We start from the raw sequence: 115343 nt of genomic DNA on the forward strand, positions 1-115343 counted from the left end.
CCTGCACAACTGGACCTGTTCGGCCGCGCCCGTCCATGACCCGCGGGACGGGCGGCTGCTCGGTGTGATCGATGTCAGCGGGCCCGACTCGTCGTTCCACCCGTCCTTGCTGGCGCTGGTCGATTCGGTGGCCCGGCTGGCCGCCGCGGAGCTGCGCAACCGGCATCTGGCCTCGGTCGACCGGCTCCGCTCGGTGGCGTCGCCGATCCTGAGCCGGGTGGGCGGCCGGGCCCTCGCGGTGGACGTCTACGGCTGGCCGGCGGCGGTGACCGGGATGCCCCCGGTCGGCCGGTTGCCGTTGTCCAAGTCCTTCGCGGCGGGCCGGATGTGGCTGCCGTCGCTGGGAATGTGCGCAGTGGAGCAGTTGCCCGGCGGCTGGCTGATCCGGGTGGACGACGACAGCGCTGCTGACGGGGCACGGGCCGGACAGGTGGTGCTCGACCTGAGTGGCCGGCGGCGCTGGTCGGTGACCGTGTCGGGGCCGGCAGGTGACTGGACGCAGGAGCTGACACCGCGCCACGCGGAGCTGCTGTACGTGTTGAGCCTGCATCCCGAGGGCCGCACGGCCGCCGAGCTGGCCGGCGACCTGTTCGACGATCCGACGCGGACGGTGACGGTGCGCGCCGAGATGTCTCGGGTCCGCCGCCGGCTGGCCGAGGTGCTCGCACACCGTCCGTACCGTTTCACCGAGGGGGTGGAGGTCCGGGTGATCCGCCCCGAGCACCCGGCGGATCTGCTCCCGCACTCGACGGCCCCCGCAGTACGCAGGCAGGGCCCGCCCACAGGCTGACGCCGGCCGCCGTGACGTCCCGGGGCCCCGCATGATTGCCTGGCCTCCATGAGCACCGTCACCGTGACCACCTGGTTCCTGGAACAGACCTCGCCCGACGATCTGCGGCCGGCCGCCGCGCCGGACGGCGACATCCGGATCGTCCGGGCCGAGGTCGCGTCGCCCGAGTTCAGCCGGTTCCTCTACGCCTCGGTCGGCGGCGACATCCGCTGGACCGACCGGCTCGGGTGGTCGTACGCGCAGTGGCAGGAACTGCTGGACCTGCCGGGCACGGAGACCTGGGTGGCCTACGACCGGGGCACCCCGGCCGGCTTCGTGGAGCTCGCGCCGCACGAGGACGGCGCCGTGGAGATCATGTACTTCGGTCTGCTCCCGGCCTTCCGGGGGCGCCGGATCGGCGGCCACCTGCTGACCTGCGGTGTCCAGCGGGCGTGGGACCTGGCCGACCGCACGCCGGGGCGGCCCGCGACGAAGCGGGTCTGGGTGCACACCTGCAGCAAGGACGGGCGCTACGCGATGGACAACTATCTGCGCCGCGGCTTCCGGCTCTTCAGGACCGAGACGGAAGAAGAAGCGGAGGTCGAGACTCCGGGCCCCTGGCCGGGGGCAGGAGTGTAGCCCCGGGCGTGGCTCCTGCCTGCTTTGCGCGTGACCCAGACCACATCGTCTCGCGATTCGGGACCATCTCGTCCATATAGTGGATAGTGGTGGACTGGCACGAGACCGCCGTGACACGCTTCCGTCATGTCTGGAACTGGAATTGCCTTGATTAGTCGACGCCACGTCGACCTCGGCCGCATGTCCAGCGCCATCTGTCCGGCGCGCTGATCCACACCAGCCACGTCGTTCCACCGCCGTCCCCGTCGTTGCGGACGAGCGAAGTATCCCACTGGGTCCACGCACCCCACAGCCGCCGCGTCCTGCCGTGAACGGGCAGGTCACAGGGGTACCTTCCGCCTGATCCGTTGCCCCCTTGAGCCGCCACAGAAGGACGAACCACCATGGCCGCCAGTCCGGAAACACCTGCTTCAGCCACGCCCCGCCGCAAGGTGAGCCGTCACCGTGGTGAAGGCCAGTGGGCCCTGGGGCACTTCACCCCGCTGAACGGCAACGAGCAGACCAAGAAGGACGACGACGGTCTCAATGTGCGGACACGCATTGAGACGATCTACTCCAAGCGCGGCTTCGACTCGATCGACGGAGCGGACCTGCGCGGCCGGATGCGCTGGTGGGGTCTGTACACCCAGCGCAAGCCCGGGATCGACGGAGGCCGTACCGGGTTCCTGGAGCCCGAGGAGCTGGACGACGAGTACTTCATGCTCCGGGTCCGGGTCACCGGCGGCCGGCTCACCACCGAGCAGCTGCGCGTCATAGGCGAGGTCTCCGAGACGTACGCGCGCGGCACCGCGGACATCACCGACCGGCAGAACATCCAGCTGCACTGGATCCGGATCGAGGACGTGCCGGCGATCTGGCAGAAGCTGGAGGCAGTGGGGCTCTCCACCACGGAGGCCTGCGGCGACACCCCGCGAGGCATGCTGGGCTCTCCGGTGGCGGGGGTGGCCGAGGACGAGATCATCGACGGCAGCCACGCGCTGGACGAGATCGCCCGCCGCTACATCGGCGACCCGCAGTTCTCGAATCTGCCGCGGAAGTTCAAGACCGCGGTCTCCGGGTCGCCCCGGCTGGACGTGGCGCACGAGATCAACGACGTCTCCTTCGTGGGTGTCGTCCACCCCGACCACGGCCCCGGCTTCGACCTGTGGGTCGGCGGCGGCCTGTCCACCAACCCGAAGTTCGGCGTGCGGCTCGGCGCCTGGGTCCCGGAGGCCGATGTCCCCGACGTGTGGGCCGGTGTCTGCTCCATCTTCCGCGACTACGGCTACCGCCGGCTCCGTAACCGCGCGCGGCTGAAGTTCCTGGTCGCCGACTGGGGGCCGGAGAAGTTCCGTCAGGTGCTCGAGGACGAGTACCTGCACCGCAAGCTGCTCGACGGCCCGGCTCCCGAGCAGCCCACCCAGCAGTGGCGCGACCACATCGGCGTGCACCGGCAGAAGGACGGCCGGTTCTACGTCGGGTTCGCCCCGCGGGTCGGCCGACTCGACGGCTCGCAGCTCGCCAAGGTCGCGGAGGTCGCCGAGGAGCACGGCTCCGGCCGGGTGTCCACCACGGTCGAGCAGAAGTTGATCATCCTGGACGTCCCGGAGGACCGGGTCACCTCACTGGTCGACCGCCTCGAGGCGATGGACCTGCGGGTCACCCCGTCGCCCTTCCGGCGCGGCACCATGGCGTGCACCGGGATCGAGTTCTGCAAGCTGGCGATCGTCGAGACCAAGGAGCGCGGCAGCGACCTCATCGACGAACTGGAGCGCCGCCTGCCGGAGTTCGAAGAGCCGATCACCATCAACATCAACGGCTGCCCCAACGCCTGCGCCCGTATCCAGACCGCCGACATCGGTCTCAAGGGCCAGCTGGTCACCGACGCCGACGGCAACCAGGTGGGCGGCTACCAGATCCACCTCGGTGGTTCCCTGGGCCTCGACGCGTCCTTCGGCCGCAAGGTCCGCGGCCTGAAGGTCACATCGGCAGAGCTGCCGGACTACATCGAGCGGGTACTGAGGCGTTTCCAGGCCGAGCGTGAGGACGGCGAGCGGTTCGCCGCCTGGGCGGCGCGCGCCTCCGCCGAGGCGCTCTCGTGAGCGAGCGTGCCGCGCCGTTCTTCTGCCCGTACTGCGGCGACGAAGATCTGCGCCCCCACGAAAGCGGACCCGGCGCCTGGGAATGCGCGGCATGCAATCGCGCATTCCAGTTGAAGTTCCTCGGGCTGCTGGCCCGTGGACTCCAGCGCAACTCCGCGGAAGACGTTGAAGGGGACGGGATATGACGAACACTCTGGAGACCGACGATCCGAAGACGCTCGCCGAGCGGGCCGGCCGCGAGCTGGAGGACGCGTCCCCGCTGGAGATCATCAAGTGGGCCGCGGACACCTTCGGCAAGCGCTTCTGCGTGACGTCCTCCATGGAGGACGCGGTCGTGGCGCACCTCGCGTCCCGCGTCGTCCCCGGTGTGGACGTCGTCTTCCTCGACACCGGCTACCACTTTCCCGAGACGATCGGCACCAGGGACGCCGTGGCGGCCGTGATGGACGTCAACGTCATCACCCTGCTGCCCTGGCAGACCGTCGAGGAGCAGGACGCCGAATACGGGCCGAAGCTGCACGACCGCGACCCCGACCTCTGCTGCGCGCTGCGCAAGGTCAAGCCGCTCGAGGACGGGCTCAAGAACTACGGCGCGTGGGCCACCGGCCTGCGCCGCGACGAGTCCCCGACCCGGGCGAACACCCCGGTGGTCGGCTGGGACGAGAAGCGGCAGAAGGTCAAGATCTCGCCCATCGCCCGCTGGACGCAGGACGACGTCGACGCGTACGTCGCCGAGCACGGGGTCCTCACCAACCCGCTGCTGATGGACGGCTACCCGTCGATCGGTTGCGCCCCCTGCACCCGCCGGGTGGAGGAGGGCGAGGACGCACGCGCCGGCCGCTGGGCGGGACGGAACAAGACCGAGTGCGGACTGCACGGCTGATGACACGGCTGATGACCAGGGCTCAGAAGGACGAGGAGAACGAGATGACGACGGACCAGGGAGCCACCATCTGGCTCACCGGTCTGCCGAGCGCGGGCAAGACCACCATCGCCTACGAACTCGCGGACCGGCTGCGCGGCCAGGGCCACCGGGTGGAGGTGCTCGACGGCGACGAGATCCGCGAATTCCTCTCGGCCGGTCTCGGTTTCACCCGCGAGGACCGGCACACCAACGTCCAGCGGATCGGCTTCGTCGCCGAACTGCTGGCGTCCAACGGCGTCAAGGCGCTGGTCCCGGTGATCGCCCCTTACGCGGACAGCCGCGAGGCGGTCCGCAAGCGCCACCAGCAGGCGGGCACCGCCTACCTGGAGGTCCATGTCGCCACTCCGGTCGAAGTGTGCTCGGAGCGTGACGTGAAGGGTCTGTACGCCAAGCAGGCGGCGGGTGAGATCTCCGGGCTCACCGGGGTCGACGACCCGTACGAGGCGCCGGAGAACCCGGACCTGCGGATCGAGTCGCACCAGCAGACCGTGCAGGAGTCCGCCGCCGCGCTCCATGCGCTGCTCACCGAGAGGGGCCTCGCCCGATGACGACCGTTCCCGCCACCACTGCCACTGGCACCGCAGGCGCAGAAGGCACCGACAGCCCGTACGCGCTCAGCCATCTGGACGCGCTGGAGTCCGAGGCGGTGCACATCTTCCGCGAGGTCGCGGGGGAGTTCGAGCGGCCGGTGATCCTCTTCTCCGGCGGCAAGGACTCCATCCTGATGCTGCACCTCGCGCTGAAGGCGTTCGCGCCCGCCGCGGTGCCCTTCTCGCTGCTGCATGTCGACACCGGCCACAACTTCCCCGAGGTGCTCGCCATCCGCGACCGCCTCGTCGAGCGGCACGGACTGCGGCTGCACGTCGCCTCGGTGCAGGAGTACATCGACGCCGGGAAGCTCCGCGAGCGGCCCGACGGGCTCCGCAACCCGCTGCAGACCCTGCCGCTCACCGAGAAGATCCAGTCCGAGCGCTTCGACGCGGTCTTCGGCGGCGGACGCCGCGACGAGGAGAAGGCCCGCGCCAAGGAGCGGGTGTTCTCGCTCCGCGACGAGTTCTCCCAGTGGGACCCCCGCCGGCAGCGCCCCGAGCTGTGGCAGCTCTACAACGGCCGTCACGCGCCCGGCGAGCACGTGCGGGTCTTCCCGATCTCCAACTGGACCGAGCTGGACGTCTGGCAGTACATCGAGCGTGAGCAGATCGAGCTTCCCGAGATCTACTTCGCCCATGAGCGTGAGGTCTTCAAGCGTTCCGGGATGTGGCTGACCGCAGGCGAGTGGGGCGGCCCGAAGGAGACCGAGAGCGTCGAGACCCGCCAGGTCCGCTACCGCACCGTCGGCGACATGTCCTGCACCGGCGCCGTCGACTCCCGGGCCACCACCCTGGACGCCGTGATCACCGAAATCACCGCCTCCCGACTCACCGAGCGGGGTGCGACACGCGCCGACGACAAGATGTCCGAGGCCGCCATGGAAGACCGTAAGCGCGAGGGGTACTTCTAAATGACCACACGTACCGTCCAGTCGGCCGAGGAATCGTCGGCCACCACGCTGCTGCGATTCGCCACCGCGGGCTCCGTCGACGACGGCAAGTCCACCCTCGTCGGGCGGCTGCTGCACGACTCGAAGTCGATCCTCAGCGACCAGCTGGAGGCCGTCGAGCTGGCCTCGGCGGGCCGCGGTCAGGAGACCCCCGACCTGGCTCTGCTCACCGACGGGCTGCGTGCCGAGCGCGAGCAGGGCATCACCATCGATGTCGCCTACCGCTACTTCGCCACCCCCCGCCGCCGGTTCATCCTCGCCGACACCCCCGGTCATGTGCAGTACACCCGCAACATGGTGACCGGTGCCTCCACCGCCGAGCTCGCCGTGGTACTGGTCGACGCCCGCAACGGGGTCGTCGAGCAGACCCGCCGCCACGCCGCGGTCGCCGCGCTGCTGCGGGTCCCGCACGTCGTACTCGCTGTCAACAAGATGGACCTCGTCGACTACGCGGAGCCCGTCTTCGCCGCCATCGCCGAGGAGTTCACCGCGTACGCCGCCTCGCTGGGCGTCCCGGAGATCACCGCCATCCCGATCTCGGCGCTGGCCGGGGACAACGTCGTGACGCCGTCCGGCCGGATGGACTGGTACGGCGGTCCGACCGTCCTGGAGCACCTGGAGACGGTGCCCTCCAGTCACGACCTCAGCCACTGCCATGCGCGGTTCCCCGTCCAGTACGTCATCCGCCCGCAGACCGCCGAGCATCCCGACTACCGCGGTTACGCGGGCCAGATCGCCTCGGGCGCGCTGCGTGTCGGCGAGGCCGTGACGGTGCTGCCCTCCGGCCGTACGTCCACGATCGCCGCGATCGACGTGCTCGGGAAGAGCGCGGACATCGCCTGGGCCCCGCAGTCGGTGACCGTGCGGCTCACCGACGACCTGGACATCTCGCGCGGCGATCTGATCGCACCGAGCGGCGACGCACCGGTGCCGACGCAGGACGTCCTGGCGACCGTCTGCCATGTGGCCGACTCGGCGCTCGCGGTGGGTCAGCGGGTGCTGCTCAAGCACACCACCCGTACGGTCAAGGCGATCGTCAAGGACATCCCGTCGCGGCTGACCCTCGACGACCTCTCCCAGCACCCGGATCCCGGGCAGCTGGTCGCCAACGACATCGGCCGGGTCGTCATCCGCACCGCGGAGCCGCTCGCGCTCGACGCCTACGCCGACTCCCGCCGTACCGGTTCCTTCCTGCTGATCGACCCGGCCGACGGCACCACGCTGGCAGCCGGCATGGCGGGCGACGCCTTCGCCGTCACGGCGGAGGCCGTGGCCGAAGCGGTGCCGGCGCAGGACGAAGCGGGATGGGACTTCTAGTCGTGTCCCTCGACATTTTCGACATCTACGGCACCTTCGCGAAGGAGGGCGGCCGGATCGGCAGCGGGGTCCTGGGCAGTGGGCAGGGCGGGGTGGCGCGATGTGCGCTCTGACGTACGCGCACTGCCCGCGCGCCCGGAAGCCCCGCTCGCCGTACCCGTACCGACGAAGACCTGCCGACTGCCCGGCCGCGCCCTGACGGACGCCCCGACCCGGGCCAACGAGAGGAAGACCTCCCGTGCCTGCCACCCTCCCGCCACGCCCTGGCCGGCTGCGCCGCAGCCTCGCCGTCGCCGCCGCCCTCCCGCTGCTGGCCGTGGCGCTCACCGCCTGCGGTTACGGATCCCAGGCCGCCAAGAACGAGACGGGAAAGGCCCAGGTCGCCGCCGGGGCGAAGAAGCTCTCCGCCGACACGGTGCGGATCGGCTACTTCCCGAATCTCACGCACGCCACCGCGCTGGTCGGCGACCAAGAGGGTCTGCTGCAGAAGGAACTGGGCGGAACACAGCTCAAGGCATCGACCTTCAGCGCGGGCCCTTCCGAGATCGAGGCGCTCAACTCGGGCTCGATCGACATCGGCTGGATCGGCCCCTCCCCGGCCATCAACGCCTACACGCAGTCCCAGGGCAAGAGCCTGCGGATCATCGGCGGTTCCGCGTCCGGCGGGGTGAAGCTGGTCGTCAACCCGAAGAAGATCAAGACCCTGGCCGACGTCAGGGGCAAGAAGATCGCCACCCCGCAGCTCGGCAACACGCAGGACGTCGCGTTCCTCAACTGGATCGCCGACCGCGGCTGGAAGGTCGACGCGAACAGCGGCAAGGGTGACGTCTCCGTGGTCCGTACGGACAACAAGGTGACCCCGGACGCCTACTCCTCGGGTTCCATCGACGGGGCCTGGGTGCCGGAGCCGACCGCTTCCAGGCTGGTCCAGCGGGGCGCGAAGGTGCTGCTCGACGAGAGCAGCCTGTGGCCGGACAAGAAGTTCGTGATCACGAACATCGTGGTGTCGCAGAAGTTCCTCAAGGAGCACCCCGACGTCGTCGAGGCGGTGCTGCGCGGCTCGGTGAAGACCAACGCCTGGATCAAGGCCCATCCGGAGGAGGCGAAGGCGGCGGCCAACGCGGCGCTGAAGAAGCTCTCCGGCAAGGGGCTGCCCGCCGATGTCCTGGACCCGGCGTGGAAGTCCATCGAGACGACCGACGATCCGCTGGCGGCGACCCTCAACACCGAGGCGGCGCACGCGGTCAAGGCCGGTCTGCTCGACAAGCCGGACCTCAAGGGCATCTACGACCTGAAGCCGCTGAACAAGGTGCTCAAGGCCGCCGGACAGCCCGCCGTCTCCGACGCCGGCCTCGGCGTCAAGTAACCCGTATCCCCGTTCTGTTCCCAGGAGGTGACGACCATGGCAACCGCACTCGCCAAGGCCGACGACCGCGCCGCGGTGACGCACGCGGCCCGTATCGAGCACGTGTCGAAGTCCTTCGGCGGACCCGCAGGGCAGCAGCTCGTCCTGGACGACATCACCCTCGATGTCGCGCCCGGCGAGTTCGTCACGCTGCTGGGGGCGTCGGGATGCGGCAAGTCCACCCTGCTCAATCTGGTCGCCGGGCTGGACCGGCCGACCACGGGGTCCATCGAGACCCCGGGGGGCCGGCCCGCGCTGATGTTCCAGGAGCACGCGCTGTTCCCGTGGCTGACCGCCGGCAAGAACATCGAGCTGGCGTTGCGGCTGCGGGGCACGCCGAAATCCGACCGGCGCGGCGAGGCCGAGCGGCTGCTCGGTCTGGTACGCCTCGACGGGGCGTACGGGAAGCGGGTGCACGAGCTGTCCGGCGGCATGCGGCAGCGGGTCGCGCTGGCCCGCGCGCTGGCGCAGGACAGCCAACTGCTGCTGATGGACGAGCCGTTCGCGGCGCTGGACGCCATCACCCGGGATGTGCTGCACGACGAACTGACCCGCATCTGGAGCGAGACCAGCGTGTCCGTCCTCTTTGTCACCCACAACGTCCGGGAGGCGGTGCGGCTGGCCGAGCGGGTGGTCCTGCTGTCCTCGCGACCGGGCCGGGTGGCCCACGAGTGGACGGTCGACATTCCACATCCGCGCCGGATCGAGGACACCGCGGTGGCCGAGCTCTCGGTGGAGATCACTGAACAACTGCGTGGGGAGATCCGCCGCCATGGCCAACACTGACGTCAAGGCCGACGAACTGGCCGGCCTCGAAGCGGGCCTGGACGCCCTGGACACGGTACGGATCGACCGGGTGCCGGTGCGCGAGGTGCTGGTGCGCAAGGTGCTGCCGCCGGCGATCGCGGTGGTGCTGGTCCTGGTGGTGTGGCAGCTCCTCATCTGGGCGCATGTCACCGACGACTACAAGCTGCCGGCGCCGTCCCAGGTGTGGGGCGAAGTGACCGACGCCTGGCTGCAGGGCACCCTGCTCGGTTACATCTGGACCAGCGTCTCGCGCGGCCTGCTCGGCTTCCTGCTGGCCCTGGTCATCGGGACGCCGCTGGGCCTGCTGGTGGCGCGGGTGAAGTTCGTACGGGCCGCCATCGGCCCGATCCTCTCGGGTCTGCAGTCGCTGCCGTCCGTCGCGTGGGTGCCGCCGGCGGTGATCTGGCTGGGGCTCAACGACACCATGATGTACGCGGTGATCCTGCTGGGCGCGGTCCCCTCGATCGCCAACGGCCTGGTCTCCGGTGTCGATCAGGTGCCGCCGCTCTACCTGCGGGCCGGCCGGACGATGGGTGCCACCGGCCTCCGTGGCACCTGGCATGTGGTGCTTCCCGCCTCACTGCCGGGCTACCTGGCGGGACTGAAGCAGGGGTGGGCGTTCTCCTGGCGGTCGCTCATGGCGGCCGAGATCATCGCCTCGTCGCCCGATCTGGGCGTGGGCCTCGGCCAGTTGCTCGAACAGGGCCGGGAGACCAGCAGCATGTCGATGGTCTTCCTCGCCATCTTCCTCATCCTGATCGTCGGCATCGCCATCGACCTGCTCATCTTCAGTCCGCTCGAACGGCGAGTGCTGCGCACCCGCGGCCTGCTGGTCAGGAGCTGAGGCCCGCCATGTACGACCCCCGTCCGGTGCTGCTGGTCATCGCCCACGGCAGCCGCGATCCCCGGCACGCGGCGACCGTGCACGCGCTCACCCGGCGCGTGCGGTCGCTGCGGCCCGGGGTGCGGGTGGAGACCGGCTTCCTGGAGTTCAACGCCCCCGCGGTCCCGCAGGTACTGGACCGGCTGGCCGCGGAGGGCGTCCGGGACGTGGTGGCGCTGCCGCTGCTGCTGAACCGCGCCTTCCACGCGAAGTCGGACATCCCCGCCGTACTGCGCCAGGCTCCGCCCCGGCTGCGGATCCGCCAGGCGGACGTACTCGGCCCGTCCCCGCTGCTGCTGGCGGCGCTGGAGCGGCGGCTGTACGAGGCGGGGCTCACCCCCGCCCACAAACGCTCGACCGGGCTGGTACTGGCCTCGGCGGGCTCCACGGACCCGGAGGCGATCGCAGTGATCGCTGAAATTGCGCGGGAGCTGCGGCACACCGGTTGGTGCGCCGTGCGGCCTGCGTTCGCCTCCGCTGCTCTGCCCCGTACCGAGGACGTGGTACGGGAGCTGCGGTCGACCGGCGTCGACCGTGTCGCGGTGGCCCCGTACGTCATCGCGCCGGGCCGCCTCCCCGACCGCATCGAAGCGGGCGCCCGGGCGGCGGGCGCCGACGTACTGGCCCGGGTGCTCGGCCCCTCGGCGGACCTGGCGCGGGTGCTGCTCACCCGCTACGACGAGTCGCGCGCGGCGCTCCCCCTCGCGATGACCGCCTGAGGCACCGGTCCGCCCACCCGCGCGGCCAGTTCGCCGAACGGCAACGAGCTCGCGGGCCGCCGATCACGGGCGAACTCGTCGGCCACCCGCTGCAACACCGCGTTGACCGGTGTGGGTACACCGTGTGCCCGGCCGATGAGCACGATCTCGCCGTTGAGGTAGTCGGTCTCGATCGTGCCGGTGCCCCTGCTGAGGCTCTGCCAGGAGGAGCCGCCACCACGCGGATGCCCTTCCAGCGGCTGCGGATCGACCTTGTGTCCCCGGGCTTCCCGCTGCTCCTCGTCGCTCACGGCCTCGATGCCGGCTGCCGCGAAGGCGGCCCGGCCCTCGGCCACGGCCCGCTCCAGAAGCTCCGCCCGGGCGTCGCCTCCGGACGTCCCGCACACCGCCCGCAGCGCGTTGCCCAGGTTGGCGAGGAGTTTGGCGTACTTCCAGCGCATCACGTCCGGGACGACCGGCGCCTCGAAGGGTGCCTTCTCCAGTGCCCCGGCAATGCTCCGGGCGGTCTCGTCCAGGCCCGACGGGTAACGGCCGATGTGCAGCAGTCCGGTGAGCGGAGCGCAGTCGGCCACGACCACCCCCGGTTCCAGGAAGTGCGCGGGCAGCCAGACGCACATGCCGTACACCCGGCTGAAGCGCCGCAGCGCCAGCCGTTCGCTCTCGACGCCGTTCTGCGCGCAGACCAGCGGCAGTACCTCACCCGCGGTGGCACCACCGGTACCGGCCACCTCGCGCGGGGCCCAGGCGTCCAGGGCAGCGATGCTGTCCTGGGTCTTCACCGTGAGGACCAGGACGTCGTCGGCGCGCAGCTCGACCGCTTCCGGCCCTTCGGCCACCGGCAGCCGGTGGGTGCGGGTGCCCTGCGGGGTCACCAGCCGCAGGCCATGGTCGCGCAGCGCCTCGTAGTGGGCGCCACGGGCCACCAGGAGCACTTCGCTGCCGCTCTCCGCCAGCCTGCCGCCGATGGCACCGCCGACGGCTCCCGCTCCGATGATGATGTGGCGCACCGCGACTCCCTAGCTGTACCCGCAGGTCAGGGCAGCCGATCGGGAAGAGATCGGCACGTGTCCAGCATAGGCCGGTCCGATCAGCGCGGACCGGCACTCGGAGGGGTGGTGGCGAACCCTCGCTCGGCCGAATGGGGCCTATTCGCTGAACATGCATCCCGCTTCCTTCGCTTTTGGCCGTGCTTGTGACATGCAGTCAGATAGCAGTGATTTGTACGACAATCATCTCGGCTTGAAGGAGCCCCGCGTGATCACCACCTCCTCCACCCACTCCCCCGTCATCCGCACGGGCATGGCTGCGCTCGCCGCTCTGGCACTCACGGGGATCTCTCTGGTGGGAGCGACGTCCGCTGCTGCCGCTCCCGGCGACAGCGGTGAGCTACGCATCCACAAGCCCGGAACCCCCGCGACCGACACCCGGGACGAGACCACGGTCTGCAGATTCAACCTCGCCGCAGCGAACTTCGCGCCGGAGCTGGCGACGATCCCCTGGACCATTCATCCCGCCCCACCGAACCCGAACCTGCCCTCCCTGGTGAGCAGCCTTCCGGTGCTGAACGGCACCGGGACCACGACGAACCTTGCTCTTCCCAACGGCCAGTACCAGCTCACCTGGACCGCCCCCGGCGCCGTCCCGAAGAGCTTCAAGGTCGACTGCCCGGAAGCCGGCACCCACGACCCGGGACACGACGACAGGCCCCAGTGGCAGGCCGGCGGCGACCACGAGTGGCAAGCCGGCGACAACGGCAGGCCGTCCGGCGCGGTGCACGCCGGCGGCGGCGGGGTTCCCGACATCCAGAACACCGCTGACAGCGGCTCGCCTGTCGGACCGCTGCTTGTCACAGGTGCGCTCGGAGCAGCCGGACTGATCTTCGTCCGCCGGGCTCGCCGCCGCGCCCATGGTGCGGCGTAACCCGCCCCACCGCCGCCGACGGGGACCGAGTCGGGCCTGCCGCCTCTCCATCACGGTAACGGTGACTCTGACACTGGTGACCGGCATCGTCCGGGGGTGCGATGATGCGCCCGCCGGTCGGCCGGTCGCCAGTGCCGGGAGCGCACCGCACCCCGGGCCGTCCGCGGCTTCGAAACCTGCCCCGCTGCCGCCGACGGCCCCGACGAAGCTGGCCATTCCGGCCCTGGTGATCGAAGCTCCGGTCATCGGTCTGGAACTCAACCCGCAGGGACAGCTCAACACCCCGCCGATGAGCAAGCCCCACGAGGTCGGCTGGTACCGGGACGGCCCCAGCCCCGGCGCCGAGGGGACAGCGGTGATCGTCGGGCACCGGGACACCCGGACGGGTCCCGCCATCTTCCTGAATCTCAACGCCCTGCACCCGGGCGACCTGATCAACATCACGCGCGCGGATGACCGGACGGCGGTCTTCAGCGTCGACTCGGTGAAGACGTACAAGAAGAAGGACTTCCCCGACGCGAAGGTCTACGGCGACAACGGCCGACCGGAGCTGCGGCTGCTGACCTGCGGCGGTCACTTCGATCCGAAGACCGGTTACGGCGCCAATGTGGTTGTGTTCGCCCATCTCAAGGAGCTCAAGAAGACCTGATGCCCCGCCGCGGAGCCGGCGGCCATGGCCCCTCAGTCGGATACCCGTCGACTGAGGGGCTTCCGGCATGAAGGTAGGCTCGGCTGCACCGCTCCGCACACCATCCCCGTCGATCGGCGGGACTCACTGACGTTGCTGCACCGCTCACCAGCTCTGCTGCCGACGCCCGGCAACGACATGAAGGAGCTGAACGACCTGTGAGCACCGTGGTGATCCGGGCGGACGACGTCGATGTCGTCAGGGACGGCAATCTGCTGCTCGACTCGGTCTCGATGACCGTACGCAGCGGGGAGCACTGGGCACTGCTCGGAGCGAACGGTGCGGGCAAGTCCACCCTGCTCGGGCTGCTCGGCGCGGTGACCCATCCGACGCGCGGGACCGTACAGATCCTCGGGCGCACGCTGGGCCGGGTCGACCTGCGGGAACTCCGCTCCCACCTGGGGCACATCAACCCCCGCCACCCGCTGCATTCGCCGCTTCGGGTGCGCGAGGTCGTACTCACCGGGCTGACCAACTCCATCGAACCGGTCCCGCGCTGGTCGCCCACGGCGGAGCAGGTCGCGCGGGCCGAGCAGTTGCTGACCATGCTGGGTATGGGCGGTGACAAGGCCGGGTCCCGCTGGCCGACCCTGTCCCAGGGCGAGCGCGGCCGGGCGCTGATCGCCCGGGCGCTGATGCCCAGCCCGCGTCTCCTGCTGCTGGACGAACCGGCCACCGGGCTGGATCTCGCGGCGCGCGAGCAGCTGCTGAGCAGTCTGGACACGCTGCGCGGTGAGCATCCGGAGCTGGCGACGGTGCTGGTCACCCACCACCTGGAGGAGCTGCCCGCTTCGACGACGCATGCGATGCTGCTGCGCGGCGGTCAGTGTCTGGGGTCCGGACCGGCCGACGAGGTACTCACCACCGACCAGGTCAGCAAATGCTTCGACCACCCGGTGCTGATCACCCGCACGGAGGGCCGCTGGGCGGCCCGTGCGGAGCGGGTCAGCCCGCGCTGACGCCGGTCATCTCCACCAGCTTGACGACCGTGTTCCAGTTGCGGGAGGTGCCGGTGATACCTCTGTTCACAGCGGGCCTGTTCAGCACCTCCGCCAGCTTGGAGCGCCCCAGACCGTCGGGTGCGTACAGGTAGAGAGCCCGGTCGCCGAGACGGAACTCCTCGGGCAGATAGGCCTCCGGATCGATCGCGGCGTACCTCTCGGGGTCGACGGGGCCGGAGAAGTACGTGACATGCAGCTGCTTCCCCGCCAACTCGGCGGCCGGAAACGGACATGCCTCGGCCACCGCCCGCAGATAGCGTCCGTCACGCACCAGACAGGGCACGCTGAATCCGAAGTGGTTCTCGATGGCCCTCTCCAGGCCGGCCGCCAGCTCGTCCTGGTCGGTCGACTCGCTGCTGAAGACGGCGTTGCCGCTGTTGAGGTGCGTACGGACATCCCGGTGGCCCAGCTCGGTGAGCAGTGCCCTGAGTTCCGCCATGGGCACCCGCTTGTGCCCGCTCACATTGATGCCGCGCAGCAGTGCCGCGTAGGTGATCTCCATGTGAGGAAACATAGTCGGCCGCACCACCGGGCCCTTTACGTGTAAGGGACCAACATGCGGCTCCCTGGGGAACACCCACTCCGCAAGGAGGACGGAACGGTCCGCCGGTTCACCGAACAGCACGACGAGAGCCGCTTATCACGGCCATACCTTCGAGGTGGAGATGACGGCACGGTGCCGCCATCGTGCCGGAGGGGGCAGGCCCGTCATGGGGAATGGGGACAGAGGCGATACACGCGGTACGCGGGTGCGGGGGATCGCCGCCCGGGCGGGCGGGTGGAGCGCCCGGCACCGGTGGGCGGCCGTAGGGATCTGGGTGCTCTTCGTCGTCCTCTCGATGGGCCTCGGCTCGGCCGCGGGCCGGGTGGACGTCACCGAGAGCAACCAGTTGTCCGGCGAAGTGGGACAAGCCGCACAGATCATCGATGACGCGGGCCTGAAGGAACCGGCCGGCGAGACGGTACTCATCCAGGCGTCCGGTGGGACGGTGAAGGCCACCGACCCGGAGTTCCGGCAGACGGTCGACGCCGTGATGAAGGCCGTACAGGACACCGGCAGGACCCAGTCGGTGAGTTCGCCGTACGACACCAAGTCCATTTCCAAGGACGGGCGTTCGGTGCTGGTGCAGTTCAAGATGCGGGGGGATTCGGACACCGCGCCGGACCGGGTCGAGCCGGTCATCAAGGCGGTCAAGCAGGTCCAGGACGAGCACCGGCAGCTGCGGATCGACGAGATCGGCAGCGCGAGCATGGGCAAGACCTTCAACGACGCCTTCGGCAGCGACTTCCAGAAGGCGGAGTACTCCGCCGTACCGGTCGCGTTCGGCATTCTGCTGATCGCCTTCGGTGCGCTGGTCGCCGCACTGCTCCCGGTGGCCCTCGCGATCACCGCGATCATCGCCACGATGGGTCTGATGGCGGTCGTCAGCCATGTCCAGCCGATGAGCGACACGGCCAACTCGGTGATGCTGCTGGTGGGTCTGGCGGTCGGTGTCGACTACTGCCTCTTCTACCTGCGGCGGGAGCGCGAGGAGCGGGCCGCGGGGCGCGACGCCGGGACCGCGATGCGGATCGCGGCGGCGACGTCGGGACGCGCGATCGTCGTCTCGGGGGTGACGGTCTGTGTCGCCATGGCCGGGATGCTGCTCACGGGGATCGCCGAGTTCCAGGCGATGGGCCTCGCCTCGCTGATGGTCGTCGCCGTGGCGATGGTGGGCTCGGTGACCGTACTGCCGGCGCTGCTCTCGCTGCTCGGCGACCGGGTCGAGAAGGGCAGGGTGCCGTTCCTGAACCGCCTCAAGCGCGGCCGGACCAACCCGTCGGGCGAGAGCCGCGTCTGGCGTGCCGTGCTCCGCGGTGTGCTGCGGCGGCCGAAGGCGTCCATCATCGTGGCAGCGGGCGCACTCGCCGCCATCGCGCTGCCCGCCCTGGGGATGCACACCCAGAACCTCACGCTGGACCAGGAGTTCGGCAACAAGCTCTCCATCGTCCGCACTTACGAGAGGCTCAACGCCGCCTTCCCCGGTGGCGCCGACCCCGCACAGGTGGTCGTCAAGGCCGATGACATCAATGCGGCACCGGTGCGCCGGGCGATCGCCGACTTCCGTCGGCAGGCGGTCGGTTCGGGTGCCTCGCAGGGCCCGGTGGACGTCGTCCTGCACCGGAACCAGAACGTCGCGGTGATCGACGTGCCGCTGGTGGGTGGTTCGGACCAGAAGAAGGCGGAGAAGAGCCTGCAACTGCTGCGGGACACGGTGCGCCCGGACACCCTGGGCAAGGTCGACGGCGTCCGGGCTCCGGTCACCGGCAACGTGGCCGCTTCGAAGGACTTCAATGACCAGATCGTCGGCGCGGTGGTCCCGGTCTTCATCTTCGTGGTCGCCTTCGCCTTCATCCTGATGCTGCTCTGCTTCAGGTCGCTGACCATCGCCGTGACCTCGATCCTGCTCAACCTGCTGTCGGTGGGCGCCGCGTACGGCATTCTGACCGCCGTCTTCCAGCACGGCTGGGGCGCCTCGCTGGTCGGCGCCGAGGGTGTCGGCGCGATCATCTCCTGGCTGCCGCTGTTCCTGTTCGTGATCCTCTTCGGGCTGTCGATGGACTACCACGTGTTCGTGGTGTCCAGGATCCGCGAGGCACGGATGCAGGGCAGGAACACCAAGGACGCCATCCAGCACGGTGTCGTCACCACGGCCGGCGTGGTGACCAGCGCGGCCATCATCATGGTGGCGGTGTTCGCGATCTTCGGAACGCTGTCGATGCAGTCGATGAAGCAGATGGGCGTCGGCCTGGCCGCGGCCGTGCTGATCGACGCCACGATCATCCGGGGGGTGCTGCTTCCGGCCGTCATGGCACTGCTCGACGACCGCAACTGGTACCTGCCGACGTGGCTGCGGTGGCTGCCGGACCTGACCCACGACGAGTCGGCATACGCCGAGCCGTCGCCGGCAGCCGCAGTTCCCCCGGCCGTCGCCCCGGTCGTCCCGGACGATGACGACGACCCGCGACGGGTCCGCGTCTGACGCATACCGTCACTTCGGCCGGAACCGGGCGGGATTCCTGAACCGGGCGGGCAGTTCGACCTTCATGGGCCGGGCTGCCCGCCGGTGTTCGTGGGTCCCGCCTGTGTTGGTGGGCCGGCCGGTGTTGGTCTGCCGGTGTTGGTGGCTCCGCCGGTGTCCCGGTCCGTGCGGTCCGGTGGGATGCGAGACTTGCCCGGTTCCATCGACGGCGGGAGAACACCACATGGACGAGGCAAGGGCCAGGGACGTACTGGCTGCGGCAGGGCTGGCGCGGGGCGCCGAGTTGCTGACGCTCGGTGAGAACGCGGTGTTCGCCGCCGGGGACCTCGTCATCAAGGTCGGCCGGGACGCCGAGCTGCTGGAGCGGGCCGAGCGCGAACTGGCCGTCGCGGGCTGGCTGGCCGGGGCCGGGATCCCCGCGGTCCGGGCGGCCGAGCCGACGCCGCGACTGGTCGACGGCTACCCGGTCACCCTCTGGCACCGGCTGCCCGATGCCGTACGCCCCGCGGAGCCTGTCGACCTCGCGGCCCTGCTGCGCACCGTCCACACGCTCCCATCCCCCGGCTTCCCGCTTCCCCGGCGCGAACTGCTCGGCGGCGTCGAGCGCTGGCTGCGGCTGGCAGGGGACGCCATCGACCGGACCGATGCGGACTTTCTGCGTGCGCGCCGGGACGGTTTCGCCGCCGCGGCCGCAGCTCTGACGCCGGCTCTGCCGCCGGGCCCGATCCACGGCGATGCGCTCCCCCGTAACGTCCATGTCACCTCCGACGGCCCCGTGCTGGTGGATCTGGAGACGTTCTCTTCGGACTTCCGTGAACACGACCTGGTCGTCATGGCCCTCGCCCGCGACCGCTACGGTCTGCCCGCACAGGCGTACGACGACTTCACCCGCGCTTACGGCTGGGACGTCCGCGAGTGGGAAGGCTGCGCGGTCCTGCGCGGTGCGCGCGAGACGGCGAGCTGCGCCTGGGTGGCGCAGCACGCGCCGAGCAATCCCGCGGCGCCGGCCGAATTCCGCCGCCGGGTGGCCTCCCTGCGCGACAGCGATCCCACGGTGCGGTGGTATCCGTTCTGAGACGCCCCGTCCGCACTGCCCGTGCCGTCTGAGTCGCCGGGTCGTTTCTGCCGCTCATGCCCCCGGTCGAACGGCTGACGCCACCGCGCGCAGCGGCCAGGCCGTCTCCACCGCCGCGTCCGCGTTGCCCTTGCTGCGCAGGAACTCCTGGAAACCGGTCGCCCATTCGGCGTACCACTCGATCTGGTGGCGGTGCAGCTCGGCAGGGGCCAGTGCGGCGACATGGGCGTGCCGTTCGGCTATCGCGATCGCCACCAGCACCGCCGCCAACGCGTCGGCCGCTGCCTGATGCGCGCTGTCCAGCACCACGCCGTACTCCGCGCAGGCCGCTTCGAGGGTCCGCTTGCCCTTGCGGTACCGGTCGACCCCCCGGTCTATGGTCAGCGGATCGATGACCGGACCGATCGGGCCGCCCAGCCGGTCGCTCAGCGAAGGCAGTCCGTGCCGGTGCAGCTCGGCAGTCAGCAGGGTCAGGTCGAACGCCGCGTTGTACGCGACGACGGGGATCCCCTGTGCCCAGTACCCCGTGAGCGTTCGGGCGATCTCGTCGGCCACTTCGGGCACCGGTCTGCCTTCGGCCACCGCCCGCTCGCTGCTGATGCCGTGGATCGCCGAGGCCTGTGCGGGGATGAGGATCCCCGGATCGGCCAGCCATTCCCGCTGTTCTGACGGATTGCCGTCCTTCCTGCTGACGACCGCTGCGGTCACGATCCGCGCTTCCAGCGGATCCGTGCCCGTCGTCTCCAGGTCGAAGCCGACCAGCGGTCCCCGATGCCAGCTCATGGCGGCCCTCCTTCGTGGTGCGTCCCCCAAGTGAGGACCACCTTCGCACGCGCCACTGACAACGCGGAGCCGGGCTCAGGAGACGGGGCGGGAGTCCGTCCACACGGACTCGAATTCGTCCCGGTAGGTCTCGAAGAGTCCGTGCTCGGAATCCTGGCCGTGCCGGACCACCGCCCGGCTGCCACCGCGCAGCACCAGCACCGGTGCCTCCATCCCGCGAGCCTTGCGGAGATACGACTGGACCACCGCGAGGCCGTCGGCACCGTCGCCGTCGACCAGGCAGGCCATGAACCGCGGGGTCTCGTCGAAGACGTGGATCTCGAAGGCGCCCGGGTCCCGCAGCCGGGACCGCACCCGTCGCATGTGCAGGATGTTCATCTCCACTGTGCGGCTCAGTTCGCCCTTCTTGAGCCCCAGTTCCCGCTCCCGCCGTTTGACGGCGCTGCTCGCCGGGTTGAGGAACAGCAGCCGTACCCGGCAGCCCGACTCGGCGAGCCTGACCAGCCGGCGGCCGGAGAAGTTCTGCACGAGCAGGTTCAGGCCTATCCCGATGGCGTCGAGCCGGCGCGCGCCGCCGAACAGGTCCTCGGCGGGGATCTGTCGCTGCAGCCGCACCCGGTCGGGGTGGACGCTGATGACGTCCGCGTAGCGGTCGCCCACCAGGTCCTCCACCGCGTCCACCGGGAGCCGGTCCGCGGAGGGGGCACCGGACCCGGCGCCCAGGATGTTCAGCAGCCGCGAGGAGGCACGCTCGGCCTGCGCCAGGACGGCCTCGGACAGGGCGCGGTTGCGGGAGACGACGTTCCGGGTGACCTCCAGCTCGTCCAGGGCGAGCTCCACGTCGCGCCGGTCGTCGTAATACGGCTCGAAGCACGGCCAGTGCTGCACCATCAGCTCGCGCAGCTGCGGCAGCGTCAGGAAGCTGAGGACGTTGTCGTCCGCCGGGTCCAGCAGATAGCCCTTGCGGCGGGAGACCTCGCGCACGGCCACCGCACGCTGCACCCACTCCTGGCCGGCCGGTCCCGCGGCCGCGACCACCCAGTCGTCGCCGTGCACCGGTTCATAGATCGGACGCAGCACAGCGGCCACCACCGCGCGGAGCCGCTGCTCCACGAGGTTGAGCCAGATATACGCCCGCCCGGCCCGCTGGGCGCGCGTGCGCACCTCGTTCCAGGCGTCCGCACCCCAGTCCAGCTCGGCCCCTATCTCCATCGGCCGGGCGAGAGAGACCGCTCCGGGTGGGACGTCTGTGGAGCCCCCGTCGTGACCTGGGTCACCTGGGGTCAGCTCCAGCCCTCCCGAGCCCACCCGCGTACCGCCTTTCGGTCCCCCTGCAACGATCAAGGAAGGGTACTCCGAGCGTGGGAGGCGGTGCAGCCCGATGCACAGGCTGATTTCTCAACTCATGCCGTCTTGCGGCCCGTTCCGGAGACGGAGCTTCCTCGCGGGTGAGGCGATTCATAGTGGTTCGTGGCGGGGACGCGCTGAGAGGCATCACGGGCGGCCGAATGTGGAAGAGTCCTCTCCATGCAGGTCTGGCCGGGACAGACGTACCCCCTCGGCGCCACGTACGACGGCGCCGGGACCAATTTCGCGGTCTTTTCGGAGGCCGCCGACCGAATCGAGTTGTGCCTGCTGCACGACGACGGTTCAGAGACGGCGGTGGAACTCCGGGAGACCGACGCCTTCGTACGCCATGCCTACCTGCCCGGGATCATGCCCGGTCAGCGGTACGGATTCCGGGTGCACGGGCCGTACGAGCCGGAGAGCGGGCAACGTTGCAATTCGGCGAAGCTGCTTCTGGACCCGTACGCCAAGGCGGTGAGCGGGCAGATCAAGTGGGACGAATCGGTGTACGGCTACCACTTCGGCAGGCCGAACTCGCGCAACGACCTGGACTCGGCTCCGCACACGATGACCTCGGTGGTCGTCAACCCGTATTTCGACTGGGGCGACGACCGGCTGCCGCACACGCCGTACCACGAGACGGTGCTCTACGAGGCGCACGTCAAAGGCCTGACGATGCTTCATCCGAGCCTGCCGGACGAGATGCGCGGCACCTATGCCGCGCTCGCCCATCCGGCCGTCATCGAACATCTGACCGAGCTCGGTATCACCGCGCTGGAACTGATGCCGGTACACCAGTTCGTCAACGACCACCGGCTGGCCGACGCGGGACTGTCCAACTACTGGGGCTACAACACCATCGGCTTCTTCGCCCCCCACAACGCCTACGCCTCATGGGGTGACCGCGGCGAGCAGGTGCTCGAATTCAAGCAGGCGGTGCGGGCGCTGCACGAGGCCGGGATCGAGGTCATTCTCGATGTGGTCTACAACCACACCGCGGAGGGCAACCACCTCGGCCCGACGCTCTCCTTCCGGGGCCTCGACAACGCCTCGTACTACCGGCTGACCGACGATCCCCGCTACTACATGGACACCACCGGCACCGGGAACAGCCTGCTGATGCGGTCCCCGCACGTACTGCAGATGATCATGGATTCGCTGCGTTACTGGGTCACCGAGATGCACGTGGACGGTTTCCGCTTCGATCTCGCGGCCACCCTGGCCCGGCAGTTCCACGAGGTGGACCGGCTCTCGTCCTTCTTCGACCTGGTCCAGCAGGACCCGGTGGTCTCCCAGGTGAAGCTGATCGCCGAGCCGTGGGACGTGGGCGAGGGCGGCTACCAGGTGGGGAACTTCCCGCCGCTGTGGACGGAGTGGAACGGCAAGTACCGCGACACCGTCCGGGACCTGTGGCGCGGCGAACCGCGCACCCTCGCGGAGTTCGCCGGCCGGCTGACGGGCTCCTCGGACCTCTACCAGGACGACGGACGGCGGCCGCTCGCCTCCATCAACTTCACCACCTGTCACGACGGCTTCACCCTGCACGACCTGGTCGCGTACAACGACAAGCACAACGAGGCGAACGGCGAGAACAACCGGGACGGTGAGAGCCACAACCGGTCGTGGAACTGCGGCACCGAGGGTGACACCGACGACGCCGGGGTGCTGGAACTGCGGAACCGGCAGATGCGCAACTTCATGGCCACCCTGCTGCTCTCGCAGGGGGTGCCGATGCTGAGCCACGGCGACGAGTTCGCCCGTACCCAGCACGGCAACAACAACGCCTACTGCCAGGACAGCGAGCTGGCGTGGGTCGCCTGGCCCGAACCCGGGCCACGACGGTCGGAAGCGGACGGTGCGGGCACCCTGCTCGACTTCACCCGTGCGATGGTCGCGCTGCGCCGGGAGCATCCGGTCTTCCGACGCCGGCGCTTCTTCCACGGCCGCCCGGTGGAGGGCACCCACGACGAGCTCTCCGACATCGCGTGGTTCACGCCCGAGGGCGGCGAGATGGGGCAGCGCGACTGGCAGGCCGCGCATGCCAAGGCGCTGACGGTGTTCCTGAACGGAAACGCCATCTCGGAGCCGGGCACCCGCGGCGAGCGGATCGCCGACGACTCGTTCCTGCTGATGTTCAACGCCGGCGCCGACGAGATCGAGTTCCTGGTGCCGGTGAACCACGGCCGGCAGTGGGAGGTGGTCGTCGACACGGCTCGCCCGGACGGTGTGCCGCCGGGCCAGGGGCCGAAGGTGGACGCCGGCGACCGGATTGCTCTCATCGGGCGGAGTCTGACCGTGCTGAAACGGCCCGCCTGACGGCGAGTCGGCGTGCGGTGACAGGAGGCCGCCGAAACGGGGTACGTAGGTTCTCATGACGCCCACTGCGACGTACCGGCTCCAGATCCAGCCGGAGTTCCCGTTCTCCGCCGCCGAGAAAGCAGTCCCGTACCTGGCCGCCCTCGGCGTGTCGCACCTGCATCTGTCGCCGGTACTGGACGCGGTGCCGGGCTCCACACACGGCTACGACGTCGTCGACCCTGCGCGGGTACGGGACGAGCTGGGCGGCGAGAGAGGGCTGCGGGGGCTGGCCAGGACAGCCCGCACGCACGGCCTGGGCCTGGTCCTGGACATCGTGCCGAACCACATGGCGGCCGCCCCGCGCTTCAACCGGCCGCTGTGGGAGGTGCTGCGTGAGGGACCTGGCTCGCCGTACGCGCGCTGGTTCGACATCGACTGGGAGGCCGGGGGCGGCAGGGTGCTGCTGCCGGTACTCGGCCACCGGATCGGCGACGAGCTGGAACGGCTGACCGTCGACGGTGACGTACTGCGCTATTACCAGCACGCCTTCCCGCTGCGCGAGGGCACCGCGCAACTGCCGTTGCAGGAGTTGCTGGATGCCCAGTGGTACCGGCTCGGCTGGTGGCGGCTGGCCCGGACCGAACTCAACTACCGGCGCTTCTTCACCATCTCCGACCTGATCGGGGTGCGGGTCGAGGACCCGGAGGTCTTCGCCGCGACCCATGCGAAGGTCATCGAACTGATGGACGACGGCGTGGTGGACGGGCTGCGCGTCGACCACCCGGACGGACTCGCCGACCCGGGCGCCTATCTGCGCCGGCTGGGCGAGGCGACAGGCGGCCGGTGGACGGTGGTCGAGAAGATCCTCACCGGCGACGAGCCGCTGCCCGCCGACTGGGCGGTGGCCGGGACAACCGGCTACGACGCGCTGCACCGGATCGACGGACTTTTCACGGACCCGGCCGGCCTCGACGAACTCGTCCGGCACTACCGGGCCTTCGCCGAGCCGCCGGCGGACCGTGGCGGTTACTGGGCGTCGACGGTGCGCCGGGCCGCGTACAAAGTGATCACCCACGAGCTGGTCGCCGAGACGACTTTCCTGGTCCGTACGGCCGAACAGATCTGTGCGGCGGACCCGGCCTTGCGCGATCATGCGCCCTGGGCGCTGCGGGTCGCGCTGCGCGAGCTGCTGGTGCGGGTGCCGGTCTACCGGCCCTACGCGACCGCCGGCGGCCCGACACCCGACGCCGCGGAGGCCACCCTGGACGCGGAGACGGTCCGGCAGGCGGCAGCGTCCTTCACCGTCGACGAAGAGGCATCCGTGGTGGCCGTCGTGCGGGACCTCGCACTCGGCAAGCTGGGCAGCGGCCCGGCGCACGCCGCCTTCTGCGCACGCTTCGCTCAGACCGCCTCCGCGCTGCGCGCCAAATCCGTCGAGGACACCGCCTTCTACCGCTACACCCCGCTGATCTCCGCCGGGGAGGTCGGCGGGGACCCCGGCGCGCCCGCGGTGAGCCCCGAGGAGTTCCACGCGTTCTGCGCCCGGCTCGCCCGCGACTGGCCGGCCACCGGGACCGTACTGACCACCCACGACACCAAACGGAGCGCCGACGTCCGGGCACGCACCGCGGTACTGACCGAGTGCCCCGGACAGTGGGCCGACCTGCTCACGCGGCTGACCACCCCCGCCCCCGATCCGCAGGTGGCCTGGGTGGCCTGGCAGACGGCCTTCGGCTTCGGGGCGCCGGACGGGGAGCGGCTCGGCCCCGCTCTGCTGAAATCCGTACGGGAGGCGGGCCTGCTCACCAGCTGGACCGAGCAGGACCCGGCGTACGAGCAGGCGGTGGCCGATTTCGTGGCAGCGGGACCTGCCGGGCCGCCGCACGCCGCGATCGCCGCGTTCTCGGAGGGTCTCGATCCGTACGTTCGCGCCAACGTGCTCGGCGCGACACTGGTACAGCTGACGATGCCCGGCGTGCCGGACCTCTACCAGGGCACCGAAGGCCTTTATCTGGCCCTCATGGACCCCGACAACCGGAGCCCGATGCCACCGCCGGCCGACCCGGTGGGCCGCCCGGGCCGGGAGGGCCTCGCGGCCGAGAAACTGGCCGTGACGACCACGGCGCTCCTGCTGCGGCGCGAATACCCGGAGCTCTTCGGCGAGTCGGGAACCTATGCGCCGCTGGCCGCCGAAGGGCCGGCCTCCGACCACTGCCTGGCGTTCTGCCGCTCCGGTGAGGTCGTCACCGCGGTCACCCGGCTGTCGCTGCGACTCGCGGACGCCGGCGGCTGGCGCGAGACCACGCTGACCCTGCCGACCGGCCGGTGGAGCGATCTGCTCGCCCCCGAAAGGGAGTTCACCGGTGCGGTCCCGCTCGGGGAGCTCCTCGACCGCCGCCCGGTGGCGCTGCTCAAGCGGCTCGCACCGGCGGAGCTCTGAAGGAGTCCTGGCGGCCGATGAGCGGGGGCCTCACCCCGACGACAGCCGGAAGCCCATCCGTCCGAAGCTCACCGCGTCCCCGTCGCGCACCACCACTGCTCCGGCCACCCGGCGTCCGTTGACCGTGGTGCCGTTGGTCGAGCCGAGGTCGCGCAGCACCCACACGCCGGCTTGCACACCGAGTTCGGCGTGGACCCGGGAGACCGTCTCGTGGTTCAGCCGCAGGCCGTTGACCGGGTCGCGGCCGATGCGGAGCGGATACGGCCCGGGAGCGGGCAACAGCAGTTTCGGCAGCCGCTCGGAGGTCCAGGCCCTGTGCAGCCGTTCCGAGAACGCGGACATCTGGCCCACCGCGCCGAGGAGCCGCTGCGACCAGCCGCGCTTGTCCTCCAGGTCGGCGGTGAGCACCACGAGTTCCGCGGACCGACGGGCAGCCAGCGCGAGTTCCATGCGGCGCATGAACGTGTCGGGCGACAGTTTGCCCTCTGCGGCGCCCTCCCTGAGTACGCCGAGGACACGGTCGCGCTCGGCGTCGGACAGCCGGGCGGGAGCCGTGTGGGGCTCGTACGCGGGAGACTCGTAGGAGGACGTCACACAGGTGATTGTCGGGCCGGGCGGGCAGAGGTGTCCAGACGGGCCCCGCTGCGCGATATGCGCGTGACCGACCCGGGCGGCGATTGTTACGGTCTGCGGACATCACGCCCCCTCAGAAGCCGATGTGACCTTTGCACCGACCGGCCAGGAGCTGGGGATCCGGCCGCTGACCGGACCCGACGAGCTCGCGCTACCGCGGATCCGCGCGTCGACGGATCTGGCCAACGTGCCGATGACGGCCGCCCTCGGGCGGGCCGGATACGTCAACCTCGAGCGTGCGCTCAACCTGGTGTGGGACGGCTGACACCCTGCTGGGCCCGGATCACGTCCCGGTACCAGCGGTAGGAGTCCTTGGGCGTGCGCCGCATCGTCGCGTGGTCGACGTGTACCAGGCCGAAGCGTTGTCCGTACCCTTCGATCCACTCGAGGTTGTCGGTGAGTGACCAGGCGAAGTAGGAACGGACGTCGATCCCGTCGGCCATCGTCGCGTGCAGGGCCCGCAGGTGACCGTCCATGAAGGCGATCCGGCGGGTGTCCTCGATGCCGTCGTAGCTGCAGCCGTTCTCGGTGATGCGGAGCGGCGGCAGGCGGTCGCCGAAGCGGTCCCTGAGTCCGACGAGCATGTCGCGCAGTCCCTCCGGGACCACCGGCCAGCCGAAGTCGGTCATCTCGTAACCTTCGATCTGCCGTATGCCGAAGGGCAGTTCGCTGGGCATGTCGAAGCCGGCGAACGAGTCGAGGGCCTGGGGTGCGGGCGCGCCGACCAGGGTGGGGTTGTAGTAGTTCACCCCATACCAGTCGAGGGGGCTGGAGATGACCTCGAGGTCCTCCGCGACGGGGCCCGGCATCAGGGCCGCGAAGTTCTCGTCGGGGTAGGCGCCGGTGAGCAGCGGGTCGGCGAAGAGCCAGTTGTAGAGCGTGTCGTACAGCTCCGCTCCGAACCGGTCCTCCTCGCTGGCGCCCGCCGTCCGGACGGGGCTGTGCGATACGGCGATGCCGATCTCCGCGGCCCCGGCGGCGCGCAGCGCACGGACGGCGAGGCCGTGGGCGAGCAGCTGGTGGTGGGCGGCCGGCAGTGCGTCGAAGAGCAGCTTCCTGCCGGGTGCGTGCTCGCCCAGCGCATAGCCCAGCAGGGTCACCTCCGCGGGTTCGTTGATGGTGATCCACATCGGCACGCGGTCGGCCAGCCGCTCGGCGACCGTGCTCGCATAGTCGGCGAAACGGTGGGCGGTGTCACGGTTCAGCCAGCCGCCCGCCCGTTCCAGCGGCAACGGCGTGTCCCAGTGGTACAGGGTCGGGGCCGGGGCGATGCCGTGCGCACAGAGTTCGTCGACCAGCCGGTCGTAGAAGTCGAGGCCGGCCGGGTTGACCGGGCCGCTGCCGTCGGGGACCACGCGCGGCCAGCTCACGGAGAACCGGAAGGCCCCGGCTCCCAGACCGGCGAGCAGCGCGACGTCCTCGCGGTACCGGTCGTAGAACCCGGTGCCGAGCGAGCCGTCGCTGCCGTCCTTGATCCGCCCCGGCTGCGCCGCGAAATCGTCCCAGCCGGAGGGCCCTTTCCCGTCGCGCGCGGCCGCGCCTTCGGTCTGGAAGGCGGATGCGGACACCCCCCACAGGAAGCCGGGCGGGAAGGCGGGCAGCGGTCCGGGCAGCGGCGGCAAGGTCATGGTTCGTGACCCTAATGGCCCGAGTTCACTCGCTCCAGGCCCCGATCTTGCCAAGATGGGACGGATCGACTGTTGCAAGGACCGATGACCGAGGACGAGGGACCGTGGACGAGGGCCAGGGACCGTCGACAAGGGGGAACCGCGTGCTGTTCGAGGTATGGGCGCCGGAGAAGGATCTCGTCACGCTCCAGCTGGCGGACAGGACGCTGGCCATGGAGCGCGACCCGTCCCGGAACGGCTGGTGGATGCTCAGCGCGGAGGCCACCGAGGGGGACCACTACGGCTACTCGCTCGACGGCGGCCCGGTGCTCCCCGATCCCCGCTCCCGCCGCCAGCCGGCCGGGCCCGACGGGCTCAGCGCGGTGCTGTCCGCGGACGCCTACGAGTGGCGGACGGACTGGCCGGGGCGGGGCCTGCCCGGCGCGGTGCTGTACGAGCTGCACATCGGTACGTACACCCACGAGGGCACCTTCGACGCGGCCGCCCGGCGGCTGGAGCATCTCGTCTCGCTCGGCGTGACCCATGTCGAGCTGATGCCGGTCTGCCCGTTCCCCGGCCGGCACGGCTGGGGGTACGAAGGGGTTTCGCTGTGGGCCGTGCACGAGCCGTACGGCGGGCCGGAGGGGCTCAAGCGTTTCGTCGACGCGGCCCATGCGCTCGGCATCGGGGTGGTGCTCGACGTGGTGCACAACCACCTCGGTCCTTCCGGCAACTATCTGCCCGCATTCGGCCCGTACTTCACCGACACCCATCACACGCCGTGGGGCTCGGCGGTCAATCTCGACGCGCCGGGTTCGGACGAGGTCCGTGCGTATCTGCTGGGCAGCGCGCTGGCCTGGCTGCGGGACTACCGGCTCGACGGGCTGCGGCTCGATGCCGTCCACGCTTTGGCCGACAACCGGGCGCTGACCTTTCTCGAGGAGCTGTCGGAAGCCACCGACACGCTCGCCACCGAGCTGGGCAGGCCGCTCTTCCTGATCGCCGAGTCGGATCTCTGCGATCCGCGCACCACCACGCCGCGCGCGGCGGGCGGCCTCGGGCTGCACGCCCAGTGGAACGACGACTTCCACCACGCCCTGCACACCGCACTGACCGGCGAATCACAGGGCTACTACGCCGACTTCGCCCGCGCGCCGCTGGCCGCGGTGGCCAAGACGCTGACCCGGGTCTTCTTCCACGACGGCACGTACTCGACCTTCCGGGGCCGCACGCACGGCCGGCCCGTGCACCGTACATCGACGCCCGCGCACCGTTTCCTCGGCTATGCGCAGACCCACGACCAGGTGGGCAACCGGGCGCTCGGCGACCGCCTTTCGGCCACCCTCTCCCCCGGACTGCTGGCCTGCGCGGCGACCCTGGTCCTGACCGGCCCGTGCACACCGATGCTGTTCATGGGCGAGGAATGGGGAGCCCGCACCCCCTGGCAGTTCTTCACCGACCACACCGACCCGGAACTCGCCGCGGCCGTGAGCAACGGCAGGCGGCGGGAGTTCGGGCAGCACGGGTGGTCGGAGCAGGATGTCCCCGATCCGCAGTCCCCGGCAACCAGGGAGCGGTCCTGTCTGGACTGGTCGGAGCCGGAACACGGCCCGCATGCCCGGCTGCTCGGGTGGTACCGGGAGCTGATCGCGCTGCGCCGCACCCAACCGGACCTCGTCGACCAGGATCTCGCCGCCGTGAAGGTGGCCTTCGACGAGGAGGCCCGCTGGCTGGCGTTCCGGCGAGGTGATCTGCGGATCGCGGTCAACCTCGGCCGGGACGTCGCGGACATCCCCTTGAACGGCCGGGACACGCGGGTGCTGGCCGCATGGGAACAGATCCGCCCCCCGGGCGACGACGGCGTGTTGTCGCTGCCGCCCCGGTCCTGCGTCGTGCTGGCCGATTCCTGACGGGGCGTGGCCCGGTGCGGGCCCGTGCTACTCGACGATCGCCAGCTCACGGGAGGTGTTGTTCAGCCGCCGGCCACCGTCCTCGGTGACCGTGACGATGTCCTCGATACGGACGCCGAAGCGGCCGGGCAGATAGATCCCCGGTTCGACGGAGAAGCACATCCCGGGCATCAGCAGCTGCTCCTCCCCCTCGATCATGTAGGGGGGCTCGTGGGTGGTGACCCCGATGCCATGGCCGGTGCGGTGGATGAACCGCTCGCCGTATCCGGCCGCGTCGATGACGGCCCGCGCGGCCCGGTCGATCTCCTGACAGGCGATGCCGGGCCGCACCGCCGCGCATCCGGCCTGCTGAGCCTCCCGTACGACCTCGTGCACCCGCCGCTCCTCGGCGGTCGGCTCGCCGACGTGCACGGTACGGGAGGTGTCGGAGCCGTAACCGTGCTTGAGGCCGCCGAAGTCGAGCACCACCATGTCACCGTCGACGATGACCCGGTCGCCCGCCTCGTGGTGCGGATTGGCGCCGTTGGGCCCGGAGCCGACCACCGTGAAGTCCACCTGGGAGTGGCCGAACTCCCTGAGCAGGGCGGCGAGGTCGGCGGCGATGTCGGACTCCCTGCGGCCGGCGAAGCGGAGCCCGAGGATCTTGTCGTACACCGCGTCGGCCGCGGCTCCCGCCGCCTCGATGCGGGTCAGTTCGGCCGCGTCCTTGACCGCGCGCAGCATCGGCAGCGCCTCGGTCAGCGCGGCGTACGAGGTGTCCGGCCGCGCCTTCTGCAGCCCCAGCAGGTGCATCGCCCAGGCGTTGTCGCTGACCGCGAACCGGCCGCCGCTGCCCAGCAGGGGCGCGGTGACGGCGTAGGGATCCCGGCCGTCGGTCCAGTCCAGCAGGGTGAGGGCGGGCGCACCTGCGGCGTCCTCGGCGTCCGGGGCCTCCAGCGTGGGCACCACGAGCACCGGTTCCCGGCCGGCGGCGATGACCAGCAGGGTCAGTCGCTCGGTGGAGATGGGCCGGTACCCGGTGAGGTGGACCAGATCGGGGCCGGGCGCGACGAGCACCCCGGCGAGACCGGCGTCCGCGGCGCTTCGCGCGGCGCGGTCCATCCGGGCTCGGTAGTCCTCGGCGGTGAACGGTGCGGGTTCGAAAGACATGGCCCCATCCTGCCGGGCGCGGGCCGCGTGTGCGACCCGCACGTGGCCTTCGCGTGCGGACCCGCGTGCGAACTCCGGTGCGGCCTCGGGTGCGCGGCCTACAGGTCCGACACGATCAGGTCGGCCAGGTCCCGGCCGGCCTCGATGAGCCGGGCGTTGGCCTCGTCGGACCGGTGCACCCAGCGTTCGGCGACCTCCCGGCTCCTGCCGTGCCGCACATGCCGCTCGACGAGTCTGCGCACGCGCTCCCGGTCGTCCGGCGCGAGGAACCACGTCTCGTCGAGCAACACCCGGGCGCGCGGCCAGTGCAGCAGATAGTTGCCCTCGGTGATGACCAGCGGTACGTCCGCCGGGACCGGGACGGAACCCGCGAGCGGCTCCTCGAGTGTCCGGTCGAACGCCGGCGCGTAGACGGTGTCACTGCCGGGCGCACGCAACCGGGCGAGCAGGGCCACGTAACCACCCATGTCGAAGGTGTCGGGGGCACCCTTGCGTTCGGTGCTTCCCAGACGGCGCAGTTCGCTCCGGGCCAGGTGGAAGCCGTCCATCGGGACGACCACCGCGCGCCCTTCGAGCCGGGCGGCGAGTTGGCGCGCGAGGGTGGATTTGCCCGCCCCGGGTGGTCCGGCGATGCCGAGGATCCGCCGGTGCCCGGACGCGGCGAGGCGTCCGGCCCGGTCCAGGAGGTGCTGCGACGTCATGCCCCGCATTGTTCCTTGCTCCCCCGTGCCTCCGCTTCGGCGTGCCAGGTGCGACGTATAACCTCTCTGCCATGTCCCGTATCGCCCTGATCAGCCTGGTCGTCCGTGACTACGAGGACTTCGCCGGCGACCAGGCCAGGATGATCGCCGCCGGTGTCCGCTTCCTGGAGGAGCCGCGCCACGAGCCATACGGGACGGTCGCCGTCTTCGAGGACCTGTACGGCAACCGTTGGGACCTGTTGCAACCGGCGTGAGAGCCATGCGTGAGAGTCATGTCGGACATGGCTGTTACGTTTCCTCTATGACGGTTTCCGGACATGCCATCGGCCTGCTGAGGGCGCAACCCGTGCTGACCGAACTGGCTGCCCGCTCCTTCGGTTTCGACCTGGGCCGGGCCGGGCGCGGCGAAGCCGTGCGGCTGGCGTCCGGCGCCTTGCCGGACCCACTGGCCGGGGACGGGGCGGGCGGTGCGTACTTCGTGTGCGGCGGAGGCCCGGTGCTGTACGCCTCGGCCGCCGGCGCGGCGGGGCTGATCGGCGCCGATGCGGACGAGACGCTGGAGCTGTTGATCGGCCTGCCGGCCTGGCGCGATCTGCTGCCGCTCGCCCCCGCCGCGGGCGAGCGGCAACTGCTGGCCGCCGTGGCCGAGTCGGAGAAGAAGCTGCGCGCGAGTACCCCGGATCTCGACGCCCGGCGGGCCGAGCTGCGTGGCGCCCTGGGGTTCGCCGAGCGTTCCCCCGTCGAGTTGGCCGCCCGGCTGCACACGGCGCTGCTGCGGACCGAGCCCGAGCATGTGCTGCTCGAGGCCGCCACCGGTCGTGCCCATGCGCTGCTCGACCCGCATCCGCGGACGCCGCTGCGGGAGACCGTGCTGGCGCCCGGCCGGGCGGATCTGGCCCGGCTTCGAGACGATGCCGCGGCGCTGTCCGCGGTCGCCGAGGACGGAGCACGGCGGGCCGCGGTGCTACGGGCCGCGCAGTTCGACAGGCGGGCCACCGATCTTCCGCTGCTGCGGCGGCTGCTGGCGTACGAGGCCGCTGACCCGGGGGCGGGCGAGGAACTGCGGCTGGCCGCCGTACTGGTCGGGCTGCACGGGTGCGCCTCCGATGTGCCGCTGCTCCGCGAGATCGGAGCGTCGAAGTCCGCCGCCCGGCGGGGGCCGCCCGCGATACCCGGAGGGCCGGCGCCGCTCGCCGCCTGGGCGCGCGCGGCGGACGAGGCGCTCTTCGGTGATGACCCGGCTCGGCAGCCCGAGCTGACCTGGATCCGGCTGGCCCGGCGGCAGGGCCGTACCGAACACGCCCGGGTGGCGCTGTTGCGGATTCTGGACGGCGCCGGGCCGTCGGCCGATGTGCTGCGGATGCTGAGCGCCGAACTCGAAGCGCTCGGCGACCACTTCCAGGCTGCGCGGGCCCAGTCCGGTTACGCCGCGCAGCAGGACAAGCCCCGCGAGCGGGCGCTGGCCGCACGCAAACTCACCGAGCTTCAGCGGCTGACGGGCGATCTGCCGGCCGCCTGGCGGACCCTGCAGCAGGTGCCCGGCATGCTGGACGCGGACGAGTCCGGCCGGCAGTGGCGTCGTCTGGGCATCGGCCGGCTGATCACCGCCGAGCACTTCGAGCTCGCGCTCGCGGCGGCCAGGGCGAAGCTGACCCTGATCGCCCGTGAGTCGCTGTCGGCCGGCGCCGAACTGCAGTCCGGGATGGGCAAATCGGCACATCGGAGCCTGGGGATGCTGTCCCAGGAGGCCAAGTGGGCCGTGGCCCGGCTCATCAAGTAACGCGCCGGCCGCTGCCCCGCCCTATCCGACGGCAGCCGCTGCGAGCAGCGTGATCAGGCGGCCCGCCGTCTCCGCCATGGCCTGTCGGCCGGCCTTGAGGTATTTCCGCGAATCGACGGCCTCGGGCTGGGCCGTCAGTACCTCCCGGATCGCCGCGGTCATGGCGAGGTTCAGCGCCGTGCCGATGTTGACCTTGGAAATGCCGCCGGTGACCGCTGCTGTCAGTTCGGCGTCCGGGACCCCGGAGGAACCGTGCAGCACCAATGGCACCTCGACTGTTTTCCTTAGCCGGCCGATGAGTTGGTGGTCGAGGATGGCGGTACGCGAGGTCATCGCGTGGGAACTGCCGACCGCCACGGCCAGGGCGTCCACCCCGGACGCGGCCACGAAGGCGCACGCCTCCTCGGGGTGGGTCCGCGCTCCGGGAGCGTGCGCCTCCAGTGGCGCGGCCCCGTCCTTGCCCCCGACCTCACCCAGCTCGGCCTCGATCCAGAGCCCCTGGGCGTGCGCCCAGTCGGCGGCGGAGCGGGTCGCGGCGAGGTTCTCCGCGTACGGCAGGTGAGCGGCGTCGTACATGACCGAGCTGAACCCGGCGTCGGCTGCCTGGCGCAGCAGCAGGTCGCTCTTCACATGGTCAAGGTGCAGTGCGACAGGCGCCGAGGCCAGCCGCGCCGCTTCGGCCGCTGCGCGGGCCAGCGGCATCACCTGTCCCTGGCGGTACCGCACCGCGTTCTCACTGATCTGCAGGATGACCGGGGCCCCGGCGGCCTCGGCCCCGGCGATCACCGCTTCGGCGTGCTCCAGGGTGATGATGTTGAAAGCGGCCACCGCGCCGTTGCGCGCTGCGGCCTCGGCGACCAGCGGGCCGCTGCGCACCAGGGGCACCGCTCAGCCCTCGTCGAGGATGACGGAACGGGTGAGGTGGCGCGGGGCGTCCGGGTCGAGACCCCGGGCGTCCGCGATCGCGACGGCGAGGCGCTGCACCCGTACGAGCTCGGCGAGCGGGTCGAGTCCGCCGGCCACCCAGCTGCCTCCGGTGGCCCTGACCTGCTTGTCGAGGCCCACGGGGGCGTCGCCGAACATCCAGGTGGCGGTGCCCTCGGTGGTGATGCTGATCGGACCGTGGCGGTATTCCATGGCCGGGTACGCCTCGGTCCAGGACAGCGAGGCCTCCCGCATCTTCAGCGCGGCCTCCTGGGCGAGACCGACGCTCCAGCCACGTCCGAGGAAGGTGAACTGCGAGCAGTCCACCAGCCCTTCGGGCAGCGGATCGGCGAGCGCGATGCGCGCGTCCGCCACGACGGCCGCGCTGTGCAGGCCGAAGTGCGCGCGCAGCAGAGTGAGCGCGGTGGTGGCGAACCGGGTCTGGACGACGGACCGTTCGTCGGCGAAGTCGAGGACCACGAGATCGTCGGCGGCTTCCATCACCGGGGTCTCGGGGTCGCCGGTGATGGCGGTCGTCCGAGCCTTCCCCCGCACCTGGGAGAGAAGTTCGAGCACTTCGGTCGTGGTGCCCGACCGGGTCAGTGCGATCACGCGGTCGTAGGCGCGGCCGAAGGGGAACTCGGATGCGGCGAAGGCATCGGTCTCGCCCTGTCCCGCGCCTTCCCGAAGGGCGGCCACGGCCTGCGCCATGAACCACGAGGTCCCGCATCCGACGATCGCTACGCGCTCCCCCGGGGCCGGCAGTGCGGCCGCAAGGCTACCGGCCTGGCCGGCCGCGCGCTCCCAGCAGTCGGGCTGACTGGACAGCTCGTTCTGGACATGGCTCATGCTGGATTCCACCCCTCTGATACCTACTACGATTACATGCTCATTAATGCAAGATACTGCCATGTTTCAAGCAGAATCAAGCACACTGGTGGTCCTGGGCTAAGGTCACTGCGATCCGCCGACGAGGGCCGAAGAGGAGAGCGCGAAAGATGTCACAGTCCCGCGACGCCCGCTGGAAGGAACTTCTGGAACTGCTCGTCGAGCAGGGCCGTCTCGACGTCGAGGAAGCGGCCGTCGCACTGAACGTCTCCGCCGCCACCATCCGGCGCGATTTCGACCAGCTCGCGCAGCAGCAGATGCTCGTACGCACCCGGGGCGGCGCGGTCGTCCACGGCGTCAGCTATGAACTCCCGCTCCGCTACAAAACGGCCCGCCGGGCCTCCGAGAAGCAGCGCATCGCCCAGGCGGTCGCCGAACTGATCACCACCGGGGAGGCGGTCGGCCTCACCGGCGGCACCACGACGACAGAGGTCGCCCGCGCCCTCGCCCTACGCCCCGACCTGGCATCCGGCACCCCGGCGCTCACCATCGTGACCAACGCGCTCAACATCGCCAACGAGCTTGCCATCAGGCCGCAGTTCAAGATCGTGATCACCGGCGGGGTGGCCCGCCCGCAGTCGTACGAACTCACCGGTCCGCTCGCCGACGGTGTCCTCGGCCAGATCACCATGGACACCGCCGTCCTCGGCGTGAACGCCTTCGATGTGGTCCACGGCGCCGCAGCGCACCACGAGGACGAGGCCGGAATCAACCGGCTGCTGTGCGAGCGCGCCGAGCGGGTGGTCGTCGCGGCGGACTCCACCAAGCTCGGCACCCGTGCCTTCGCCCGGATCTGCACCACCGATCAGGTGGACGTCCTGGTCACCGACACCGGAATCCCCGAGGACATGGCCGGCCTCTTCACCGACGCGGGCGTCGAGGTCATCACCGTGTGAGTGTCCGGTTGCGCTGCTGGCCCGACGCGAAGTAGGCGATCAGCTCCGGATCGAGCGGCGGTACGTCGTAGGGCGTGCCGCCCTCGCGCAGCGAACGGGTCGCCAGCACGCCGGCGGCGACACTCATCCGGGCGGCGACGGGTGAGGTGTCGGTCGTGCCGCCCTCTGCGGCGAACCGGCAGAACTCCGCGATGATCCGACCGTCCGCGCCGCCGTGCGAGCCCGCCGAATCCGGCACCCGGTACACCGCATCGGCGTCCGCACGGTATCCGGTCGGCCCGGTGTTCCAGACCTTGACCTCGTCGCCCGGCCGGTCACCGAAGTTCTCGAGACGCCCCTCGGTACCGATGACCGTGTAGTTGCGGAAGTAGTCCGGGCTGAAGTGGCACTGCTGGTAGGCCGCGATCACCCCGTTGTCCAGGCGCATGTTCATCACGGACACGTCCTCGACGTCCACGACGTGGTGGAGGTCCTTGCGCGCCGTCGGCGGCCAGTCGAACTCCCGCAGCCAGCCGTCGGGGCGCGGAGTCCCCGGCTCCCTGCGGGGCAGGTCGCCGTACAGCATGAGGTCGCCCATCGCATTGACGCGCGAGGTGTAGCCGCCGGCCAGCCAGTGCACCACGTCGATGTCGTGCGCGGCCTTCTGCAGCAGCAGCCCGGTGGTGCGGCGGCGGTCGGCGTGCCAGTCCTTGAAGTAGTAGTCACCGCCGTACGACACGAAGTGCCGTACCCATACGGTCTTCGGCTCACCGATGTCGCCCCGTGCGATCAGGTCGCGCATCAGCCGTACGACGCCCATGTGCCGCATGTTGTGGCCGACGTAGAGGCGCGTGCCGGTCTCGTGGGCGGTGCGCAGGATCGCGTCGCACTGCTCGACGGTGATCCCCAGCGGCTTCTCGACGTACACCGGCTTGCCTGCCCGCAGCGCGTCGCAGGCGACGTCCTCATGGGTGTCGTCGGGGGTGGCCACGATGACCGCGTCGATCGTGGCGTCGTCGAGCAGTCGCCGGTGGTCCTGCACCGCGACCGCTCCGGCGAACCGCTCCGCCACCGTGGCGCGGACCACGGGATCGGTGTCGGCGACGCCGGTCACCACGGATCCGGAACCCGGCCGGTGCGCGGCGTCCGCGAGACTGGCGCGCAGGCCGAGACCCACTACGCCGATGCGGAGGTCTTGCATGTTGCTCCTTTGACGGAAGTCGAATGGGCGCCCACTGGACTCACTTGCCGCTCTTCGCAAGGGATTCCTCGAATTCACTGCGGATTTTGTCACCACCACCGGACCGCCACTTGCGGACCATCCCGTCGAATTCGGACAGTGACTTGCGGCCTGCCACGATGTCCTTGATCCCGTCGTTCATCTCCATGGTCAGGGAGGCGCCCTGGGCGGCGTTGGTGTCGGAGTAGTGGCCGACGGTCGGGTTGACCACGGCCATGGCGATGAGTTTCTTCTGCCAGTCGTGGATCCGGCGGGTCAGGTCCGCCTGGCCCGGGAGGTAGAGGTACTCGGGGGCGTTGGCCAGGAACGACACCGGCATCGCGGTCGTCACGGCCTCCGCGTTCCCCTTGTCCGTGAGCTCCACGTCGCCCTTCGCCGTGCGGCGGAAGTGCGTGCCCTCGATGCCGTTGTCGAGGAACAGCCGCTCCTCGGTACCGAAGGGGGCTGCCAGATAGTCCAGCACCCGCAACAGCGTCTCCAGCCGCTTCTTGTCGGCCTTCTTGTTGATCGCGGTGTATCCGACCGAGCCGAGCCCGAAGAAGAAGTGTGGCGTCGCCCCCTTCTTGGCGGCGAACGGGGTGATGATGCCGAAGGGGAAGTGGTACGTCTTCACGTCCACCAGGAACGACGGGAAGGACTGCACATAGGCGCCGAGGGTGCCTTGAGCCATCTTCTCACGCGTCGTGGTGAGGTTCGGGTCCGGCCAGAACAGCCCGGCCTTGCTCACCTTGACGCCGAATTCGAGTGCCTCCCGGTATTCGACGGTCTCGAACTCATGCACCAGCTTTCCCTTGCGCTCCGCCCAGCCGGACGGCGCGCCGAACCACTGGGCGTACATGCCCACATGGTTCACATAGGCCGGCTCCAGCACATACTTCTTGCGGCGGACGTCGAGCAGTTCCCTGCCCTTGGCCAGGAAATCCTCGGCGCTGGTGAAGGTGGCTCCACCGACCGGCTTCCAGAAGTCCTCATTGATGACATAGACCTGGCCCATCCGGCCGTAGGCCACCGGAACGCCGAAGATCTTGCCGTTGATGACGGCGGTCTTCCAGGCGAATTCCGGAAGGTTGGCAAGGTTCGGATACTTCTTCACCGCGTCACCTGCCAGGTGCGGGGTGAGGTCGTGGAACTTCGCCTCCAGCAGATCGGGAATCCGCCGAAGCCCCTGGTTCGGCGGGATCCACACCATGTCGGGGATATCGCCGCTGGCTATCGCCGCGTTGAACTTGGACGAGTAGCTGTCGTCGGCCGTCTCCACGACGATGTTCATCTTGAATTCGGAGCCCAGCCGCTTGTTGAGCTCCTTCCAGTAGGCGTTCCTCCCCATCGCGGGGGCCGGCGTGGTGAAGGTCTCGGTCAGTGCGGTGACCGCGGTCCCGTCACCTGGCGGCGCGGCCACCGACTTGACCAGGTTCTTCGGGTAGCGGAGGTAGGCGGCATCCAGGCCGTCGGCGCTGCCCGCGAGATCCGGCGCGGCGACCTTCGCAGGAACGAACGAAGGGAGCTCGACCTTGCTGAATGCCTCTGCGCCCTTGCCCGTTGCGGCGGTTCCGGTGGAACAGCCGCTGAGGGACGCCATTCCGGTGGCGGCGAGCCCGACGGCGCCCGCAGCGCCGATGAACGTACGCCTGTTGACGTGCTGGGAAGACATGGTTCTCCCGGGAAAGCAGGATCGGTGGACGGAATCAGCCCTTGACGGCGCCGGTGAGGACACCCTTGGCGAAGTGCTTCTGCAGGAACGGATAGACGCACAGGATCGGCACCAGCGCGATGATCAGCACTGCCATCTGCAGTGAGATCGATGGCGGAAGTACGTTCACGCCGAGCGCGTGGGCGTTGATGGTTTCGCCCTGTACGACATACGAGCGCAGAATGACCTGGAGCGGGTACTTGCCCGAATCGTTCAGGAACAGCAGGGCGTTGAAGAAACTGTTCCAGTAGCTGACCGCGTAGAAGAGGCCGGCCACGGCGATCACGGCCTTGGAGAGCGGCAGCACAAGGCGCCGGAGAATGGTCAGTTCGCCCGCACCGTCGAGCCGGGCCGCCTCGTACAGCTCGTCGGGTATCCCCTGGAAGAACGCCCGGACCACGATCACGTTGAAGACATTGAGCAGGACCGGAAGAATGAGTGACGCGTAACTGTCCAGCAGGCCGAGCTGCTGAACCACCAGATAGGTCGGGATGATGCCCGGCGCGAAGAGGAAGGTGCCGAGCACCAGCATCAGCAGCGACTTGCCGAACATCATGCCGGGCCGGGACAGGCCATAGGCGAGGGTGACCGTGCAGAGCAGGCTGAGCGCGGTGCCGATGACGGTGATGGCGATACTGACCAGCACCGCTCTGGTGACCACCCCGCCCTGCAGCAGCACGTTGTACGCCTGGACCGTCGGGTGGTGCGGGATGAGCACGTAACCCCCGCGGGCCTCCAGTTCCTTCTGGCCGGCCAGGCTGGTGCCGAGCGCCAGCAGAAAGGGGTAGGTCACCATGACGACGATCAGTACCAGGGCCGCCGCCTTCGCCCCCTGACCGAACCAGCCGGGGCGTTCCATCCAGGGCGGCCGCTGTCCGGATCGCATACGGGCCAGCAGGTTCTCGCGACGTGGAGCGATCGACGTGGTCATCGGTAGACCCCCTGCTCACCGAAGCGGTGGGCCAGTTTGTTCGCCGCGATGATCAGGCCGAGGCCGATCACGCCCTTCATCAGGCCGGCGGCCGTGCTCATGCCCCAGTCGCCGTCGATGACGCCGTGGTAGTAGACGTAGGTGTCAAGGACTTCGGCCGCATCGGCGCCGACCGCGTCGCGCTGCAGCAGCATCTGCTCGAAGCCGACGGAAAGGATGTCCCCCAGGCGCAGGATGAGCATCATGATGATCACCGGCCGGATGCCCGGCAGCGTGACATGCCACATCCGCCGCCAGGTTCCCGCACCGTCCATCGCTGCCGACTCGTACTGGGCCATGTCGATGGAAGCCATCGCCGCGAGGAAGATGATGGCCCCGTAGCCGCAGTCCTTCCAGATCATCTCCGAGGTCACGAGCACCTTGAAGGTGTCCGGATTGCTCATGAGGTTGCCGACCGCGAGCCCGTGGTTCTGCAGCAGGCTGGTGACCGTTCCCGTGCCGCCGAAGACCTGCTGGAACATCGCGACGACCACCACCCACGAAAGGAAGTGGGGCAGGTAGACGACGGTCTGGACGAAACGCCGGATCGTATCGCCCACCAGGGAGTTCAGCAGGAGAGCGAGGGCAATGGGCGCCGGGAAGTAGAGAACCAGCTGGAGCACGGTGATCTCCAGCGTGTTGCGCACCGCGACCCAGAAGTCCGGCTGCGCCAGCAGCTCCGTGAAGTTCCGGAGACCGACGAACGGACTGCCCTTGAAGCCGAGAAACGGCTGGTAGTCCTGGAACGCAATGACGTTTCCGGCCAGCGGCAGGTAGAAGAACACCGCGAAGTAGAGGATGCCGGGGACACACAGCAGCAGAAGCATGCGGTCACGCCGGAACCGCTGCCGCAGCGGCTTCCGCTCCGGCGTGCGTCCCGTCCGGGCGGTGATCCGGGCGGACGTCGGTTCGTCAGGGGGCTCCGACTGCGGCGCGACCGGACGAGGGGAGGTGGGCACGGCGGCCGACACGGTCACCTCCGTGTAGAGGGGGATCAGGGAACGCAGACCTGTTGACCCCACGGAGCGGATCCGGGGCTCGAGGCCTGCGAGATGCCTTGATCCTGCACTGCGACCCACACGCATGACAATAGTTGCTCGAAAAATCCTTCCTCAGTGCAGTTGCGAGCACGTTTCGCGCACTCTTTGAGCATGGTTGGCGAAAGGCCCGGTTTCAGAGGCCTGGCGTCAGAGGTCCGCCGTCAGAGGCCGACCGCGACAGCCGTACGGAGCAGACCGTCGCCGACCGCCCATCTGCCCTCGAACCCGGTGAGCCGCCGCCCGTTCACCAGCGGTCCCGGCACCAGGAGCCGGGCGGCGAACGTGCCGGCTTCCGGGTCCACGGTGATGGCCGCCTCTTCGAAGTCGAGCCAGCGCCGGGTCATCGGGTACCAGGGTTCCAGCTCCCCCCTGCCCGGCATCGGCTCATGAGGCTCCGCGTCCATCCCGATCGAAACGACCTGGTCCGCCCGCGCCACCGCCGCTGCCCGGAAACCGTCCCAGTGCGATGCGGCGCAGGCACGCACCGAAGTGGGTCCGCCCTCCGTTTGGCGACCGCCCTGGTCACCAGCAGTTCCTCTTCGGGGAACAGCGGCGGAAGCACCCCGGGATCACCGACGGAATCGACCGTCACGACCGGACTCGGCAGCACCTTCCTCCCTCTCCCTCGGACGTAGCGCGTCGACGACGAGGTCGAGCAGTCGCCCTGTCTGCTCCGGAGTGTTGCCGGTCGCCGTGGAGAAGATGCCGAGCAACATCATGGTGACGTCGTCCGGTTCGACATCCGCACGGAGCGAGCCCGCCCGCGCCCCCTCCGCGAGAATCGTGCCGATCACGGCGGTGATGCGCTCCCGGGTGGTCAGTGTCGCGATCTTCCCCGAGGCCCAGCCGGCGTGCAGCGTGTCGAGCATCCCGCGCTTCGTCGCGACGAACGCCGCATAACGGTCCAGCCACGCGCGGAGCGCGACCTCGGGCGGGAACTCGGCGAGCACGACGGGGGCACTCGCGGTGACGTCATCGAGCTCCGCGGCGTAGACAGCCTCGACCAGCGCCTCACGAGTCGGGAAGTGGCGGTAGAGCGTGCCGATCCCGAAGCCGGCCTCCCGGGCGATGCTCTCGAGCGCGACGGCGCCGTCGGCGGCCGCGAATGCGGCACTGGCCACGGCGATCAGCTTCTCCCGGTTACGCCGCGCGTCGGCGCGGACCGGGCGCGCCGCTCCGCCGGACGGGTCGGCAGGAGCGCCAGTGGGTGTCGGTTCGGGCGAAGTCAAAACGGAGGACCCTCCGGTAGTGCTACAGTCGAATGAGCGGAGGCTCCTCCGCTTTCCCTCATCATCGCACGAGGACGGCATTTTCATATGACATCAAGCAGCAACCCGTCCCCCGAGGTCACGGCCACCGGTGTCACCCGTCCGGGAGGCGCCGGCCTGCTCGCCGGCCGCCCCGTTTCCCGTGTCGGATACGGCGCGATGCAGCTCGAGCGGCTGCACGACGACCGCGACACCGCCCTCGCGATACTGCGCCGCGCGGTCGAGCTCGGCGTCGACCACATCGACACCGCGTACTTCTACGGCGCCGGTCTCGTCAACGGGCTGATCCGTGAGGCGATCCGACCGGAGGACGGCGTCCTCGTCGTCAGCAAGGTCGGCGCCACCCCCGACTCCAGCGGAGGCCGTCTTCCGCTGCGTCTCGCCCAGCGGCCCGAGGAACTTCGCGCCGGCGTCGAGGACAATCTCGCCAGCCTCGGTGTGGACCAGATCCCGGTCGTGAACCTCCGCCGCGCCGACACCGGGCCCGGCCTCGGGGCCGAGGGCGACCAGGTGGTCGACATCGACGACCAGCTCGCGGTGATGACCGCGATGCGCGACGAGGGCAAGATCGGCGCGATCGGGCTGAGCAGCGTGACCCCTGACAGGCTGCGTCATGCGCTTCCGGCGGGCATCGTCTGCGTGCAGAACGCCTACAGCCTCGTCACCCGCGCCGACGAGGACATGCTCAAGCTCTGCGTCGCCGAGGGGATCGCCTGGGTGCCGTACTTCCCGCTCGGCGGCACGTTCCCCGGCATCCCGAAGGTGACCGACGAACCGGCGGTCCACGCCGCGGCGCAAACCCTCGGCAGCACCCCGTCGCAGATCGGCCTCGCCTGGCTGCTCCACCACACCCCGAACACGCTCCTCATCCCCGGCACCGCAGACGCCGGCCACCTCGAGGCCAACGTCGCGACGGGCGCGATCACCTTCGACGACGCGACACTCGCCGCGCTCGACGCCGTCCCCTCACGCTCGGCGGACCTGCCGATCGGCTGATGCGATCCGGACCGGCTTCGTTGAGCTACTCGCGGACCTGAGCGTTCACTGCGGCATGCGCGTTCACTGCGGGATACGTGTCACCGCTGCCCGCGCCCAGGCCCGCGAGCAGGCGCAGCCCGTCCTCGGCGGGGCTGCCCGTGTCCGCGGACAGCACCAGCAGTTCCATGCCCGATTCGTCCGGCAGCGCGAAGTTCTCCTGGTGCAGTTCCAGCAGTCCTACCAACGGGTGTCGGTACGCCTTGCGTCCATGCGTCCGGGCACGCACGTCCGCACGCGCCCAGAGGCGGCGGAAGCGCTCGCTGCCCATCGCCAGCTCGCCGATGAGCGAGGCCAGACGGGGATCCTCGGGGTATTTGCCGGCCGCCAGGCGCAGGTGCCCGACCGCGTCGAGGGTGCAATTCTCCCAGTCCGCATAAAGGCCGCGCTCGGCCTCCTCGAGGAAGATGTGCCGGGCGGTGTTCAGGCCCGGCATCGGCCGACCGTAGAGGAGTCCGGCGAGGCGGTTCCCGGCGAGCACGTCCAGGCGGTGGTCCATGATCAGCGCGGGTGCGTCGGCGACCAGGCCGAGAACGCGCAGCAGCTCCGGCCGGACCCTCCCCCGGCCTCCGGCCGGGGGGACCCCCATCCCCGGCGCCTTCGCGCGGCGGCCACGCTGCCGGGCGAGTCTGCACAGGTGCCCGCGTTCGGTTTCGTCGAGGCCGAGGACGCGGGCGAGCGCGTCGAGGACCTGCTCGGACGGCTGGGTCGCGCGGCCCTGCTCCAGGCGTACGTAGTAGTCGACGCTGACGCCCGAGAGGTGCGCGACCTCTTCGCGGCGCAGTCCTTCGACCCTACGGCGCCTGTCGGTGGGGATGCCGACGGCCGTCGGGTCGACGCGGGAACGCCGGGTCCGCAGGAAGCCCGCAAGATCGTCCATGCCCCCAGTATGGCGCCGGTGGTGCCGGGTGAAGGTGGTCCTGCCAATACCAGGAAGTCCCGTCCGACGGAAGCGGCGCCCCTGAACACCGGGCGTCGCCGCGCCCAGAATCGAAGGCACCCGGCCTAGAGGAGTTCCTATGAAGACGCTGATCGTCCACGCCCACCCGGAGCCCAAGTCGCTCAACAGCTCGCTGAAGGACCTCGCGGTCTCCACATTGGAGACCGCCGGGCACGAGGTGCGGGTGAGCGATCTGTACGCGATGAACTGGAAGGCGGTCTTGGACGCCGCGGACTACGGTCCCGACGCGTCAAGCCCGCTGAAGGTCGCCCGGGACTCGGGCCGGGCCTTCGACGCCGGGACACTCACCCCGGACGTCCTCGCCGAGCAGGAGAAGCTGCTGTGGGCCGACACGATCATTTTCCAATTCCCACTGTGGTGGTACACCATGCCCGCGATCCTCAAGGGCTGGGTGGACCGGGTCTTCACCTACCACTTCGCTTACGGCGTCGGTGAGCACAGCGACACCAGGTACGGCGAGCGCTTCGGCGAAGGCACCCTCGCGGGCAGGAGGGCTCTGCTGTCGGTGACCGTCGGCGGCCAGGAGGCGCATTACGCCGCTCGCGGGATCAACGGCCCCATCGACGACCTGCTGTTCCCGATCCACCACGGCATCCTCTACTACCCGGGCATCGAGGCGCTGCCCCCGTTCGTGCTGTACGGCACCGACCGGATGACCGGCGAGGAGTACCCGGACGTCGCCAAGGCCTGGGAACAGCGCCTGCTCACCCTGGAGTCGACGGAGCCGATCGCGTTCCGGCGGCAGAACTTCGGCGACTACGAGATCCCCTCGCTGCATCTCAAGGAGGGGCTGGAGCCTGCGGGCCGCACAGGCTTCGGGCTGCACGTGCGCGGCTGACCGCCGACGGAACCCGCAGGGTCCGTGGAGACCCGGCCGGGCCGTCGGTCGCTCATTGACCCGGGTGACCAACGGGGTGTGCCGCCAGGTCCATTTCGGCGCGAACGGTTTTTCCGATCGGTACGCGGTCGAGTACCGCCCAGCGATCGGCGAGGGCGTCGACCAGAATCAGGCCACGTCCGGAGTCGCTCAGCGGTACGGGCGGGAGGGGCTCGGTGGGGCGGCGGTCGCGCCGGGTGTCGGAGACCTCGATGCGGAGCAGGGCGGCCGGGGCATGAGTGAACGTCAGCTCAAAGTCACGGCCAGGAACGCGGGCCATGGGCCACGGCGTTCGAGGCGAGCTCCGCGACGAGCACGGCGGCGGTGTCGGAGGTGTCGGTGCCGTGCGGGATGCCCCAGGCTGCCCGACGGACTGTGCCGTGGGTGCCGTCCTGCACCGCCCGGCACGGCGGCGACGGCTGACGAGGGCGGCGATGCGGTGGCCGTGCGTGACGTACGCGAACGGGTCGCGGCACTGCGCGCGTTGGCCCGGACTCCGTAAGTGGCGGACGGTACGGGCGGGGACGGCGGCGGTACGGGTGGGCCGCCGTGCGGTGGTAGGTGCCCGACATGCGGTTGACCGTGCGACCCGGCACGTAAACGGCCTGCTGGCCGTGCGCCGCGAGAAGCGCCAGCAGCAGCGCGGAGGTCGTACCGGAGATGTCCACCGCCCAGTGGACCTGGTCCGCCAGGTCGAGGATCTCGCCGAGCGCGGTCAGGATCGCCGACTCACCGTTGTCGATCTTCTTGGACCAGAGCGTCGCGCCGGTCTCGTCGAACACAGCCGCCCAGTGGTGACCTTTACCGGCATCGACACCGGCCCAGACCTGGGCCTTCCTCTTGCTCACTTACCCCTCCTCTTTCCGCACGGCATGCCGTCGGCCCGAGGAACACCCCGCTGTCGTCTCCGTAATCAGCGACCGCACATAGCGCGCACATCTCAATCAGCAGCCAGGGCGCCCCGGAGAGCTGGGCGGCCACTCCTCGCAAGCCACTGAAGGCAGAGAGCTATAAGCCACACCCGGCCTCCCGGGCCGCCTAACAAAAACTGGCCTGGTTCAAGAGCAGCTACAGCGGCGGCGACGGAGACAGCTGCGTCGAGGTGGCAGCCCGCCTGGACACCGTCCACGTACGGGACTCGAAGGTCAGGACGGGACCCCAACTCAACATCCCTTCCATCGCGTGGACCAGCTTCGTCTCGTACGCTGCCCTGGGGTGATACCGCCGCTGCGGCGGAACCTCTGGGCAGGTCGCGGCCCGAAGTCGTGCGTCGGTTGCCTCAGCCCGCCTTGGTGTCCTCCTTGACCCGGGTGACCAGCTGGGTCGGGTTGACGTAGCGCAGCGCGATCACCAGCAGCACCAGCATCGACGCCGTGTACATCACGGCCATCGCGTCGATCGACTGCTGGGTGCGGATCCCCGCGGAGAACGCCGCGTAGTACAGCGCGACGACCAGCGTCTGACTGTCGGGTCCTGCGGTGAGGAAGGTCAGCTCGAACATGCCGACCGTCCTGACCAGGACGAGCACCGACGCGGCCAGGATGCCGGGCACCAGCAGCGGCGTGAGGATCCGCAGCAGCACCGAGAACGTCCCCGCCCCGCACATCCGGGCCGCCGCCTCGATCCGCGGGTCGATCTGCTCGATGAACGGCGTCATCGTGAGCACCACGAACGGCACCGAGGGCACCAGGTTGGCCAGCACCACACCGGTCAGCGTGCCCGCCAGCTGGAACTTGTAGAGCACGGTGGCGAGCGGAATGCCGTACGTGATCGGCGGGACCAGGATCGGCAGCAGGAAAAGCAGCATCACGAGCCGCTTGCCGGGGAAACTGCGCCGGGCGAGCGCGTACGCCGCGGGCACACCCACGATCACCGAAATGGCGACCACGAGAACAGCGGTCAGCGCGGTGCTCCAGAAGACCTGTCCGAGGGAGAACTCCCCCCAGGCCGAGCCGTACCACTTCGTGGTCCAGCCGTCGGGCAGCCAGCTGGTGAACCAGCGGGTGCCGAAGGAGTCGACGAGCGGGACGCCGATGACACCCGCGAGGTTGATGAAGAAGAAGCCGAAGACGAGCGCCGTCACCCAGGTGACGGGCCGTCCGAAACGGCGTCCCGCGCGCACCGGTGTCTCCGGAGTGGGTGCGGGCGCGGTCAGTGGGTCCTGCGTGCCGTGCGAGTCCAGTACGTCGGCCATCTCAGCCCTTGCCTCCCGTCGAACCGCGGTACAGCATCGAGCGCCAGGCCAGCACCAGGAGTACGACCGCCATCATCACCGCGGCCATCACCATGGCGATCGCCGATCCGAGCGAGTAGTCGAACTTCTGGAAGGCCGCCTGGTAGGCCTCGATCGAGATCACGTGCGTGCTTCCCCGCGGGTCACCGACGAGCTGCGCCGACGGGAAGACGGCGAAGGCCAGCACGAAGGAGAGGCAGAAGGTGATCGCGAGGCCGGGTGCGAGCAGCGGCACCATCACATGGCGGATGCGCTGCCGCCTGTTCGCCCCGAGGGTGGCTGCCGCCTGTTCGAGGCTGGGGTCGATGCCGGTGAGGTAGGAGAGGGTGAGCAGATACGCGAAGGGGAAGCCGGTGATGATCAGCGAGGCGAACGCCCCCCAGTAGTTGTGCACCAGGGCCAGCGGCTGGTCGATGAGCCCGATGTCCATCAGGGCCTTGTTGAGCCAGCCGTTGGGGCCGAGGTAGCCGAGCAGGCCCTCCGCGGTGAGCACCGTGCCGAGGGTGATCGGCATGACGAGCAGTGTGGTGACGAGCCGCCGGCCGCGGAAGGCGCCACGGGTACGGAAGGCCACCGGCACCGCGGCGAGGCAGTTGACCAGGGCGACGGGCACAGCCAGTCGCAGGGTGATCCAGATCGTCTCGCGCAGATAGGGGTCCGAGAAGAACTCCCGGTAGTTGGCGAGCGCGCCGCCACCCTTCTGCGGCTGGAACGACAGCTGGAGCCCGTACAGGAACGGATAGCAGAAGAGGACGACGAGCAGAAGCGCGCCGGGGACGAGCAGGATCAGGGTGCGGTCGACGCCCCGCTCGGCGAGCCGGTGGCGCAGCGCCGGTCTGGCCAGGGCCGGCGCCGTCGCCCGGGCCGTCATGAGGTCACCGACTTACGCGGCGCCGGATCCGGGGAAGCGGCGGCGCCCTGGTTGTCGGGTGCGGCCTGTGTGTGCTGCCCGTCATTCCGGTCCTGCCCGTCGAAGACGAGTACCCGCTCGGCCGCGGCCGCGAGCCATACCCGGTCGCCCGGGGCGAGCCTTCCTCCGGTACGGAAGTGCACCGGCTGGCCGTCCAACAGCCGGGCCTGCACGGCGAGTTCACGTCCGTGATACTCCACGACCTCGATGTCCGCGCTGACGGCGCCCGGGGTGTCCTCATCCGCGACGTCCAGGTCCTCGGGGCGGATCGCGGCGACACCGCGGCCACCCGCCACGAGGACATCCCGGCCGAGGCCGGTGAGCGGGGTGTCCGCGAGGCGGAGCGCGAGGCGGTCGCCGTCCTGCGCGGTGACCGTGACGTCCAGCATGTTGCGGTAGCCCATGAAGCTCGCCACATACCGGTTGGCGGGCTGCGCGTAGACCTCCTCGGGCGTGCCGACCTGCTGCATGACCCCGTCGCGCATGACGACGAGCCGGTCAGCGAGCGAGAGTGCCTCCTCCTGGTCGTGCGTGACGTACACCGTGGTGAGGTCGAGGCTCTGGTGCAGTCGTCTGATCTCGGTGCGCATCTCCAGGCGGAGAGCCGCGTCGAGGTTGGAGAGCGGCTCGTCCATGAGGACCAGCCTGGGCTCCAGGACGATGGCGCGGGCGATCGCCACGCGCTGCTGCTGGCCGCCGGAGAGCTGGCCGGGCCGCTTGTGGGCGTGCTCGGTCAGCTGCACCATCTCCAGCGCGCGGTCCGCCCGGCGGGTGATCTCAGCCTTCGCGACCTTGGCCATCTTCAACCCGAAGGCCACATTGCCGTGCACGGTGAGGTGCGGAAAGAGCGCGTAGTTCTGGAAGACCATGCCGAAGCCACGCCGCTCCGGGGGGAGTCGGTCGATGCGCTCACCGTCGAGCGTGATGGCGCCGCCGGTGAGCGGGAGCAGCCCCGCCAGACAGTTCAGAGCGGTGGACTTGCCGCAGCCCGACGGGCCGAGAAGGGCGACGAACTCGCCCCCCGCTATCTCCAACTCCAGCTCGCGCAGGGCCGCGTGCCGGCCGAAGCTGCGGGATACCTTGTCCAGCTTGAGCGTGGCGAAACGGGACATCATTCCCCTACCGGCCCGCGACTTCGCGGTTCCATATGTCGAATGCCTTGACCTGCTGGGCCGCGGGCAGCGATGGCTTCTTCGGGAACTGGTCGATCCACTGGTCGAACTCCGGAACGCCGTACTCCTTGATCACCTGCTGCGACTTCTGCGGGGCCATGGAGAGCGGCACGTTCTTGACCGCGGGGCCGGGGTAGAAGTAGCCGTCGTCGTAGGCCTTGGCCTGCTGCTCGGGTGTGAGCATCCACTTGATGAGCTGGAGCGTCGCGGACATCTTGTCTGCGCTGACACCCCGGGGAACGACCGCGTACTGGGCGTCGGTCACCCAGGTCATGTTGTCGAAGTGGCCGGCCTTCATCTTCTTCGGCACGGTGCCGAGCGCCCGCGGGTTGATGTACCAGCCGGTCGTCGACATCACCATGTCGTCCTGGCCGGAGCCCAGGTTCTTCATCAGTTCGGCGGTGCCCGACGGGTAGACGCCGACGTACTTGTCGAGCTCCTTGAGGTACTTCCATGTCTTGTCCCAGCCGTGCACCGGATCGCCCGGGTCCTTGTCGCCCAGCAGGTACGGCAGCCCCATCAGGAACGTGCGTCCCGGACCGGAGTTGGCCGGGTCGGCGTACTGGAATTTCTTCGGGTGCGCCTTGGCCCAGGCAAGCAGGTCGGCGGGGGTCTTCGGTGCGGCGCTCACCTTGTCGGGATTGAACTCGACCAGCGGGCCCGACGGGTAGTAGACGACCGCGGTGCCGTGCCCCTGGGCGAGCTTCTGCATCGCGGCGGCGGGCTCCAGATAGTCCGGATTGCCGATCCGTGACTGATACGCCGTCATGGAGCTCCACAGCTTCTGCGAGAGACCCGCGGAGAGCCCGTCCGTGCCGGTGAGCACCAGGTCGATCTGGACCCGGCCTGCCTGCTGCTGCGCCTTGATCTTGCCGGCGAGGTCGGGGGCCGGGGCCTTGGAGTAGGTGACCTTGCTGATGATGTCCGGGTGTTGCTTGACGAACGCGTCGATCATGCCCTGGGTGAGCTGAAGGTTGCCCGCGACATCGAGGATGTTGAGCGTGACCGGCTTGGACGGCTTCGCCGGAACCTGCTGCGGGGACTCGTCCTTGGAGTTCGAACCGCCGGAATTGGGTGCGCCGCATGCTGCGGCTGCGACCACGAGCAGCAGTCCCGCGAGCGCGAGCCTTGCTGAACTTTGGCGCAGTGGACGGGACATGGAGACTCGCACCCCTCTGGTGAGATAGCGCTTTCTCGGCCTGGTGTCGCGAACAAGCTCCACCCCGCCGGGAGTCATGTCAAGACGCTGCACCGGTTGAACTACGAACGCGCAGTTCAACCGGCATGATCTCCGGCTCGATGTGTTCCTCTCCGGACATGATCCGGCCCAGGGTCGCCCCGGCGAGCTTGCCGAGACGGTCCCGCGGAACCGCTACCGTGGTGAGCGCCGGGGCGGAGAACCGGGCCATGTCGATCTCGTCGAAGCCCGTGAGCGACATGTCCTGGGGGACCTTCACGCCCAGTTCGAAGAAGCGCGCGAGCACACCGATCGCCACGAAGTCGTTGTACGCGATCACCGCCGTGGCGCCGCTCTGCAGCGCCGTCGGAGCCTTCTCGTACCCCTCGTCCGTGGTGGACCCGCAGGGCACCGAGCACACCTCGACACCGAACGCCTCCGCGCCCGCCAGGGCCCGCCGCCGCTCATGATGGGCCCAGGAGTTCTCCGGCCCCTCCAGGTAGACCACCTTGCGGTGGCCGAGCCGCGCGAGATGCCCGCAGACGGCCATGATCCCGCCGAAGTTGTCGACGTTGATCGAGTTCAGCGCGAGGCCCGTGACGTCCCGGTTGGTGACCAGCATGGGGATCCCCCGCCCCACCAGTGCGGCGAGGTCGGCGCGTGGCATCCGCGGTGAGCAGAGCAGCAGTCCGTCCGCGTAACGGATCAGGTCCTCGGCGAGTTCGCGCTCCACGTCCGCGTCCTCGTCGGAGTCCATCACAAGCACCCGGCTGCCGGCGGAACGGAGAAGCAGGGAGACCGACTTGATGACGTCGTGGAAGTACGGATTGGCCAGGTCGGGAACCAGCACACCGATCGTTCCCGACCGGCCGCGTGCCAGGTCCTGCGCCGCGGCGCTCGGCCGGTAGCCGAGCCCGCCGATGGCCAGTCTGACCCGCTCGGCGAGGGCGGGGGCGACGGTGTCGACCCCGTTCAGCACCCGCGAGACGGTCGCGACCGACGTCCCCGCTTCGCGGGCGACATCTCCGATCGTGACCCTTCTGGCGCGATTCGAGGCAACCATCAGGAGGCACTCCTTGTCCGCCCCGGGGCACGCACGGCCGGGATACCGCTTTCTCGACTCCGAAAAGTAGCAGAGCCGCACGGCGGGTGACCCCGCCGTGCGAGCGGTCGCAGACGCTGAGGCAGGACGAACGGGCAGCCCGAAGGGGTGTGGGGGAGAAAGTTCCCCCACACCCCTTCACCGGCACCTGCGCGCCGGTGCTATGGCACCTCTCAGTGCAGGGTGAACCTCTGAGCTGCGGAGCCGTTGCAGTCCCAGATCCTCAGCCGGGTTCCGTTGGCCGTCGCACCGTTGGGCGAGTCCAGGCAGCGGCCGGACTGCGGATTGAACAGCGAACCGTCGGCCCGCTGGTTCCAGACCTGCCCGCCGACGCCGTTGCAGTCCCACAGTTCGACCTGAGTGCCGTTGGCGGTGCCGTTCCCGATGATGTCCAGGCAGCGGCCGATGGTGCTGAGGGATCCGTTGGCGTGATGCGTCCAGTACTGGTCCTCGGCATAGGACTGGCAGTTCCAGAGCTGGACGGCAGCTCTGTTCACGCCGGTGTCGTCCGCTGCGACGTCGACACACTGGCCGCCGGGGCCGGTGATGGTCCCCTGCGGACCGTTGGGCACGTCGGTCTCACCCGAGTAGCCGACCGAGACGATGTTCGCCTGGACGGCGTTCTCGGCGGCATCGGTCGGGTAACCGGTGACCATCACGCCCTCGAAGAAGGTGCCCATGTTCCAGTTGCTGTTGTCCCCGCCGGTGCCGAGGATGATGCCGCCCTCCTGGTGCATCGGCCGGTAGCCGCCCCGCGTCGGCAGGGCGCCGGCCCATTGGGTTCTGAGGCCGCCGGTCTGCGAGTTGCCGCCCTTCAACGCGTAGGTGGTCTGCCCGTTGTTCTTCAGCATGGCGGTGACATAGGTGCTGTTGTTGCCGGTGTTCGCGGTGTTGGAGCCGTTGTCACCTTGGAACATGCCGTTCTCCATGTCGGCCTCGACCCAGGGGCCGGAACCGGTGCACGGTGCGAAGTAGCAGGTGGTGGCGATGGATACGGCGTCCATGTGACCGTTGCCGGTGTCCGCGGGTGTGCTTTCCGCGTTGCCGTAGTCGAAGCAGCAGGCGGAGCCCACGTGGGTGCCGCTGGCCACCATGTAGGCGCCTTCGGCCTGCCCGTTCACGGCGACGCCGGACGCCGCACCGCTGGAGCGGTAACCGACCCCCGGCGAGATCCAGATGCCGTACACCTTGTGGCCGCCGGCAGTGACCGAGAGTTCACTGGCGTCCGCCCCACGGTCGGCGCCCATACCCGAGGTGCCCGCGGGCCCCGGCGTGAGGTCGTTGTGCCGTGAGGTCTGGTCGTAGATCTTCGTGATGGCGCACGTGCTGTTCCCGCAGAAGGCGTCCTGCTGGCCTGCATCGGCGTAGCCGCCCTGCGACAGCAGCCCGATGTTGGCGGTGGCTCCGTCCGAGGCGCGAGTGACCTGGTACAGCGGGCCGTTGTACGACGAGATGAGGGCACGCACGGTGCTGTGTGCGGCGACGCACGGGGTACCGGCGGAGCCGTAGATGTCGCACGGCAGCGACCCGGCCGCCTGCGCCGCGCCCGGGAGGCTGATCAGGGCGCCGAGCACGAGCCCGACGGCCGCCACGGTGGACAACAGGGCGCGCCAGTACCGATCGACTCGTCGAACCACCGTGCCCTGGACGACTCTCGCAGCAGCAGATCTCTTTCTGCGCATGGTGTGCTCCTGGAATGAGGGGGGATGGAGCTAACTCGTCTACGAGGCCCGCGAGTTGACGCCGCCGGGCGTTTGGACTGGACCAGAAGCTACGCGCGCTGGTCGATTGCGTCAATGTTTGTTGCTTTGCTTTTTTTGAGGCTGCCGCGATGTTCGAACATGTTGCTTTCAGCCGGTGATCGCTTCGGTGATCTGCCGGGTGGTCTGCGCAGCGACCCGAGGGTTGACAGCGGCATAGGCGGAGTACGCGTTCAGGCCGGTGGCCAGGGCCCAGCCGCGTCCCCGGGCCCAGGTGGCGTCGTCCACGCCGAGCGATGCCCGGAAGGCGGCCCGGCTCCCGGCCGACATCAGCGTGAAGGCGATGGTCAGATCGCAGGCCGGGTCTCCGACACCGAGCCCGCCGAAGTCGATGACCGCACTGAGACGGCTGTCCACGGTCAGCAGATTGCCGGTGTGGAAGTCACCGTGGAACCACACCGGGGGGCCCTCCCATCCAGGGGCGTCCAGTGCCGCGTCCCACAGCTGGGTCATGGCCGCGGCATCGAACACCCCGCCGACCCGCGCGATGGCGGCCCGAGTCGCGCTGTCCCGGGCGGCAAGGTCATCGACCGTGTCCTGGACCAGGCTCCCCGTGGGCGGAAACCGTTGGAGTGCCGTCAGGAACTGCGCCAGTTGAACGGCAGCCCCGGCGGAACCGGCCAGCGCGTCGACGGTCGCCGCCTCACCGTCCAGCCAGCGCGATACCGACCACGGCCACGGATAGCCGAAACCGGGCTCGCCCACCTCCACCGGCACAGGGATCGCCAGGGGCAGGTGCGGGGCGAGCCGGGGCAGCCACTCGGCCTCCTTCTCGGCCTGCCCGACGGCCCCTGCGTGGCGGGGCAGCCGGACGGCCAGCTCTCCTCCGAGCCGGTGGATCACATGGTCGGATCCGGCCGGGTCGACCAGCACCAGCGGCAGCTCGGCCCATCGCGGGAACTGCGCGTCGATCAGGCGCCTGACCAGCGCCGTATCGATCACGGGTGACGTCACCTACGATCCCTGCCCCGCCGAGGCGGCCGCCGGCTGCGGGCTCCCGGTGCACGCCACCGCGCGAGGAGCGAAGTCCACGTCGGCGGCGTTCAGCACACGGATGCGCCGCCCGGGGAAGGCGAGGTGCCGGTAGATCTCATTGTGGTGTGCGATCGATTGCTGCGGCGAGGCGAACTCACCGGTGTCGGGCCGGACGGACGTGGTGTGTCCGTCGGCGACCATCACCAGGTCGTAGCGGTGGCTCAGCGCCTGGCGCGCCGTGGTCTCCACGCAGATCTCGGTCGCGAATCCAGTGACGACGACTTCGGTGGCACCCAGTTCCTTGAGGACCTTGTCGAGACCGGTGTCCAGGAAACTGTCGGGGCTGGTCTTGTGGATGACGACTTCGTCAGCAGCGGGCGCGAGTTCGGGTACGGCTCGCCGGCCTCCGGTACCGGCCTCCGTCTCGTCCCCCTGATCGAGGATGATCACCACCGGTGTTCCGGCGGCCTTGGCGCGTTCGCGAAGTCCGGCTATCGCGGCGACGGTCTCGGTGGCCCGATACGCGAGGGACACCGGATCGTTCTGCATGTCGATGACGAGAAGTGCGGAGGCGTGTGGCATGAGACCACGTTATCGGTGCTTCTCCGGGCGGCGAGAAGACCCGGAGGCCGCAGCGCATCGGGGACTCAGCAATCCCGCCGTGGTTTCAAGGGGTTGACGCGACGGCGGCTGCGGCGACCGCCCCTCGGCGCGTCCGGGCCGCCCATCGCCAATGGAACGCCTTGTGTTTGGGCATGGGGCGACGAGGGGCAGCGCGGACTTGGTCCGTCCTTGGCCTTCAGCGATGCGACCGCCGCGCGGCGACCCCCTCGATGAGGCGGCGCCGTTGCGCTTCGGTGGTGGAGAGTTCGACGCCGACCAGGGCAAGAGCGGTCGCCCCGTCGACGACCGCCCGGTCGGCACCGGGGCTCTTCCCGTAGGCGGTGAACTCGGGGGTGTGCTGCTTGGCGCCGTGGGTGTCATAGCCGATGGTGGGGTGAATCGTGGGCACCTGGAGCGAGACGTTGCCCATGTCCGTCGAGGCCAGCCACTCGCCGCGCCGCGACGCCACGGTACGGCCGAGCTCGCCGGCCGCACGGACGTAGGCGTCCGACATGAACGGGTCCTGGCACAGCTCGGCGAAGTCCCGCCCGCGGCTGAGCAGTTCGAGCCGGGCTCCGGTCGCCAGGGCACCGGCCTCGAAACAAGCGCGCACCCTGCCGCGCACACTGGTCAGCTGCTCCAGCGTCGGGGCACGGACCTCATAGCGGGCGCGGACGCGCTCGGGGATGACGTTCACGGCCTGTCCGCCCTCGGTGACGATGCCGTGCACCAGCGCGCCGGGCGGCAGTTGCTGGCGCAGCAGGCCGACGGCGGTGTGGGCGAGGGTCATCGCGTCAAGGGCGTTGACGCCTTCCCAGGGCGCGACCGCAGCGTGCGAGGGTGCTCCCCGGTAGGTGATGTCCCAGGCACCGATGGCCAGTGACGAAGCGCCGACGCTGTCCTCCGGCGCCGCGTGCACCATCATCGCCGCAGCGACGTCGTCGAAGGCTCCGGCTTCCAGCAGCAGCACTTTGCCGCCGATGTCCTCCTCCGCAGGGGTGCCGATGAGTTTGACGGTCAGGCCGAGTTCGTCCGCGACGGCGGCGAGCCCGAGGGCCGCACCGACCGCGGCCGCGCCGTTGACGTTGTGCCCGCAGGCGTGCCCGATGCCGGGCAGCGCGTCGTACTCGGCGCAGAGTCCGAGCACCAGATCACCCGATCCCCGGGTGGCGACCAGCGCGGTGGGCAGTTGACCGGTTCCCCGGGTGACGGTGAACCCTGCTGTGTCCAGCAGTTCGGCGATCTTCGCTGCCGAGCGATGCTCCTCGAGGGCCGTCTCGGGCTCGTCGTGCAGGCTGTGGCTGAGGGCCAGCAGCCGGTCGCTCCAGGAACAGACGGATGACGCCACGGCCTGCCGCACGGTTCGGGAATCAGGGGTGCGGGCATCAGTGGCACGGCTGTCAGAGGTACGGATGTCCGTCATGCCAGGCCTCCGCTCGGCGCTGTGTGGTCGGACTGCCGTCCGGCCGCCGCGCGGGTGCCGGCGGTCCGGTGGCTGCGGTAGCAGAGGGTGAGCGCCGCCCCCAGCACACCGACGCATGCGCACGCTCCCCAGCTCCAGAGGTAGCCGGAGATCCCGATGTACGCGGTGCCGCGCACCTCGTGCGCGGCGAAGAACGCGCCGATCACCGCGGCCCCGATCGCCGCACCCAGGGACAGGGCCAGCTCGTTGAGGCCGACCGCCAGTGCGGTCTCATGCTCCTCGACGATCTCTGCCGCAAGCGTGCGGGTGATCGACTCGAAGAGTCCGGTCGCCAGCCCCACGACGAGCACCGCCGCCAGGTACTCCGCGAGCGTGTCGTGGAAGAGGATCAGTCCCAGGAAGCCCAGCGCGATGAGGACTCCGCCCAGGGCGAGGACGGCGCGGTCGTCCACCCGGCGGGCGAGCCGGGGGGTCAGCGTGGAGCCGACGAATCCGGCGATCACCATGGCCAGCGAGACGGTGGCGATCGTCTGCGGTCCCATGCCCATGCCGTAACCGGCCTGCGACGGCGAGGCGCCCAGAAAGAGGGCGTTGGCTCCGAGAAAGCCGATCGTCGCGAAAGCGGCACAGAAGGTGTAGCCGCTCACCACCGCCAGCGGACGATTGCTCAACATCCGTACGCTCACCAGCGGATGGGTCGACCCGCGCTCGACCACCACCCAGGCGGCGAGCACCACAACGGCTCCCGCACCGGTGCCCAGGGTCAGCGGCGACGCCCACCCCCACGCACTGCCTTGGGCCAGCACCAGGACGAGCGCCACCAGACCTGCCGTCAGCAGCGCCGCCGCACCGAAGTGGAAACGGCCGCCCCGCGCCGCGTCGCTGTCGGGCAGCAGCAGACCGGCGACCACCGCGAGGACCGCGACCGGGACGGCCACCCACAAACCGGCCGCCGCATGCCGTTCGCTGAGCACGCCCGCCACCAGGCCGCCCACACCGATCGAGATCAGCAGGACGCCCACCAGCAGCGAGATCCCGGTGCGGTTCCGCTCGGGGGCGTTCGACCGGAGGATCCCCACCAGCAGCGGGAAGAAGCCCACCAGCGCGCCCTGCAGTACCACCCCGACCGCCAGCGTGGCTGCTGACGGCCACCCTGCCATCAGCAGCGAGCCGCCTGCCACCATCCCCAGGGCCACCCGGAGCAGCCTGCGATGACCGTACAGATCACCCAGCCGGGACAACAGCGGCGTCATCACCGCGAAGGCCAGCTGGGACAGCAGGTAGATGTTGTTCTGACCGACGGAGCCGATGTGCAGTCGCAGCCCGAGTTCGGGCAGCAGCGGCGTCAGGTAGCCCTGCACGATTCCGCTGAACAGCACGACAACCGCCATCGTCGCGAGCATGGCCGGGCCGGAGCTCACCGCCCCTGGCCGGAGTCTTCCCACTGGAGTGGACACAACCTCACCTCGTCGGGTAGCCGGAACCAACAGTGGTGGCTACTGTGCGGGCGAAGGTATATGCGGGCCGGAAGATCGACGGATTCGTACGTGTGGAGCACCTCTGATGCGAGAAACGGTCATAAGCAGCGAGCTCGACCTCGCCCTGGTGAACGCCCTGCAGCTGCGGCCCCGGGCGGCCTGGTCCGAGCTGGCGCCGGTGCTCGGCGTGACCGCGGGCACCTTGGCGCGGCGCTGGGAACGGCTGACCGGTTCGGGGCTCGCCTGGATCTACGCGGCGCCGGGGCGCGAGTTCTCGCGCAGCAGATGCACCGCTTTCGTGCTGATCCGCTGCCGCCCGGGAGCGCGGTCCCGGCTGGCGGCCCGGCTCAGCGAGTTCCAGGAGGCGGCCACCATCGAGGTGACCGGGCCCGGCAGTGCGGATCTGCTGCTGGACGTCCTGGCCCCTGACCTCCCCTCGCTCAGCCGTTTCCTGACCGAGAAGCTGGACAGACTGCCCGGCATCACATCGGTCAGCTGCCTCTTCGCCACCTCGCTGTACGTCGAAGGAAGCCGCTGGCGACTGCGTTCCCTGGACCCGGCTCAGCTCACCGCGCTCAACAGCTCCGCGTCAACGGCGCGCGAGCCGCTGCGTACCGTCGAACTCGACCCCGTCGACCGTTCGTTGCTCGGCCACCTGGTGCGGGACGGGCGACTCGGCTGGGCCGAGCTGGCCCAGCTCAGCGACACGAGCCCGGCCACCGTCCGTCGCCGCCTGCGCCGCCTGACGGACTCCGGCGTGCTCACTTTCCGGTGCGATATCGCCGCACCACTGGCCGGCCGCCCCGTCCCGGTCTCCTTCCTCGCCCAGGTGCCCGCGCGTGACATCGCAACGGTGCACCGCACCCTTGCCGCATTCCCCGACTGCCGTCTGGTCGCCGGTGTGACCGGGCCGGCGAACGTCTTCGCCACCCTCTGGGTGCACGACATCGGCGACATCCAGCGCCGTGAGACCGCTCTCTGCGCCCGGCTCCCCACCCTCACCGTCACCGACCGCATCGTCGGGCTGCACACCGTCAAACGCATGGGCCACCTGCTCGACCACGACGGCAGCCGCACCGGCACACAGCCGATCTCCCCGTGGTAGGCGGGGCGGCTGCCGGCCGCTCAGCCCTCGTCCGGGGTCAGCCTCAGCGAGATCGAGTTGATGCAGTACCGCTGGTCGGTCGGCGTCGCGTAGCCCTCGCCCTCGAAGACGTGACCGAGGTGTGAACCGCACCGTGCGCAGCGGACCTCGGTGCGGCGCATGCCGTGCGAGCGGTCCTCGATGAGTTCGACGGCGTCGGTGTTCTTCGGGTCGTAGAAGGACGGCCAGCCGCAGTGCGACTCGAACTTCGTGTCCGAGCGGAAGAGCTCGGCGCCGCACGCCCGGCAGGAGTAGACGCCGGTGGTTTTGGTGTCGGTGTATTCACCGACGAACGCGGGCTCCGTGCCGGCCTTGCGCAGTACCGCGTACTCCGCGTCGGACAACTCCGCCCGCCACTGCTCGTCCGGCTTCTCGATGTCGTACGACATGGCGCTCCTCAGCTCGACAGGTGATCCAGGATCTGCGGGCCGAGGTCCGTGACGTCCCCCGCCCCCATGGTGAGAACGAGATCGCCGGGCTTCGCCATTCCCGCGACGATCGAGGCGACCTGCGCCTTCTCGTGCGCTGCGGTCACATCGGCGCCGGCCGCCCGGGCCGCGTCGAGGATCAGTTCGCTGGTGATACCGGGGATCGGGTCCTCGCGGGCCGGGTAGATGTCCAGGACCACCGAGGCGTCGGCGAGGCCGAGCGCCCGGCCCATCTCGCTGCCCAGTTCCTGGGTACGGGAGAAGAGGTGGGGCTGGAAGACCACCAGGATCCGGGCCTCACCGGCGGCGCCGCGCATCGCTTCCAGGTCGGCGGTCATCTCGGTCGGGTGGTGCGCGTACGAGTCGATGACCTGGACGCCCGCGGCCTCGCCCTTGAGCTGGAGGCGGCGCTTGACGCCGGTGTACTTGCCGAGCGCCGATGCCAGGTTGTGGGCCGGGACACCGAGCGCCACCCCTGCCGCGAGGGCGGCGACCGCGTTGTGCGCGTAGTGACGGCCGGGGACCGACACGGTGAAGGTGAGGTACTTGCCGTTGAGTACGACGGTGACCTCGCTGGTCAGGCCGCGCGGAGTGACCTTGTGGACCCGTACGTCGGCCGACTCGGACTCGCCGTAGGTGACGACCTCGATCCCGGCGAGGTCGCGGACACGTGCGGTCAGTTCCACTGCACCCGGCTGGTCGGCGGCGATGACCAGGGTGCCGCCGGGGACGATCTTGCCGACGAAGGTCTCGAAGGACTGGTAGATCTCGTCCATGGAGGCGTAGTTGGCGTGATGGTCGAGCTCGACGTTGAGGACGATGGCGACCTCGGGGTCGTACTTCTGGAAGCTGCGGTCGCTCTCGTCGGCCTCCGCGACGAAGATGTCCCCCTCGCCGTGCCGGGCGTTGGTGCCGGGGCCCGCCAGATCGCCGCCGATCGCGTACGAGGGGTCGAGGCCGAGCTCCGTCAGCGCGACGGCCAGCATCGAGGTGGTGGTCGTCTTGCCGTGCGTACCGGCGACCGCGATGGAGCGCCGGCCGTGCATCAGCGCGGCGAGGGCGTCCGAACGGTGCACCACCGGGACGGACAGCTCGGCGGCGCGGACGAGTTCCGGATTGTCCTCGCGGATGGCGCTGGAGACCACGACACAGCCGGCGTCGTCCGCCAGATGCGCGGCCGCGTGGCCGATGTGCACCGTGACCCCGAGCGCGCGCAGCGCCTCGGCGGTCGGCGACTCACGTGCGTCGCTGCCCGCCACCTCGGCGCCGCGCTCGGCGAGGATCTTGGCGATGCCCGACATCCCGGCGCCGCCGATGCCGATGAAGTGCGGTCGGTCCATGGCGGTCGGCCTACCGGATGCCATACGGATGTCTCCCCAAGATGTACGGAACGAGCTGTGCGGAACGAGCTGTGCGGAACGAAAGCGGTGCGGAACGAAGCAGGGTGAAAAGGAGCCCCAGCTTATTCGCTGTGCGCGAAGAGCTTGAGCACCGGTACGCCCACCTTGTGCCGGGCCCGCGAAGCCCAGTCGCGGTGGAAGAACTCCTCGACGTAGTGCGGCGCGGTCAGCACGATCACCTCGTCGGCCTTCGCGTCGGCGACCACGCTCGTCAGCACATCGAGCGGATGCTTCTCGACGACCTGCCCTACCGCCGTACTCCCCGCGGCCTGCAGCGCGTGCAGGGCCTGCTGCAGAGCGACCTCCGCGGGCCCCCTCGCGGCTTCGCCCTCCGGCACCTCCGCCTCGCGGCCCACCTCGTCCAACTCACCCAGCGCCACATCGTCCATGGCTCGCAACAGGACGTCGGCCTGATCGCCGCGGGGCTGCATGAGCACGACGAACGAGACGGCCTCGTCACCGTGCAGTGTGGTGACGAACTCCACGTCCTGGGAAGTCAGAGGTTTCTCGATCATCAGTACGCTCGTGAACACCACGTTGAGCCCTTCTGCTGAAACCATCCTCCCCCGCGCTCGCACGGGGGCTGCGAAAGTAAGTGTGCCCAATGAAAGGAAAGCGGAACGCTGGATTCCGCATATCTCAGGCCCGCAGGTACCGGGCAAACAGAAAGCCGTCCTCCTCCAGCAGCGAAGCCAGCGAGAAGCGGTCCGGCACCTCGAGGCCCAGCCCGCCCACGATGCGCTGGGCGTCACCCGATGTGACCATCGGGGAGATCGTCAGGCAGAGTTCGTCCAGCACCCCGGCCGCCACGAACTGACCGAGCATCCGCGGGCCGCCCTCGGTCAGCAGCCGCCGGAATCCCCGGTCTGCCAGCTCCCGCACCGCACGGGCCGGGTCCACGATCGCCGCTTCGCCCGCGATCACGACTGTGGCACCCGCCTGCTCCGCCGCGTGGACACGGTCCGACGGGGCCCCCGCCCCGGTGACCACCAGCGTCGGCACCAGGGGGGCGGTGAACAGCGGAAGCGAGAAGTCCAGGTCCAGGCCGGCGCTGACCACCGCGATGGCCGGCGCCGGGCCCTGCCCGGCCGCCGCCCTGCGCGCCGCGAAGGCCTCGCGTGCACGGGCCGGGCGGTAACCCTCCAGGCGTACGGTCTCGGCACCGACCACGACCACGTCCGCGAGGCCGCGCAGGGTGCCGAAGATCCGCATGTCCGTGTCGGTGGAGATCGGCTGCGAGCGGCCCTCGTGCTGGGCGGCCCCGTCGAGTGTGGAGACCATGTTGGCCCGCAGCCAGGGGCCGTCGGCGGGCTCCGCCGGATACGGGTACGCATCGGCCAACTCGTCGATGCTCCACGCGTGCGGAGGCGCCGTGGAGAGCGTGGGGTCCTTCGGCTCCGTGGGGCCCATGTCGGTCACATCGGTCACATCGGTCACAGGGAACAGGCGTCGCATGTCACGCAGTGTGGCACGGCGCTCGAGACCGCCCGGTAAATGGGGGGCGGCGTCGCGGTGGGGGCACGCACCCCACCACCGCTTCTTCTCCCACCCCCATTTACCGGGCGGTCTAAGCTGGTGACTGTGTCCTCGTCCATAGCCGAAGTGGTTCCCCAGTCCCTGTGCGCCCGCGAGCCGCGCGTTCCCGCCGACCGCCTGGTCGCCGAGATGGTGCCGCCGCCACGCTTCGATGCGGTGCGCTTCGACACGTATGTGCCGGACCCGAAGCAGCCCAGCCAGACGGAAGCGGTAAACGTGCTGAGCGCCTTCGCGGCCGGGCTCGGCGGGGCGACCGCCACCGGGTCCGGGCGCAAGCGCTGGTTCGGCGGCAAAAAGCCCGCCGCGCCCACCGGGCCGCGCGGGGTCTATCTGGACGGTGGATACGGCGTCGGCAAGACCCACCTGCTCGCCTCGCTGTGGCACGCGACCCCGGCCGCCCCGGAGCAGAAAGCCTTCGGGACCTTCGTCGAGCTGACCAACCTGGTCGGCGCGCTCGGTTTCCAGCAGACCGTGCAGACGCTGAGCGGTCACCGGCTGCTGTGCATCGACGAGTTCGAACTCGACGATCCCGGCGACACCGTCCTGGTCTCCTCGCTGCTCAGCCGGCTGGTGGAGGCCGGGGTCGCGCTGGCCGCCACCTCCAACACGCTGCCCGGCAAGCTGGGTGAGGGCCGGTTCGCCGCCGCCGACTTCCTGCGCGAGATACAGGGGCTCTCGGCGCACTTCCTTCCGCTGCGCATCGACGGTGACGACTACCGCCACCGCGGCCTGCCCGCGGCCCCCGCTCCGTACGACGACGAGCAGGTCACCAAGACGGCGTACGCCACCGACGGCGCCTCGCTCGACGCGTTCCCCGCTCTCCTCGACCACCTCGCCCGGATTCACCCCAGCCGCTACGGCGCGCTCACCGAGGGCATCGAGGCCGTGTGCCTGACCGGGGTGCAGCCGGTGGCCGACCAGTCGACCGCGCTCCGTCTGGTGGTGCTCGCCGACCGGCTCTACGACCGGGAAGTCCCGGTGCTCGCCTCCGGTCTGCCGTTCGACCAGCTGTTCAGCGAGGAGATGCTGAATGGCGGATACCGCAAGAAGTATTTCCGCGCGATCTCCCGGCTCACGGCGCTGGCGCGCGACGCAAAGGGGCTGGTGGCGCAGTAGGTTGGGGGCCACGCCACCAGAAGGGAAACGAACATGGCCACCAAGCGTGTCGCTCATACGGTCTGGGAGGGCGAGCTCTTCAAGGGCTCGGGCACGGTCACCTTCGACAGCTCGGGCATCGGCGACTACCCGGTCACCTGGGCCTCCCGCGCCGAGCAGCCGAACGGCAGGACCAGCCCCGAGGAGCTCATCGCGGCCGCCCACTCCAGCTGCTTCTCGATGGCTCTCTCCAACGGACTGAACGGTGCGGGCAATCCGCCGACCAGGCTGACCACCCAGGCCGAGGTCACGTTCCAGCCGGGTGAGGGCATCACCGGCATCCACCTGACCGTGCAGGGCGAGGTGCCGGGTCTCGACGCGGACGGCTTCACCGCCGCCGCCGAGGACGCCAAGGCCAACTGCCCGGTGAGCCAGGCGCTGACCGGCACGAAGATCACGCTCACCGCCAAGCTGAGCTGACCCCGCCGCGGGCCCGGACAGACGCGGGCGGTGCCGGGGCCGCCGTACGACAGCCCCGGCGCCGCCGATCCGCGCACAGAACGACGGGCCGGGACTCTTGACAGGTGCACACCCCTGCGCCACCGTGGGAGCGCTCCCAGTCATGCGGAGCCGCGCGCCGCACGTGCATCACTGCTCTGCCCTCCGCACGTCCCCACACCAGAGCCGCGAAGCGGGACACGCCATGCCGTCACTTCTCCAGTTCATGCCATCCACCACCGAGCGAGCACCTATGGGAGCGCTCCCACTTCTCCTGGTCGCCGCCCTCGCCTTCGCCGGTCCCCAACCGGCCGCCGCAGCAGGTCCCCCGGCTGCGGCATCCCCCGTCGTCACGTCCACGACCGCAGCGTCGATGACGCTGGACGCGCTCGCCGAGGCCCACGGCCGGTACTTCGGGTCGGCCACCGACAACCCCGAGCTGTCCGACGCCACCTACACGGCCACCCTGGGCAGCGAGTTCGGTCAGATCACCCCCGGCAACTCGATGAAGTGGGACACCATCGAGCCGCAGCAGGGGCAGTTCAACTTCGCCAAGGGCGACGCGGTCGTGGACTTCGCCCGGCAGCACGGCCAGAGCATCCACGCGCACAACCTCGTCTGGCACAGCCAACTCCCGGGCTGGGTCTCCGCCCTGCCGGCCGGTCAGGTGCAGGCCGCCATGGAGAACCACATCACCCAGGAGGCGGGACACTACCAGGGCAAGGTCTACGCCTGGGACGTCGTCAACGAACCGTTCAACGACGACGGCACCTACCGCACCGACGCGTTCTTCAACGCGATGGGCACCGGTTACATCGCCGACGCCCTGCGCACCGCGCACGCTGCCGACCCCGGCGCCAGGCTCTACATCAACGACTACAACATCGAGGGCAGCGGCGCGAAAGCGGACGCCATGTACCGCCTGGTCAGCCAGTTGAAGGCGGACGGCGTACCGATCGACGGCGTCGGCTTCCAGACCCATCTCGCCGTGCAGTACGGCTTCCCCTCCGGGATGCAGGCCAATCTGCAGCGGTTCGCCGACCTCGGCCTCGATGTGGCCGTCACGGAACTCGACGTACGGATGCAACTGCCCGCGGATGCCGCCAAGTCGGCCACCCAGTCCGACTACTACCGGCAGGTCGTCGAGGCCTGCCTCGGCGTGGCGCGCTGCGTGGGCATCACCGTGTGGGACTACACGGACAGGTACTCATGGGTTCCCAGCACCTTCCCCGGCCAGGGTTCGGCCTGCCTGTACGACGAGAACCTTCAGCCGAAGGCCGCCTACGATGCCGTCCGTGCGGCTCTGGGCGGCGGCAGCGACGGAGGCGACGACGGCGGAGGCGGTGATACCGGCAACGGCGCGCTCCTGGTCCAGTACCGGAACAACGACCAGAACGCCACCGACAGCCAGATCAAGCCGGGCCTTCGACTGGTGAACAACGGTGACGGTGCGGTCGATCTGTCCACCGTCACGCTCCGCTACTGGTTCACCGACGACACCCCGGCCGGCGCTCCGGCCGCCACCTTCGACACCTGGTGCGACTACGCGGTGATCGGCTGCGGCACCGTCACCCACCGGGTGGCCACCGCTTCCGGCTCGCCGGCCGGCGCCGACCACTATCTGGAAGTCGGCTTCTCCTCGGGCAGTCTCGCCGCCGGAGCGTCCACCGGCGACATCCAGCTCCGGCTGAACAAGACCGGCTGGACGGCCTTCGACGAGTCGGACGACTACAGCCGTACGGCCGGCGCTGCCTACGCGGACGCGCCGCAGGTCACCGCTTACCTGGGCGGCACGCTCGCCTACGGCAACGAGCCGTAGGCCGGCGCTCCCCGCACTTCCGCACCCGCCCCACCCTGTCCGGATTTGGCATGCCCACACCAAGGGTTCGCTGTGCCCGTTTCCCGAAGAGCATTCACCGGTGCGATCGGCGGTTCGCTGGTCGCCCTCGGCATGGGCCAGGGCCTGGCCCATGCCACCGCCCCCGACCAGGCGACGGACGGCGCGTCGGCGGTCGGCACGGCGGCCGCCGACGACACGTACACCCAGGCCTTTCTGACCCAGTACGGCAAGATCAAGGACCCGGGCAACGGCTACTTCAGCGCCGACGGCATCCCGTACCACTGCGCCGAGACGCTGATCGTGGAGGCGCCGGACCACGGTCACCAGACCACCTCGGAGGCCATGAGCTTCTGGATGTGGCTGGAAGCCGCGTACGGCAGGGTGACCGGGGACTGGGAGCCGTTCAACAACGCCTGGGCGGTGGCCGAGAAGACGCTGATACCGGCCACCGTGGACCAGCCGAGCAACGACTCGTACAACGCCGGCGCCCCGGCCACCTACGCACCGGAGGCACCGGAGCCGTCGGCGTATCCGACAGCTCTGGACTCCTCCGTGCCGACGGGCTCCGACCCGATCGCCGGCGAGCTGGCCTCGTCGTACGGGACCAAGGACATCTACGGCATGCACTGGCTGATGGACGTCGACAACATCTACGGCTACGGCAACAAGCCGGGCAGCGGCGGCGAGAACGGTCCCGGCGCGGGGCCCTCGTTCATCAACAGCTACCAGCGCGGCGCCCAGGAATCCGTCTGGGAGACCATTCCGCAGCCCACCACCGATCTCTTCAAGTACGGCGGCACGAACGGCTATCTCGACCTGTTCGTGAAGGACTCCGCCTACTCGAAGCAGTGGAAGTACACCAACGCCCCGGATGCCGACGCGCGCGCCGTACAGGCCGCCTACTGGGCTTATACCTGGGCGAAGGCACAAGGCAAGGAGGGACAGATCGCCGGTTCGGTGGCGAAAGCCGCCCGGATGGGCGACTACCTGCGCTACGCCATGTTCGATAAGTACTTCAAGCAGATCGGCGACTGCACCAGTCCGACCGGCTGCTCGGCGGGTTCCGGCCGCAGCGCACAGCACTACCTGCTCTCCTGGTACTACGCATGGGGTGGCGCTCAGCCCGGTGGCGGCTGGGCCTGGCGGATCGGGGACGGCGCGTCCCACCAGGGGTATCAGAACCCGCTGGCCGCCTGGGCGCTGTCGAACGTACCGGTGCTGACCCCCAAGTCAGCCACCGCGAAGGGCGACTGGCTCAAGAGCCTGACCCGGCAGCTGGAGTTCCTGCGCTGGCTGCAGTCCTCCGAGGGCGCGCTCGCCGGGGGCTGCACCAACAGCTGGGAGGGGCGGTACGGCACCCCGCCGGCCGGCACCCCGACCTTCTACGGGATGGCCTACGACTGGGAGCCGGTCTACCACGACCCGCCCAGCAACAACTGGTTCGGCTTCCAGGCCTGGGGCGTGGAGCGGATCGCCGAGTACTACTACGTCACCGGGAACGCCACCGCCGAGACGATTCTGCGGAAATGGGTGGTATGGGCCTCGTCCGAGACCACGGTCGGCGCGGACGGCAGCTACTCCTTCCCCTCCAACCTGAGCTGGACGGGCGAACCCGATACCTGGAACGCCGCCAGCCCGGGGGCCAACGCCGGACTGCACGTGTCCGTGGTGGACTACAGCAACGACGTCGGTGTCGGCGCCTCCTACGCCAAGACGCTGACGTACTACGCGGCCAAGGCGCAGGACGCGGACGCGGCGGCTCTCGCCAAGTCGCTGCTCGACGCGATGGCGCTCAACGCCGACGCCAAGGGCATCGCGGTGCCGGAGACCCGCACCGACTACAGCCGTTTCAAGGACGAGGTGTACGTTCCCAGCGGCTGGAAGGGCGCCATGCCGAACGGCGACCCGGTCGAGTCGGGCGTCACCTTCATCGGGTTGCGCTCCTGGTACAAGGACGACCCCGACTGGCCCAAGGTCCAGGCCTATCTGGACGGCGGCAGCGCCCCCTCCTTCACTTACCACCGCTTCTGGGCACAGGCCGACCTCGCGCTGGCTTTCGCCACCTACGCCGAACTCCTGGTGCACGGTGGCGACAACGGCGGAGGCAGCTCCGACACCCAGCCTCCCTCCGTACCGGAGAACCTCGCGGTGGGGACGGTCACCAACAGCAGTGTGACGCTGTCCTGGTCCGCGTCCACGGACGACACCGGGGTGACGGCGTACGACGTCTTCCGCAGCGGTACGAAGGTGGGCAGCGCGACCTCGACGTCCTACGCGGACACCGGGCTGACCGCGGCCACCGCATACAGCTACACGGTGTCGGCGCGTGACGCGGCGGGCAATTCGTCGGCCCTGTCGGCCGCCGTCACGGCCACGACCAAATCCGGCGGCGCGACCGGCGGCGGTGTGGTGAAGGTGCGGTACAAGAACAACGACCAGAACGCCACCGACAACCAGATCAGACCTGGTCTGGTAGTGATCAACACCAGCAGTGCTCCGGTGGATCTGTCGAAAGTGACGCTGCGGTACTGGTTCACATCGGAGGCCGGCGCGAGTTCGTTCGGCACCTGGTGCGACTACGCGGCGCTGGGCTCCGGTTCGATCACCCACAAGGTGGTGGCGGCCGGCGGTTCACTGACCGGCGCCGGCTACTACCTGCAGGTCGGCTTCAGCTCCGGCAGCCTCGCCGCCGGGGCGTCCACCGGTGACATCCAGCTCCGCCTCAGCAAGACCGACTGGTCCAACTTCAACGAGGCCGACGACTACAGCCACGGCACCAACACTTCTTACGCGGACGCCCCCAAGGTCACCGCGTACGTGAGCGCCACGCTCGCCTGGGGGACCGAGCCGACGTGACGGGTCGGCCCACGGTTCGGCCACGGGGCCTCCTGGGCGCCGTGGCCGGCGGGCCCCGGTCCGTCTCAGGCCTCGTCGAGCAGTTGCTCCGTCCAGATCGTCTTGCCGGAGGCGGTGTATCTGCTCCCCCAACGATGCGTCAGCTGGGCGATGAGGAACAGCCCCCGACCGCCCTCGTCGGTGAGGCGGGCGCGGCGCAGGTGGGGCTGGGTCTGGCTGGGGTCCGACACCTCGCAGATCAGCCGCTGGTCCTTGATCAGTCGTAGCCCGATCGGGGCCCCGGTGTAACGGATCGCGTTGGTGACCAGTTCGCTGACGATGAGTTCGGAGGCGAAGACCAGCTCGTCCAGCCCCCAGTCGGCCAGCTGGGCGGCGGCCAGGATCCTGGCCCGGGCCACTTCCTGCGGATCGGCGGACAGCTGCCACGCCACGGTGCTCGACGGTGGCAGCTCCCGCGTCCGGCACAGCAGCAGTGCGATGTCGTGGTCGGGCGGGGTGTCGGTCAGCCCGGCAAGAATCTGTCGCCCCACATCGGCCAGCGGCTCCCCGTCGGCGGCGGCCGACCGGGTGCCGGCACGCACTGCCTCGAGACGGTGCGCCGACCGCCGGCCTCCCGCTCTGAGCAAGCCGCTGTGAAACGCCAGCACGTCGCCCGGCTGCAACTGGAGCGTCACCGCCTCGAACGGTTCACCGCCAATCCCCAGCGCCGGACCGCAGGCGACCGCCACCTCTTCGGCGGCCTGTTGTCCGCTGCGGGCGAGCATCGGCGCCGGATGGCCGGCGCAGGCGACCAGGCAGACCCGGGTGACCGGATCGTACGTCGCGTATGTGCAGGTGGCGCCGCGCACGGCCCCCGCGCTCCCGCGATCATCGTGGCCGGGCCGCTCGCTGCCGCCGAAGCGCATCACCAGGTCGTTGAGGTGGCTGAGCAACTCATCCGGCGCGGGGTCCAGATCGGCCAGCGTCTCCACGGCGGACCGCAGCCGTCCCATCGCCGCTGTCGCACTCAGACCGTGCCCGGGCACCGTGCCCACCACAAAGGCCACCTGGGCCGACGAGAGCTCGATCACGTCGTACCAGCAGCCGCCGATGCCCGCCGGAGTGCCGGCCGGCACATACACCCCGGACGTCTCCGCGGCCGTGCTGTTCGCCGCGGTCCGCGGCAGCAGGCTTCGCTGCAGCATCTCGGCGGTGCGCCGCTCCTTGGTGTAGCGGCGGCCGTTGTCGATGCTCAGCGCGGCGCGCGAGCTGATCTCCTCGGCGAGTACGGCGTCGGTGTGGTCGAAGGGCCGCCGGTCACCGGCGCGCCAGAGTGCGACGATGCCGAGAACCATGCCTCGCGCCCGGACGGGGGCGACCAGCAGCGAGGTCGCGGCCCGGGGCAGCACCAGCCGGGAGAGTTCCTCCTCCTCGGCCAGCGCCAGGCGCAGGTCGGTGAGGTCCGGCAGGAAGCCGGCCGGTCCCTTGAGCAGTTGTCCCCGGATGAAGCTGGTGACCTTGAAAGTGTCGCCGAGTGCGTGGATCTCTTCGGGCCACTGACCGTCGGCGGCGGCGACCGCCAGCCGCCGCATGGTGATGTCGACGGTGAAATCGCCGGGTTCGTCGCCGACGAGCACCGCCTCGGGGATGTCCACGGCTGCCAGGTCCGCGAGGTCGGGTACCAGAATGTCGACCAGGTCCCGGGCGTTCCCGGCGATGTCCAGCGAGGCGCCGATCCGGGAGGCGGCCTCATTGAGCAGGTCCATGCGTTCCCGTGCGCGGGGGTCCGACGTGGCGGGCGGCAGCGCGACGGGCTGCGGATCCGGCGTGTCAGCGCCCTGCAGCGACTGCAGCCTGACCAGCAGCCGGGTTCCGGCCGGCTCGACCGGGAGCAGCGGGGACACACCCAGCAGCGTGTCGACGGTCCCGCCACCGGGACGCAGCAGCGCCGCCCGCCCGAACCGTCGCTCGCCTCCCGCGGATTCCGCCGCGAACAGTTCCCACTGCGCCGGATCCTCCAACATGCTGACGAACGGCCGCCCGCGGACTTCTTCCGCCGTGGTGTCCAGCAGGTCCAGCGCGGACTGCGTGCAGCTCAGCACAGAGCCGTCGGTGTCCAGCAGCATCTCCGCTGCGCTCTTCACCGCGGGCATCCACCGGGGTGACCGGTTGCCACTCATCTGTGACTCGATTCCTGTGCTGCCGGCCGGGCGTGCCTCCATTCAAACCCGTACCGTTCCTCACTGCCCGTCGCCGCGCTGTGGACGACGCCGGACCAGCGGACTCCGCTGCTAGCCGGAACAGGCCGTGCGGCCGGCTTCCTGCCACTCACAGACGGGGCAGAGTGTCGCGCCCCGCGTCGATTCCGGGTACTCGGTCGGCTTGCGACACAGCACGCATTCCGCGTACGGCGGGCCACCGGGGGCGGGGGCCTGAGGTGTCTCGGGGGTCTCGCAGAAGGACTCGTCCATTGGGGGGAGCTTACTCAGCTCGGGAAGGCTTACTCAGCGGCGCCGGGCGGTGAGCGCGGCCGCCGTGGTCGCCCCGGCCGCGGCGACCAGCGCCCCGACCAGGGGCAGCACCGGAGTGTGCACCGTGCCCGTCTGTGATCCCGACACCAGGCCGTGCACCGCCGCGCGAGCGGGCGAGCCGCGGGTCACCAGGAGCAGGATCGAGGCGAGCACGGTGGCCAGGATCGACCAGCCCCTGCTGTACAGCACCGGCCGGGTGAGCAGCGCACCGGCCGCCGTGCCGGTCAGTACGCAGACCAGCGCGGCGAGCAGTCCGGCGATTCCCGCCGGGGCCACCGAAACCGCCACCTGGTGGTCGGCTCCGGTCGGCGCGCTGATCAGCACGACCAGCAGGGTTCCCGCGCACCCGAGCAGCGCCGCGCATCCCGCAGCGACGCTCAGGGCTGCGAGATGGACCCGCAGCGGACTCGTCGCCGCCGCGGCGCAATTCCGGGCGGCCGCGGGCTCCTGATGGGCGCAGACCAATACCAGCCAGGCGGCCGTCGGCAGCAGCGCCGCTGCCGTGTAACCGAGTGAGTCCAGGACGGGGTCACCGCTCCGTGCCCCGACGGCGACGAAGACTCCGTACAACAGCACGGGCGGGAGCCAGCGCTGGGAGCGCAGGAGCAGAGCGGCCTGGTAGCGCAGAAGTGCGGCCATCGCGGTCATCGGTCCTCATACGTGCGGGAGTCGGCGTCCTCGACGGCCAGGATGTGCCACGGTGGCCGGGCCGTGAGCAGGGCGCGCAGCAGGGCGTCGGAGTGCCCCGCCGCGACCGTGAGCACGGCGTGTCCGGTGCCGGCCTCGTACACCGGAGCTCCGGGCAGTCCACCGGGAAGCCCGGAGCCCGTCGGGCCGGCCGCCTCGATCCGCACCTGGCCCGCCCCGGCCTCCCTCGGCCCGGGGACCGGTTCACGCGGGGCGGTCGCGCTCCGCACCAGTGCGCCTCCCTCGATGCGCAGCCCCAAGTCGGCCGCGCCGGCGAGGCGTTGCGGGTCGTGATCGACGAAGACCACCGTGGACCCCGCGGCGACGCGTTCGGCGACGGCGCGGTCGAGTTCTTCCCTCGCCGCGGTGTCCAGCCCGGTCCAGGCCTCGTCGAGGATCAGCAGCTCCGGCTCGGCCAGCAGCGCTTGCGCGACCGCGACCTTCTGGCTGGTGCCCTTGGAGAGTTCACCGAGCGGCGTCCGGGCGTGTCCCGTCGCCCCGAAGCGTTCGAGCCAGTCGGTGGCGCGAGCTGCGGCGACGGCGCTCCGCAGGCCGTGGATCCGTCCGAGGTGGACCAGATAGCCGGCGGCCGTGAAGGGCAGCGCCACCGGGAAGCGTTCGGGGACGTACGCGGTGCGGGGACGTTCCGTGACACGGCCCTCGGTCGGACTCTCGATCCCGGCGATCAGCCGCAGCAGGGTCGACTTGCCGCTGCCGTTCGCCCCCTCGACGCGGACCAGGGAGCGCGCGGGCAGGTCGAGATCCACCCCGCGCAGCACCCAGGGGCCTCCCCTGCCGTAACGACGGCCGACATGTCGCAGTTTCAGTGTTGCTGCACCTTCTCCGGCCGGGCCTCGCTGGGCCGTACGATCACGAATCCCTCACCCTGCAGCATCAGTTGGACCGCCTCGCCGGATCCACCGCGGATCATGGAGCCTATCGACTGCGAACGGTGCAGCGAGGTCTGCAGGTGGGTGGACCAGCCGACGACCGCGTCGGTGTCCACGTAGACCGGCTGATGCGGGGCGACCGGGATGACGATGGGATTGCCCTCGCAGATCACGGCGAGCTTGCCGTAGCCCGCGAAGACGCTGTTGAAGAGGCCGCCGCCGGTGATGCCCGCCCCCTTCACCGTCTTGATCTCGTACCCGAGGGTGGAGTCGAAGCAGAGCACGTTGCGGCCGTTGATGGTCAGCGAGTCGCCTTGCTCGATGTCCACGATGAAGCAGTTCGCTGCCTCGTGGGCGAACCAGGCCTCGCCCTGCCCGGTGACCGACATCAGCGGCAGTCCCTCGCCGGTGACGGCGCGCTTGAGCATCCCGCCTATGCCCTGGCCCTTGCGCTCGAACTGCAGATTCCCACGGAAAGCGATCATCGCGCCCTGCCGCGCGAGCATGTCACCGTTGACTGCGTACTTGATGGATTTGGCGTTCTGCAGGGTCATCCCGGGGACGCTCGCCTGCTGTGCCATGTTCTCGCTCTGGAAAAGATCGCTCTTCATGGGGGCATCCTCACCCGGAGGGTTCCCCTCCGCCAAGAAGCCGCGCAGCACCGGCTGGCAGACTGGGGCGGGTGAGCAACGACAGTCCTTTCCGGGCGGAGCCGACGGCCCGCGATGAAGCCCCGCAGTTCGTCCTCCCGTTGGTGGTGCACATCGAGAAGGCGGACCCGCCGGCCCGCACCGATGCGCTGGAGACGTCGGCCCGGGCGGTCCTGGTGATGCTGTCGGACGAGCGGTCGCTGGGCGACGGCGAGTGGGCGCAACGGATCCGTGACTGGCAGGATGCCCGGATCCGCAAGGTCGTACGACGGGCGCGCGGGGCGGAGTGGCGCAAGGCGTCGGCGCTTCCCGGCATCACGGTCACCGGCGTATCGGCCGAGGTGCGGGTCTTCCCTCCGGTGCCGCTGGACGGCTGGCCGAAGGAGCTGGCGAAGCTCCAGGTCAGCGGCACGGACCTGGACGACCCGGCGCCGCCGCCTGCCCCGGACCCCACCGCCCCGGTGCTCTGGCTCAACCCCGACCTCGACATGTCGGCCGGCAAGACCATGGCCCAGACCGGCCACGGCGCCCAACTCGCCTGGTGGGAACTCTCCGACCAGGAACGCACCGCGTGGCACGCGGCGGGCTTCCCGCTGTCGGTCCGGACCGCCGCACCGGGCCGGTGGGGCGAGCTCACCTCGAGCGGGCAGCCGGTGGTTTTCGACGCGGGATTCACGGAGATAGCCCCCGGGGAAACCGTGGCCGTCGAGGGTCATCACCGGGTCCTGGCTGCTTTTGAGCCGTAGCCGCTGGTCACGCCGGTGGCCGCTTTTCGATCATGATCGGGGGCCCCGGGGCGCCTGATCCGACAGGCTCGGAGGGATAGGGTGGGTCCTTCCCCGCCCCACCCCGGAGGTGCCTTCCCGGTGACCGATTCCTTCGTCCACCTGCACAATCACACCGAATACTCGATGCTTGACGGCGCCCAGCGGCTCAAGCCGATGTTCACCGAGGTCGAACGCCAGGGCATGCCCGCGATCGCGATGAGCGACCACGGAAACATGTTCGGTGCGTACGAGTTCCAGCAGGTGGCCAAGGGCTTCCAGGGCGTGAAGCCGATCATCGGGATCGAGGCGTACGTCGCGCCGTCCTCGCGGCGCAGCCGCAAGCAGGAGTTCTGGGGCCCCGGCGGGGTGCGGGCCATGTCGGACGACGGCGAGGGGTCCAAGGACGTATCGGGTGGCGGCCGCTTCACCCACATGACGATGTGGGCGCGGAACGTCACGGGTCTGCGGAATCTGTTCTACATGTCGACGGAGGCGTCCTACACCGGGCAGTTCCCGGCGGGCAAGCCCCGGATGGACATGGAGCTGATCTCCGAGCACGCCGAGGGGATCATCGCGACGACCGGCTGCCCGTCGGGGGCCATCCAGACCCGGCTGCGCCTGAACCAGTACGACGAGGCCCGCCAGGTCGCCGGGGCGTATCAGGACATCTTCGGGAAGGAGAACTATTTCCTGGAGCTGATGGACCACGGCCTCGACCTGGAGCGCAACGTCCGGGGCGACCTGCTGCGCCTGGCCAAGGACCTCGGCATCCCGCTGCTGGCCACCAACGACGCCCATTACGTGCTGGAGGAGCACGCGGACGCGCACGACAACCTGCTGTGCATCGGGGTGGGCAAGAACAAGGACGACGCGGGCCGGTTCCGGTTCAACGGCAGTGGCTACTACCTCAAGACCGCGGCCGAGATGCGCGAGCTGTTCTCCGAGCTGCCCGAGGCCTGCGACAACACGCTGCTGATCGCCGAGCGCATCGAGTCCTACGAAGAGGTCTTCGCCCCCGAGGACGAGATGCCGCAGTACCCGGACGTGCCCGAGGGCGAGACGCAGGAGTCGTGGCTGCGCAAGGATGTCCTCAAGGGCCTGGAGATGCGTTACGGCTCGCCCATCCCCGATCACGTCATGGAACGGTTCGAGACCGAGATGACGGTCATCGGTCCGATGGGTTTCTCCTCGTACTTCCTGGTGGTCGCCGACATCGTCCAGCACGCCCGGGACAACAAGATCCCGGTCGGCCCGGGCCGTGGATCCGCGACCGGCTCGATCGTCGCCTATGCCACCCGCATCACCGAGCTGTGCCCCTTGGAGCACGGCCTGCTCTTCGAGCGGTTCCTGAACCCGGAGCGCATCAACCCGCCCGACGTCGACCTCGACTTCGACGACCGTCAGCGCGACGCGATGGTGCGCTACGTCGTCGACAAGTACGGCGACGAGTACACGGCGATGGTGAACACCTTCGGCAAGCTGAAGGCCAAGAACGCGATCAAGGACACCAGCCGGCTGCTGGGATACCCGTTCTCGCACGGCGAGCGCATCACGAAGGCACTGCCGCCGGACGTGATGGGCAAGTCCATCCCGATCTCCGGGATCTTCGATTCCTCGCACCCGCGCCACGGGGAGGCCGGCGAGATCCGGGCTCTCTACGAGAACGAACCGGACGTCAAGAAGGTCGTCGACGGCGCCCGCGGCGTGGAGGGGCTGATCCGCGGCACCGGCGTGCACGCGGCGGCCGTCATCCTCTCGAAGACCAAGCTGACCGACCGCATCCCGCTGCACATGCGCGCCAAGGACGGCGTCAAGATCACCGGATTCGACTACCCCAGCTGTGAGGACATGGGGCTGGTCAAGATGGACTTCCTGGGGTTGCGCAACCTCGGGGTCATCGACCACGCGATCCAGAACATCCGCGAGAACCGCGGGATCAACCTGACGACCGACACCGTGCCGCTGGACGGCTCCCGGGCGATCCCGCTGGACGACAGGAAGACCTTCGAGCTGCTGGCCCGCGGCGACACCTTCGGCGTGTTCCAGCTCGACGGCGGCGGCATGCGCACCCTGCTGAAGCTGATGGAGCCCTCTCGCTTCGAAGACATCGCAGCCGCGCTCGCCCTGTACCGGCCGGGCCCCATGGCGGCCAACGCGCACACGAACTACGCGCACCGCAAGACCGGCCGCCAGGAGATCACCCCGATCCACCCCGAGCTCAAGGACGCCCTGGAAGGGATCCTCGGCAACACCTTCCATCTGCTCGTCTACCAGGAGCAGATCATGGCCATCGCCCGGGAACTGGCCGGGTACACCCTCGGCGGCGCCGACCTGCTGCGCCGCGCGATGGGCAAGAAGAAGCCGGAGGTGCTGGCAGCCGAGTGGGACAAGTTCCACGCCGGCATGCAGGGCAACAACTACTCCGAGGAGTCCATCAAGGCCCTCTGGGACGTCATGCTGCCCTTCTCCGGTTACGCGTTCAACAAGTCCCACACCGCCGGATACGGCCTCGTCTCGTACTGGACCGCCTACCTCAAGGCGAACTATCCGGCCGAGTACATGGCCGCGCTCCTCACCTCGGTGGGTGACGACAAGGACAAGGCGGCGATCTACCTGGCCGACGCGCGCAAACTGGGCGTTCAGGTCCTGCAGCCGGACATCAACGAGTCCGTGGCCAACTTCACCGCCATCGGCGACGACGTCCGCTTCGGGCTGCGGTCGGTGCGCAACGTCGGTGAGAACGTCATCGAGTCCCTGGTCGCCTCCCGCAAGTCCAAGGGCAAGTACACCTCGTTCGCGGACTTCCTCGACAAGGCGGATCTGCCGGCGCTGAACAAGCGGGCCGTCGAGTCCCTGATCAAGGCGGGATCCTTCGACTCTCTGCAGCACAGCCGCAAGGGTCTGTGCGCGATCCACGAACCTGCCATCGACTCCGTGATCCCGGTGAAGAAGGCCAAGGCGTTCGGCCAGGACGACCTCTTCGCCGACTTCGGCGGGGACGACAGTGAGGAACCCGGCTTCGGGCTGGACTTTCCCGTCGACCCGGGAGAGTGGCCGCGCAAGCAACTCCTGGCCAGCGAACGCGAGATGCTCGGCCTGTACGTCTCGGCGCACCCGCTGGACGGCACCGAGCACATCCTCTCCCGCCACCGTGACACCACCATCAGCGAGCTGCTCGGTTCGGGGCGCACGGAAGGCAACGTACGGCTGTCCGGTCTGATCGCCGGCGTGGACCGGCGGATGACCAAACAGGGCAACGCCTGGGCGATCGTCAATCTCGCCGACCGTGACGGCGAGATGGAAGTCCTGTTCTTCCCCGCTGCCTACAATCTGGTCCAGCACGCGCTCATCGAGGACAGCGTGGTCTCCGTCGAGGGCAGGCTGAACGACCGGGACGGCGCGGTCAGTATCTTCGGCCAGGAACTCCAGGTTCTGGACGTGTCGGCGGCGGAGCACGGCGGCAGGCCCCCGGTCCAGTTGTCCTTCCTGTCGCACAAGGTGAACGAGCCGGCCATCAAGGAACTCAAGCGCATTCTGGCCGCGCACAAGGGGGAGAGCCCGGTGCGTCTGCAGGTCCGTACGCGCGAGAAGACGGTCGTGTACCAGCTCGGGTTCCTCGTCGATCCGACCTCGGTCGCCTCCGACGTCAAGGGCGCCTTCGGACCCGACGCGTGGATCGGTGTGGTGTAGGCCGGGGCCTGCGGTCCAACGGGCGTCGCGGTTCGCGGTCCGGCCGCGCATGTATCACCCTGAAGAGGAAGCAACGAACCGAAATTGATCACATTCAGTGACGGAGGATTGCAGATGCATGCAGACAAGGGCGACCGCCTGGTGACACACGGCAGGGTCGTCGGCGACCACGACCGGGTGGTGGAGGTCGTGGAGGCCTTGGGGCAGGACGGTAACCCGCCCTTCCGGGTGCGCTCCGCGAACGGCCACGAAACGATCGTGACGCCGGGGCCCGACACCGAGGTGGAGCATCCCCGCGGCAACGGCGTCCGCTAGCCCGGAACCTCAAATGAAGCTCTGAACGTCCGCCGCGGTGGGTTCGACGGCACGCCCCCGGGTCATCACCCCTGCGCATGCCACAGCACCGACGGCGCAGGGGGACGGAATGGAGCAGCTGGGGATCGGCATCGGCTGGCGGCCGGAGATCGCCGCGGCAGTGGAGGAGCTGCCGGGCGTCGACTGGGTCGAGGTGGTCGCGGAGAACCTCTGCCCCGGGCACCTGCCCGAGTCGCTGCGGCGGCTGCGCCGGCGGGGTGTCACGGTGATACCGCACGGCGTCTCGCTGGGCATCGGTGGCGCCGAACGACCGGACACGGGCCGGCTGGCGGCCCTGGCCGAGCGCGCGCTGCTGCTGGAGTCCCCCCTGGTCACGGAGCACATAGCGTTCGTCAGAGCCGGTGGGCCGCTCACCGCGTCCCCGCCCCTGGAGGCGGGCCATCTGCTGCCGGTCCCGCGCACCCGGGACGCGCTTCGGGTGCTCTGCGAGAACGTCCGGGTCGCCCAGGACTCGTTGCCCGTCCCGCTGGCGCTGGAGAACATCGCGGCGCTGATTTCCTGGCCCGGCGAGGAGTTGACCGAGGGCCAGTTCCTCGCCGAGCTGGTGGAGCGCACCGGGGTGCGGCTGCTGATCGATGTGGCCAATCTGCACACCAACCACGTCAACCGGGGCGAGGACCCGGCGGCCGCCCTGGACGAGCTGCCGGTGGAGGCCATCGCCTACGTCCATGTGGCCGGTGGGATGGAGAAGGACGGCGTCTGGCACGACACCCACGCGCATCCGGTGACCCGCCCGGTACTGGATGTGCTCGCCGAACTGCGCGCCCGGGTCGACCCGCCGGGGGTGCTACTGGAGCGGGACGACGCGTTTCCGCCGGCCGCCGAGCTCGCGGGTGAACTCACCGCGATACGGGCGACCTTGTCGGGCCGGCACCCGCTGCCCCGCCCAGTGTCGGCGCCGGTCGCCCGGGCGGCAGCCCCTGCGGCGGCGCCCGCCGTCGACCCGGCCCGGCAGCGGCTCGCCCTGGCCGAGACCGCGCTGCTCTCGTCCCTGGTCGCCGGCACGCCCGCGCCCGATGGATTCGATAACAGGCGGCTCGGCGTACAGAGCCGGTCACTCGCCGCCAAACGAGCGGATGTGGTGGCCAAGGTCGCCCCGGAGCTCCCCGAGTTGCTCGGCGCCGAGTACCGGCGCGCGTTCCTCGCGTACGCCAGGTCCCGCCCGATGAGCGGCGGCTACCGGCGGGACGCGCTGGACTTCGTGCAGCAGCTGTTGGACACCGGGCGCCCGGCCGACGCCGCGGTACGACGCGCGCTGCGCCGCTGGTGGCAGGAGCGCGCGGCCCCGCACCCGCCGACCAGGACGGCCCGCTTGGCACGAGCGGCCCGCAGGACGCTGGTCCGCGGCACACGGCGCGGCGTAGGCACCACCTGACGACGCCACCCGACGGGGTCCATCGGACCGGTTGCATCGGACGGCGCCGGTGCGGCGCGCTGGGTGCGCGCCGCACCCGCTGCCGGACCCGGTGTCGCTGGACGAGCGGGCGCGACCGCGCCCCGCTCTCTGATCTTCCGGGTCATGGACGGCCGGTTCCGACCGGCCACGGGTGTAGGGCGGTCCGGTCAGGCGAGCCCGGCCACCAGGTCGCCCACCGACTTGCGCCGGCCGGTGTAGAAGGGGACCTCCTCGCGCACGTAATTCCGCGTCTCCGAGCCGCGCAGGTGACGCATCAGGTCGACGATGCGGTGCAGCTCGTCGGCCTCGAAGGCGAGCACCCACTCGTAGTCGCCGAGCGCGAACGAAGCGACCGTGTTGGCTCGGACGTCCGGGTAGTCCCGGGCCATCTTGCCGTGCTCGGCGAGCAGCCTGCGGCGCTCCGCGTCGTCCAGCAGGTACCAGTCGTAGGACCGCACGAAGGGGTACACCGCGATGTAGTCGCGCGGCGTCTCGTCGGCGAGGAACGCCGGAATGTGCGACTTGTTGAACTCGGCGGGGCGGTGCAGCGCCATGTTCGACCAGACCGGCTCCAGCGAGCGGCCCAGCCGGGTGCGGCGGAAGAGGTTGTACGCGGACTGCAGCTCGTCCGCGGTCTCCGCGTGCCACCAGATCATCAGGTCGGCGTCGGCCCGCAGCCCGGAAACGTCGTAGGTGCCCCGCACGGTGATGTCCTTGGCCGCGAGCTGATCGAACAGCTCCTGAACCTCGTCGGCGAAGCCCGTCCGGTCCTCGGGCAGCGCGTCCCGCAGCTTGAAGACGGACCACAGGGTGTAACGGACGACCTCGTTGAGGTCCTTGGCCTTCTTGCCTGCGTTGGGCGCCTTGGGCGACGTCGCAGTCTCCGGAGCATCTGTCATGTGGCTATTGTCCCGCGTCACTGACGGTGCCCGACGCCAGGGTTGCTGTGATCTCGTTCGCAGCCCGCCGGGCGCCGGCGATGCACGCCGGGATCCCCACCCCGTCGTAGGCCGCGCCGCAGACCCGCAGGCCGGGCAGGTCGGCGACGGCGTCCCGCAGCCGCGCGACGCGGGCCAGGTGCCCGACGGGGTATTGCGGCAGTCCGCCGATCCACCGGGTCACCTCGGAGGCCACCGGCTTCGCATGGACTCCGGTTGCCTCGGCCAGGTCGTGCAGGGCCGCCTCCACCAGATCGGCGTCCTCCCGGTGCAGGTGCTCCTCGTCGCCGTAGCGCCCGAGCGAGGTGCGCAGCACGGCCAGCTCGGGGTCGGCGTCGGACCAGGACCATTTCTGGCTGGAGAACGTGGCGGCCTTGATGGTGTGCCCGTCCACCGGCGGCACCAGGAAGCCGGATCCGTCCGGGAGGTTCAGCTCGGAGCGGCGGAAGGCCAGGGTGATCAGACTCATCGACGCGTACTCGATGGCCGCCAGCTCGGCGGCCGCGGCCGGGGACACCTGCTCCAGCAGCGCCGATGCCGACCAGGCCGGCACGGCGAGGAGCACGGCGTCGGCGTCGAAGTTCTCGTCATCGCTGCGGATCCACCAGCCGGTCCCGGTCCGCCGGAGCTCCAGCGCAGGCCGGTGCACCAGCACGTCGCCACCGCCCGCACGAATCGCGTCGGCGACGGCGAGCGGCAGGGTGCCGATACCGCCGTTCAGGCCCATGAAGACCGGAGCCGGTGCGGGGGCGGCGGTTTCGGCGGCTCGTTGCTGAATCGCCCGTACGGCTTCCCCCAGCGTCCGGTGGCTGCGGGCGGCCTCGTAGAGCGCGGGGACCGCGGCCCGCATCGACGTGCGGTAGACGTCGCCGGCATACACCCCGCCGAGCAGCGGTTCGACGAGCCGGTCGACGACCTCACGGCCCATCCGGGCGGCCACGAACTCACCGAGTGCGATGTCCTCGCCGATCTCGGTGGACGGCAGTTCGCGGTCCTGGGCGATCCGGCGCAGACCGTCCGTGGACAGTACACCGTCGAGCCCCGTCGCATCGGCGGGGACGCCCATCACATGTCCCTTGGGCATCGGCGTCAGCGCGCCACGGTTCCAGAGCCGGGCGCTGCTGGTGGCGGGCGGCTGGAGCTCGGCGCCGAGCCCCACCGCACGGGCCAGAGCGACGGCTTCGGGGCGCCTGGCGAGCATCGACTCGGCGCCGAGATCGACCGGCACACCTTCGATCTGCCCGGCGTACAGCTTGCCGCCGACCCGTTCGGAGCCTTCGAGTACGGTCACCCGGGCGCCGGTGCCGAGCAACTGATGGGCTGCCGCGAGACCGGCGATCCCGCCTCCGATGACGACGACGTGGCCGGCCGGCGTGGGCGAGTCGCTGTGCGCATTCATGTCACCACTCTCTCAAACCCGTTCCGAGTCCCGACCGTGACCGCTTCGGGACCGGAATCGGGCAACCCGTTGCATCGCCCCGTACGTCGAACCTGCAACATTGATCGTCATGTTCGGGGGGAGCCCACATGCGCGCAGCCAGAATCCTTGCGGCGGTTCTGCTCACCGCTTCGGTCGCCGTCGGTGGCTGCGGCGCGGCCGGTGACAACGGCGGCAGCAGCAGCGCCCACAAGGCGGCCGCCGACAGCGCGGGCGGTGCGGCGAGGCCGGCCGGGGGGAGCGCCGCCACCGGCTCGGGGTCGGGTGCCGGGCCCGCTGCGAAGCCGAGCGGCAAGACGCCGTCGCCGATCGCCAACAAGATCATCCGAACGGCCGAGCTCAGCGTGGAGGTCAAGGACACCGAGAAGGCACTCAACGATGCCCGCACGGCGGCCGAGGACGCCGGCGGTTTCGTCGGCAACGAGTCCACCGAACGCGACGGCGGCGGTCAGGTGCGCTCCACTGTCGTTCTGCGCGTCCCGCAGGACAAGTACGACGCGGTCCTCTCCGAACTCCAGGGCTCGGGCACGTTGTTGAGCCGTAAGGCCGACGCCGAGGACGTCACCGACCAGGTCGTCGACGTCAAGAGCCGGATCGCCTCGCAGCGGGCGAGCGTCGCCCGGGTCCGCACCCTCATGGACCAGGCCGACCAGCTCAGCGATGTGGTCTCACTCGAGGGGGAACTGAGCAGCAGGGAAGCGGAGTTGGAGTCGCTGCTGGCCCAGCAGGCCTCGCTCAGGGACCGCACCGATCTCGCGACCATCACCCTCAACCTCTCCGAGCCCGCGAAGAACCGGCAGACGAAGGAGGAGAAGAAGGACGACGGTCCGGGCTTCCTCGACGCACTCGGCGGCGGCTGGCACGCCTTTGTCGTGGTGCTCAAGTGGATCGTGATCGTGGTCGCCGCGGTCGCCCCGTTCGCGGCGGTGATCGCCGCGTTCTGGCTGCTCCGGCGGCTGCTCGGCAAGCGGCTGCCGCAGCTCCGGAAGGCCCGACCGGCGGCCGGAGGGAATGTTCCGCCGCCCGCGCACGTACCTTCTCAGGAAGAGACACGACAGCAGAGCTGACGGCTGGTCCGGTGACCTCGGGCCCCGGCTGACACGGAAGGACGGGCCATGGCGGCGGAACGACTGGTGGTCATCGGCGGGGACGCGGCGGGCATGTCCGCGGCGTCCCAGGCTCGTCGGCTCAAAGGCCCGGACGAGCTGGAGATCATCGCCTTCGAGCGCGGCCGGTTCACCTCCTTCTCGGCATGCGGGATCCCGTACTGGGTCGGCGGCGAGGTCGAGAAGCGCGACGATCTGGTGGCGCGTACGCCCGAGGAACACCGCGCGCGGGCGATCGATCTGCGGATGCGCACCGCGGTCACCGAGATCGATGTCGCCGGGCAGCGGGTGCGGACCCGGGATCTCGATTCGGGCTCCGGGTCCTGGACCGGGTACGACGAGTTGGTCATCGCGACCGGCGCCCGGCCGGTGCGCCCGGATCTGCCCGGCATCGACACCCCGGGCGTGCACGGGGTGCAGACGCTCGACGACGGCCAGTCCCTGATCGACTCCCTGCGAGCGACGGGGGGCAGGCGCGCGGTCGTGGTCGGCGCCGGCTACATCGGCGTCGAGATGGCCGAGGCGCTGCTGCACCGCGGCTACGGGGTGACGGTGCTGACCCGGGACGCGCAGCCGATGGCCACCCTCGATCCCGACATGGGGCGGCTGGTGCGTCAGGCGATGGACGGCATGGGCATCACCACCGTGTCGGGCGCCGAGGTCACCAAGATCCTTGCCGATGACGCCGGGCGACTGCGGGCGGTGGCCACCGAAGACACCGAGTATCCGGCGGACGTCGTGGTCCTGGGCATCGGTGTGACCCCGCAGACCGCCCTGGCCCGTGCGGCGGGACTCCCGCTCGGCGACCACGGGGGCCTGCTGACCGACCTGTCGATGCGGGTGCGGGGCTACGAGAACATCTGGGCCGGCGGCGACTGTGTCGAGGTGCTCGACCTCGTCTCGGGGCGGATGCGGCACATCGCGCTCGGCACCCACGCGAACAAGCACGGCCAGATCATCGGCTCGAACATCGGCGGCGGATACGGCACGTTTCCCGGCGTCGTCGGCACGGCCGTCAGCAAGGTCTGCGACCTGGAGATCGCCCGTACCGGCCTGCGCGAGAAGGACGCCCGCGCGGCGGGCCGGCAGTTCGTCACGGCGACCATCGAATCGACCAACAGCGCCGGCTACTACCCGGGAGCCACCCCGATGACGGTGAAAATGCTCGCCGAACGCCGCACCGGCAAGCTGCTGGGCGTGCAGATCATCGGCCGCGAGGGATCGGCGAAACGGGTGGACGTCGCAGCGGTGGCGCTGACCGCCGGGATGACCGTGGAGCAGATGGTCTCCCTCGACCTGGGATACGCTCCCCCGTTCTCGCCGGTGTGGGACCCCGTCCTGGTCGCCGCCCGCAAGGCGGTGACGGCTGTCCGGGCCTCGGGTGGGTGAGGCCGCGTTCAGGCCGTCCGGGTGTGGACGTACTCCACCAGGCGGGTCAACGCGTCCGGGTCGGTCGTCGGCAGTACACCGTGGCCCAGGTTGAAGACATGCCCCTCGAGGCCGGCCCCCGCGGCAAGCACCTCGTCCGTCTTGGCCCGCACCGCCTCCGGCGAGGCGAACAGGACGGCCGGGTCCAGGTTCCCCTGGAGCGCCTTGCCGGGCCCGACCCGGCGTACCGCCTCGTCCAGCGGCACCCGCCAGTCGACGCCCACCACATCCGCGCCCGCCTCGCCCATCAGCCCGAGCAGCTCGCCGGTACCGACCCCGAAGTGGATGCGCGGGACCCCGTACGGAGCCACCGCTTCGAAGACCTTCGCGGACGCGGGCAGCACCGAGCGCCGGTAGTCCGCGGGGGCCAGCGCGCCCACCCAGGAGTCGAAGAGCTGGACGGCGCTCGCGCCCGCCTCGATCTGGATCCGCAGGAAGGCGGCGGTGATCTCGGCCAGCCGGTCCAGCAGATCGGCCCACAGCTCCGGGTCCCCGTACATCAGGGCCTTGGTGTGCTCGTGGTTACGGGACGGTCCGCCCTCGACCAGATAGCTCGCCAGCGTGAACGGCGCCCCCGCGAAACCGATGAGCGGGGTCGAGCCGAGCCGGTCCGTCAGCAGGCCCATCGCCTCCGTGACATACCAGACGTCGGCCGGCTCCAGGTCGCGGAGCTGAGCGAGGTCGGCGCGGGAGCGGATCGGCTGCGCGACGACCGGGCCGACGCCGGGCTTGATGTCGAGGTCGACGCCGATGGCCTTGAGCGGCACGACGATGTCGCTGAAGTAGATCGCGGCGTCGACCCCATGGCGGCGGACCGGCTGCAGCGTGATCTCGGTGACCAGGTCGGGCCGCATGCACGATTCGAGCATCGCGGTGCCCTCGCGCACCTTCTTGTACTCGGGAAGCGAACGACCGGCCTGCCGCATGAACCAGACCGGCGTGTGCGGCACCGGCTCGCGCCTGCACGCCTTGAGGAAAGCGGAGTCATATGTCGGGTTCTGGGCGCCCTTGGGGCGGTCGTTGGCACTCACACTCAGAAGTTTCGCACGCAGTGCACAAGCCGTTGCCCCGGGCCGGGTGTCTCTCCCCACGCCCGGGCCTCGTTCCGCCTAGTCTTCCCGGCATGGCTGCGGCTCAGGGACGATTTTCAGATGGCGCTGACGGTGTGAACACTGCGGAGACGGCCTCCGTCCCGCCGGCTTTCCGGCAGGCGGTCGATGCCTTGCAGTCGGCCCGGCTCCGGCCCGAGATGGAGATCGACCCGACCAAGCCCCCGAAGCGTCTGGCGCCCTACGCCTACGCCCTGGAGGCCGCGGTCGTCGAGGACGAGAACGATCTGGCCGACGGCAGACTGGTGCTGCTCCACGACCCGGCCGGGCAGGACGCCTGGCACGGGTCGTTCCGTCTGGTGACCCTGGTGAGGGCGGAACTGGAGCCGGAAATGGCCGTGGACCCGCTGCTGCCGGAGGTCTGCTGGTCGTGGCTGACCGGTGCGCTGCAGGGCCGGGGCCTGCCCTACACCGATGCGAGTGGCACCGTCACGCGGGCGGGCTCGCATTACTTCGGCGGCCTGGCCGAGCGCAGGCCCGCCACCCAGATCGAGATCCGGGCCTCCTGGACACCGCGGGAGGGTGCGAACGGCGTCCCGGACACCGCTGCGCATCTGGCCGCGTGGTGCGATCTGCTGTGCCAGATCGCCGGCCTGCCGCCGGCCGGTCCGGTGGACACCGGGGTGGTCTCGTTGCCGCAGCGGCGGGGACCGCAGGCGCCGTAGCCGCACGGACCCGAGATCACGCGTTTCTCCCCCGATTTCTTCCCCGACCGGGGCTTCTCTGCGTACGGGTTTCGGCACGGGCACTTTTCGAAAGATCGATCGCGCGTCCGATTTGCCCGAATTGTTACTCACCAAATCGTGATCATTCTCTAAAGCCGGGCGGGATTGCTGCCGAAGGAGTCTGTGACCCTTCAAGCACGGTTCCCCCCGGCGCCCATCCCCCGCCGGCACCGTTCCGCACCTTCCCAGGAGGCCTGGTGTCCGTTCTCCTCGAGCAGCCCGCAAGCCTGGTCGCCTACCGCCCGAACAAGCCGACGGCCATGGTCGTCGTGGCCGACCCCCGCGTCCGCTCCACCGTCACCCGCCATCTGTGGGCCCTCGGAGTACGTGACGTCATCGAGGCGTCGTCCATCGCGGAGGCCCGCCCCCGTGTCGGCAACCCGCGCGACATCTGCGTGGCCGACGTCCACCTGCCCGACGGTTCCGGGCTGACCCTGCTCTCCGAGACCCGGGCCGCAGGCTGGCCCAACGGCCTCGCGCTCTCCGCCGCCGACGACATCGGCGCCGTCCGCAACGCCCTCGCGGGCGGTGTCAAGGGCTACGTCGTCACCGGCACCCGTACGAACATCGGCCACCCGACCCGGCCCGGCGCCGCACCCATCGGCGCCACCCGGATGCAGCGTCGCCCCCCGGGTGCCCCGAGCCACCCGGGCGGCTACCGCGAGCTCTCGGGCCGCGAGGTCGAGGTGCTGCGGCTGGTAGCGGAAGGCCAGTCCAACAAGGCCATCGGCGTCTCCATGGGGTTGTCGGCCCTGACCGTGAAGAGCCATCTCGCCCGCATCGCCCGCAAGCTCGGCACCGGTGACCGGGCCGGCATGGTGGCGGTGGCCCTCCGCACCGGAATCATCCACTGACCCGAGACACCAGACCCGAGACACCGCACGGCCCGGCACTGACTCAATTGCACCCCTCCGCACCCGTCGACGGAACGTTCCGTCGACGGGTGCGCTGCGTTGACAGATACTCTTGGCGCGTGACCGACGCTCAAGAGACCGCAGCAGAGACAGCACTGCGAACCACCGGGGGCGCTCCCCTGGTCGACGTCGAACAGGCGCCGATCCCCTTGTTGGAGCCCCGCGAGGGCATTCCGCCGGTGGTCGCCACCGATGAAGCACTGGCCGACGTGGTCGCGGCGTTCGCCGCAGGGACCGGGCCGGTCGCCGTCGACGCCGAGCGGGCGTCCGGCTACCGCTACGGACAGCGCGCCTATCTGGTCCAGCTCCGCCGGGCGGGCGCCGGCAGCGCGCTGATCGATCCGGTCGGCTGCCCCGACCTCTCCGCCCTCGGCGCGGCCATCGACGACGCCGAATGGGTGCTGCACGCAGCCACCCAGGATCTTCCGTGCCTGCGCGAAATAGGCATGATCCCCACACGCATCTTCGACACCGAGCTGGCCGGCCGGCTCGCCGGGTTCCCCCGGGTGGGGCTCGGCGCCATGGTCGAGAACGTCCTGGGCTTCACCCTGGAGAAGGGCCACTCCGCCGTCGACTGGTCGACCCGGCCGCTGCCCGATCCCTGGCTGCGCTACGCCGCACTCGACGTAGAGCTGCTGGTGGACCTGCGGGACGCGCTGGAGAAGGAGCTCGACCGGCAGGGGAAGCTGGGCTGGGCGATGGAGGAGTTCGACGCCATCGCGACGGCGCCCCCCGCACCACCGCGCAAGGACCCGTGGCGCCGCACATCCGGCATGCACAAGGTGCGCCGGCGCCGGCAGCTCGCGGTCGTACGGGAACTGTGGAACGCCCGCGACGCCGTCGCGCAGCGGCGCGACATCTCGCCCGGAAAGGTGCTGGGTGACGGCGCGATCGTCGAGGCGGCGCTCGGTCTGCCGCTGAACGTCCAGCAGCTCACCGCACTGCCCGGTTTCGGCCACCGGATGGGCAAGCGCCAGCTCGAACAGTGGCAGGCGGCGGTCGACCGCGCCAGGGTCCTCCCCGACAGCGAGCTCCCGCAGCCCGGCCAGCAGGTGGCAGGACCGCCACCGCCCCGTGCCTGGGCCGACAAGGACCCCGCTGCCGCCGCCCGGCTCTCCGCAGCGCGTGCGTCCGTGTCGGAACTCGCCGAACAGCTGAACATGCCGCAGGAGAATCTGATGACGCCGGACACGGTGCGGCGGGTGTGCTGGGAGCCTCCCCGGGAGCGGACCCTCGAGACGATCTCGGCCGTTCTGGCCGGCCTGGGGGCGCGTCGGTGGCAGATCGAGCAGGTCGCGCCGCTGCTGCTCACCGCGGTCCGGGCGGCGGACCAGGCCTGACACCGTGGTTGCCGGGGGTATCGCCCCCGGTAGCCACGGTGTGACGTTCACCGCTCCCTCCCCCAATACTGTGCAGCATGGTTACTCGTGGGTAGCATGGCAGTGCGCAAGCGCGCCCCGGCGTGCCCGCAGCAGCAGTGCCATCCCGCACCCTGGAGGAGAGCCACCGTGCCTCGTACCATCCGGGACGTCGTCTTCGTCGACGGCGTCCGCACCCCGTTCGGCAAAGCGGGCCCGAAGGGCATCTACCACGAGACCCGCGCCGACGATCTTGTCGTGAAGGCGATCCGGGAGCTGCTGCGCCGCAACCCGGATCTGGACCCGGCGAAGATCGACGAGGTCGCCGTCGCGGCGACCACGCAGATCGGCGACCAGGGCCTGACCCTCGGCCGCACCGCGGGCATCCTCGCCGGGCTGCCCCAGTCCGTACCCGGTTACTCAGTCGACCGCATGTGCGCCGGCGCGATGACCGCCGTGACCACCACGGCGGGCTCGATCGCCTTCGGCGCGTACGACATCGTCGTCGCGGCCGGCGTCGAGCACATGGGCCGGCACCCGATGGGTGAGGCGGTCGACCCGAACCCCCGCTTCGTGTCCGAGAAGCTCGTCGACGAGTCCGCCCTGTTCATGGGCATGACCGCCGAGAACCTGCACGACAGGTACCCGACGATCACCAAGCAGCGCGCCGACGAGTACGCGGTCCGTTCGCAGGAGAAGGCCGCCAAGGCGTACGCCAACGGCAAGATCCAGCAGGACCTGGTACCCGTCTCCGTACGCCGCACCAACGCTGAAGCCGGAGAGACCGGCTGGGGCCTGGCCACCGCCGACGAGCCGATGCGCCCCGGCACCACTCTGGAGTCGCTCGCAGGTCTCAAGACGCCCTTCCGTGCGCACGGCCGGGTCACCGCCGGAAACGCCGCCGGTCTCAACGACGGCGCCACCGCTTCGCTGATCGCCTCCGAGGAGACCGCGCGCGAGCTGGGCCTGCCGGTCAAGATGCGCCTCGTCTCGTACGCCTACGCGGGCGTCGAGCCGGAGGTGATGGGCTACGGCCCGATCCCGTCGACCGAGAAGGCCCTCGCCAAGGCGGGGCTCTCCATCGACGACATCGGCCTGTTCGAGATCAATGAGGCCTTCGCCGTCCAGGTGCTCGCCTTCCTCGAGCACTACGGCATCGCGGACGACGACGCGCGGGTCAACCAGTACGGCGGCGCGATCGCCTTCGGGCACCCCCTCGCGTCCTCCGGTGTGCGTCTCATGACGCAGCTGGCGCGGCAGTTCGAGGAGCAGCCGCAGGTCCGGTACGGACTGACCACCATGTGCGTCGGCTTCGGCATGGGCGCATCGGTCATCTGGGAGAACCCGCACTTCGACGGAGGCACCAAGTGAGCACCACCACCTCTGAGCTTCTGAAGGGCGCGGCCGAGCTGTTCCCCGGCGAGGTCGTGACCGAGGCGCACGTACGCCACCTCGATCTGCCGGGCGGCGCGGGCAGGTTCGCTCTGATCACACTCGACAACGGCCTGGACCACACCAAGCCGACCACCTTCGGCCCCCAGTCGCTGGCCAATCTGGACGCCGCCATCGACCAGGTCGAGAAGGAGGCCGCTGAGGGCGCGATCGTCGGTGTCGGCATTACCGGAAAGCCGTTCATCTTCGCGGTCGGCGCCGACCTCAAGGGCGTCGAGCTGCTCAGGAACCACTCGGACGCACTCGCCATCGGCAAGGGCGGCCACGACGTCTTCAAGCGGCTCTCCGCTCTCGCGGTGCCCACCTTCGCGTACTACAACGGCGCCGCCATGGGGGGCGGTGTCGAGGTCGGGCTGCACTGCGCGTACCGCACGGTGACCAAGGCGCTGCCCGCCTTCTCGCTCCCCGAGGTCTTCCTCGGCCTGGTGCCGGGCTGGGGCGGCTGTGCGCTGCTCCCGAACCTGATCGGCGCGGACCGCGCGGTTTCGGTGATCATCGAGAACTCGCTCAACCAGAACCGTCAGCTCAAGGGCAAGCAGGTCTACGAGCTCGGGATCGCCGACGCGATCTTCGAGGGCGCCGACTTCCTGGAGCAGTCGCTCATCTGGACCTCCGCCGTACTGCGCGGCGAGATCGAGGTCGTCCGCCCGCAGATTGACCGCGGCGAGGCCTGGGACCAGGCGGTGGCCCGCGGCAGGGCGATCGCCGACTCCAAGGTGCACGGCGCCGCCCCGGCCGCGTACCGCGCGCTGGACATCATCGCCGCAGCGAAGAGCGGTGACCTGCGCCAGGGTTTCGAAGCCGAGGACCGCGCCCTCGCGGACCTGATCATGGGCGGCGAACTGCGCAGCGGCATCTACGCGTTCAACCTGGTGCAGAAGCGCGCCAAGCGCCCGGCCGGCGCCCCGGACAAGAACCTGGCACGCCCGGTCACCAAGGTCGGCGTCGTCGGCGCGGGCCTGATGGCCTCTCAGCTGGCGCTGCTCTTCCTGCGTCGCCTGGAGGTGCCGGTCGTGCTGACCGACATCGACCAGGAGCGGATCGACAAGGGCGTGGGGTATGTCCACGCCGAGGTCGACAAGCTGCTCGGCAAGGGCCGCATCAACCAGGACAAGGCCAACCGCCTCAAGGCGCTGGTGACCGGCGTACTGGACAAGGCCCAGGGCTTCTCCGACGCCGACTTCATCATCGAGGCGGTCTTCGAGGAGATCGGTGTCAAGCAGCAGGTGTTCGCGGAGGTCGAGGCGGTCGCTCCGGCGCACGCGATCCTCGCCACCAACACCTCCTCGCTCTCGGTCTCCGAGATGGCGTCGAAGCTGGAGCACCCGGAGCGGGTCGTCGGCTTCCACTTCTTCAACCCGGTCGCGATCCTGCCGCTGCTGGAGATCGTCCGCGGTGAGCAGACCGACGACGCCTCGCTGGCCACCGCCTTCGGCGTCGCGCGCAAGCTCAAGAAGACCGCGGTCCTGGTGAAGGACGCCCCGGCGTTCGTCGTCAACCGCATCCTCACCCGCTTCATGGGCGAGATCCAGAACGTCATCGACGAGGGCACCCCCGTGGCGGTCGCCGAGCGCGCCATCGAGCCGCTGGGCCTGCCGATGTCCCCGCTGGTGCTGCTGGAACTCGTCGGCCCGGCCATCGGCCTGCACGTCTCCGAGACCCTGCACCGCGCCTTCCCGGAGCGCTTCACCGTCTCGGAGAACCTGGCCGCCGTCGTCAAGGCGGGCAAGCGCGGCTTCTACGTCTACGACTCGGGCAAGCCCGAACTGGACCCCGAGGTCTCCGCCCTCCTCAAGCAGGGCACCTCGGTCCTGACCGAGGAGCAGACCCGCGATCGCGTACTGGACGCCGTGGCCCAGGAGATCGGGCTGATGCTGTCCGAGGGCGTCGTTGCCGAGGCCCAGGACATCGACCTCTGCCTGATCACCGGCGCCGGCTGGCCCTTCCACCTGGGCGGCATCACGCCGTACCTGGACCGTCAGGGCGTCAGCGAGCGGGTGAACGGCAAGCCGTTCCTGGAGCGGGGCGTGGCGAGCGTTCCGGCGTAACCTGATCGACCGAGGCGACGAACGCCCGTCCGCACCACGTGTGGACGGGCGTTCGTCGCTTCCTCCCCCTTCAGGAACGGCGGCACCGCAGATATGACCGACACCGGGCGGCACATCAGCCGCAGATCGCTGCTGTGGGCGGGCGGGGCCGTGACGGCCGCCGTCGCCACTGGTGGTGTGGTGGCCGGCCGCGAGGCGGCGGATCCCGAGCCGCATACACCTGCCCGCGCGGCCGGCGAGTTCGCCATCGCATCGCCGTCCCAAGTGCTGTCCGCCACCGCGCTGCACGACGTCACAGGCCCTCAGTCATTCGCCTTCGACGACACCCGCGGCGATCTCTACGCAGTCCAACAGATGCAGGACGGCCTGTGGCTGGCCGGCGAGCCGAAGCCTGTCGGGTACGCCGCACGGCTCCGCCACGGCGACATGTGCGTCTCCCGACTGTCCCGGACCGGATCGCTTCTCGGCCACATGTATCTACGCGGGTTCGGCCACGGCGTATCCCTGGGTATCGAGCCCTCGGGCTCTGGGGTAATGCTGTGGGTGGAGTCCCAGGCGGATCCCGCGACCGGCTACGGACGTTCCGTGGCCCGGATTCCGTTCAGTGATGGTGCGGTGCTCGACAGCGCCTCCCCTTCCGTACGTCATCACACCCCTCTCCCCGGCACGCTGCGCAACGAACCGGCGTTGGACGTCGCAGGCGGCCGAGCCCTGATCAGCCATTGGGCAGGCAAGGAACACCGATACGCCGTCTACCGGATGAGCGACTTCGCCGCCGGACGGTACGAGCCCATGCACACGGTGCGCGATATCGCACGGCACAAAGGCGAACCCTTCCAAGGCGGTGCGCTCCATGGGGATTTCATCTATCAACTCACCGGAAATCCTTATAGCGACGCCAGCGGCGGCAATCCTCCCGGCTCGGGCGGAAATACTTATATCTCCGCAATTGACCTGAGGACCGGCAAAATGGCAGGCCGCCATCGTGTCACTGTGGATCCACTGCTGACGTTCCGGGAGCCGGAGGGGCTGGCCGTGCAGCTCTCACCGAAACCGCGGCTGTGTATGGGTTTCTCGACGAAGGTGCCTGGGCGCCGGAACCTGAGCGTCTACGGCTTCACGCCCTGAGCGCCGGAGGGTTATCTCACAGACACACAGAGCAACCGCGGCGGATGTTGGAAGAAGAGGCGCAGATCACACGGCGATCGGGCGTCGATAACTCTTCAGCATCCGGGCGTCCACTAAGTCGCTTTTCACTCATCAAAAGTTCACTTAGGCCCGCTTCGGTGCCTAGAATGCCTCGGGCGCTTCACGTATCCCTCACACTGTCGCTGCTTGCCCGCCCCACCGTGGCGCAGCGGCCGACGTGTGGTGCCATGCAGTAGCTCCCGACACATCCCCCATGCCGGCGGAACGCCGGGCACCGCACGACGCCGCGCTGAAGGAGGGCCTGACAGGCCATGGGCAAGCAACACCGTCAGGCCCTGCTGGGGATTCTCATATCGAGTGCTCTGGTGCTGAGCTTCGTCGTCATGATGGCGGCGGTGGTGATCCCGTCCTTGCCTGTGTTCGTTTACGGCGCCGCGGTCAGTTACTTGGCGGACCTGCTGCTCCACTCCGCCCAGTCGTCCACTCTGGACCGCCTGAGGGACTCGCGGTTCGGCCTCACCATGCGGTTTCTGATCCGTCAGTTCCTGCTGTTGGCGCTGTGCGGCTCTATCGCAGACATCGATTCGTTCGTTGTGAAGATCACGACCGTCGGACTGCTCCTGCTCTTCGTCCTCCAACTGGCCTACGGCGGCGTGCTGAAGCATGTACGCAGCACCCGGGCCGCGCTCCCCTTCACCACCCGCGCCCTCGACCTCGACGCGCTGGACATCCGGCGCATGCCGCACCCGTTCCTGATGTCCAAGCACGTCCGTAAGATGCTGCATCTCGACATACCGCTGGTGGGCGGTGCGCTGATCACCATGGTCACCGACGACTGGCGATATGTGGGCTTCGGCGGAATCATCACCGTCTGGGTCGCCTGCGTGGCCGTTCTCGCTGTGCTCCCCGGCGCCCGGAACGCACTCATTCTGCCTACTCCGGACGAGGCCATCGACGAACTGAACCGGCAGCTCGGCATCTACCGGCCGCAGATCGCGCTGTACTTCACCTTCGCCGCGGTCTCTCGCGACTTCATGTACCAGGTGAACATGTGGCTCGAGTCGCTGGAATCACTCGACCTGCGACCCATCATCGTGTTGCGCGAGCGAGCCACACTGCGCTTCTTGGACGCGACGTCCGTACCGGTCATCTGCGTCCCGAAAGCCGAGTACCTGGCACGGGTGGAAATGCCCGAGTTGCGCGTCACGCTGTATCCGGGAAACGCCGGCAAGAACGTGCACATGCTCCAGCGCGCCGAAGTAAAGCATGTGTTCATCGGCCATGGAGACAGCGACAAACTGGCCAGCAGCAATCGCGTCAGCAAGGTCTTCGACGAGATATGGGTGGCGGGGCGTGCGGGGCGCGACCGCTATGAGCGCATCAAGCACGCTGTCAACGCACACGAGATCGTCGAAGTAGGGCGGCCTCAGTTGATGTCCCTGAGCCGCTGGACCGGTTCCGTCAGCAACAAGGTCCCCACAGTGATCTACGCTCCCACCTGGGAGGGTTGGACCGATGACGCCTGCTACACGTCGGTGATCCCGGCAGGCGAGAAGCTGGTCCAGGCGCTGCTCTCGCACGAGCAGCGCATCCGGGTCATCTACAAGCCACACCCGCTCACCGGAACCCGCTCACCCACTGCCGCAGCGGCGCATCGGCGCATCATCGCTCTCCTGCAGGCGGACAACGCAGAGCGGTTCGGCCGCAACGTCATGGACTCAAAGAGCGCAGCCCGCAAGCTGGCCCGCATCGACAAGCGCATCGCGGAGCTTTCGGAGCGCGGCGTGCGCTCCAAGTACCCGGACCTGACCGAGGAGGAGCGCACCGCGCGCGTTCGCCGGAGCCGCAACCAGGCGGAAGCGCTCTACTGGAACGCCATCCCGGACGAGGCACACCACGTAGTAACCGAACGGGTTCCCTCACTGTACGACTGCTTCAACCATTCCGATCTGCTGATCGGTGACATGTCCAGCGTCGTGTCGGACTTCGTGGCCACTCGCAAGCCGTACGCCATCTTCAATCTGGACGGCCTGCCCGACGACGAGTTCAGGAACGAACAGCGCACCGCGTATGCCTCCTATCTCCTGGACATCGACTGCAACGGACTCAACGACGCGCTCAATGCGCTGCTCTTCCCCGAGCATGACGTAATGGCGCCGTACCGCGAACAGCTCAAGGACTACCTGCTGGGCGCCGATTACCCGCCGTCCACGGTGCGGTTCAACAACGCGGCGAACAGTCTCTACGCACGCGGGCTCGACGACTTTCCGATCGAGTACCCGGAACAGCCACAGCTCACGGCGTAGCCCCGCCGCGCATCTCGCTCGCCCCACCCCGTAGGAGGCAGGAACTCTTGTCCCGTCATGCATCGCGTCGCCGTACCGTCGCTGTGGTCCTGGCCGGTGGCACCGGTCAGCGCATCGGCCTCGCGATACCGAAGCAGCTGCTGAAGATCGCCGGGAAGTCGATTCTCGAGCACACCTTGCTCGTCTTCGAGGGCGCTCCGGATATCGACGACATCATCGTCATGATGGCGCCCGACCACACCGACGCGGCCGAGAAGATCGTCCGGGAGGCCGGTCTCCGCAAGGTCACGAAGGTCGCGGCCGGTGGTGCGACGCGCAGCGAAACGACCCGCCTCGCCGTTCGGATGGCCGGCGAGTTGGTCCCCGCGGGCGAGGACTGCAACCTGCTCTTCCACGACGCGGTACGCCCACTGCTCTCCCAGCGGGTGGTGAAGGAATGCGTCGCCGCGCTCGACCGTTACCTCGCCGTGGACGTGGGCATTCCCTCGTCGGACACGATCGTCGTCACCCGGACACACGGTGAGGACGGTGAGTTCATCACCCAGGTGCCCGACCGGTCGCGGCTGCGCCGGGGACAGACGCCTCAGGGCTTCCGGCTCTCGACGATCCGCCATGCGTACGAACTGGCCGCGGCCGACCCGGGCTTCCACGCCACGGACGACTGCTCGGTCGTGGTGACCTACCTTCCCGACGTTCCGGTGCACGTGGTGCAGGGCGACGAGTTCAATACGAAGGTCACTCATCCCATCGATGTCTTCATCGCCGACAAGCTGTTTCAGCTCGCCACCTCCGCCACCCCCGAGCAGGGGACGGAGGAGTTCTATCGCGAACGCCTGGCCGGCCGGACGATACTGGTATTCGGCGGCTCCTACGGCATCGGCGCCGATATCGCGCGCCTGGCCGAGGGATACGGCGCGCGTGTCCACGCGCTGAGCCGTTCCACGACCGGCACTCACGTGGAACGCTCCGACCATGTCGACGAAGCGTTCTGCCGGGCGTACGCCGAGACCGGTCGTATCGACTACGTCGTGAACACCGCGGGGATCCTGCGCGTCGGCCGGCTCGACAGGACCGATAACGCCACCATCCGGGAAGCACTCGAGGTCAACTATCTCGCCCCGGTGAACATTGCCCGTTCCTCGTTCAAGTACCTGAGCGAAACGCAGGGGCAGCTGCTGCTTTTCACCTCGAGCAGTTACACCCGTGGCCGTGCCGAGTACAGCCTCTACTCCTCTACCAAGGCTGCCATGGTCAACCTGACCCAGGCGCTCGCGGACGAGTGGGCACCGGACGGGGTGCGCGTCAACTGCGTCAACCCTGAGCGGACCGCAACGCCCATGCGCACCAAGGCCTTCGGGCAGGAGCCCGAAGGCTCCCTGCTCTCCTCGGAGGCAGTGGCCCGGAGTTCGCTGGACGTGCTGCTGTCCAGCATGACCGGCCATGTCATCGACGTGCGGCAGCAGGATCCGACGGCCGGCGTCGGTTTCGAGCAAGCGCTCGCAGCGATCCTCAACGAGCAGGACGGTCCGGAGTCCGAGGAATCGGATGTGAGGCAGCTGTGACCCACCCCCTGCCTGCGCCGGGCTCCAGGGCAAGGATCTTCATCGCCGGGGACTCCACCGCCGTGAGCCGCCCGGTCAGTCACCTGCCGATGGCAGGCTGGGCGCAGGCTCTCCCGTTGTTCCTCACCGATGCTGTCGAGGTAGTCAACTGCGCCCGCGCTCGCGCCAGTTCCAAGAGCTTCCGGGAACGTGGCCGTCTCCAGTGGATTCTGGAAAACATGGCACCCGGTGACTATCTGATCTACGGCTTCGGACAGATCGACTGGAAGCCCGACCCCGGGCTGCATACCGAGCCGTTCGGTAGCTTCGTAGAGCAGATGCGCGCCTACGCCACAGGGGTCCGCGCGCGTCGGGGACACCCCGTTCTGCTGCTGCCGTTCGAGCGCCGCCGGGTGGACCGGCATGGCAATGTGGCGCGCTTCCTCGGCGACTACCCGGTAGCCACGCGGCAGCTCGCGCGCGAGGAACACATTCCGCTCGTCGACCTGTACGGGCAGAGTCTCGCCTGGTGGGAGGAGCTCGGCCCGGAGAACTCTCAGCACGCGTTCACCTATCTGCGCCCCGGCGAGCCGCTGCAGGAGATCGTGCAGGACGCGGACAACGTCCACCTGCGCCCCGAGGGCGCCATCGAGTGTGCTCGCTACGTGGCCCGCAGCCTTGCCGAACAGCGGGTGATTCCGGCGCACTGGGTCAGGGGGCTCGATGTCTCCTCCTTCTCCTACGACCAACTGGGCTGGCTGGACGACGCTACTTTTCTGGAGCGCACCAAGTCCCGCGTGTCGAGGAATCCCGTGGAGGGCTCATGAACCACCTGGTGTGCCGTGGCAGAGCCATCGGCACGGAGCCGTCCCAGGGAGCTGCGTACGCCGCCCTGTACAGCTCGGTCGACCCGGGGCAAAGCATCGCTCCGGGGGATCGGATGGAGCTCGGTCTCTCTGTCACAGCCGACGGGGGCGCCCCTCGCGGCTGCGCCTATCTCCTGGCGGATTCCCTCGCCGAGGCGGCGGAAATCGTGGCGGTCGAGGGGCTCGAATACTTTCCCGCGCAGCGCTGGTTCCGGGTACGGGCGGACCCCGGGGCCAATGCGTCGGGCATCGTTTCCCTGCAGGTCAAGGAGCCGACGGGGGCGCCGCGGTTGCGCCCGCAGATCCGAGTCGCCGTTCCGGACGGTTCCGGACGGAAGCTGATCCGCACCGGGCCGCTCAGTGACGCTTCGGTGCTGGTTGGGGCGGCCACTGCGCCGGGGTTGCGCCTCCTGATGCGTCCTGGTGACCTGGGCTCGGTGAACGTGCTGGCTGGCATGGCCGGCAGCAGCCCGATTTCGGTAACCCAGCCGGTGCACGGCACAGCACAGTTGGCGGCGGACGGCTGGGTTTCCTATCAGGCACCGACTGGCTTCGCAGGTTACGACCGGTTCCATTACACCGTCGCCACGGCGGACGGACGCAAGAGCTCGGCCCCCGTCAACGTCCATGTCGGCGAACTGGACGCGGTGCCGGGCGCCTTCCCCGAGTACCCGGCAACGACCGAATTCCGGGGCTGGCAGTGGCCCGAACTTTCGGGTCGCATGCCCTGGCCACGGCTTCCTGGTACCGCACCGAGCCCACGGGGACAGACATGGTGAGCTTCACCCCAGCGCACGCCGTCGACCTTCCGGACGTCACGGTCATCATCCGTGCGGACAACCATGCCACCACGCTCGAGGCCTGTCTCGAATCCCTGGCGCAGCAGTCGATCGGCCTCGAACGTCTGGACATCATCGCGATCGATGACGGATCCACCGACGACAGCGGTCCGTTGCTCGCACGCGCCATCCGGAACTTCCCTGGACGGCTGCGTACCGGTCAGCAGCCCCACGCGATGGGGCCGGCGGCGGCACGCAACCTCGGCCTGAGCCAGGCGTCCGGACGTTACGTCATCTTCCTGGAGGGCGCTGACCGGCTGGCACCGGACGCGCTCGCCCGGATGGTCGCGGCAGCGGACCGCAGCGAAGCCGACGTCGTCCTCGGCAAACTGGAGAGCACCGGGCGGCACTCGGTCGCCACATCAATGTTCCGCGCCAACCAGGACTACGCCGACCTGTACACCTCTCGTGTCTACTGGTCACTCACCCCGGAGAAGCTGTTCCGGATGAGCCTGGTCCATCGGTGCGGGCTGCAGTTCGCCACGGACCTGCACATCGGCGACGATCAGGTTTTCACCGCGCAGGCGTTGACCGAGGCGGACAACATCGCTGTGGTGGCGGACCGGACGTGTGTGTTCAAAGGTCCGTCCGCCGCACCCGCTGTACCGCTGACCGAGCGGATTGCTCTGGCGGCACGGATGATGTCGCTGGTCGCCGGGCTGGTCCCGGCAGGTTCGCGGCGGGACCGGCTGCTCTCACGTCACCTGGAATCCGAAATCGGCAAGGCCACCGGCTCGCTGCTCCTCTCCACGGGCAACCCCGCCGAGCGGGAGCGTGCCATGTGGGCCGCTTCGGACGTACTGCGCAATCACCTCACTCCGGGTGCGTTGGCGCTCCTGCCGCGTCCGCTGGCCGTACGCCTCGCGCTGCTTTCCGGTGGGTGGTTCGCCGAGGCCCAACAGATGGCTGAGCAGGAGGCCGAAAAAGACCGGCCCGCGCCGAAGAAAATCGTGGAGAACGGCCGGGTATTCACCACACTGCCGTTCTTTCGGGACCCTCGGACCGCTTTGCCGGACGAGCTGTTCGACATCACCGACAAGATGACCGTGACGCATCAACTGACCGGTCTGCAGTGGACCAAGTCGATCCTGGGCCTGGAGGGCTTCGCCTTCTTCGAGCAGCTCTCCACGCGTGACCGGGCTACCAAAGTGGTGCTGCGCGAACGCACTTCCGGGGCAGAGGAACGATTCTCGGTGACCGCGCGCAGGGACGAGAAGTTGCTCAACGCGAAGGGCAAGGTGCGTGCCATGGGCCGTTTCTCCGCGCGTGTCAATCTACGTCAGACGTCCAGTGGCCGACCGTTGGCACCGGGTATATGGGATCTCTGGCTCGCCGTGAGCTTTGAGGGGATCACCCGCGAGGTGCGCTTGGGCCGCAAACGTTCCGATCAGGTCGATGTCACCGGTCGGCCGCCGGTAGTCATCGCCCCGTCTCCTGACTCCGCCCACCATGAGCTCCTGGCAGTCCCCTTCTACACACCGCAGGGCGACTTCTCACTGCAGATCTGCGAACAGCTTCCGCTGCCCGGCACCCGGTGAGCGCACCGCGGACGGTCCGTTCAGCCCAGTCGGCTCCAGTCTTCGAACGCAAGCCCCTGCTGGCCGACGTCCTGACGCGCCATCAGCACCCTGCCCGCCCTGTCGACAGCAGCTACCACGATGCGGCCGGTCCCGTCCACGACCACCCGGGGTGCGCTTACTTCCTCACCGCCCAGCTCGGCTCGCCAGGCGCCGTAATGCTCGTTCTCGGTGCCATAGGCGGTCACTTCGATGCCACCGGCCACCCCCCGCTGAGCGAGCACCGTACAGTCGAACCCTCCGACGAGGGCACGGGCTGCACCGGCCCGCCCGGTGCCGGCTCCGCCTACCGGCAACAGACCCCTGTCCAACTGCGCCTGCCCCGGCGGACGCCAGGCGACCAGGGAGTCGTCCCCGGGATAACGCCAGAAATACGTGGCCCGTTTGGGGCCGGTCTCCAGGCTGAGCGGTGACCCCGCGACGACCGGCGTGCTCAGCCGGTCCCGCAACTCGAATCTGCCGTTCGCGACGCCCACCCAACGGTCCACCACAACCGATCCCACGGCAAGGATCTCCAACGGACCGCCATGCGGCATTAGTGCCACGAAATCGCCGGTGTACGGGCCGGGCGTAACGGCCTTCCAGCGGCCCCAACCGCCCGCCGCGTCACGGCTGCACCGTACGATTCCGCCGGTACGCAGCAGCACGAGCACATGAACGGAACCCGAGACCTGATTGACGGCGATCACCGGCCCGGTGAGGATCTCGTCGCCGGGCGCGCCGAGACTCCGCCAATCGGTCAGCCCGCGTCCGGTCTGGAACTGGGTGGCGAACACGATCTCGGCGGCAGCGGCGCCAACCCGCTGCCTGCGCGCGGCAGCCACGTGGACATAGCCCTCACTGGTCTGCCCCAGGGCGGCGTGCCCGGTCCAACCGGGTATGCCGATCAGGTCCGGACCGAGCCATGAACCTCCACCCGATGACGCCTCCGTCCAACGGTGCAGCCCGTCCGGAACAGGGACATAGGCGGTCAGTCGACCGTCCTGTCCTTTGAAGACCCAATCGCCAGGGAGCGTAGGAAGTCCCGCCTGCGGTACCGGAGGTACTCCTCCGGCCGCGAAGGCACGCCTGCTGCGTCCCTGGGTATCCGCCGTTCTGGCGCCGCCCCTGCCCCGGTTCACGACTCCGTTCCGCCCTTCCGTGTCTTCGTAGTCCCGTGCGGCGTTCGCGGGCATTCGGCGATGCGCTTACGGGCCACTGAACACACGTTCACAGCTCAGAAGTTTGTCATACCGGCTACGGTTCTTCACCAAAGCGTCTTCCAATTCCCACCGATCGAAAGTTTTGTCTATTATTCAGGGAGACCCGAGGCTGACAGCTGGGCCGGTACCCCTCGACCGCCCGATTCCCCTCGCGCGCACCCGCAGCGTTCCGACGGAAGGGCTCGACGAGCAGTGACGCACCAGCACACCGGAACTCCACCACTGGATGCCCGGTCCACTCCCTCCCGCCGCGCACCGGGCAAGCGGGGCAAGTCCAAGAAGCGCCACCCTCTGCGTATTGTTCTGATCATCCTTGTTGTCCTGTTGCTGGCCGCCGGCGGCACCGCCTGGTGGATGTACAGCCACCTCAACGGCAACATCAAGGGCGTCGACATCAACCAGGCCCTCGGCAAGGACCGTCCCGAGAAGCTCCCGACGGCCGGGCAGAACCTGCTGGTTCTGGGCTCCGACTCACGGGCCGGGGACAACGGGAAGATAGCCGGAGGCAATGTCAGCGGCGCCCGTTCGGACACCGCTCTGGTGATCCACATACCGCAGGGCCGGACCCGGGCCACCGCGGTGAGCATCCCGCGCGACACCCTGGTGACCCGGCCCGAATGCACCAAGAAGGACGGCTCCACGATGCCGTCCGCGAAGCGTGTGATGTTCAACTCGGTCTACTCGCTGGTCGGTCCGGCCTGTGTGGTGAAGACCGTGGAGAAGATGTCCGATGTGCGGATCGATCACTACATGGAGATCGACTTCGCCGGGTTCAAGGGCTTGGTGGACGCGATCGGCGGGGTCACCGTCGACGTCCCGCAGGACATTCACGACGGAGCGAGCGGTCTCAACCTCAAGAAGGGCTCGCAGAAGCTGAACGGCACCCAGTCGCTGGAGTTCGTGAGGACCCGGCACGGTATAGGGGACGGCAGCGACCTCGGCAGGATCGGGCTCCAGCAGCAGTTCATGCTCGATCTGCTCGGCGAGGTGCAGCGGCAGGACCTGCTGAGCAGCCCGACGAAGTCGTACAAGATCGCGAACTCGGCGACCAAGTCGCTGACCACCGACTCCGATCTGGCGTCACTCACCTCGCTCGCCAAGTTCGCCCGCAGCATGAAGGGCGTCAACCCCGACACGATGGAAACCATCATGCTTCCGGTGGCGTACGACAAGATCGACCCCAACCGGGTGGTCGCGGCCGAGCCGCAGGCCACCCAGTTGTGGAAGGCCATCCGCACCGACACCGAGGTGCCGGCATCGGCGAAGAAGTCGCCCGCCACCGGCGGCTGATCGGGGGCCGGTCCGGGGCAGGTCCGGGCCTGGGTGGGACCGCCCCTCAGGCCCGGGTCCAGGCGGCGAGTGCCAGGCCCGGTTCGGACTTCTGGCGGGCCACGCGCAGGGTGCCGTCCTCCGCGATGGCGGCGAGGACCACCCGGCCCGCCGCGTCCACTGCGAGGGCCGGGGCGCCCAGTGAGGGCTCGCCGGTCTCCGTCCACCAGAGGCCGTCCGCCTCGCCCTCGGTGGGGCAGGCTGCCAGGGTGGGGCGTCCGTTGCGGGCGCGGAAGGCCAGGACCGTGCAGTCGTAACCCTCGATGGGCGTACGCAGCGCGGCCACCGGACCGCCGTCCGGTTCACCGCCCAGGTCGAGGTCGTCGGAGCCGGGGCGGTGGGCGACCACGCCTGCTCCCGGGTCGCACCAGTAGTACGTGGCACGGTCGTCACCGGTGCGCACACCGGTGACCGATCCGGCGGCCGCTCGGGCGGCGGCCGGTTCGGCCTGGACGAAATCGCCGTCGGGCTCCTCCTGGCACCAGCGCAGGACCTGCTTGTCCGCCGGGGCCAGCAGCTCGACCCGGTCGGCCAGCGCAATCGCGGCAGGCGCCCCGTCCAGGACCTTGGCGCCCTTGAGATCCTTCCAACCTTCCCATTTGCCCGTTTTGCCCTGCTTGCGCATGCTGATGCCGCGTCCCGCGTTGCGTACGAAGACATGAACGCGACCGTCGGCGCCGACGGCGGCCGCCGGAACTCCGAATGTGCGGGCGAGTTCGGGGTCCTTGTGGTGGTTGCCGAGAGAGTGCCAGGGCCCGAACGGCCGGCCCCTCTGGTACTGCGTGGCGTGCATGATGGTGACCCCGCGGGCGTCGCTCCGCCGGGACAGCAGATGGACGTAGGCGTCCGGTCCCTGCGCCAGTGTGAGATGGGTGCTGTCGGGGACCGCGATCAGGTCGGGCCCCGTCCAGTCGGGTCCGCCGGGGCGCTGCTCGGTCCAGCGCGCGATGCCGCCGTCGGCGGGAGCGTACGCGCTGAGCGAGCCGTCCTTGCCGCGCAGCAGCCGGCAATCGGTGGACGGGCCCGAGGAAGATGCGGTACGCGACGACATGGCTGGCTGCCGGCCTTCCCCTCAACTGGTCGTACTCTGCGGTGACCTGAGCGTTTTTGACAGTCCCGGATGCGGGCCGGCGGCCCTGCGGTGCCACCCGATGAGCCGCCGTCACCCGTCCCTACGGGGGGCGGCAACGGCGGCTCGTGGGCAGTGGCGCACCGCTCAGTCGCGCACCGCTCAGTCGCGGGCGGGCTCCACGGCCTCGGTCGGCTCGCTGTCGTACCGGCCGTCGATCTTCGCGACCAGACCGGTGACCTGACGCGCGATGTCCGGGGCGGTGAGCCCGATCTCGGCCATGATCTGCTTGCGGCTCGCGTGGTCGAGGAAGCGCGGCGGGATGCCGAAGTCGCGCAGCGGGACGTCGACTCCCGCGTCACGGAGTGTCTGGGCGACGGCGGAACCGACGCCACCGGCACGGCTGTTGTCCTCGACCGTGACCACCACCCGGTGCTGCTCGGCGAGCGGGGCCAGAGCTTCGTCGACCGGCTTCACCCAGCGGGGGTCGACCACCGTGGTGGTGATGCCCTGCTTGTTGAGCAACTCGGCGATCTCCAGGCACATCGGGGCCAGCGCGCCCACGGAGACCAGCAGCACATCCGGCTTCGCGGTGCCGGCCTTGCGCAGTACGTCCATGCCCCCGATCCGGCCCACCGCGGGCACGGCCGGGCCGACCACGCCCTTGGAGTACCGCACCACGGTCGGCGCGTCGTCGACCCGGACGGCCTCGCGGAGCTGGGCGCGGACCTGCTCGGCGTCGCGCGGCGCGGCGATCCGCAGGGTCGGCACGCACTGCAGGATGGACATGTCCCACATGCCGTTGTGCGAGGCCCCGTCGTCGCCGGTGACACCGGCCCGGTCCAGCACGAAGGTGACACCGCACTTGTGCAGCGCCACATCCATGAGCAGCTGGTCGAAGGCGCGGTTGAGGAAGGTGGCGTACACCGCGAAGACCGGGTGCAGTCCGCCGGTCGCGAGGCCGGCCGCGGAGACCGCGGCGTGCTGCTCGGCGATCCCGACGTCGTACACCCGGCCGGGGAACTCTCTGGCGAACTTGGTCAGACCGACGGGCTGGAGCATGGCCGCGGTGATCGCGACGATGTCCTCGCGCTCCCGGCCGAGCTTGACCATCTCGTCGCCGAAGACCGAAGTCCAGCTGGCGGCGGCGGCCTTGATGGGCAGGCCGGTGTCGGGGTGAATCGGGCCGATGCCGTGGAAGTGGTCGGCCTCGTCCTGCTCGGCTGGCTGGTACCCACGGCCCTTCTCGGTGATGCAGTGCACGATGACCGGACCGCCGAAGCCCTTGGCGCGCTCCAGCGCCGACTCCAGGGCCTCGATGTCGTGACCGTCGATCGGCCCGACGTACTTCAGGCCCAGGTCCTCGAACATGCCCTGCGGGGCGATGAAGTCCTTGAGGCCCTTCTTGGCCCCGTGCAGCGTCTCGTAGAGCGGCTTGCCGACTACCGGTGTGCGCTCCAGGAGGTCCTTGCCACGGGCCAGGAAGCGCTCATAACCGTCGGTGGTGCGCAGGGTTGCCAGGTGGTTGGCGAGGCCGCCGATGGTGGGCGCGTAGGAGCGCTCGTTGTCGTTCACCACGATCACCAGCGGGCGGTCCTTGGCGGCGGCGATGTTGTTCAGCGCCTCCCAGGCCATGCCGCCGGTGAGTGCGCCGTCGCCGATCACCGCGACGACGTGGTCGTCCTTCTTGAGTACCTGGTTGGCCTTGGCGAGACCGTCGGCCCAGCCGAGCACCGTGGAGGCGTGCGAGTTCTCGATGACGTCGTGGTCGGACTCGGCGCGCGAGGGGTAGCCGGAGATGCCGCCCTTGGTGCGCAGCAGCCCGAAGTCCTGCCGGCCGGTGAGCAGCTTGTGCACGTAGCTCTGGTGCCCGGTGTCGAAGAGCACCCGGTCCTTCGGCGAGTCGAAGACCCGGTGCAGGGCGATCGTCAGCTCGACGACCCCCAGGTTGGGGCCGAGGTGGCCGCCGGTCTTGGACACGGCGTCGACGAGGAATGTCCGGATCTCTCCGGCCAGCTGTTCCAGCTGCTCCGGGCTGAGCCGGTCAAGATCGCGCGGTTCCCTGATGCGGGTCAGCAACGGCACCCGTGCCTCCTTTGCGGTCGAACTGTGATCGAGCTTTGCCGGGCCAGTCGAGTCTAATGTTCCATTCGCCGCGGACGTCATCGGGCGGTGCGTCGTACGTCACTCGTACGGCGCAACGGGGCGCCCGGCACCACACGCGTGCGCCCGGTACCGGAGCGTTCCGGTACCGGGCGTCGGTGGGGTGCCCATCAGGGCCTGTCCGGGCGTTACGCGCGGCCCGCGGTCTTCTGGGTCTTGCGGGTCACGGCGTCGATCACGACGGTCGCCAGCAGCACGCCACCGGTGATCATGTACTGGATGGGCGAGGCGATGCCCTGCAGCGAAAGGCCGTACTGGATCGAGACGATCACCAGGACACCGAGCAGCGCGTTCCAGGTGCGGCCCCGGCCGCCGAAGAGGCTGGTGCCACCGATGACGGCCGCCGCGATGGCGTTCATCAGCAGGTCACCGCTGCCGGCCCCCTGGTTGGCGGTGGCGATCTTCGAAGCGAGGAAGAGGCCGCCGACCGCGGCGAACGTACCGGCGATCGCGAAGACCGAGATCCGGATCATGGTGACGTTGATACCGGCGCGCCGGGAGGCCTCGACGGAACCGCCGAGCGCGAAGATCTTGCGTCCGTACGTGGTGCGGCGGAGCAGGAAGTCCGTGCCGACCAGCACCACCAGGAAGATCACGACGGCCAGCGGCAGGCCCTTGTACTGGTTGTACATGAACGCGACGGCGAAGGCGACGATCGCCAGCAATGCGCTGCGCAGGACGATCTCGCTGAGCGGGCGGGACGGCACGCCCGCTGCCTCCCGGCGCCGGGCGTCGACGAACGAGGAGACGAAGAAGACCGCCACGCCGAGCAGGGCGAAGCCGTAGGCGACCGCGATGTCGGAGAAGTAGTAGCCGGTCATGTTGGCGATCGGGCCGTCGCCGGGCAGGTTGATGGTGCCGTTGGCGCCGAGGACCTGCAGCATGAAGCCGTTCCAGAACAGCAGACCGGCCAGCGTCACGGCGAACGCCGGGACACCGATCCGGGCGAAGAAGAACCCGTGGATCGCGCCGGCGGCAGTGCCGGTGAGGATGGAGAGCAGCAGGGCGAGCCACTGGTTCATCCCGTGCGTGATGGTCAGCACGCCGAAGGCCGCACCTGCGACGCCACTGACCGAGCCGACCGAGAGGTCGATCTCGCCGAGCAGCAGGACGAAGACGATACCGACGGCGATCATGCCGGTGCCGACCATGGTGACGGAGATGTCGGTCAGGTTGCCCGCGGTGAGGAAGCGCGAGTTGACGCTCTGGAAGATCGCGGCGATCACGATCAGACCGATGATCACCGGTATGGAGCCGAGATCACCGGCCCGTACCTTGCGCTTGAACTCGGACAGGTAGCCGGCGAATCCCTGCTCGCGCACCAGCAGCCGGGGGTCGACCGCGGTCACGGCGGCGGGCGCCGGAGCCGGTGCTTCCACTACGTCGGACGCAGGGGAGGTCTTGTCGATGCTCACTTCTGAACCTCCACGCTGCGCGACGCACGACGGGTCACAGCGTTGTCCGTGGCGCCGGTGATGGCGGCGATGATCTCTTCCTGCGAGGTGGTCTTCACGTCGAAGACACCGTTGTTGCGGCCGAGGCGCAGCACCGCGACCTTGTCGGCGACTGCCTTGACGTCCGCCATGTTGTGGCTGATGAGCAGGACGGCGTGGCCGCGCTCGCGAAGCCGCTCGACGAGGTCGAGCACCTGTGCCGTCTGCTCCACACCGAGCGCCGCCGTCGGCTCGTCGAGGATGACGAGCTTCGGCTCACCGAGCATGGACCGGGCGATGGCCACGGTCTGGCGCTGTCCGCCGGAGAGCGAGGCGATCGGGATGCGCACGCTGGGGATGCGGATCGACAGGGTGGTGAGCAACTCGCGGGAGCGGCGCTCCATTTCCACCTCGTCGAGGACCCCGCGCTTGCGTAGTTCCCGGCCGAGGTAGAGGTTTCCGACGACGTCGATGTTGTCGCACAGCGAGAGGTCCTGGTACACGGTCGCGATGCCCAGGTTCTGCGCGTCGTGCGGCCGGTTGATCTGGACGGCCTTGCCGTCCCACTCGATGACGCCGTCATCGATGGGGTGCACGCCTGCGATCGTCTTGACCAGCGTGGACTTTCCGGCTCCGTTGTCGCCGACCAGCGCGATCACTTCACCACCGTAGGCCTCGAGCTCCACGTCGGTGAGCGCCTGGACGGCACCGAATCGCTTGGAGACCCCACGCAACGCCAGCACGGGCGTAGCGGACACTTGAACCATCTCCTTCGCCGCCTGACCGGCGGGGATGCCGCGCTGCCTTGCGCGCGCGGGTTGAGCAAGGTGTTCCGTCCGGCGCCCCGCCCCGATAGCGGGACGGATGGAGGGCGGGGCGCCGGACAGGCTTCAGAAAACGCGTAAGTCCCTTGCGGACGAGGGAACTTACTTCAGGCCGATCTTGTCGCACGCGGCCTTGTAGGCCGGGGTGCAGATCTCGCTGACCTTGTAGATGCCGTCCTTGATGACGGTGTCCTGGATGTTGTCCTTGGTCATGGCGACGACCGGAAGGATCACCGAGGGAACCTTCTTCACGCTGGCCGAATCGACCGTGGAGGTGGTGAGCGAACCGAGGTCCTTGCCCTGGGCCAGCTTGACGGCCATCTCGGCGGCGATCGGGCCCTCGAGCACGTAGGGCTTGTAGACGCTCATGTACTGCGTGCCCGCCACGACGCGCTGCACACCGGCGAGTTCGGCGTCCTGGCCGGTGACCGGCGGGATCGGGGAGATGCCCGCGGACTTCAGGGCGGTGATGATGCCGCCTGCCATGCCGTCGTTGGCGGAGTAGACGCCGATCACGTTCTTCTTGCCGAGCGCGGTGATCGCGCCCTCCATGTTGGCGTTGGCGTTCTCCGGCTTCCACTCCTTGGTGTCGTACTCCTTGCCGATGTTCACCTTGCCGTCGAGGACGGAGTGAGCGCCCTTCTTGAACTGGGCGGCGTTCGGGTCGGTGGCGGACCCGTTCATCATGACGATCTTGCCGTCCTTGGCGTGCGAGCCGAGCGCCTTGAGGAGGGCCTCGCCCTGCGTCTTGCCGACGGTCTCGTTGTCGAACGAGACGTACGAGTCGATCGGACCCTCGGCGAGGCGGTCGAAGGCGACGACGGGGATACCGGCGTCCTTGGCCTTCTTCACCGAGGTGGCTATGGACTTGTAGTCGACGGCGTCGACGATGATGGCGTCCACCTGGTTGGTCACCATGGTGTCCATCTGCTGGCTCTGCGTCGCTGCCTGCTGGTTGGCATTGGCGTAGGTGACCTTGCCCTTGCCGTGGGTCAGGTCCGTGATCTTCTTGGTGATCAGGGGCTTGTCGAACTTCTCGTACCGGGCGGTCTGGTTCTCCGGCAGCAACAGACCGATGGTGATGTTGTCGCCCTTCTTCTTGCCGGAGTCCGAGCTTGCCTTGCTCCCGCCCGAGTCCTTGGCGCTGCCACAGGCGGCGAGAGAGACGGCCATTGCGGTGGCGGCCACGGCCACGGCGGCACGACGCATACGCGTGTTCACTTCAGAAACCTCCCTGACGAGGCCGCAACGTTGCGACCGAGGTGCCTGGAGTCAACTCGGCCTCGGAGACAACGTCAAGGATTAAATCCTTAACGAGATGGCAACGGTGTCATTCGTTATCTAAGTGAAGGCAGGGGTGGAGAGCGGAATCGCGTTCTCCAAAAGGCTCGAATCGCCCATCTCGCTGAGCACGAGGGCCAGTGCGCCCAGCACTTCGGCACGGCCGCCGAGCGCCCCGGGAAGCACCGAGAGCTGCCGCGCCGCACTGGGAATCGCGTACCTGCCGACGGATTCGCGGATGGGGCCGAGCACCAGCTCGCCGGCTTCCGCCAGGTCCCCGCCCAGGACCACTCGGCTCGGATTGAGGAGATTGCACAGGTTCGCGACGCCGCTGCCGATGTGCCGCCCGACGTCCGCGACCACCCGGCGGCAGCCCGGGTCGCCGCCCCGGGCCAGCTGGACGACCCGCTCTATGGTCAGATCGGTGCCGTGACTGGACTCCAGCAGGGGCAGGACGTACCGAGCCGCCGTGAAGGTCTCCAGGCACCCCCGGTTGCCGCAGCGGCACACCGGGCCCGATTCGTCGAGCGTGATGTGCCCTATCTCGCCGGCCGTGCCGCCGGGGCCGCGGTAGATCTGGCCGTCTATGACCAGACCGGCACCCACACCGCTGGCCACCTTGATGTACGCGAGGTCCCTGACCCCGCGGCCGCTCCCCCATACCAGCTCGCCCAGCGCGCCCAGGTTGGCGTCATTGTCGACGTACACCGGCACGCCCAACCGGGTGGCGAGCTCGTCGCTCGGGTTGATGCCGGTCCAGCCCGGCAGGATCGAGGTGGAGCCCAGCGTGCCGGACTCGACGTCGATCGGTCCCGGCACCCCGAGGCCCACGCCGACCACCTTGTCGGCACCGATGCCGGTGGCCGCGATGAGCCGGTTGACCAGCTCTTCGGCCCGGCCGAATCCCTGCGCGGAGGAGGCGTCGACGTCCAGCGGCTCGGACTCCTCCGCGAGGACCTGGTGCGCCAGATTGCCGACCGCGACCCGCAGATGCGTATGTCCGAAATCGACACCGATCACGATGCCGGCCGAACCGCTGAGCGAAACGCTGCGGGCCCGGCGGCCGCCGGCCGAGGTAGGGGTGACCTCGACCGTGCCGCCGTCCTTCAGTTCCCGGACGATGTTGGAGACCGTGGCTGCGGAGAGCCCGGTACTGCGGGCGATCTCCGCCTGGGTGAGCGAGCCCGCCATGCGCACGGCACGCACGACCCGCTCGAGGTTGGCCCGGTGCAGAGATGTCTGCGACCCCGGAGTCTCCATCGACTCATCCACTCCTGCCATGGGCGGACGGCGCGACGGCCGTCCCCGCGCGGGGCGCGTCTGACGAGGCCCCGCCCTATCTCCAACATGTGAACCCTAAGCTGAGCCTTTGCGGCTCCCTTCCGTCAAGACCTTGAGCGAGTCCCGACGCGGATGAGCGGACGATACAAGACTCAAACAGGACGAACCGCCCGACAGCCTATGCCGTGGGGCGGTTCGTCGTCAGAACGGAGCAGGAAAGCCCGGGAAAGCTACTTCAGGGCCCCCGCGGTCAGCCCGGCCACCACCTGCCGCTGGAAGATGATGTACGCCGCCAGCACCGGCAGCATCGCCATCACCAGGCCCGCGAAGAGACCGGAGTAATCACCCTTGTAGCCCTGGCTGGTGGCCAGTTCGACCAGGCCCTGGGCCAGCACCCGTTTGTGCGGATCGGTGTTGAGGACCGTCGGCAGCATGTACTGGTTCCACTGCCCGAGGAAGTTGAAGATGCCCACGCTGATCAGGCCCGGCTTGGCCATCGGCAGCATGACCTGGAAGAACGTCCGGGTGTGCGAGGCGCCGTCGATCATCGCCGCTTCCGCCACCTCTCCCGGCATCGTCCGGAAGAAAGACGTGAGGAAGAAGACCGTGAACGGCAGCGAGTACGCGATGTAGACCAGGACCAGCCCGTAGGTCGTGTTGAGCAGGCCCATGTTGTTCATCACGAAGAACAACGGGACCAGCGCCAGGATGATCGGAAAGCTCATCCCGCCGATGAACAGGTAGTAGATGAAGCGGTTCCCGGGGAAGTCGAAGCGCGCCAGCACATACGCGGCCATGGAGCCGAGCAGCAGCGTGCCGACGAGCGAGAAGCCGACCACCACGATGGTGTGACCGAAGTACTCACTCATGTGCGCCTGGTTCCAGGCGCGCGACCAGTTCTCGAAGTGCAGGCGGTCCGGCAGCTTCCAGGGCGCCGTGAGGATGTCGTGATCGTTCTTGACGGACGACATCACCGCCCACAGCAGCGGCAGCGCGGCCAGAGCGGCCCAGATGATCAGGATGCCGTGCGAGAAGAAGTTGAGGGTCTTGCCCTCGGTGGGCTTCTCCTCGACGACCGGCACCGGCGGCGTCTCGATCGGCGGCTCCGGGTCCTTCGTGACGTCGGCCGGAGGGGTGTCAGTGGTCTTCATCAGAACTCCAGCCGCTCGCGCCGGCCCAGTCGCATCACGATGGCCGCGAAGACCAGGGTGACGGCGAGAAGCCCGACGCCGATCGTTGTCGCGTATCCGGCCTGACCGTCACGGAACGCCGCCTGATAGACGTACAGGGGCAGCACCGTGGTCGAGTAGGCGGGGCCGCCCGGCCCCACGCTCATGATCTGCACGACCGTGAACGCTTCGGCGCCGAGGGCCAGGATGCCCATGTAGACCCAGCCGGACTGCACGGTGTCCCAGAGCAGCGGCAGGGTGACCTTGAAGAAGGTGGTGATCCGGCTCGCCCCGTCCAGCAGCGCGGCCTCGTAGAACTCCTTCGGTATCGACGCCATGCCGGCGGAGAAGAGCACCACGTAGAAACCGACCTGGGACCAGACGAGGACGGCCGCGATGCACCAGAGGGCCAGCTTCGGGTCACCGAGCCAGTTCGGCTGGATACTGCCCAGCCCGACCGCGTCGAGGGTGCTGTTGAGGACGCCGCCGTTGGGGTTGTACATGAAGCGGAAGAGCAGGGCCACGATCGCGATCGACAGCACCTGCGGGAAGAAGTACACGATCTTGTAGAACCCCGAGCCGCGTACGCCCGCGATCGCGGCACCCTTACGGCGCCGCCCGCCCACATTGATCATGAACGCGAAGAACAGCGCGAGGCCGAGCGTCACCAGCGGCAGCAACAGCACATACAGCACGCTGTGTTCCAACGACTTCCAGAAGACGTCGTCCTGGAACATCCGGCTGTAGTTGTCGAAGCCGACCATCTTGAAGTCCGGGCTCAGACCGGTCCAGTCGGTGAACGAGTAGTAGATCGACTGAATGAACGGCCAGATGACGAAGACACCGTACAACACCAGTGGGAGCGACAGAAATCCCACAATGAACCCGTATTTACCGTGTTGCATGGTTACCGACCTCGATCTTCCGGCCATCGCCGCCGCTGGTGACGCTTGCTCACTGGTGCTTGTAGTGCTTGATCGACTGGTCCTTGGCGGCCGCGTCGGCATACGCCTGGCACTTCTTGACGGCCTCGGCCGGCGTCATCCGGCCTGCCATCATCTCGCCGAGGACGGACACGCCGATCTGCTCCTTCTGGAGCTTCACGTACCAGTCCTGGAGCCGGGGGTTGAGCACGTTGGTACCGGCGGCCTTCAGCGCGTCGATGCCCGACTGGAGCGCCGTGGAGAGCGACAGGCCGTCCGTACCGCCATTGAGGGCGGAGAGCGACTTCACCTTCGAGGTGAAGTTCTTCGACGAGGCCTCGCTGAGCATGATGCGCAGCTGCTCCATGCCCGCCAGCGGGTTCTTCGCCTTCGCGGGGACGATGAAGGGCTCGCCACCGGACGCCCAGAGGGTGCCGAAAGGCAGCTTGTCCGACGAGTCGAGACTCGAGGGCGCGCCGACCTTCATCTGGAAGTCCTTGGGCGTGGTCTTCGAGGCCTCGTTCTCCACCCAGGAACCGTTGGGGATGAACAGCGCCTTGCCACCGGTCCACGCGGTCTGGGACTGGATGTGGTCCATCCCGGGCGTGCCCTTGAGGATGTAGCCCTTCTTGAAGAGCTCGTAGTACGCGTCGAAGCCCGCCTTGACGGCCGGGTCCTTCCAGGCGTTCGGCTCCAGGTTGTCGATCTTGTCGAGGACCTCACGGCCACCGATCTTGCCGATGAAGGGGTACAGCGAGAACGGGATGTAGTACGGGTACTTACCCGCGTACGTCCAGCCGGCGATGCCCTTCTTCTTCGCCTTGGCGCAGACCGAGAGCATCTCGTCCCAGGTCTTGGGGTACTCCACCTCGAGCTTGTCCAGGGCGGTCTGCGAGTACCACACGCCGTAGACGGTGTACGCGTAGTTGAAGATCCAGCAGGGCTCGCCGTCGTACTGGCCCATCTCCACGATGCCCGGGCGCAGCGTGTCCCTGACCTTCTTGCTCGGGTCGTCGACGGACGGCGCGTCCAGCAGCGGAGTGAGGTCGGTCAGCTGGTTCTTGCCGACCAGGACACCCATGTCCATCTGCTCGGCGCCCGAGTTGTCGATCAGGTCCGGCGGGGTGCCACCGTTGAAGCGCGGCTGAAGCTCCGACTGGATCTTCTGGGTGGACGAGAAGTGCACCTTCGACTTCGGGTGCGCCTTCGAGTACAGCGCATTGGCGTCCTTGGCGTACTGCGTGCCGAAGCCACCGTCGAAGAGCACCATGTCGAGCGGTGCGGTCTCGTTGATGCCGAGCGGGTTGTTGGCGCTCTTCGTCCCCTTGGTGACCTTTTTGTCGCCGCCGCTGTCGCTGCTCGCACAGGCGGACAGGAAGCTCATCGTCGGGACGGTGATCAGGCCGAGCGCGGCAGACCGCTTGATCAGATCACGACGGCCGAGGCCCTCATTGGTGCGGGCGGAGGTGGATCCCATGCTCAAGTCCTCGCCTTCTACAGGACTCAGGCGGTGTACCGGTCGCCCGTTGAGAATTCGCCTCAGGCGAAGGGCCCCGCCACCGCGGTCAGTTGAAGCTGGGTTGTACGTGGCTGCAGGAGGGAAGACTGGGAATGCGGACGAGGATGCTCCGAAGCTCCCCCGCCTGATCCCCGCCCCCCTGGACCGCTGCCGAAAAGCGGCTAGGCGGACGCCGACAGGTATAGTCCACTTCCCTTGAGCTGGGCAAGATCGAATGCACGTTTACGCGACAGTCTTTCCCGAGTTGAGACCTCACGGACATCTGGACCCTTGCGTACCGGACCGCCCCACCGCAAATGGGAGCGCGCACCTCTCACTCGTATGCACCACGCAACACCCTTGACGCCACCCGCCACTTGCCTTCCTACTGGACCTTGCGCACATGACTGACAACGTTGTCCAAGCGCTAGGTGAGAGGAAAGGCCCCTCATGCAGACCAGACCACGACGGAGAGCCGGCTCGGCCGCCGCCCTGGTGGCGGCCGCTTTCGTGCTTGTCGTGACGGCACAGGGCGCTGCCGTTGCCCGGCCGACCCATCCACACGGCGCGGACA

99 protein-coding genes and 4 pseudogenes (2 of these 103 cut by a window edge) are annotated in these 115343 nt (G+C 69.3%); 52 read left to right on the forward strand and 51 right to left on the reverse strand.

Annotation, left to right across the window (positions count from 1 at the left end; all coding sequences use genetic code 11):
* The 13 genes from AB0436_RS17945 to AB0436_RS18005 all read left to right on the forward strand — a co-directional run.
* Positions 1-790, forward strand: partial view of a GAF domain-containing protein gene (locus tag AB0436_RS17945; RefSeq protein WP_366468845.1) — the 3' portion only. 500 nt of this gene lie to the left of the window's left edge; the window shows 790 of its 1290 coding nt (coding positions 501-1290); its start codon lies off the left edge, out of view; the stop codon is at positions 788-790.
* A 48-nt stretch (positions 791-838) separates the two neighbouring features.
* Positions 839-1408: a GNAT family N-acetyltransferase gene (locus AB0436_RS17950; RefSeq protein ID WP_366468846.1), complete on the forward strand. Its 570-nt coding sequence runs from the start codon at positions 839-841 to the stop codon at positions 1406-1408.
* A gap of 126 nt (positions 1409-1534) precedes the next feature.
* Positions 1535-1618 carry a putative leader peptide gene (locus tag AB0436_RS17955; protein ID WP_365851468.1) on the forward strand — a complete coding sequence of 28 codons (84 nt, stop codon included), beginning with the start codon at positions 1535-1537 and terminating at the stop codon, positions 1616-1618.
* Between the two features lie 173 nt (positions 1619-1791).
* Positions 1792-3489, forward strand: a complete 1698-nt coding sequence (locus AB0436_RS17960) for a nitrite/sulfite reductase (RefSeq protein WP_366468847.1) — start codon at positions 1792-1794, stop codon at positions 3487-3489.
* The gene (locus AB0436_RS17965; RefSeq protein ID WP_365851158.1) at positions 3486-3674 is read left to right on the forward strand and encodes a hypothetical protein; all 189 of its coding nucleotides are present in this window, start codon (positions 3486-3488) and stop codon (positions 3672-3674) included. The genes AB0436_RS17960 and AB0436_RS17965 overlap by 4 nt, the downstream gene beginning before the upstream one ends.
* Positions 3671-4372, forward strand: coding sequence for a phosphoadenylyl-sulfate reductase (locus tag AB0436_RS17970; protein WP_366468848.1), 702 nt, complete (start codon positions 3671-3673; stop codon positions 4370-4372). The genes AB0436_RS17965 and AB0436_RS17970 overlap by 4 nt, the downstream gene beginning before the upstream one ends.
* Positions 4373-4383: 11 nt before the next feature.
* On the forward strand, positions 4384-4962 hold the full coding sequence (gene cysC / locus AB0436_RS17975; protein ID WP_366468849.1) for an adenylyl-sulfate kinase: 579 nt from the start codon (positions 4384-4386) through the stop codon (positions 4960-4962).
* Positions 4959-5915: a sulfate adenylyltransferase subunit CysD gene (gene cysD, locus AB0436_RS17980; protein WP_366468850.1), complete on the forward strand. Its 957-nt coding sequence runs from the start codon at positions 4959-4961 to the stop codon at positions 5913-5915. The genes cysC and cysD overlap by 4 nt, the downstream gene beginning before the upstream one ends.
* Positions 5916-7271: a GTP-binding protein gene (locus AB0436_RS17985; RefSeq protein ID WP_366468851.1), complete on the forward strand. Its 1356-nt coding sequence runs from the start codon at positions 5916-5918 to the stop codon at positions 7269-7271. It abuts the gene before it with no gap.
* Between the two features lie 238 nt (positions 7272-7509).
* Positions 7510-8637, forward strand: coding sequence for an aliphatic sulfonate ABC transporter substrate-binding protein (locus AB0436_RS17990; RefSeq protein WP_366468852.1), 1128 nt, complete (start codon positions 7510-7512; stop codon positions 8635-8637).
* A 36-nt stretch (positions 8638-8673) separates the two neighbouring features.
* The gene (locus AB0436_RS17995; RefSeq protein WP_366468853.1) at positions 8674-9462 is read left to right on the forward strand and encodes an ABC transporter ATP-binding protein; all 789 of its coding nucleotides are present in this window, start codon (positions 8674-8676) and stop codon (positions 9460-9462) included.
* A complete protein-coding gene (locus AB0436_RS18000; protein WP_366468854.1) occupies positions 9449-10327 on the forward strand; it encodes an ABC transporter permease in 879 nt (292 codons plus the stop codon). Before AB0436_RS17995 ends, AB0436_RS18000 begins: the two co-directional genes overlap by 14 nt.
* A gap of 8 nt (positions 10328-10335) precedes the next feature.
* A complete protein-coding gene (locus AB0436_RS18005; protein WP_366468855.1) occupies positions 10336-11085 on the forward strand; it encodes a sirohydrochlorin chelatase in 750 nt (249 codons plus the stop codon).
* Here the strand turns inward: AB0436_RS18005 and AB0436_RS18010 are convergent.
* Positions 11040-12092, reverse strand: a complete 1053-nt coding sequence (locus AB0436_RS18010) for a 2-dehydropantoate 2-reductase N-terminal domain-containing protein (RefSeq protein WP_366468856.1) — start codon at positions 12090-12092, stop codon at positions 11040-11042. The two genes, AB0436_RS18005 and AB0436_RS18010, sit on opposite strands and share 46 nt — an antisense overlap.
* 247 nt (positions 12093-12339) lie before the next feature.
* Between AB0436_RS18010 and AB0436_RS18015 the strand changes: the two genes are divergently transcribed.
* The 3 genes from AB0436_RS18015 to AB0436_RS18025 all read left to right on the forward strand — a co-directional run bounded on the left by AB0436_RS18015 (position 12340) and on the right by AB0436_RS18025 (position 14652).
* Positions 12340-13005: a hypothetical protein gene (locus AB0436_RS18015; protein WP_366468857.1), complete on the forward strand. Its 666-nt coding sequence runs from the start codon at positions 12340-12342 to the stop codon at positions 13003-13005.
* 49 nt (positions 13006-13054) lie between these two features.
* The gene (locus AB0436_RS18020; protein WP_366469113.1) at positions 13055-13654 is read left to right on the forward strand and encodes a class F sortase; all 600 of its coding nucleotides are present in this window, start codon (positions 13055-13057) and stop codon (positions 13652-13654) included.
* 197 nt (positions 13655-13851) lie between these two features.
* Complete coding sequence (locus AB0436_RS18025; protein WP_366468859.1) at positions 13852-14652, forward strand: ATP-binding cassette domain-containing protein; 801 nt, start codon at positions 13852-13854, stop codon at positions 14650-14652.
* Here AB0436_RS18025 and AB0436_RS18030 read toward each other — a convergent pair.
* Positions 14639-15196, reverse strand: a complete 558-nt coding sequence (locus tag AB0436_RS18030) for a DUF1697 domain-containing protein (RefSeq protein WP_366468860.1) — start codon at positions 15194-15196, stop codon at positions 14639-14641. The genes AB0436_RS18025 and AB0436_RS18030 overlap by 14 nt on opposite strands.
* Before the next feature lie 208 nt (positions 15197-15404).
* Here AB0436_RS18030 and AB0436_RS18035 point away from each other — a divergent pair, with 208 nt between their 5' ends.
* Together AB0436_RS18035 and AB0436_RS18040 are read left to right on the forward strand one after the other, a co-directional pair.
* On the forward strand, positions 15405-17717 hold the full coding sequence (locus AB0436_RS18035; protein ID WP_366468861.1) for an MMPL family transporter: 2313 nt from the start codon (positions 15405-15407) through the stop codon (positions 17715-17717).
* Positions 17718-17940: 223 nt separating this feature from the next.
* A complete protein-coding gene (locus tag AB0436_RS18040; protein WP_366468862.1) occupies positions 17941-18792 on the forward strand; it encodes an aminoglycoside phosphotransferase family protein in 852 nt (283 codons plus the stop codon).
* A 54-nt stretch (positions 18793-18846) separates the two neighbouring features.
* Here AB0436_RS18040 and AB0436_RS18045 read toward each other — a convergent pair whose 3' ends face one another.
* Together AB0436_RS18045 and AB0436_RS18050 are read right to left on the reverse strand one after the other, a co-directional pair.
* Positions 18847-19575, reverse strand: coding sequence for a 3'-5' exonuclease (locus AB0436_RS18045; protein ID WP_366468863.1), 729 nt, complete (start codon positions 19573-19575; stop codon positions 18847-18849).
* A 75-nt stretch (positions 19576-19650) separates the two neighbouring features.
* Positions 19651-20883: an SAV2148 family HEPN domain-containing protein gene (locus AB0436_RS18050; protein ID WP_366468864.1), complete on the reverse strand. Its 1233-nt coding sequence runs from the start codon at positions 20881-20883 to the stop codon at positions 19651-19653.
* A gap of 219 nt (positions 20884-21102) precedes the next feature.
* On the opposite strand from AB0436_RS18050, the gene glgX reads away from it, so the two are divergent.
* Positions 21103-23238 (forward strand): glycogen debranching protein GlgX, encoded by a 2136-nt coding sequence (gene glgX, locus AB0436_RS18055; RefSeq protein ID WP_366468865.1) that lies wholly within the window; start codon positions 21103-21105, stop codon positions 23236-23238.
* A 55-nt stretch (positions 23239-23293) separates the two neighbouring features.
* Positions 23294-25660 carry a malto-oligosyltrehalose synthase gene (gene treY / locus AB0436_RS18060; RefSeq protein WP_366468866.1) on the forward strand — a complete coding sequence of 789 codons (2367 nt, stop codon included), beginning with the start codon at positions 23294-23296 and terminating at the stop codon, positions 25658-25660.
* 30 nt (positions 25661-25690) lie between these two features.
* Here the strand turns inward: treY and AB0436_RS18065 are convergent, their stop codons facing one another.
* Positions 25691-26254, reverse strand: a complete 564-nt coding sequence (locus AB0436_RS18065) for a DUF1707 and FHA domain-containing protein (RefSeq protein WP_366468867.1) — start codon at positions 26252-26254, stop codon at positions 25691-25693.
* Between the two features lie 190 nt (positions 26255-26444).
* On the opposite strand from AB0436_RS18065, the pseudogene AB0436_RS18070 reads away from it, so the two are divergent.
* Positions 26445-26558: pseudogene (locus AB0436_RS18070) on the forward strand (GNAT family N-acetyltransferase); the annotation flags it as partial.
* Here the strand turns inward: AB0436_RS18070 and AB0436_RS18075 are convergent.
* Positions 26536-27921 carry a GH1 family beta-glucosidase gene (locus tag AB0436_RS18075; protein ID WP_366468868.1) on the reverse strand — a complete coding sequence of 462 codons (1386 nt, stop codon included), beginning with the start codon at positions 27919-27921 and terminating at the stop codon, positions 26536-26538. The pseudogene AB0436_RS18070 and the gene AB0436_RS18075 overlap by 23 nt on opposite strands.
* A 143-nt stretch (positions 27922-28064) precedes the next feature.
* Between AB0436_RS18075 and treZ the strand changes: the two genes are divergently transcribed.
* A complete protein-coding gene (gene treZ / locus AB0436_RS18080) occupies positions 28065-29810 on the forward strand; it encodes a malto-oligosyltrehalose trehalohydrolase (protein WP_366468869.1) in 1746 nt (581 codons plus the stop codon).
* 27 nt (positions 29811-29837) lie between these two features.
* On the opposite strand, the gene AB0436_RS18085 is transcribed toward treZ, so the two are convergent.
* Positions 29838-30959 carry an aminopeptidase P family protein gene (locus AB0436_RS18085; RefSeq protein ID WP_366468870.1) on the reverse strand — a complete coding sequence of 374 codons (1122 nt, stop codon included), beginning with the start codon at positions 30957-30959 and terminating at the stop codon, positions 29838-29840.
* A gap of 98 nt (positions 30960-31057) precedes the next feature.
* On the reverse strand, positions 31058-31660 hold the full coding sequence (locus tag AB0436_RS18090; RefSeq protein WP_366468871.1) for a nucleoside/nucleotide kinase family protein: 603 nt from the start codon (positions 31658-31660) through the stop codon (positions 31058-31060).
* A gap of 71 nt (positions 31661-31731) precedes the next feature.
* On the opposite strand from AB0436_RS18090, the gene AB0436_RS18095 reads away from it, so the two are divergent.
* Together AB0436_RS18095 and AB0436_RS18100 are read left to right on the forward strand one after the other, a co-directional pair.
* On the forward strand, positions 31732-31914 hold the full coding sequence (locus tag AB0436_RS18095; RefSeq protein ID WP_366468872.1) for a VOC family protein: 183 nt from the start codon (positions 31732-31734) through the stop codon (positions 31912-31914).
* 47 nt (positions 31915-31961) lie between these two features.
* Positions 31962-33440: a hypothetical protein gene (locus tag AB0436_RS18100; protein WP_366468873.1), complete on the forward strand. Its 1479-nt coding sequence runs from the start codon at positions 31962-31964 to the stop codon at positions 33438-33440.
* Between the two features lie 21 nt (positions 33441-33461).
* Here AB0436_RS18100 and AB0436_RS18105 read toward each other — a convergent pair whose 3' ends face one another.
* Both AB0436_RS18105 and AB0436_RS18110 read right to left on the reverse strand, forming a co-directional pair.
* Positions 33462-34325, reverse strand: coding sequence for a class II fructose-bisphosphate aldolase (locus AB0436_RS18105; protein ID WP_366468874.1), 864 nt, complete (start codon positions 34323-34325; stop codon positions 33462-33464).
* Positions 34326-34328: 3 nt separating this feature from the next.
* Complete coding sequence (locus AB0436_RS18110) at positions 34329-35213, reverse strand: sugar isomerase (protein WP_366468875.1); 885 nt, start codon at positions 35211-35213, stop codon at positions 34329-34331.
* 149 nt (positions 35214-35362) lie between these two features.
* On the opposite strand from AB0436_RS18110, the gene AB0436_RS18115 reads away from it, so the two are divergent.
* Entirely contained in the window at positions 35363-36148 is a 786-nt protein-coding gene (locus AB0436_RS18115) for a DeoR/GlpR family DNA-binding transcription regulator (protein WP_366468876.1), read from the forward strand.
* Here the strand turns inward: AB0436_RS18115 and AB0436_RS18120 are convergent.
* The 6 genes and pseudogenes from AB0436_RS18120 to AB0436_RS18145 all read right to left on the reverse strand — a co-directional run bounded on the left by AB0436_RS18120 (position 36138) and on the right by AB0436_RS18145 (position 42296).
* On the reverse strand, positions 36138-37328 hold the full coding sequence (locus tag AB0436_RS18120) for a Gfo/Idh/MocA family oxidoreductase (protein ID WP_366468877.1): 1191 nt from the start codon (positions 37326-37328) through the stop codon (positions 36138-36140). The genes AB0436_RS18115 and AB0436_RS18120 overlap by 11 nt on opposite strands.
* 40 nt (positions 37329-37368) lie before the next feature.
* Positions 37369-39018, reverse strand: coding sequence for an extracellular solute-binding protein (locus tag AB0436_RS18125; protein ID WP_366468878.1), 1650 nt, complete (start codon positions 39016-39018; stop codon positions 37369-37371).
* Positions 39019-39052: 34 nt separating this feature from the next.
* Complete coding sequence (locus tag AB0436_RS18130; RefSeq protein ID WP_366468879.1) at positions 39053-39988, reverse strand: carbohydrate ABC transporter permease; 936 nt, start codon at positions 39986-39988, stop codon at positions 39053-39055.
* Entirely contained in the window at positions 39985-40920 is a 936-nt protein-coding gene (locus AB0436_RS18135) for an ABC transporter permease subunit (RefSeq protein ID WP_366469114.1), read from the reverse strand. The genes AB0436_RS18130 and AB0436_RS18135 overlap by 4 nt, the downstream gene beginning before the upstream one ends.
* 308 nt (positions 40921-41228) lie before the next feature.
* A pseudogene (locus AB0436_RS18140) lies at positions 41229-41677 on the reverse strand (hypothetical protein).
* The gene (locus AB0436_RS18145; protein ID WP_366468880.1) at positions 41637-42296 is read right to left on the reverse strand and encodes a TetR/AcrR family transcriptional regulator; all 660 of its coding nucleotides are present in this window, start codon (positions 42294-42296) and stop codon (positions 41637-41639) included. The pseudogene AB0436_RS18140 and the gene AB0436_RS18145 overlap by 41 nt, the downstream one beginning before the upstream one ends.
* Before the next feature lie 87 nt (positions 42297-42383).
* On the opposite strand from AB0436_RS18145, the gene AB0436_RS18150 reads away from it, so the two are divergent.
* The gene (locus tag AB0436_RS18150) at positions 42384-43331 is read left to right on the forward strand and encodes an aldo/keto reductase (protein ID WP_366468881.1); all 948 of its coding nucleotides are present in this window, start codon (positions 42384-42386) and stop codon (positions 43329-43331) included.
* 25 nt (positions 43332-43356) lie between these two features.
* On the opposite strand, the gene AB0436_RS18155 is transcribed toward AB0436_RS18150, so the two are convergent.
* Complete coding sequence (locus AB0436_RS18155) at positions 43357-44250, reverse strand: helix-turn-helix transcriptional regulator (RefSeq protein WP_366468882.1); 894 nt, start codon at positions 44248-44250, stop codon at positions 43357-43359.
* Between the two features lie 139 nt (positions 44251-44389).
* Between AB0436_RS18155 and AB0436_RS18160 the strand changes: the two genes are divergently transcribed.
* A complete protein-coding gene (locus tag AB0436_RS18160) occupies positions 44390-45169 on the forward strand; it encodes an NAD(P)H-dependent oxidoreductase (RefSeq protein WP_366468883.1) in 780 nt (259 codons plus the stop codon).
* Positions 45170-45221: 52 nt separating this feature from the next.
* Here the strand turns inward: AB0436_RS18160 and AB0436_RS18165 are convergent.
* Together AB0436_RS18165 and AB0436_RS18170 are read right to left on the reverse strand one after the other, a co-directional pair.
* A pseudogene (locus tag AB0436_RS18165) lies at positions 45222-45570 on the reverse strand (ATP-binding protein); the annotation flags it as partial.
* 201 nt (positions 45571-45771) lie between these two features.
* A pseudogene (locus tag AB0436_RS18170) lies at positions 45772-46056 on the reverse strand (transposase); the annotation flags it as partial.
* Between the two features lie 254 nt (positions 46057-46310).
* Between AB0436_RS18170 and AB0436_RS18175 the strand changes: the two are divergent.
* On the forward strand, positions 46311-46427 hold the full coding sequence (locus tag AB0436_RS18175) for a DUF397 domain-containing protein (protein ID WP_366468884.1): 117 nt from the start codon (positions 46311-46313) through the stop codon (positions 46425-46427).
* Positions 46428-46487: 60 nt separating this feature from the next.
* Here AB0436_RS18175 and AB0436_RS18180 read toward each other — a convergent pair whose 3' ends face one another.
* The 10 genes from AB0436_RS18180 to AB0436_RS18225 form a co-directional block, all read right to left on the reverse strand.
* Positions 46488-47402: an ABC transporter permease gene (locus AB0436_RS18180; RefSeq protein ID WP_366468885.1), complete on the reverse strand. Its 915-nt coding sequence runs from the start codon at positions 47400-47402 to the stop codon at positions 46488-46490.
* A 1-nt stretch (position 47403) separates the two neighbouring features.
* Positions 47404-48312, reverse strand: a complete 909-nt coding sequence (locus tag AB0436_RS18185) for a sugar ABC transporter permease (protein WP_366468886.1) — start codon at positions 48310-48312, stop codon at positions 47404-47406.
* A complete protein-coding gene (locus AB0436_RS18190) occupies positions 48309-49463 on the reverse strand; it encodes an ABC transporter ATP-binding protein (RefSeq protein WP_366468887.1) in 1155 nt (384 codons plus the stop codon). The genes AB0436_RS18185 and AB0436_RS18190 overlap by 4 nt, the downstream gene beginning before the upstream one ends.
* A gap of 7 nt (positions 49464-49470) precedes the next feature.
* Positions 49471-50682: an extracellular solute-binding protein gene (locus AB0436_RS18195; RefSeq protein ID WP_366468888.1), complete on the reverse strand. Its 1212-nt coding sequence runs from the start codon at positions 50680-50682 to the stop codon at positions 49471-49473.
* Positions 50683-50761: 79 nt separating this feature from the next.
* The gene (locus tag AB0436_RS18200; protein ID WP_366468889.1) at positions 50762-51763 is read right to left on the reverse strand and encodes a LacI family DNA-binding transcriptional regulator; all 1002 of its coding nucleotides are present in this window, start codon (positions 51761-51763) and stop codon (positions 50762-50764) included.
* Between the two features lie 212 nt (positions 51764-51975).
* A complete protein-coding gene (locus AB0436_RS18205) occupies positions 51976-53484 on the reverse strand; it encodes an arabinofuranosidase catalytic domain-containing protein (protein WP_366468890.1) in 1509 nt (502 codons plus the stop codon).
* A 168-nt stretch (positions 53485-53652) separates the two neighbouring features.
* On the reverse strand, positions 53653-54516 hold the full coding sequence (locus AB0436_RS18210; protein WP_366468891.1) for an aminoglycoside phosphotransferase family protein: 864 nt from the start codon (positions 54514-54516) through the stop codon (positions 53653-53655).
* Positions 54517-55119 carry an isochorismatase family protein gene (locus tag AB0436_RS18215; protein WP_366468892.1) on the reverse strand — a complete coding sequence of 201 codons (603 nt, stop codon included), beginning with the start codon at positions 55117-55119 and terminating at the stop codon, positions 54517-54519.
* Between the two features lie 217 nt (positions 55120-55336).
* Entirely contained in the window at positions 55337-56563 is a 1227-nt protein-coding gene (locus AB0436_RS18220; protein ID WP_366468893.1) for an amidohydrolase, read from the reverse strand.
* Positions 56560-57954 (reverse strand): MFS transporter, encoded by a 1395-nt coding sequence (locus AB0436_RS18225; protein ID WP_366468894.1) that lies wholly within the window; start codon positions 57952-57954, stop codon positions 56560-56562. The genes AB0436_RS18220 and AB0436_RS18225 overlap by 4 nt, the downstream gene beginning before the upstream one ends.
* 172 nt (positions 57955-58126) lie before the next feature.
* On the opposite strand from AB0436_RS18225, the gene AB0436_RS18230 reads away from it, so the two are divergent.
* Positions 58127-59146 carry an Lrp/AsnC family transcriptional regulator gene (locus AB0436_RS18230; protein WP_366468895.1) on the forward strand — a complete coding sequence of 340 codons (1020 nt, stop codon included), beginning with the start codon at positions 58127-58129 and terminating at the stop codon, positions 59144-59146.
* A gap of 20 nt (positions 59147-59166) precedes the next feature.
* Here the strand turns inward: AB0436_RS18230 and msrB are convergent, their stop codons facing one another.
* From msrB to AB0436_RS18250, 4 genes are all read right to left on the reverse strand, one after another.
* Positions 59167-59574 (reverse strand): peptide-methionine (R)-S-oxide reductase MsrB, encoded by a 408-nt coding sequence (msrB, locus tag AB0436_RS18235; RefSeq protein ID WP_366468897.1) that lies wholly within the window; start codon positions 59572-59574, stop codon positions 59167-59169.
* 8 nt (positions 59575-59582) lie between these two features.
* A complete protein-coding gene (gene murC / locus AB0436_RS18240) occupies positions 59583-60977 on the reverse strand; it encodes a UDP-N-acetylmuramate--L-alanine ligase (RefSeq protein ID WP_366468898.1) in 1395 nt (464 codons plus the stop codon).
* Positions 60978-61075: 98 nt separating this feature from the next.
* Entirely contained in the window at positions 61076-61528 is a 453-nt protein-coding gene (locus tag AB0436_RS18245; RefSeq protein WP_366468899.1) for an indole-3-glycerol phosphate synthase, read from the reverse strand.
* A gap of 124 nt (positions 61529-61652) precedes the next feature.
* On the reverse strand, positions 61653-62468 hold the full coding sequence (locus tag AB0436_RS18250; protein WP_366468900.1) for a pyrimidine reductase family protein: 816 nt from the start codon (positions 62466-62468) through the stop codon (positions 61653-61655).
* A gap of 120 nt (positions 62469-62588) precedes the next feature.
* Here AB0436_RS18250 and zapE point away from each other — a divergent pair, with 120 nt between their 5' ends.
* The 4 genes from zapE (at position 62589) to AB0436_RS18270 (ending at position 68838) form a co-directional block, all read left to right on the forward strand.
* Complete coding sequence (zapE, locus tag AB0436_RS18255) at positions 62589-63665, forward strand: cell division protein ZapE (protein WP_366468901.1); 1077 nt, start codon at positions 62589-62591, stop codon at positions 63663-63665.
* Positions 63666-63698: 33 nt separating this feature from the next.
* A complete protein-coding gene (locus AB0436_RS18260; RefSeq protein ID WP_365851201.1) occupies positions 63699-64124 on the forward strand; it encodes an OsmC family protein in 426 nt (141 codons plus the stop codon).
* 271 nt (positions 64125-64395) lie between these two features.
* Positions 64396-65961, forward strand: coding sequence for an endo-1,4-beta-xylanase (locus AB0436_RS18265; protein WP_366468902.1), 1566 nt, complete (start codon positions 64396-64398; stop codon positions 65959-65961).
* 72 nt (positions 65962-66033) lie between these two features.
* Positions 66034-68838 (forward strand): glycoside hydrolase family 48 protein, encoded by a 2805-nt coding sequence (locus AB0436_RS18270; protein WP_366468903.1) that lies wholly within the window; start codon positions 66034-66036, stop codon positions 68836-68838.
* Between the two features lie 65 nt (positions 68839-68903).
* Here AB0436_RS18270 and AB0436_RS18275 read toward each other — a convergent pair whose 3' ends face one another.
* The 5 genes from AB0436_RS18275 to AB0436_RS18295 form a co-directional block, all read right to left on the reverse strand.
* Positions 68904-70997 carry a SpoIIE family protein phosphatase gene (locus tag AB0436_RS18275; RefSeq protein WP_366468904.1) on the reverse strand — a complete coding sequence of 698 codons (2094 nt, stop codon included), beginning with the start codon at positions 70995-70997 and terminating at the stop codon, positions 68904-68906.
* 111 nt (positions 70998-71108) lie between these two features.
* Positions 71109-71288, reverse strand: a complete 180-nt coding sequence (locus AB0436_RS18280; RefSeq protein ID WP_366468905.1) for a hypothetical protein — start codon at positions 71286-71288, stop codon at positions 71109-71111.
* A 33-nt stretch (positions 71289-71321) separates the two neighbouring features.
* Entirely contained in the window at positions 71322-71987 is a 666-nt protein-coding gene (locus AB0436_RS18285; protein ID WP_366468906.1) for an ABC transporter, read from the reverse strand.
* Positions 71988-71992: 5 nt separating this feature from the next.
* Positions 71993-72814 (reverse strand): ABC transporter ATP-binding protein, encoded by an 822-nt coding sequence (locus AB0436_RS18290; RefSeq protein WP_366468907.1) that lies wholly within the window; start codon positions 72812-72814, stop codon positions 71993-71995.
* A 44-nt stretch (positions 72815-72858) separates the two neighbouring features.
* A complete protein-coding gene (locus tag AB0436_RS18295; RefSeq protein ID WP_366468908.1) occupies positions 72859-73536 on the reverse strand; it encodes an AIM24 family protein in 678 nt (225 codons plus the stop codon).
* Positions 73537-73607: 71 nt separating this feature from the next.
* Here AB0436_RS18295 and AB0436_RS18300 point away from each other — a divergent pair, with 71 nt between their 5' ends.
* From AB0436_RS18300 to AB0436_RS18315, 4 genes are all read left to right on the forward strand, one after another.
* On the forward strand, positions 73608-74321 hold the full coding sequence (locus AB0436_RS18300) for a peptidyl-tRNA hydrolase (RefSeq protein WP_366468909.1): 714 nt from the start codon (positions 73608-73610) through the stop codon (positions 74319-74321).
* Positions 74322-74441: 120 nt separating this feature from the next.
* Positions 74442-78032, forward strand: coding sequence for a DNA polymerase III subunit alpha (gene dnaE / locus AB0436_RS18305; protein WP_366468910.1), 3591 nt, complete (start codon positions 74442-74444; stop codon positions 78030-78032).
* A 114-nt stretch (positions 78033-78146) separates the two neighbouring features.
* Positions 78147-78347 (forward strand): DUF1918 domain-containing protein, encoded by a 201-nt coding sequence (locus tag AB0436_RS18310; RefSeq protein WP_366468911.1) that lies wholly within the window; start codon positions 78147-78149, stop codon positions 78345-78347.
* A gap of 109 nt (positions 78348-78456) precedes the next feature.
* Positions 78457-79782, forward strand: a complete 1326-nt coding sequence (locus AB0436_RS18315) for a DUF692 domain-containing protein (RefSeq protein ID WP_366468912.1) — start codon at positions 78457-78459, stop codon at positions 79780-79782.
* Between the two features lie 188 nt (positions 79783-79970).
* Here AB0436_RS18315 and hemQ read toward each other — a convergent pair whose 3' ends face one another.
* Together hemQ and hemG are read right to left on the reverse strand one after the other, a co-directional pair.
* Complete coding sequence (hemQ, locus tag AB0436_RS18320) at positions 79971-80702, reverse strand: hydrogen peroxide-dependent heme synthase (protein WP_366468913.1); 732 nt, start codon at positions 80700-80702, stop codon at positions 79971-79973.
* A 4-nt stretch (positions 80703-80706) separates the two neighbouring features.
* Entirely contained in the window at positions 80707-82140 is a 1434-nt protein-coding gene (hemG, locus tag AB0436_RS18325; protein WP_366468914.1) for a protoporphyrinogen oxidase, read from the reverse strand.
* Between the two features lie 128 nt (positions 82141-82268).
* Between hemG and AB0436_RS18330 the strand changes: the two genes are divergently transcribed.
* Positions 82269-83246 (forward strand): DUF4349 domain-containing protein, encoded by a 978-nt coding sequence (locus AB0436_RS18330; protein ID WP_366468915.1) that lies wholly within the window; start codon positions 82269-82271, stop codon positions 83244-83246.
* A 48-nt stretch (positions 83247-83294) separates the two neighbouring features.
* On the forward strand, positions 83295-84674 hold the full coding sequence (locus tag AB0436_RS18335) for an FAD-dependent oxidoreductase (protein WP_366468916.1): 1380 nt from the start codon (positions 83295-83297) through the stop codon (positions 84672-84674).
* Between the two features lie 8 nt (positions 84675-84682).
* Here the strand turns inward: AB0436_RS18335 and hemE are convergent, their stop codons facing one another.
* Positions 84683-85744, reverse strand: coding sequence for a uroporphyrinogen decarboxylase (gene hemE / locus AB0436_RS18340; protein ID WP_366468917.1), 1062 nt, complete (start codon positions 85742-85744; stop codon positions 84683-84685).
* Between the two features lie 92 nt (positions 85745-85836).
* Between hemE and AB0436_RS18345 the strand changes: the two genes are divergently transcribed.
* The 11 genes from AB0436_RS18345 to AB0436_RS18395 all read left to right on the forward strand — a co-directional run bounded on the left by AB0436_RS18345 (position 85837) and on the right by AB0436_RS18395 (position 100558).
* Positions 85837-86487 carry a DUF3000 domain-containing protein gene (locus AB0436_RS18345; protein WP_366468919.1) on the forward strand — a complete coding sequence of 217 codons (651 nt, stop codon included), beginning with the start codon at positions 85837-85839 and terminating at the stop codon, positions 86485-86487.
* A 257-nt stretch (positions 86488-86744) separates the two neighbouring features.
* Positions 86745-87401, forward strand: coding sequence for a response regulator transcription factor (locus AB0436_RS18350; RefSeq protein WP_366468920.1), 657 nt, complete (start codon positions 86745-86747; stop codon positions 87399-87401).
* A 119-nt stretch (positions 87402-87520) separates the two neighbouring features.
* Complete coding sequence (locus tag AB0436_RS18355) at positions 87521-88801, forward strand: ribonuclease D (RefSeq protein WP_366468921.1); 1281 nt, start codon at positions 87521-87523, stop codon at positions 88799-88801.
* Between the two features lie 168 nt (positions 88802-88969).
* Positions 88970-90190, forward strand: coding sequence for an acetyl-CoA C-acyltransferase (locus AB0436_RS18360; RefSeq protein ID WP_365851219.1), 1221 nt, complete (start codon positions 88970-88972; stop codon positions 90188-90190).
* The gene (locus AB0436_RS18365; protein ID WP_366468923.1) at positions 90187-92319 is read left to right on the forward strand and encodes a 3-hydroxyacyl-CoA dehydrogenase NAD-binding domain-containing protein; all 2133 of its coding nucleotides are present in this window, start codon (positions 90187-90189) and stop codon (positions 92317-92319) included. The genes AB0436_RS18360 and AB0436_RS18365 overlap by 4 nt, the downstream gene beginning before the upstream one ends.
* Before the next feature lie 93 nt (positions 92320-92412).
* The gene (locus AB0436_RS18370) at positions 92413-93447 is read left to right on the forward strand and encodes a signaling protein (RefSeq protein ID WP_366468924.1); all 1035 of its coding nucleotides are present in this window, start codon (positions 92413-92415) and stop codon (positions 93445-93447) included.
* Positions 93448-93779: 332 nt separating this feature from the next.
* Entirely contained in the window at positions 93780-95774 is a 1995-nt protein-coding gene (locus tag AB0436_RS18375) for a hypothetical protein (protein ID WP_366468925.1), read from the forward strand.
* A 47-nt stretch (positions 95775-95821) separates the two neighbouring features.
* Complete coding sequence (locus AB0436_RS18380; RefSeq protein ID WP_366468926.1) at positions 95822-97336, forward strand: bifunctional cytidylyltransferase/SDR family oxidoreductase; 1515 nt, start codon at positions 95822-95824, stop codon at positions 97334-97336.
* A complete protein-coding gene (locus tag AB0436_RS18385; RefSeq protein ID WP_366468927.1) occupies positions 97333-98142 on the forward strand; it encodes a rhamnogalacturonan acetylesterase in 810 nt (269 codons plus the stop codon). Before AB0436_RS18380 ends, AB0436_RS18385 begins: the two co-directional genes overlap by 4 nt.
* 206 nt (positions 98143-98348) lie before the next feature.
* Complete coding sequence (locus AB0436_RS18390) at positions 98349-98960, forward strand: Ig-like domain-containing protein (RefSeq protein WP_366468928.1); 612 nt, start codon at positions 98349-98351, stop codon at positions 98958-98960.
* Positions 98957-100558 (forward strand): glycosyltransferase, encoded by a 1602-nt coding sequence (locus AB0436_RS18395; protein WP_366468929.1) that lies wholly within the window; start codon positions 98957-98959, stop codon positions 100556-100558. Before AB0436_RS18390 ends, AB0436_RS18395 begins: the two co-directional genes overlap by 4 nt.
* A gap of 20 nt (positions 100559-100578) precedes the next feature.
* Here AB0436_RS18395 and AB0436_RS18400 read toward each other — a convergent pair whose 3' ends face one another.
* Positions 100579-101421 (reverse strand): hypothetical protein, encoded by an 843-nt coding sequence (locus tag AB0436_RS18400; RefSeq protein WP_366468930.1) that lies wholly within the window; start codon positions 101419-101421, stop codon positions 100579-100581.
* Between the two features lie 570 nt (positions 101422-101991).
* Here AB0436_RS18400 and AB0436_RS18405 point away from each other — a divergent pair.
* Positions 101992-103089, forward strand: a complete 1098-nt coding sequence (locus tag AB0436_RS18405) for an LCP family protein (protein ID WP_366468931.1) — start codon at positions 101992-101994, stop codon at positions 103087-103089.
* A gap of 46 nt (positions 103090-103135) precedes the next feature.
* On the opposite strand, the gene AB0436_RS18410 is transcribed toward AB0436_RS18405, so the two are convergent.
* The 9 genes from AB0436_RS18410 to ngcE all read right to left on the reverse strand — a co-directional run bounded on the left by AB0436_RS18410 (position 103136) and on the right by ngcE (position 114748).
* Complete coding sequence (locus AB0436_RS18410) at positions 103136-104179, reverse strand: hypothetical protein (protein WP_366468932.1); 1044 nt, start codon at positions 104177-104179, stop codon at positions 103136-103138.
* Positions 104180-104359: 180 nt separating this feature from the next.
* Positions 104360-106282, reverse strand: a complete 1923-nt coding sequence (dxs, locus tag AB0436_RS18415; RefSeq protein ID WP_366468933.1) for a 1-deoxy-D-xylulose-5-phosphate synthase — start codon at positions 106280-106282, stop codon at positions 104360-104362.
* 206 nt (positions 106283-106488) lie between these two features.
* Positions 106489-107775 (reverse strand): sugar ABC transporter permease, encoded by a 1287-nt coding sequence (locus AB0436_RS18420; protein WP_366468934.1) that lies wholly within the window; start codon positions 107773-107775, stop codon positions 106489-106491.
* A complete protein-coding gene (locus AB0436_RS18425; RefSeq protein ID WP_365851228.1) occupies positions 107772-108560 on the reverse strand; it encodes an ATP-binding cassette domain-containing protein in 789 nt (262 codons plus the stop codon). Before AB0436_RS18425 ends, AB0436_RS18420 begins: the two co-directional genes overlap by 4 nt.
* 159 nt (positions 108561-108719) lie before the next feature.
* Complete coding sequence (locus AB0436_RS18430) at positions 108720-109838, reverse strand: sugar ABC transporter substrate-binding protein (protein ID WP_366468935.1); 1119 nt, start codon at positions 109836-109838, stop codon at positions 108720-108722.
* Between the two features lie 120 nt (positions 109839-109958).
* Positions 109959-111158 (reverse strand): ROK family transcriptional regulator, encoded by a 1200-nt coding sequence (locus AB0436_RS18435; protein WP_366468936.1) that lies wholly within the window; start codon positions 111156-111158, stop codon positions 109959-109961.
* Positions 111159-111409: 251 nt separating this feature from the next.
* Positions 111410-112330, reverse strand: coding sequence for a carbohydrate ABC transporter permease (locus AB0436_RS18440; RefSeq protein WP_366468937.1), 921 nt, complete (start codon positions 112328-112330; stop codon positions 111410-111412).
* Positions 112330-113253, reverse strand: coding sequence for a sugar ABC transporter permease (locus AB0436_RS18445; RefSeq protein ID WP_366468938.1), 924 nt, complete (start codon positions 113251-113253; stop codon positions 112330-112332). Before AB0436_RS18445 ends, AB0436_RS18440 begins: the two co-directional genes overlap by 1 nt.
* A 49-nt stretch (positions 113254-113302) precedes the next feature.
* Positions 113303-114748, reverse strand: coding sequence for an N-acetylglucosamine/diacetylchitobiose ABC transporter substrate-binding protein (gene ngcE / locus AB0436_RS18450; RefSeq protein ID WP_366468939.1), 1446 nt, complete (start codon positions 114746-114748; stop codon positions 113303-113305).
* 471 nt (positions 114749-115219) lie between these two features.
* Between ngcE and AB0436_RS18455 the strand changes: the two genes are divergently transcribed.
* Positions 115220-115343: the 5' portion of a GH92 family glycosyl hydrolase gene (locus tag AB0436_RS18455; RefSeq protein ID WP_366468940.1), read on the forward strand. It continues 3701 nt past the right edge of the window; the window shows 124 of its 3825 coding nt (coding positions 1-124); the start codon lies at positions 115220-115222; the stop codon falls past the right edge of the window.

The organism is Streptomyces sp. NPDC051322, assembly GCF_040689485.1.
GTDB lineage: Bacteria > Actinomycetota > Actinomycetes > Streptomycetales > Streptomycetaceae > Streptomyces.

Coding starts and splice junctions, on each gene's coding strand:
- AB0436_RS18335 (WP_366468916.1), top strand. CDS start 83,295: ATGGCGGCGGAACGACTGGTGGTCATCGGCGGGGACGCGGCGGGCATG.
- AB0436_RS17995 (WP_366468853.1), top strand. CDS start 8,674: ATGGCAACCGCACTCGCCAAGGCCGACGACCGCGCCGCGGTGACGCAC.
- AB0436_RS17950 (WP_366468846.1), top strand. CDS start 839: ATGAGCACCGTCACCGTGACCACCTGGTTCCTGGAACAGACCTCGCCC.
- AB0436_RS18110 (WP_366468875.1), bottom strand. CDS start 35,213: ATGAGCCATGTCCAGAACGAGCTGTCCAGTCAGCCCGACTGCTGGGAG.
- hemQ (WP_366468913.1), bottom strand. CDS start 80,702: ATGACAGATGCTCCGGAGACTGCGACGTCGCCCAAGGCGCCCAACGCA.
- AB0436_RS18225 (WP_366468894.1), bottom strand. CDS start 57,954: ATGGCGGTTGTCGTGCTGTTCAGCGGAATCGTGCAGGGCTACCTGACG.
- AB0436_RS17970 (WP_366468848.1), top strand. CDS start 3,671: ATGACGAACACTCTGGAGACCGACGATCCGAAGACGCTCGCCGAGCGG.
- AB0436_RS18445 (WP_366468938.1), bottom strand. CDS start 113,253: ATGCAACACGGTAAATACGGGTTCATTGTGGGATTTCTGTCGCTCCCA.
- AB0436_RS18085 (WP_366468870.1), bottom strand. CDS start 30,959: ATGTCTTTCGAACCCGCACCGTTCACCGCCGAGGACTACCGAGCCCGG.
- AB0436_RS18180 (WP_366468885.1), bottom strand. CDS start 47,402: ATGGCCGACGTACTGGACTCGCACGGCACGCAGGACCCACTGACCGCG.
- AB0436_RS18150 (WP_366468881.1), top strand. CDS start 42,384: ATGACATCAAGCAGCAACCCGTCCCCCGAGGTCACGGCCACCGGTGTC.
- AB0436_RS18205 (WP_366468890.1), bottom strand. CDS start 53,484: ATGCGCAGAAAGAGATCTGCTGCTGCGAGAGTCGTCCAGGGCACGGTG.
- AB0436_RS18280 (WP_366468905.1), bottom strand. CDS start 71,288: ATGGACGAGTCCTTCTGCGAGACCCCCGAGACACCTCAGGCCCCCGCC.
- AB0436_RS17960 (WP_366468847.1), top strand. CDS start 1,792: ATGGCCGCCAGTCCGGAAACACCTGCTTCAGCCACGCCCCGCCGCAAG.
- AB0436_RS18190 (WP_366468887.1), bottom strand. CDS start 49,463: ATGTCCCGTTTCGCCACGCTCAAGCTGGACAAGGTATCCCGCAGCTTC.
- AB0436_RS18000 (WP_366468854.1), top strand. CDS start 9,449: ATGGCCAACACTGACGTCAAGGCCGACGAACTGGCCGGCCTCGAAGCG.
- AB0436_RS18185 (WP_366468886.1), bottom strand. CDS start 48,312: ATGACGGCCCGGGCGACGGCGCCGGCCCTGGCCAGACCGGCGCTGCGC.
- AB0436_RS18310 (WP_366468911.1), top strand. CDS start 78,147: ATGCATGCAGACAAGGGCGACCGCCTGGTGACACACGGCAGGGTCGTC.
- AB0436_RS18275 (WP_366468904.1), bottom strand. CDS start 70,997: ATGAGTGGCAACCGGTCACCCCGGTGGATGCCCGCGGTGAAGAGCGCA.
- AB0436_RS18260 (WP_365851201.1), top strand. CDS start 63,699: ATGGCCACCAAGCGTGTCGCTCATACGGTCTGGGAGGGCGAGCTCTTC.
- AB0436_RS18100 (WP_366468873.1), top strand. CDS start 31,962: ATGACGGTTTCCGGACATGCCATCGGCCTGCTGAGGGCGCAACCCGTG.
- AB0436_RS18040 (WP_366468862.1), top strand. CDS start 17,941: ATGGACGAGGCAAGGGCCAGGGACGTACTGGCTGCGGCAGGGCTGGCG.
- cysC (WP_366468849.1), top strand. CDS start 4,384: ATGACCAGGGCTCAGAAGGACGAGGAGAACGAGATGACGACGGACCAG.
- AB0436_RS18120 (WP_366468877.1), bottom strand. CDS start 37,328: ATGCAAGACCTCCGCATCGGCGTAGTGGGTCTCGGCCTGCGCGCCAGT.
- AB0436_RS18370 (WP_366468924.1), top strand. CDS start 92,413: ATGACCGACACCGGGCGGCACATCAGCCGCAGATCGCTGCTGTGGGCG.
- AB0436_RS18250 (WP_366468900.1), bottom strand. CDS start 62,468: ATGCGACGCCTGTTCCCTGTGACCGATGTGACCGATGTGACCGACATG.
- AB0436_RS18130 (WP_366468879.1), bottom strand. CDS start 39,988: ATGACCACGTCGATCGCTCCACGTCGCGAGAACCTGCTGGCCCGTATG.
- AB0436_RS18075 (WP_366468868.1), bottom strand. CDS start 27,921: ATGACCTTGCCGCCGCTGCCCGGACCGCTGCCCGCCTTCCCGCCCGGC.
- AB0436_RS18425 (WP_365851228.1), bottom strand. CDS start 108,560: ATGGTTCAAGTGTCCGCTACGCCCGTGCTGGCGTTGCGTGGGGTCTCC.
- AB0436_RS18315 (WP_366468912.1), top strand. CDS start 78,457: ATGGAGCAGCTGGGGATCGGCATCGGCTGGCGGCCGGAGATCGCCGCG.
- AB0436_RS18160 (WP_366468883.1), top strand. CDS start 44,390: ATGAAGACGCTGATCGTCCACGCCCACCCGGAGCCCAAGTCGCTCAAC.
- AB0436_RS18245 (WP_366468899.1), bottom strand. CDS start 61,528: ATGATCGAGAAACCTCTGACTTCCCAGGACGTGGAGTTCGTCACCACA.
- AB0436_RS18285 (WP_366468906.1), bottom strand. CDS start 71,987: ATGGCCGCACTTCTGCGCTACCAGGCCGCTCTGCTCCTGCGCTCCCAG.
- AB0436_RS17955 (WP_365851468.1), top strand. CDS start 1,535: ATGTCTGGAACTGGAATTGCCTTGATTAGTCGACGCCACGTCGACCTC.
- AB0436_RS18265 (WP_366468902.1), top strand. CDS start 64,396: ATGGGAGCGCTCCCACTTCTCCTGGTCGCCGCCCTCGCCTTCGCCGGT.
- AB0436_RS18090 (WP_366468871.1), bottom strand. CDS start 31,660: ATGACGTCGCAGCACCTCCTGGACCGGGCCGGACGCCTCGCCGCGTCC.
- AB0436_RS18345 (WP_366468919.1), top strand. CDS start 85,837: ATGGCTGCGGCTCAGGGACGATTTTCAGATGGCGCTGACGGTGTGAAC.
- AB0436_RS18155 (WP_366468882.1), bottom strand. CDS start 44,250: ATGGACGATCTTGCGGGCTTCCTGCGGACCCGGCGTTCCCGCGTCGAC.
- AB0436_RS18330 (WP_366468915.1), top strand. CDS start 82,269: ATGCGCGCAGCCAGAATCCTTGCGGCGGTTCTGCTCACCGCTTCGGTC.
- AB0436_RS18375 (WP_366468925.1), top strand. CDS start 93,780: ATGGGCAAGCAACACCGTCAGGCCCTGCTGGGGATTCTCATATCGAGT.
- AB0436_RS18115 (WP_366468876.1), top strand. CDS start 35,363: ATGTCACAGTCCCGCGACGCCCGCTGGAAGGAACTTCTGGAACTGCTC.
- msrB (WP_366468897.1), bottom strand. CDS start 59,574: ATGTCGTACGACATCGAGAAGCCGGACGAGCAGTGGCGGGCGGAGTTG.
- AB0436_RS18095 (WP_366468872.1), top strand. CDS start 31,732: ATGTCCCGTATCGCCCTGATCAGCCTGGTCGTCCGTGACTACGAGGAC.
- AB0436_RS18045 (WP_366468863.1), bottom strand. CDS start 19,575: ATGAGCTGGCATCGGGGACCGCTGGTCGGCTTCGACCTGGAGACGACG.
- AB0436_RS18440 (WP_366468937.1), bottom strand. CDS start 112,330: ATGAAGACCACTGACACCCCTCCGGCCGACGTCACGAAGGACCCGGAG.
- AB0436_RS18195 (WP_366468888.1), bottom strand. CDS start 50,682: ATGTCCCGTCCACTGCGCCAAAGTTCAGCAAGGCTCGCGCTCGCGGGA.
- AB0436_RS17985 (WP_366468851.1), top strand. CDS start 5,916: ATGACCACACGTACCGTCCAGTCGGCCGAGGAATCGTCGGCCACCACG.
- cysD (WP_366468850.1), top strand. CDS start 4,959: ATGACGACCGTTCCCGCCACCACTGCCACTGGCACCGCAGGCGCAGAA.
- hemG (WP_366468914.1), bottom strand. CDS start 82,140: ATGAATGCGCACAGCGACTCGCCCACGCCGGCCGGCCACGTCGTCGTC.
- treY (WP_366468866.1), top strand. CDS start 23,294: ATGACGCCCACTGCGACGTACCGGCTCCAGATCCAGCCGGAGTTCCCG.
- AB0436_RS18410 (WP_366468932.1), bottom strand. CDS start 104,179: ATGTCGTCGCGTACCGCATCTTCCTCGGGCCCGTCCACCGATTGCCGG.
- AB0436_RS18005 (WP_366468855.1), top strand. CDS start 10,336: ATGTACGACCCCCGTCCGGTGCTGCTGGTCATCGCCCACGGCAGCCGC.
- AB0436_RS18295 (WP_366468908.1), bottom strand. CDS start 73,536: ATGAAGAGCGATCTTTTCCAGAGCGAGAACATGGCACAGCAGGCGAGC.
- AB0436_RS18220 (WP_366468893.1), bottom strand. CDS start 56,563: ATGACGGACATCCGTACCTCTGACAGCCGTGCCACTGATGCCCGCACC.
- AB0436_RS18035 (WP_366468861.1), top strand. CDS start 15,405: ATGGGGAATGGGGACAGAGGCGATACACGCGGTACGCGGGTGCGGGGG.
- glgX (WP_366468865.1), top strand. CDS start 21,103: ATGCAGGTCTGGCCGGGACAGACGTACCCCCTCGGCGCCACGTACGAC.
- ngcE (WP_366468939.1), bottom strand. CDS start 114,748: ATGGGATCCACCTCCGCCCGCACCAATGAGGGCCTCGGCCGTCGTGAT.
- murC (WP_366468898.1), bottom strand. CDS start 60,977: ATGGCATCCGGTAGGCCGACCGCCATGGACCGACCGCACTTCATCGGC.
- AB0436_RS18230 (WP_366468895.1), top strand. CDS start 58,127: ATGCGAGAAACGGTCATAAGCAGCGAGCTCGACCTCGCCCTGGTGAAC.
- AB0436_RS18125 (WP_366468878.1), bottom strand. CDS start 39,018: ATGTCTTCCCAGCACGTCAACAGGCGTACGTTCATCGGCGCTGCGGGC.
- AB0436_RS18030 (WP_366468860.1), bottom strand. CDS start 15,196: ATGGAGATCACCTACGCGGCACTGCTGCGCGGCATCAATGTGAGCGGG.
- AB0436_RS18435 (WP_366468936.1), bottom strand. CDS start 111,158: ATGGAGACTCCGGGGTCGCAGACATCTCTGCACCGGGCCAACCTCGAG.
- AB0436_RS18200 (WP_366468889.1), bottom strand. CDS start 51,763: ATGGTTGCCTCGAATCGCGCCAGAAGGGTCACGATCGGAGATGTCGCC.
- AB0436_RS18215 (WP_366468892.1), bottom strand. CDS start 55,119: ATGCCACACGCCTCCGCACTTCTCGTCATCGACATGCAGAACGATCCG.